The organism is Streptomyces sp. NPDC091972 (assembly GCF_044756385.1).
Lineage (GTDB): Bacteria > Actinomycetota > Actinomycetes > Streptomycetales > Streptomycetaceae > Streptomyces.
The window spans coordinates 201,341-312,026 of sequence record NZ_JBIVSV010000009.1 but is presented as its reverse complement, the minus strand read 5'-3'; the positions used below and the strand labels follow the sequence as shown (position 1 = coordinate 312,026).

Annotated in this window: 106 protein-coding genes, 1 tRNA gene and 1 pseudogene (2 of these 108 cut by a window edge); 53 read left to right on the top strand and 55 right to left on the bottom strand. The window is 70.9% G+C overall.

Translation table 11 applies throughout. The features are described from left to right. A protein-coding gene (locus tag ACIQJT_RS26855) for an acyl-CoA dehydrogenase family protein (protein ID WP_402647636.1) crosses the window boundary here: on the bottom strand, positions 1-470 show its start. Its footprint begins 1,249 nt before the window's first position; 470 of the gene's 1,719 nt are visible here — the first part of the coding sequence; it begins with the start codon at positions 468-470; its stop codon lies beyond the left edge, outside the window. Positions 471-545: 75 nt separating this feature from the next. After that, a complete protein-coding gene (locus tag ACIQJT_RS26850) occupies positions 546-1,112 on the bottom strand; it encodes a PadR family transcriptional regulator (RefSeq protein ID WP_365464295.1) in 567 nt (188 codons plus the stop codon). 356 nt (positions 1,113-1,468) lie between these two features. Between ACIQJT_RS26850 and ACIQJT_RS26845 the strand changes: the two genes are divergently transcribed. Further along, complete coding sequence (locus ACIQJT_RS26845; protein ID WP_402647634.1) at positions 1,469-2,260, top strand: hypothetical protein; 792 nt, start codon at positions 1,469-1,471, stop codon at positions 2,258-2,260. Here the strand turns inward: ACIQJT_RS26845 and ACIQJT_RS26840 are convergent. Both ACIQJT_RS26840 and ACIQJT_RS26835 read right to left on the bottom strand, forming a co-directional pair. Further along, positions 2,187-3,143, bottom strand: a complete 957-nt coding sequence (locus ACIQJT_RS26840) for a helix-turn-helix domain-containing protein (protein WP_402647631.1) — start codon at positions 3,141-3,143, stop codon at positions 2,187-2,189. The two genes, ACIQJT_RS26845 and ACIQJT_RS26840, sit on opposite strands and share 74 nt — an antisense overlap. Continuing rightward, positions 3,140-4,093 (bottom strand): peptidoglycan-binding protein, encoded by a 954-nt coding sequence (locus ACIQJT_RS26835; protein WP_402647628.1) that lies wholly within the window; start codon positions 4,091-4,093, stop codon positions 3,140-3,142. The genes ACIQJT_RS26840 and ACIQJT_RS26835 overlap by 4 nt, the downstream gene beginning before the upstream one ends. Before the next feature lie 276 nt (positions 4,094-4,369). On the opposite strand from ACIQJT_RS26835, the gene ACIQJT_RS26830 reads away from it, so the two are divergent. After that, on the top strand, positions 4,370-4,816 hold the full coding sequence (locus tag ACIQJT_RS26830; protein ID WP_402647625.1) for a peptidoglycan-binding protein: 447 nt from the start codon (positions 4,370-4,372) through the stop codon (positions 4,814-4,816). A gap of 281 nt (positions 4,817-5,097) precedes the next feature. Continuing rightward, complete coding sequence (locus ACIQJT_RS26825; RefSeq protein WP_402647622.1) at positions 5,098-6,744, top strand: peptidoglycan-binding protein; 1,647 nt, start codon at positions 5,098-5,100, stop codon at positions 6,742-6,744. Positions 6,745-6,879: 135 nt separating this feature from the next. Here ACIQJT_RS26825 and ACIQJT_RS26820 read toward each other — a convergent pair whose 3' ends face one another. From ACIQJT_RS26820 to ACIQJT_RS26810, 3 genes are all read right to left on the bottom strand, one after another. Continuing rightward, on the bottom strand, positions 6,880-7,533 hold the full coding sequence (locus ACIQJT_RS26820; RefSeq protein ID WP_402647620.1) for a class I SAM-dependent methyltransferase: 654 nt from the start codon (positions 7,531-7,533) through the stop codon (positions 6,880-6,882). A 171-nt stretch (positions 7,534-7,704) separates the two neighbouring features. Then, positions 7,705-8,883 (bottom strand): cytochrome P450, encoded by a 1,179-nt coding sequence (locus ACIQJT_RS26815; RefSeq protein WP_402647617.1) that lies wholly within the window; start codon positions 8,881-8,883, stop codon positions 7,705-7,707. A gap of 286 nt (positions 8,884-9,169) precedes the next feature. Continuing rightward, positions 9,170-9,826, bottom strand: coding sequence for a CAP domain-containing protein (locus ACIQJT_RS26810; RefSeq protein WP_402647615.1), 657 nt, complete (start codon positions 9,824-9,826; stop codon positions 9,170-9,172). Between the two features lie 160 nt (positions 9,827-9,986). Here ACIQJT_RS26810 and ACIQJT_RS26805 point away from each other — a divergent pair, with 160 nt between their 5' ends. After that, positions 9,987-10,154, top strand: coding sequence for a hypothetical protein (locus ACIQJT_RS26805; RefSeq protein ID WP_402647613.1), 168 nt, complete (start codon positions 9,987-9,989; stop codon positions 10,152-10,154). Between the two features lie 145 nt (positions 10,155-10,299). Here the strand turns inward: ACIQJT_RS26805 and ACIQJT_RS26800 are convergent, their stop codons facing one another. From ACIQJT_RS26800 to ACIQJT_RS26775, 6 genes are all read right to left on the bottom strand, one after another. Then, positions 10,300-10,437, bottom strand: a complete 138-nt coding sequence (locus ACIQJT_RS26800; protein ID WP_402647611.1) for a hypothetical protein — start codon at positions 10,435-10,437, stop codon at positions 10,300-10,302. Next, the gene (locus tag ACIQJT_RS26795; RefSeq protein ID WP_402647608.1) at positions 10,434-11,078 is read right to left on the bottom strand and encodes a dihydrofolate reductase family protein; all 645 of its coding nucleotides are present in this window, start codon (positions 11,076-11,078) and stop codon (positions 10,434-10,436) included. Before ACIQJT_RS26795 ends, ACIQJT_RS26800 begins: the two co-directional genes overlap by 4 nt. Before the next feature lie 543 nt (positions 11,079-11,621). Continuing rightward, positions 11,622-12,668, bottom strand: coding sequence for a hypothetical protein (locus tag ACIQJT_RS26790; RefSeq protein ID WP_402647605.1), 1,047 nt, complete (start codon positions 12,666-12,668; stop codon positions 11,622-11,624). 30 nt (positions 12,669-12,698) lie between these two features. Continuing rightward, a complete protein-coding gene (locus ACIQJT_RS26785; RefSeq protein ID WP_402647603.1) occupies positions 12,699-14,666 on the bottom strand; it encodes a DNA/RNA non-specific endonuclease in 1,968 nt (655 codons plus the stop codon). 352 nt (positions 14,667-15,018) lie between these two features. After that, entirely contained in the window at positions 15,019-15,204 is a 186-nt protein-coding gene (locus ACIQJT_RS26780) for a hypothetical protein (protein WP_365464255.1), read from the bottom strand. Further along, a complete protein-coding gene (locus tag ACIQJT_RS26775) occupies positions 15,201-15,632 on the bottom strand; it encodes a hypothetical protein (protein WP_402647599.1) in 432 nt (143 codons plus the stop codon). The genes ACIQJT_RS26780 and ACIQJT_RS26775 overlap by 4 nt, the downstream gene beginning before the upstream one ends. A 595-nt stretch (positions 15,633-16,227) precedes the next feature. On the opposite strand from ACIQJT_RS26775, the gene ACIQJT_RS26770 reads away from it, so the two are divergent. Next, positions 16,228-19,593: an ALF repeat-containing protein gene (locus tag ACIQJT_RS26770; RefSeq protein WP_402647596.1), complete on the top strand. Its 3,366-nt coding sequence runs from the start codon at positions 16,228-16,230 to the stop codon at positions 19,591-19,593. A 143-nt stretch (positions 19,594-19,736) separates the two neighbouring features. On the opposite strand, the gene ACIQJT_RS26765 is transcribed toward ACIQJT_RS26770, so the two are convergent. From ACIQJT_RS26765 to ACIQJT_RS26755, 3 genes are all read right to left on the bottom strand, one after another. Further along, positions 19,737-19,813 (bottom strand) — tRNA-Trp (locus ACIQJT_RS26765). 99 nt (positions 19,814-19,912) lie between these two features. Then, entirely contained in the window at positions 19,913-20,833 is a 921-nt protein-coding gene (locus tag ACIQJT_RS26760) for an NADP-dependent oxidoreductase (protein WP_365464247.1), read from the bottom strand. A gap of 53 nt (positions 20,834-20,886) precedes the next feature. Then, on the bottom strand, positions 20,887-21,525 hold the full coding sequence (locus tag ACIQJT_RS26755; protein WP_365464244.1) for an HD domain-containing protein: 639 nt from the start codon (positions 21,523-21,525) through the stop codon (positions 20,887-20,889). A gap of 135 nt (positions 21,526-21,660) precedes the next feature. Here ACIQJT_RS26755 and ACIQJT_RS26750 point away from each other — a divergent pair, with 135 nt between their 5' ends. The 6 genes from ACIQJT_RS26750 (at position 21,661) to ACIQJT_RS26725 (ending at position 27,535) form a co-directional block, all read left to right on the top strand. After that, positions 21,661-22,635: a GlxA family transcriptional regulator gene (locus ACIQJT_RS26750; protein ID WP_402647592.1), complete on the top strand. Its 975-nt coding sequence runs from the start codon at positions 21,661-21,663 to the stop codon at positions 22,633-22,635. A gap of 164 nt (positions 22,636-22,799) precedes the next feature. Continuing rightward, complete coding sequence (locus ACIQJT_RS26745; RefSeq protein ID WP_402647590.1) at positions 22,800-23,996, top strand: MFS transporter; 1,197 nt, start codon at positions 22,800-22,802, stop codon at positions 23,994-23,996. Positions 23,997-24,187: 191 nt separating this feature from the next. Next, on the top strand, positions 24,188-24,835 hold the full coding sequence (locus ACIQJT_RS26740) for an HAD family hydrolase (protein WP_402647586.1): 648 nt from the start codon (positions 24,188-24,190) through the stop codon (positions 24,833-24,835). Positions 24,836-24,945: 110 nt separating this feature from the next. Next, entirely contained in the window at positions 24,946-25,854 is a 909-nt protein-coding gene (locus tag ACIQJT_RS26735; RefSeq protein WP_402647583.1) for an NAD-dependent protein deacetylase, read from the top strand. A 207-nt stretch (positions 25,855-26,061) separates the two neighbouring features. Beyond that, positions 26,062-26,493: an NfeD family protein gene (locus tag ACIQJT_RS26730; protein WP_365464231.1), complete on the top strand. Its 432-nt coding sequence runs from the start codon at positions 26,062-26,064 to the stop codon at positions 26,491-26,493. Between the two features lie 4 nt (positions 26,494-26,497). Then, on the top strand, positions 26,498-27,535 hold the full coding sequence (locus tag ACIQJT_RS26725) for an SPFH domain-containing protein (protein WP_365464228.1): 1,038 nt from the start codon (positions 26,498-26,500) through the stop codon (positions 27,533-27,535). Positions 27,536-28,728: 1,193 nt separating this feature from the next. Here the strand turns inward: ACIQJT_RS26725 and ACIQJT_RS26720 are convergent. Together ACIQJT_RS26720 and ACIQJT_RS26715 are read right to left on the bottom strand one after the other, a co-directional pair. Next, complete coding sequence (locus tag ACIQJT_RS26720; protein WP_365464225.1) at positions 28,729-29,193, bottom strand: DUF5709 domain-containing protein; 465 nt, start codon at positions 29,191-29,193, stop codon at positions 28,729-28,731. A 286-nt stretch (positions 29,194-29,479) separates the two neighbouring features. Further along, complete coding sequence (locus tag ACIQJT_RS26715) at positions 29,480-30,331, bottom strand: LysR family transcriptional regulator (RefSeq protein ID WP_402647578.1); 852 nt, start codon at positions 30,329-30,331, stop codon at positions 29,480-29,482. Between the two features lie 81 nt (positions 30,332-30,412). On the opposite strand from ACIQJT_RS26715, the gene ACIQJT_RS26710 reads away from it, so the two are divergent. The 6 genes from ACIQJT_RS26710 to ACIQJT_RS26685 all read left to right on the top strand — a co-directional run bounded on the left by ACIQJT_RS26710 (position 30,413) and on the right by ACIQJT_RS26685 (position 34,780). Further along, complete coding sequence (locus ACIQJT_RS26710) at positions 30,413-30,895, top strand: cupin domain-containing protein (protein WP_402647575.1); 483 nt, start codon at positions 30,413-30,415, stop codon at positions 30,893-30,895. A 60-nt stretch (positions 30,896-30,955) separates the two neighbouring features. After that, entirely contained in the window at positions 30,956-31,321 is a 366-nt protein-coding gene (locus tag ACIQJT_RS26705) for a DoxX family protein (protein WP_402647572.1), read from the top strand. 65 nt (positions 31,322-31,386) lie between these two features. Further along, positions 31,387-32,283 (top strand): phosphorothioated DNA-binding restriction endonuclease, encoded by an 897-nt coding sequence (locus tag ACIQJT_RS26700; RefSeq protein WP_402647569.1) that lies wholly within the window; start codon positions 31,387-31,389, stop codon positions 32,281-32,283. Between the two features lie 122 nt (positions 32,284-32,405). Beyond that, positions 32,406-33,170 carry an MBL fold metallo-hydrolase gene (locus tag ACIQJT_RS26695; RefSeq protein WP_402647566.1) on the top strand — a complete coding sequence of 255 codons (765 nt, stop codon included), beginning with the start codon at positions 32,406-32,408 and terminating at the stop codon, positions 33,168-33,170. Positions 33,171-33,291: 121 nt separating this feature from the next. After that, positions 33,292-34,524: a GNAT family N-acetyltransferase gene (locus ACIQJT_RS26690; RefSeq protein ID WP_402647563.1), complete on the top strand. Its 1,233-nt coding sequence runs from the start codon at positions 33,292-33,294 to the stop codon at positions 34,522-34,524. A 112-nt stretch (positions 34,525-34,636) separates the two neighbouring features. Then, the gene (locus ACIQJT_RS26685) at positions 34,637-34,780 is read left to right on the top strand and encodes a hypothetical protein (RefSeq protein ID WP_402647560.1); all 144 of its coding nucleotides are present in this window, start codon (positions 34,637-34,639) and stop codon (positions 34,778-34,780) included. A 128-nt stretch (positions 34,781-34,908) separates the two neighbouring features. Here the strand turns inward: ACIQJT_RS26685 and ACIQJT_RS26680 are convergent, their stop codons facing one another. Beyond that, positions 34,909-35,445: a TetR/AcrR family transcriptional regulator gene (locus tag ACIQJT_RS26680; RefSeq protein WP_402647557.1), complete on the bottom strand. Its 537-nt coding sequence runs from the start codon at positions 35,443-35,445 to the stop codon at positions 34,909-34,911. A gap of 75 nt (positions 35,446-35,520) precedes the next feature. On the opposite strand from ACIQJT_RS26680, the gene ACIQJT_RS26675 reads away from it, so the two are divergent. From ACIQJT_RS26675 to ACIQJT_RS26665, 3 genes are read left to right on the top strand one after another with little or no spacing between them, the layout of a single operon-like run. Beyond that, a complete protein-coding gene (locus tag ACIQJT_RS26675) occupies positions 35,521-36,570 on the top strand; it encodes an aldo/keto reductase (RefSeq protein ID WP_402647555.1) in 1,050 nt (349 codons plus the stop codon). Further along, entirely contained in the window at positions 36,567-37,286 is a 720-nt protein-coding gene (locus tag ACIQJT_RS26670; protein WP_402647552.1) for a DUF998 domain-containing protein, read from the top strand. The genes ACIQJT_RS26675 and ACIQJT_RS26670 overlap by 4 nt, the downstream gene beginning before the upstream one ends. 10 nt (positions 37,287-37,296) lie before the next feature. Beyond that, positions 37,297-38,319 (top strand): SDR family oxidoreductase, encoded by a 1,023-nt coding sequence (locus ACIQJT_RS26665; protein ID WP_402647549.1) that lies wholly within the window; start codon positions 37,297-37,299, stop codon positions 38,317-38,319. Positions 38,320-38,409: 90 nt separating this feature from the next. Here ACIQJT_RS26665 and vanX read toward each other — a convergent pair whose 3' ends face one another. From vanX to vanH, 3 genes are read right to left on the bottom strand one after another with little or no spacing between them, the layout of a single operon-like run. Beyond that, positions 38,410-39,018 carry a D-Ala-D-Ala dipeptidase VanX gene (gene vanX / locus ACIQJT_RS26660; protein ID WP_402647546.1) on the bottom strand — a complete coding sequence of 203 codons (609 nt, stop codon included), beginning with the start codon at positions 39,016-39,018 and terminating at the stop codon, positions 38,410-38,412. Then, positions 39,015-40,055 carry a D-alanine--(R)-lactate ligase gene (gene vanA / locus ACIQJT_RS26655; RefSeq protein ID WP_402647543.1) on the bottom strand — a complete coding sequence of 347 codons (1,041 nt, stop codon included), beginning with the start codon at positions 40,053-40,055 and terminating at the stop codon, positions 39,015-39,017. Before vanA ends, vanX begins: the two co-directional genes overlap by 4 nt. Then, positions 40,048-41,019 carry a D-lactate dehydrogenase VanH gene (gene vanH / locus ACIQJT_RS26650; protein WP_402647723.1) on the bottom strand — a complete coding sequence of 324 codons (972 nt, stop codon included), beginning with the start codon at positions 41,017-41,019 and terminating at the stop codon, positions 40,048-40,050. The genes vanA and vanH overlap by 8 nt, the downstream gene beginning before the upstream one ends. Before the next feature lie 228 nt (positions 41,020-41,247). On the opposite strand from vanH, the gene murF reads away from it, so the two are divergent. Further along, complete coding sequence (murF, locus tag ACIQJT_RS26645) at positions 41,248-42,591, top strand: UDP-N-acetylmuramoyl-tripeptide--D-alanyl-D-alanine ligase (protein WP_365464184.1); 1,344 nt, start codon at positions 41,248-41,250, stop codon at positions 42,589-42,591. Between the two features lie 96 nt (positions 42,592-42,687). Here murF and ACIQJT_RS26640 read toward each other — a convergent pair whose 3' ends face one another. From ACIQJT_RS26640 to ACIQJT_RS26625, 4 genes are all read right to left on the bottom strand, one after another. Next, the gene (locus tag ACIQJT_RS26640) at positions 42,688-43,794 is read right to left on the bottom strand and encodes a lipid II:glycine glycyltransferase FemX (protein WP_402647721.1); all 1,107 of its coding nucleotides are present in this window, start codon (positions 43,792-43,794) and stop codon (positions 42,688-42,690) included. A 336-nt stretch (positions 43,795-44,130) separates the two neighbouring features. Further along, positions 44,131-45,060 (bottom strand): anti-sigma factor RsbA family regulatory protein, encoded by a 930-nt coding sequence (locus ACIQJT_RS26635; RefSeq protein WP_402647540.1) that lies wholly within the window; start codon positions 45,058-45,060, stop codon positions 44,131-44,133. After that, on the bottom strand, positions 45,057-45,353 hold the full coding sequence (locus tag ACIQJT_RS26630) for an STAS domain-containing protein (protein WP_365464175.1): 297 nt from the start codon (positions 45,351-45,353) through the stop codon (positions 45,057-45,059). Before ACIQJT_RS26630 ends, ACIQJT_RS26635 begins: the two co-directional genes overlap by 4 nt. Before the next feature lie 136 nt (positions 45,354-45,489). Next, a complete protein-coding gene (locus ACIQJT_RS26625; protein ID WP_365464172.1) occupies positions 45,490-45,951 on the bottom strand; it encodes an Lrp/AsnC family transcriptional regulator in 462 nt (153 codons plus the stop codon). 77 nt (positions 45,952-46,028) lie between these two features. Between ACIQJT_RS26625 and ACIQJT_RS26620 the strand changes: the two genes are divergently transcribed. The 3 genes from ACIQJT_RS26620 (at position 46,029) to ACIQJT_RS26610 (ending at position 48,111) form a co-directional block, all read left to right on the top strand. Further along, positions 46,029-47,246 carry a Glu/Leu/Phe/Val dehydrogenase dimerization domain-containing protein gene (locus tag ACIQJT_RS26620; protein ID WP_402647536.1) on the top strand — a complete coding sequence of 406 codons (1,218 nt, stop codon included), beginning with the start codon at positions 46,029-46,031 and terminating at the stop codon, positions 47,244-47,246. A gap of 4 nt (positions 47,247-47,250) precedes the next feature. Beyond that, positions 47,251-47,604, top strand: a complete 354-nt coding sequence (locus ACIQJT_RS26615) for a VOC family protein (RefSeq protein ID WP_402647533.1) — start codon at positions 47,251-47,253, stop codon at positions 47,602-47,604. A 303-nt stretch (positions 47,605-47,907) separates the two neighbouring features. Then, entirely contained in the window at positions 47,908-48,111 is a 204-nt protein-coding gene (locus tag ACIQJT_RS26610) for a cold-shock protein (protein ID WP_053846898.1), read from the top strand. Between the two features lie 157 nt (positions 48,112-48,268). Here the strand turns inward: ACIQJT_RS26610 and ACIQJT_RS26605 are convergent, their stop codons facing one another. Beyond that, on the bottom strand, positions 48,269-49,228 hold the full coding sequence (locus tag ACIQJT_RS26605; protein ID WP_365464162.1) for a LysR family transcriptional regulator: 960 nt from the start codon (positions 49,226-49,228) through the stop codon (positions 48,269-48,271). Between the two features lie 532 nt (positions 49,229-49,760). On the opposite strand from ACIQJT_RS26605, the gene ACIQJT_RS26600 reads away from it, so the two are divergent. The 3 genes and pseudogenes from ACIQJT_RS26600 to ACIQJT_RS26590 form a co-directional block, all read left to right on the top strand. After that, complete coding sequence (locus ACIQJT_RS26600; RefSeq protein WP_402647529.1) at positions 49,761-50,693, top strand: DUF5937 family protein; 933 nt, start codon at positions 49,761-49,763, stop codon at positions 50,691-50,693. Between the two features lie 219 nt (positions 50,694-50,912). Beyond that, positions 50,913-51,098, top strand: a complete 186-nt coding sequence (locus tag ACIQJT_RS26595; RefSeq protein WP_402647527.1) for a hypothetical protein — start codon at positions 50,913-50,915, stop codon at positions 51,096-51,098. Between the two features lie 122 nt (positions 51,099-51,220). After that, positions 51,221-51,658, top strand: a pseudogene (locus ACIQJT_RS26590) (2'-5' RNA ligase family protein); the annotation flags it as partial. On the opposite strand, the gene ACIQJT_RS26585 reads toward ACIQJT_RS26590, so the two are convergent. Then, positions 51,609-51,764 (bottom strand): DUF6131 family protein, encoded by a 156-nt coding sequence (locus ACIQJT_RS26585; protein WP_086724005.1) that lies wholly within the window; start codon positions 51,762-51,764, stop codon positions 51,609-51,611. The pseudogene ACIQJT_RS26590 and the gene ACIQJT_RS26585 overlap by 50 nt on opposite strands. A gap of 313 nt (positions 51,765-52,077) precedes the next feature. Between ACIQJT_RS26585 and ACIQJT_RS26580 the strand changes: the two genes are divergently transcribed. Beyond that, positions 52,078-52,896: an SAM-dependent methyltransferase gene (locus ACIQJT_RS26580; RefSeq protein WP_402647524.1), complete on the top strand. Its 819-nt coding sequence runs from the start codon at positions 52,078-52,080 to the stop codon at positions 52,894-52,896. A gap of 132 nt (positions 52,897-53,028) precedes the next feature. Here ACIQJT_RS26580 and ACIQJT_RS26575 read toward each other — a convergent pair whose 3' ends face one another. From ACIQJT_RS26575 to ACIQJT_RS26565, 3 genes are all read right to left on the bottom strand, one after another. Beyond that, positions 53,029-53,940, bottom strand: a complete 912-nt coding sequence (locus tag ACIQJT_RS26575; protein WP_365464148.1) for a hypothetical protein — start codon at positions 53,938-53,940, stop codon at positions 53,029-53,031. 197 nt (positions 53,941-54,137) lie between these two features. Next, positions 54,138-54,527: a hypothetical protein gene (locus ACIQJT_RS26570; protein WP_365464145.1), complete on the bottom strand. Its 390-nt coding sequence runs from the start codon at positions 54,525-54,527 to the stop codon at positions 54,138-54,140. Between the two features lie 238 nt (positions 54,528-54,765). Then, positions 54,766-55,218: a peptidoglycan-binding protein gene (locus ACIQJT_RS26565; protein WP_402647520.1), complete on the bottom strand. Its 453-nt coding sequence runs from the start codon at positions 55,216-55,218 to the stop codon at positions 54,766-54,768. 393 nt (positions 55,219-55,611) lie between these two features. Here ACIQJT_RS26565 and ACIQJT_RS26560 point away from each other — a divergent pair, with 393 nt between their 5' ends. Then, entirely contained in the window at positions 55,612-56,601 is a 990-nt protein-coding gene (locus tag ACIQJT_RS26560; RefSeq protein WP_402647517.1) for an ornithine cyclodeaminase family protein, read from the top strand. Positions 56,602-56,652: 51 nt separating this feature from the next. On the opposite strand, the gene ACIQJT_RS26555 is transcribed toward ACIQJT_RS26560, so the two are convergent. The 4 genes from ACIQJT_RS26555 to ACIQJT_RS26540 form a co-directional block, all read right to left on the bottom strand. Continuing rightward, positions 56,653-57,495 carry an alpha/beta fold hydrolase gene (locus ACIQJT_RS26555; RefSeq protein ID WP_402647514.1) on the bottom strand — a complete coding sequence of 281 codons (843 nt, stop codon included), beginning with the start codon at positions 57,493-57,495 and terminating at the stop codon, positions 56,653-56,655. A gap of 4 nt (positions 57,496-57,499) precedes the next feature. Beyond that, the gene (locus ACIQJT_RS26550) at positions 57,500-58,117 is read right to left on the bottom strand and encodes a dihydrofolate reductase family protein (protein ID WP_402647512.1); all 618 of its coding nucleotides are present in this window, start codon (positions 58,115-58,117) and stop codon (positions 57,500-57,502) included. Between the two features lie 106 nt (positions 58,118-58,223). Continuing rightward, positions 58,224-58,775, bottom strand: a complete 552-nt coding sequence (locus ACIQJT_RS26545) for a hypothetical protein (protein ID WP_365464132.1) — start codon at positions 58,773-58,775, stop codon at positions 58,224-58,226. A 160-nt stretch (positions 58,776-58,935) separates the two neighbouring features. Beyond that, positions 58,936-60,648, bottom strand: a complete 1,713-nt coding sequence (locus ACIQJT_RS26540) for a glycosyltransferase (protein WP_402647510.1) — start codon at positions 60,646-60,648, stop codon at positions 58,936-58,938. Positions 60,649-61,493: 845 nt separating this feature from the next. Here ACIQJT_RS26540 and ACIQJT_RS26535 point away from each other — a divergent pair. Next, a complete protein-coding gene (locus ACIQJT_RS26535) occupies positions 61,494-62,423 on the top strand; it encodes an ADP-ribosylglycohydrolase family protein (protein ID WP_402647507.1) in 930 nt (309 codons plus the stop codon). Between the two features lie 238 nt (positions 62,424-62,661). Here ACIQJT_RS26535 and ACIQJT_RS26530 read toward each other — a convergent pair whose 3' ends face one another. Further along, a complete protein-coding gene (locus tag ACIQJT_RS26530) occupies positions 62,662-63,558 on the bottom strand; it encodes an aminoglycoside phosphotransferase family protein (protein ID WP_402647504.1) in 897 nt (298 codons plus the stop codon). A 239-nt stretch (positions 63,559-63,797) separates the two neighbouring features. After that, positions 63,798-64,097, bottom strand: a complete 300-nt coding sequence (locus tag ACIQJT_RS26525) for a hypothetical protein (protein ID WP_402647500.1) — start codon at positions 64,095-64,097, stop codon at positions 63,798-63,800. Between the two features lie 51 nt (positions 64,098-64,148). Here ACIQJT_RS26525 and ACIQJT_RS26520 point away from each other — a divergent pair, with 51 nt between their 5' ends. Further along, positions 64,149-64,574 carry a hypothetical protein gene (locus tag ACIQJT_RS26520; protein ID WP_402647497.1) on the top strand — a complete coding sequence of 142 codons (426 nt, stop codon included), beginning with the start codon at positions 64,149-64,151 and terminating at the stop codon, positions 64,572-64,574. A 79-nt stretch (positions 64,575-64,653) separates the two neighbouring features. Here the strand turns inward: ACIQJT_RS26520 and ACIQJT_RS26515 are convergent, their stop codons facing one another. Next, complete coding sequence (locus tag ACIQJT_RS26515) at positions 64,654-65,574, bottom strand: alpha/beta hydrolase (protein ID WP_402647495.1); 921 nt, start codon at positions 65,572-65,574, stop codon at positions 64,654-64,656. 176 nt (positions 65,575-65,750) lie between these two features. On the opposite strand from ACIQJT_RS26515, the gene ACIQJT_RS26510 reads away from it, so the two are divergent. From ACIQJT_RS26510 to ACIQJT_RS26495, 4 genes are all read left to right on the top strand, one after another. Beyond that, entirely contained in the window at positions 65,751-66,620 is an 870-nt protein-coding gene (locus tag ACIQJT_RS26510) for a helix-turn-helix domain-containing protein (protein WP_402647492.1), read from the top strand. Continuing rightward, the gene (locus tag ACIQJT_RS26505; RefSeq protein WP_402647489.1) at positions 66,617-66,988 is read left to right on the top strand and encodes a DUF2255 family protein; all 372 of its coding nucleotides are present in this window, start codon (positions 66,617-66,619) and stop codon (positions 66,986-66,988) included. The genes ACIQJT_RS26510 and ACIQJT_RS26505 overlap by 4 nt, the downstream gene beginning before the upstream one ends. Before the next feature lie 198 nt (positions 66,989-67,186). Then, a complete protein-coding gene (locus tag ACIQJT_RS26500) occupies positions 67,187-67,660 on the top strand; it encodes an SsgA family sporulation/cell division regulator (RefSeq protein WP_365460932.1) in 474 nt (157 codons plus the stop codon). Positions 67,661-67,867: 207 nt separating this feature from the next. Beyond that, the gene (locus ACIQJT_RS26495) at positions 67,868-68,722 is read left to right on the top strand and encodes a Bax inhibitor-1/YccA family protein (protein ID WP_402647486.1); all 855 of its coding nucleotides are present in this window, start codon (positions 67,868-67,870) and stop codon (positions 68,720-68,722) included. Between the two features lie 483 nt (positions 68,723-69,205). On the opposite strand, the gene ACIQJT_RS26490 is transcribed toward ACIQJT_RS26495, so the two are convergent. The 4 genes from ACIQJT_RS26490 to ACIQJT_RS26475 form a co-directional block, all read right to left on the bottom strand. Beyond that, a complete protein-coding gene (locus tag ACIQJT_RS26490; protein ID WP_402647483.1) occupies positions 69,206-69,796 on the bottom strand; it encodes a DUF308 domain-containing protein in 591 nt (196 codons plus the stop codon). 44 nt (positions 69,797-69,840) lie between these two features. After that, a complete protein-coding gene (locus ACIQJT_RS26485) occupies positions 69,841-71,460 on the bottom strand; it encodes a tannase/feruloyl esterase family alpha/beta hydrolase (protein WP_402647480.1) in 1,620 nt (539 codons plus the stop codon). Between the two features lie 251 nt (positions 71,461-71,711). Next, positions 71,712-72,413, bottom strand: coding sequence for a cytochrome b/b6 domain-containing protein (locus ACIQJT_RS26480; protein WP_402647477.1), 702 nt, complete (start codon positions 72,411-72,413; stop codon positions 71,712-71,714). Further along, positions 72,361-73,083: a molybdopterin-dependent oxidoreductase gene (locus ACIQJT_RS26475; RefSeq protein WP_402647474.1), complete on the bottom strand. Its 723-nt coding sequence runs from the start codon at positions 73,081-73,083 to the stop codon at positions 72,361-72,363. The genes ACIQJT_RS26480 and ACIQJT_RS26475 overlap by 53 nt, the downstream gene beginning before the upstream one ends. Positions 73,084-73,465: 382 nt before the next feature. Between ACIQJT_RS26475 and abc-f the strand changes: the two genes are divergently transcribed. The 5 genes from abc-f (at position 73,466) to ACIQJT_RS26450 (ending at position 83,302) form a co-directional block, all read left to right on the top strand. Beyond that, positions 73,466-75,100 (top strand): ribosomal protection-like ABC-F family protein, encoded by a 1,635-nt coding sequence (gene abc-f, locus ACIQJT_RS26470; protein WP_402647472.1) that lies wholly within the window; start codon positions 73,466-73,468, stop codon positions 75,098-75,100. A gap of 79 nt (positions 75,101-75,179) precedes the next feature. Further along, complete coding sequence (locus ACIQJT_RS26465) at positions 75,180-76,871, top strand: ABC-F family ATP-binding cassette domain-containing protein (protein WP_402647469.1); 1,692 nt, start codon at positions 75,180-75,182, stop codon at positions 76,869-76,871. A gap of 114 nt (positions 76,872-76,985) precedes the next feature. Continuing rightward, complete coding sequence (locus ACIQJT_RS26460; protein WP_402647467.1) at positions 76,986-77,549, top strand: CGNR zinc finger domain-containing protein; 564 nt, start codon at positions 76,986-76,988, stop codon at positions 77,547-77,549. 689 nt (positions 77,550-78,238) lie between these two features. After that, positions 78,239-82,330 (top strand): discoidin domain-containing protein, encoded by a 4,092-nt coding sequence (locus ACIQJT_RS26455; RefSeq protein WP_402647464.1) that lies wholly within the window; start codon positions 78,239-78,241, stop codon positions 82,328-82,330. A 417-nt stretch (positions 82,331-82,747) separates the two neighbouring features. After that, positions 82,748-83,302, top strand: coding sequence for a hypothetical protein (locus ACIQJT_RS26450; RefSeq protein WP_365460914.1), 555 nt, complete (start codon positions 82,748-82,750; stop codon positions 83,300-83,302). Between the two features lie 67 nt (positions 83,303-83,369). On the opposite strand, the gene ACIQJT_RS26445 is transcribed toward ACIQJT_RS26450, so the two are convergent. From ACIQJT_RS26445 to ACIQJT_RS26425, 5 genes are all read right to left on the bottom strand, one after another. Then, complete coding sequence (locus tag ACIQJT_RS26445; RefSeq protein WP_402647460.1) at positions 83,370-83,969, bottom strand: GPP34 family phosphoprotein; 600 nt, start codon at positions 83,967-83,969, stop codon at positions 83,370-83,372. After that, positions 83,966-85,405: a dihydrolipoyl dehydrogenase family protein gene (locus tag ACIQJT_RS26440; protein ID WP_402647457.1), complete on the bottom strand. Its 1,440-nt coding sequence runs from the start codon at positions 85,403-85,405 to the stop codon at positions 83,966-83,968. Before ACIQJT_RS26440 ends, ACIQJT_RS26445 begins: the two co-directional genes overlap by 4 nt. Positions 85,406-85,449: 44 nt before the next feature. Next, complete coding sequence (locus ACIQJT_RS26435) at positions 85,450-85,896, bottom strand: VOC family protein (protein ID WP_402647455.1); 447 nt, start codon at positions 85,894-85,896, stop codon at positions 85,450-85,452. Positions 85,897-85,954: 58 nt separating this feature from the next. Beyond that, a complete protein-coding gene (locus ACIQJT_RS26430) occupies positions 85,955-86,152 on the bottom strand; it encodes a hypothetical protein (protein WP_365460906.1) in 198 nt (65 codons plus the stop codon). Between the two features lie 78 nt (positions 86,153-86,230). Then, positions 86,231-86,656 (bottom strand): organic hydroperoxide resistance protein, encoded by a 426-nt coding sequence (locus ACIQJT_RS26425; RefSeq protein WP_402647451.1) that lies wholly within the window; start codon positions 86,654-86,656, stop codon positions 86,231-86,233. Positions 86,657-86,866: 210 nt separating this feature from the next. Between ACIQJT_RS26425 and ACIQJT_RS26420 the strand changes: the two genes are divergently transcribed. Next, a complete protein-coding gene (locus ACIQJT_RS26420; protein WP_402647449.1) occupies positions 86,867-87,997 on the top strand; it encodes a glycosyltransferase in 1,131 nt (376 codons plus the stop codon). Positions 87,998-88,168: 171 nt separating this feature from the next. On the opposite strand, the gene ACIQJT_RS26415 is transcribed toward ACIQJT_RS26420, so the two are convergent. Further along, positions 88,169-88,813, bottom strand: coding sequence for a TetR/AcrR family transcriptional regulator (locus ACIQJT_RS26415; RefSeq protein WP_402647446.1), 645 nt, complete (start codon positions 88,811-88,813; stop codon positions 88,169-88,171). Between the two features lie 223 nt (positions 88,814-89,036). Between ACIQJT_RS26415 and ACIQJT_RS26410 the strand changes: the two genes are divergently transcribed. Genes ACIQJT_RS26410 through ACIQJT_RS26400 form a run of 3 tightly spaced genes read left to right on the top strand, consistent with a single transcriptional unit; the run spans position 89,037 to position 91,691 of the window. Continuing rightward, entirely contained in the window at positions 89,037-89,588 is a 552-nt protein-coding gene (locus ACIQJT_RS26410) for a SigE family RNA polymerase sigma factor (protein WP_402647443.1), read from the top strand. 10 nt (positions 89,589-89,598) lie between these two features. Further along, a complete protein-coding gene (locus ACIQJT_RS26405) occupies positions 89,599-89,961 on the top strand; it encodes a hypothetical protein (RefSeq protein WP_402647440.1) in 363 nt (120 codons plus the stop codon). After that, entirely contained in the window at positions 89,961-91,691 is a 1,731-nt protein-coding gene (locus ACIQJT_RS26400) for a dolichyl-phosphate-mannose--protein mannosyltransferase (RefSeq protein ID WP_402647437.1), read from the top strand. Before ACIQJT_RS26405 ends, ACIQJT_RS26400 begins: the two co-directional genes overlap by 1 nt. A 69-nt stretch (positions 91,692-91,760) precedes the next feature. Here the strand turns inward: ACIQJT_RS26400 and ACIQJT_RS26395 are convergent, their stop codons facing one another. Both ACIQJT_RS26395 and ACIQJT_RS26390 read right to left on the bottom strand, forming a co-directional pair. Then, on the bottom strand, positions 91,761-91,958 hold the full coding sequence (locus tag ACIQJT_RS26395; RefSeq protein WP_365460894.1) for a hypothetical protein: 198 nt from the start codon (positions 91,956-91,958) through the stop codon (positions 91,761-91,763). A 210-nt stretch (positions 91,959-92,168) separates the two neighbouring features. Then, positions 92,169-93,611, bottom strand: a complete 1,443-nt coding sequence (locus tag ACIQJT_RS26390) for an aldehyde dehydrogenase (RefSeq protein ID WP_402647434.1) — start codon at positions 93,609-93,611, stop codon at positions 92,169-92,171. 189 nt (positions 93,612-93,800) lie between these two features. Between ACIQJT_RS26390 and ACIQJT_RS26385 the strand changes: the two genes are divergently transcribed. From ACIQJT_RS26385 to ACIQJT_RS26365, 5 genes are all read left to right on the top strand, one after another. After that, positions 93,801-94,346 (top strand): TetR/AcrR family transcriptional regulator, encoded by a 546-nt coding sequence (locus ACIQJT_RS26385; protein ID WP_402647719.1) that lies wholly within the window; start codon positions 93,801-93,803, stop codon positions 94,344-94,346. Between the two features lie 415 nt (positions 94,347-94,761). Then, positions 94,762-95,829, top strand: a complete 1,068-nt coding sequence (locus tag ACIQJT_RS26380) for an alpha/beta fold hydrolase (protein WP_402647431.1) — start codon at positions 94,762-94,764, stop codon at positions 95,827-95,829. Between the two features lie 160 nt (positions 95,830-95,989). Next, a complete protein-coding gene (locus ACIQJT_RS26375) occupies positions 95,990-96,847 on the top strand; it encodes an alpha/beta hydrolase (protein WP_365460886.1) in 858 nt (285 codons plus the stop codon). Between the two features lie 107 nt (positions 96,848-96,954). Further along, entirely contained in the window at positions 96,955-97,833 is an 879-nt protein-coding gene (locus ACIQJT_RS26370; protein ID WP_402647427.1) for a helix-turn-helix domain-containing protein, read from the top strand. A gap of 97 nt (positions 97,834-97,930) precedes the next feature. Next, the gene (locus tag ACIQJT_RS26365; protein ID WP_365460882.1) at positions 97,931-98,791 is read left to right on the top strand and encodes an alpha/beta fold hydrolase; all 861 of its coding nucleotides are present in this window, start codon (positions 97,931-97,933) and stop codon (positions 98,789-98,791) included. A 5-nt stretch (positions 98,792-98,796) separates the two neighbouring features. Here ACIQJT_RS26365 and ACIQJT_RS26360 read toward each other — a convergent pair whose 3' ends face one another. Together ACIQJT_RS26360 and ACIQJT_RS26355 are read right to left on the bottom strand one after the other, a co-directional pair. Continuing rightward, the gene (locus tag ACIQJT_RS26360) at positions 98,797-99,132 is read right to left on the bottom strand and encodes a hypothetical protein (protein WP_365460880.1); all 336 of its coding nucleotides are present in this window, start codon (positions 99,130-99,132) and stop codon (positions 98,797-98,799) included. Positions 99,133-99,274: 142 nt separating this feature from the next. After that, the gene (locus ACIQJT_RS26355) at positions 99,275-100,075 is read right to left on the bottom strand and encodes a GNAT family N-acetyltransferase (RefSeq protein ID WP_402647423.1); all 801 of its coding nucleotides are present in this window, start codon (positions 100,073-100,075) and stop codon (positions 99,275-99,277) included. A gap of 300 nt (positions 100,076-100,375) precedes the next feature. On the opposite strand from ACIQJT_RS26355, the gene ACIQJT_RS26350 reads away from it, so the two are divergent. Together ACIQJT_RS26350 and ACIQJT_RS26345 are read left to right on the top strand one after the other, a co-directional pair. Then, on the top strand, positions 100,376-103,162 hold the full coding sequence (locus ACIQJT_RS26350; protein WP_365460876.1) for an AAA family ATPase: 2,787 nt from the start codon (positions 100,376-100,378) through the stop codon (positions 103,160-103,162). 166 nt (positions 103,163-103,328) lie between these two features. Then, complete coding sequence (locus ACIQJT_RS26345) at positions 103,329-103,817, top strand: SRPBCC family protein (protein WP_365460874.1); 489 nt, start codon at positions 103,329-103,331, stop codon at positions 103,815-103,817. 105 nt (positions 103,818-103,922) lie between these two features. On the opposite strand, the gene ACIQJT_RS26340 is transcribed toward ACIQJT_RS26345, so the two are convergent. Beyond that, positions 103,923-105,461, bottom strand: coding sequence for an MDR family MFS transporter (locus ACIQJT_RS26340; protein ID WP_365460872.1), 1,539 nt, complete (start codon positions 105,459-105,461; stop codon positions 103,923-103,925). A gap of 197 nt (positions 105,462-105,658) precedes the next feature. Between ACIQJT_RS26340 and ACIQJT_RS26335 the strand changes: the two genes are divergently transcribed. After that, positions 105,659-106,147, top strand: coding sequence for a TetR/AcrR family transcriptional regulator (locus ACIQJT_RS26335; protein ID WP_365460959.1), 489 nt, complete (start codon positions 105,659-105,661; stop codon positions 106,145-106,147). Positions 106,148-106,200: 53 nt separating this feature from the next. On the opposite strand, the gene ACIQJT_RS26330 is transcribed toward ACIQJT_RS26335, so the two are convergent. After that, the gene (locus ACIQJT_RS26330; RefSeq protein WP_402647418.1) at positions 106,201-107,118 is read right to left on the bottom strand and encodes a TIGR03619 family F420-dependent LLM class oxidoreductase; all 918 of its coding nucleotides are present in this window, start codon (positions 107,116-107,118) and stop codon (positions 106,201-106,203) included. A 10-nt stretch (positions 107,119-107,128) separates the two neighbouring features. Then, positions 107,129-107,779: an HAD-IA family hydrolase gene (locus tag ACIQJT_RS26325; RefSeq protein ID WP_365460868.1), complete on the bottom strand. Its 651-nt coding sequence runs from the start codon at positions 107,777-107,779 to the stop codon at positions 107,129-107,131. A 453-nt stretch (positions 107,780-108,232) separates the two neighbouring features. Between ACIQJT_RS26325 and ACIQJT_RS26320 the strand changes: the two genes are divergently transcribed. Next, positions 108,233-110,686, top strand: partial view of an AAA family ATPase gene (locus tag ACIQJT_RS26320; RefSeq protein ID WP_402647716.1) — the 5' portion only. Its footprint extends 291 nt past the window's final position; only the first 2,454 of its 2,745 coding nucleotides appear in the window; it begins with the start codon at positions 108,233-108,235; the stop codon falls past the right edge of the window.

Here is a 110,686-nt window from a genome sequence, read left to right as displayed (position 1 = left end):
GGAGTCAGCAGCATGTCGGTGGAGTAGATGTCCGCGCCGTGGGCCTTCTCGGAGAGGCCGAAGGCGAACACCTCGCCCTGGGACAGGAGTTGTGCCGCACGGGCGCGGGCGGCGGCGTTGTCGCTCTGCCACACCGGCCCGAGACCGAGGATGGTCACCTGCCACGCGTACCAGTAGTCGAGACCGTAGAAGCCGAGGATCTCGTTGAGGGCCGCGATCCGGGCGGTGTCCCAGCGCTGGTCGTCGAGTTCCCCGGCGGACGAGGGGGTGAGGAAGGTGGCGAACAGCCTTTCCTTGGCCGCGAACGCGAGGAAGTCGCCCAGCCAGGCGCGGGAACGGTAGTCCTCGATGAGCCTGCGCTTGCCGCGGTCCTCGAACCAGTCCACGGTGGCCCGCAGCAGCCTGCGGGTCTCGGGATCGAAGTGCGCGGGGTCGTAGGTGCGCGGGTTGAACAGGAGGGAGTCGGCCATGAGGGTCCGCCTTCCGAGGGTTGAGGGTGAGGGGCCGGTGCTGAGGTCACCGATTGCGGGCGTCGGCCCGGCGGTTCAGGCGTGCGGCTGTGACGTACTGAGCCGCCGGAGGGTGGCGAGGACGTCGTCGAGCCAGGCGATCGTCATCCGCTCGTACGCGATGCCGCCGCGCAGCACGACGTGCTGCAGTTCCTGACCGGCGTCGAGCGGCGCGGGGGCCGCGGGTCCGGTGAAGTCGCGCTCCTCCCCCGCCAGATAGTGCGCGAGCCGGTCGCTGTGCACCTGACGGTGCCGTTCGACCTCACGCACCAGCACGGACGGGTCGTCGAAGGCCGCACCCCGGATCTTCACGGCGAGGTCGTGCCGCATGCTCTCGGGTTCGATCGCTTCGTGCAGCCACTCGGAGAGGGCGGCGCGGCCGGGGCCCACGACGGAGTACTCCTTCTTGTCCGGCCGGTTCTGCTGCGGCATCTCACGGACGGCGAGCAGGCCATCGCTCTCCATGCGCCTCAGAACGCGGTAGATCTGCTGGTGCGTGGCGGTCCAGAAGTACCCGATGGACCGCTCGAACCGCCGGGCCAGCTCATAGCCGGACCCCGGCTTCTCCAGCAGGGAGACAAGAATCGCGTGCTCGAGCGCCATGCCGCGATCTTTCTATGCAACGAGTTGCATAGCCAAGAGCTACCGACCAGGTGAGACGGGAGTCACTCGGGGTTGCGGGGGCCCAGCGAGAGAGTCGTCGACGCCTTCGGGAGGGCTCCGGAGGATGCGATCATCAGCAGGTCATGTTCGTTCGCCCGTGAGGTGATCTCTTGAACAAGGTGACACTGCGTCCTCACGCACTGTTGCCTCGGCAGTACGACCACCAGAAGGTTCTGGCGACCACCGTGGACGCGTGGGGTCGAGCACTCTGGCTGATCTCCCGCGACGCGGAACTTCGCCCGAGCCCGTACGGCAGGCCCCGCCCCCAACCCCGTCGCTGTCCGTACGACGCACTCTTGGTCATCGACAGCGGCGGCACGGTCCGCGAGCAGATCCTGCGGTCTCTGTGTTTGCGGGTGAACCGTCTCGACGCGCTGCCCAACGGCCGGTTCGTCGTGCAGGGCCACAGCGCCGAAGGGGGGCGGAACGCGCAGATCTACGGAACGGACGGGCGACCTCGCCGCAGTTTCGCGATGGGGAGTGCCGTCGAGTACCTGATGGCAGACCGACGGCACCATGTCTGGAGCGCCTACTTCGACGAAGGCGTCTACAGCGACCCGATCAGCGCCGCCGGCCTGGTCCGCTGGGACAGCGGCGGCAACCACCAATGGGGGTACACGTCTCCCGAGGGCGTGCAACACATCGATACGGTCTACGCCTTGAACGTCGGCGACGGTGTCGCGTGGGCCAGCTACTACCCCACGTTCCATCTGCTGGAGGTCCGGGCCAACGGTGAGACTCGCCTGCGGAGAACCCCCGTAGTCGCTCCCCGGGGCATGGCCGTGCACGGACAACAGATCACGATGTTGGGCGGCGGCCGAGAACCGGACCGCTTGCACCACTGCCGCCTGACAGAGGACGTGGCCCTGGTGGTCGAGGAAGCCCGCCTCACCCTCCCGAACGGGACACCGCTCAAGCGGTACGCGCGCCCCGTCGGGCGAGGCCGGCATCTGTACCTGCGTGGCGCGTCGCCGAGACAGTGGTACGTACTGAGCGTCGACGACGCCGCAGGTGCTACGACCCGTCCCCGCCCGACGGCGAGGACTCAGCCTCGAAGCACTCCCTCTCACCACCTGCTCCAGAGCTGAAGCAGGCTTGCACGGGTGTGTCGGGGCCGATCACGCTCATGAGGGTGTGGACGTAGGTGTCCGCCTCTTCGGGAGTGGTGACCTCGGCGCTCCGGAGTGAACCGTGCCGGCCTCCCACCCGCATCTCGACGCGGTCCTTCACGACGGCACCCCACATCCGAGCCCAGCTCGTCCCGCATTCCTGGCTGTAGCGGAGCTGGATCCAGGCACCGGTGGCGGTCTCGTGCTCGGCGAGGGTCAGGGGTTCGGCAGCGCAGCGCGTCTCGATCGGGTCCCTGTTCTCACAGGCCGTGTGCCGGCAGAGCGCCCCGGTGGCCGCGGAGGGCGTGGGGGTCGGAGCCGGCTCATCGCGGTGCGTGGGAGGAAGGTGGATGAGCACGAGCACACCGAGGGCGACGGCACAGACCGACAGGAGACCGGTGACAACGTTCGCGCGCCGGTGGCCCGTTGGGCGGACGAGCGCGTGGTCCGTACCGCCCGGGGCCGTCGCACTCGGACCTGAAACCAGGTCGTCGACCGTGTCTCGCGGGGCCCCCTCGCCGTCGGCGTGCTCCGACGGGGCAGGGGCCGGGGTGTCCGCCCCGCCTGCCGTGCCCTGTCGCACCGCTTCCCCAAGTCCCGGCCCGCTGTCCTCCGTCCGGTCCGTGCGGGCGATGTCCAGGAGTGCCAGCGCGTGGTGCGCGGGTTCGTCGGCGAGACGGCACAGCTCTTTGACCGCGCTGCGCGACGGCAGGCTCTTGCCGTTGAGGTAGCGCTCCCAGGACGACTTGCTGTAGGTGGTCGCGTGCGCGAGCTGCGCGAGACTCAGTCCGGTGCGCTGCCGCAACTCCTGGAGTACGGCGGCCAGTCGGGCCCCCGGCGGTGAGGGTGCCCCGGGTGTCATCCGCGCAGGGCCTTCCACGAGCGCGGCCCCAGCATGCCGTCGACGGTGAGACCGGCACGTTCCTGGAACGTCTTCACCGCCCGCAGGGTCAGCGGGCCGAACATGCCGTCGATGCCGCCCGGTGAGATGCCTGCCCGCCGCAGCAGACACTGCGCCTCGGCGACGTCGGCGCCGGTAGCGCCGTAGACGATCTCGGTGTTGCGGCCGTTGTTGATGCCCGCCGACCAGCGGCCCTCGACCCGTGCGATGCGGCACGTGTAGGAGGGCGGCGGGGAGGCCGCGCCGGTGCGGGGCGAAGCGGTGACCGCGGCCCGCCCGGCGTCGTCGTCAAGGCGCAGCATCAGCAGGAGCACCGCGGACAGGGCTACGGCCAAGGCGGCGACGCCTGCGGTGAGCGCGATGTGCGGGAGCCGACCGGGGGCAGCTTGCGGGGCCCGGGGCGGCACTCCTACGGCTGGTGCGGCTGCGGCTTCTGGCCCGGGACGCGGGGTCGTCGACCCGGCGGCCTGCGACTCGTGCTCCCGATCGCGCTGCCCGCCCTGCCCTTGCTCTCCACGCCCCGCCTCGTCCTGCCCCGTCCCGTCACGCCCAGTCGCCTCGCCCTGCCCCGTCTCGCCGCCCTCCGCCTCCACTCTCCGCTGCTCGTCCTGGCCCTGCGCGGCGGGCCTTCCCCGCGTCCGGCGATCGCCCCGGGCGTCGACCGCGATCTCGTGCAGCGCGAGCAGCGGGACGACGTCGGTGCCGGTGATCCGGGCCAACGCCTCCACCGCCTCCCGCGGCGGCAGCGAGGTACCGCCCAGATACCGCTCCCAAGACTTCGCGCTGTACCCGGTCTTGGCCGCGAGCTGTCGCATCGTCAGTTCGCTGTGGTCCTTCAGCCGGCGTAAGCGGGCCACCAACTGCCGTGCGCTGGGGTCGAGTTCCGCGGGCAGCGGCTTGGAGCGCGGCATGTTTCCCCCACTGCGGTCGTCAGCATGGTCGTGTGCGTGAACAGCGGTTCCCCTCCGCTGCTGCGCATTCTGCATGAGCCCGCCACATCTGTCACAGGTGTCCCGCATCACCGTCCCGCGGGACGTTGTCGTCGCAGGTCAGCACCGTGGTCGTCCCGTAAGACCGCCACTTGGGCCGCAGCCGTGGCCGCCGTGGCCGCGCGCCCTGCACCGTGGTCTCGCCACCTGCCTCGCTCGGCGTGACAGGTGCCGACCCCACGAATGAAAGAGGAACGCATGCGACCGAACGCTATGGGCAGGACCATCGCCGGTGTCATCGCCGTCGTCGGCCTCGCCGCCGGCAGTGTGGCGACCGCGGGCACCGGCTTCGCGGCGACCGCGGGCACCGCGGGGACGACGGCGGTGGCCCAGCCCGCCGCCGTGGCCGCGACGCAGAACTTCGGTCTGACCACGGCCGAGGCCAAGAACGTCCAGGAATTCCTCGCGGATTACTGGGGCTACACGGGGGCCATCGACGGTCAGCTCGGCACCAACAGCTGGAAGGCCTTCCAGCGCTGCCTCGCGACGTACTGGGGCTACACGGGCGCCATCGACGGGGACCCGGGCCCCAACACCATCAAGGCCCTCCAGCGTCTGCTGAAGGACGACTACGGCTACACGGGCGAGATCGACGGCATCGCCGGCCCGGGCACCCGGGCGGCGTTCAAGCGCTTCGCCGCCTGACCGGTTGGACCGGCCACCCACCATGATCCGCCGCCTCGGCACAAACCAGGTCCGACTGACCGTGGAACGACCGGGCTGATCGTGAAGTGACCGTCCGCGGCCCGTCCTTGCCCGGCAAGGACGGGCCGCGGATCTGTGTGCCCGCTCCCCCGCCCGGACCCGATCCGCACACCCGAAGCACCACAGCGGAGTGCCGCGAGACCCCGCTTCATCCACACGCCTCCCGCCACGCGCCCGTCCGCCCGTTCGTCCGTCCGTTCCCAGAAGGAGAACCCCGCGCCATGGGAAGACCCGCATTCGTCGTCCGTACCGAAGACAAGAACCACTCCCGACGGCCCGCGCACCACGCCGGGCCGGGTTGGCGCATTCGTGTGGGAACCTTCGCCGCCACCGCCGCGATGGTCTCCGCGGGCATCGTCCTCGGCGCCGGCCCCGCGTCCGCCGCACCGGCCCCGATCAAACTGACGTCCGCCTCCTGCCCCAGCGAGATCCTCCAGGGCCAGACCAGCGGCTGCGTCACTGAGTTGCAGAACCTGCTGAACGCGCACGGCGCCGGCCTGGTGGTGGACGGTCAGTTCGGATCGGCCACCCTGTATGCGGTCCGTGAGTACCAGGCCGCCACCGCCATCGCCGTGGACGGGCGAGTGGGTCCCGCGACGAAGACCAAGCTGTACGCGACCGGTGGTTCGGCGCCCGCCCCCGTCAATCTCAACTCCTCCTCCTGCCCCGCGAACATCGTCCAGGGCGCCAAGGGCGGCTGTGTCACGGAGCTGCAGCGGCTGCTCAACCACCACGGGTACGCCGTCGACGTGGACGGCGATTTCGGCGCCGGTACCGCGAGTGCCGTCCGCAGCTTCCAGTCCGCCCACGGCCTCACGGCCGACGGACAGGTCGGCACCAACACCAAGCGGGCGCTGTACGACACCGACGAGTCACCGTCGACGGGCCTGGACTTGCGGTCGGCGTCGTGCCCGGAGAACATCGTCGAGGGGCAGAGCGGCGGTTGCGTCGCCACACTGCAGTCCCTGCTGAACGGCAAGGGGCAGAGCCTCGCCGTCGACGGCAGCTTCGGCCCGCAGACGCTGGCGGCCGTGAAGGCGTTCCAGTCCGCGAGCGGCCTCACCGCCGACGGCCAGGTCGGCCCGAACACCAAGGCCGCCCTGTACTCCAACATCGGCGGCGGCGGCGGCAACGGCGCCCCCGCGCCCATCAACCTGAACTCCGCCTCCTGCCCGAACGAAATCGTGCAGGGCCAGCGCAGTGGTTGTGTCACCGAGTTGCAGAGCCTGCTCAACCACCACGGTGCCGATCTCGCCGTGGACGGTGACTTCGGTCCTCTCACCGACAGCGCCGTCAGGGACTTCCAGGCCGAGAAGGGCCTCTCGGTCGACGGCCACGTGGGGCCGAACACCAAGGCCGCCCTGTACGGCGCGGTCACACCGCCCTCGTCGCCCCCGCCCGGCGGTGGTTACGCCAAGATCCTCGACGTGGCGGCGGCCGAGGTCGGCACGGTCGAGGGCAGCGCCCGCGCGAACAGCTACGGCTCGTCCGTGGGCCTTTCGCTGTCCACCAGCAACTACGCCTGGTGCGCGACCTTCGTGAGCTGGGTGGCCAAGCAGACCGGAGCCAGCTCCTACCGCAACTCCTACGTCTCGGGCTGGGTCAAGCAGGCGCGGGCCGGCAACTACCACCTCTCCGTGACGACCAGCCCGCAGCCCGGTGACATCGTCGCCTTCGACTGGGACGGCGGCAGTGACTTCACCGGCGGCAACGAGCACATAGGCATCGTCCGGACGGTGTCCGGCGGCTCGTCCTTCACCACCGTCGAGGGCAACACCAGCAACCCCAACGGCGGCAGCGACGGCGTCTACGTCAAGTCCCGCTCCACGAACAGCGGTTACGACGTGGTCTTCATCCGCGTCCGCTGATCCGGTCGGCCGGGGTCCTCACCGGACCGGGCTCACCTACGGTGGCCTGCCCAGGACTCCGGCACCGGCGCACACCGCGCGCTCGACCGTTGACCGCGCCATGAGGCCGCAACTGCCCTTGGTTCAGCCAAGTGTTCAGCGCTCCGTCCGGCGGGCCAGCAGGACCGAGTCCTCGGCCTCGACCGGCCCGGTGTCCCGGTTGAGCGTTCGCGTGCGCTGCTCCACGACGACGGGCTCGAAGCCGTCCGGCAGTCCGGGCAGGAGCTCCGCTGCCAGGAACATCGCCTTGCGGTGGCTCTCGGAGAGGTGCGTGAACTCGTGGGACGGCGCGTGTCCGACCACCAGGAGCAGCCCTCCGGGGGCGACGGCACCGGCGAGGCGGCGGGTCACATCGACCATGCCGCCGTCCGGGGCGTGCAGATAGTGGCTGGTGACCAGGTCGAACGAGCGGTCGTCGGCAGCGAAGGTCCTCGCGTCCACCTGCCACCAGTCGACGCGGTCGGCCACACCTGCCTGCTCGGCGTGACGTGCGGCGCGGGCCAGACCCTCGGCCGAGAAGTCGGCACCGGTCACGCGCCAGCCCTGCTCGGCCAGCCAGACCACGTCACCCCCCTCGCCGCAGCCGACGTCCAGCGCCGTGCCCGGGATCAGCTCCCCGGCGGCGGCGACGAGCTGCGGATTGGGCTCTCCGCTCCAGAACCGCTCCTGACCGGCGTACCGCTCGTCCCAGGCCGCCGGCTCGAACATCTCCGTGGCCGCCTGTTCGCCGTGCTGGTGGTGTCCTGACACCGGATGCCTCCCGTTGCTCGTGGTGCTGTGCCGCGCCGTCCCCATGGGGCGCGTTGTCGATGGTGCGCGGAACGGCACCGATCCGCACGAAAAGTTGCCGGACCGGCAAACAGACCGGCGAACGGACCTCGGCCGACGGCGGGGACAGCGGGCATCCCACGGGATTTCGCGCTAGACGATGACGGGAAGTGCCGAGAGCCCGCGCATGAGACGAGTGCGCCGCCAGGCCAGTCGATCAGACGGTACGGCGAGCCGGATGCCGGGGAACCGGGTCAGTACCGCTCGCAGGACGATCTCCGCCTCGGCCCTGGCCAGGGATGCGCCGACACAGCGGTGGATGCCGTGGCCGAAGCCGAGATGTCCGGTGGCGTCTCGGTCCAGGTCGAGAAGGTCCGGTGACGGGAAGCGCACGGGGTCACGGTTGGCCGCGCCCAGCGCGACCAGGAGCGGCGTCCCGGCCGGGATGTCGACACCGCCGAGCGTGACCGCCTCGGTCGTGAACCGGAAGGTGGCCGTACTGACCGGGGAGTCGAACCGGAGCAACTCGTCCAGCGCGGCCGGGATGTCATCAGGATTCTCGCGGAGGCGATCCAGCTCGGCGGGGTGCCGCAACAGCGCGAGGGCGGCGTTGCCGAGGAAGTTGGTGGTGGTCTCGTGCCCGGCGACGAGCAACAGGACCGCCAGGGAGACCAGTTCCTCCTCGCTGAGGGACTCTGCTCCGTCCCGGGCCGCGATGAGGTGGTCGAGGAGACTGTCACCGGGGTCAAGGCGCTTGGCGGCGACGAGACCCGCCATGCGGTCGGCCAGAGCATGCGAGGCAGCGTCGATGACATCGGGTCTTCCCGCCGCGAACAGTTCGCCGGACCAGCGCTGTACGTCGGGCCGGTCCTGCCGCGGTACGCCGAGCAGTTCGCAGATCACGATGACCGGCAGTGGCACGGCCAGGGCGGCCACGAAGTCGAACCGCTCGCCGACGGGCCAGCGGTCCAGCATCTCTTCGGTGATGTGCGCGATGAACGGACGCAGCCGGGCAACGGCCCCGGTCGTGAAGGCCTTGGTCACCAGCTTGCGCAGCCTGGTGTGCCGGGGCGGATCGCTGGCCAGCATGGTGTGCGCGACCGCGGGGTGCAGGCGACGCCGGGACTCCTTGCCCGCGAAGAAGGCGGCCGTGTCCTTGGAGAGCCGCGGGTCGCCGAGGGCTTGCCTGGCCTCCGCGTAGCCGGTGACGAGGTAGCCGGGGCGCCCGTCCGACTCCGCGGGCATCGGCTGCACAGGACACCGGGACCGCATGGCCGCCAAGGCGGGATAGGGGTCCTGGAGGAAGCGCGGGTCCTGAGTCGGATCGGTCATGCATTCAGACTCCAACGGTCCCTGCCGCGTCGTCCACGACACACCCGACACGGCCGGCGTGAGCGTCAGTTGTGTTGGCTGTGCCACGGCAAGCGGGGCAACGACGAGTGGGGATGCGCGTGCCCCGCTCCTCAGCGTGGGGCGCTGGCAGGACGAGCGGGAGGACCTTCGCTGGCCTTCGCCCAGGGGCCCTCCGGCACGCGGCCAGGGCCGGTCGAGGACGCGCCCTGCATCGCCTGGAGGTGAGAGGCCCTCGTCTGACGCAGCCGCGGGCTCGTCGTCGGTCTCAGCCGCCGGAGGCGAGGTCCGCCGTCCACCAAGGCCCGCGGGCGCCCGTGGCGACACCTACGCCTGCGTGGGTGTACCGGCAGGCCAGCAGGATCTCGCGGTGGGGCCCGCTGTCCCTCCACAGTGCGACGACCGCGCTCGGCGACGCGGCTCCGGACGCGATGGTCTCGCCGCTGGCAGTGGCGCGGTAGCCGGCGGCGCGGAGGCGGTCGGCCGGGCTGGAACCGTCGGATCCGGTGTGGCTCAGGCGAGCGTGGCGGGCCATGTCGTCGCTGTGCCGCTGAGCGGCCCGGCTGAGCGCGGTCCGCAGACGCAGCGGCGCGCAACCCACGGCGGAACGAGTCCGGTTGATCCGGTTGACCACTTCCTGGGCCGCCGACGAGGGAGCGGCCCCGGAAGCGGCGGAGCCCGACGCGGGCTCGGCGCCGTCCTCGGACAGGGCGGAGGTCTGCCAGTACGCGGAGTCGGGTCCCGGCCACTGCGGAGGGCCCGGTGCCTGCCACTGCGCGGGGCCGGGTGGTGACCAGGCAGGGGGCGGGTAGGAGGACGGGCCGGGAAAGGGCGACGGATCGGCCCACGCGGGTGCGGCATCGGTCGGCAGAAATGGCAGGAAAACCAGGGTCGCGAATATTGTCCAAACTCTCGCTTTGATCATCCTTCTTTTCTTTCCCTCATATTTTCGGGTGTTGAACTCGTGCGCTCCGTGCCACTTCGAGGGATATCGGCACTTCCCATCTGTTGGCCCAGGTCGCGGCAGATGAGGTGAAACACCGAACCCTCTCCTCCACGCAGATCCATATTCTCGGGGAGTTTCCATGTCCTTGCAGGTCCGCCGTTTCGCGGTCGCCGCCGTCGCCGTGCAGGCCGTACCGGCCGGTGGGTCGGCCACCGTGGCCTCCGCTCCCACGCAGTCGGCGCAGGCCACGGCCTCCCCCGGGCTCGGCGGCCCGACCCGGCGCGGACGGTTTCCACGGCGGCCGTGAGCGGCTACTGCACTTTGGGCCGTTCGAGTTCCCGCGCCACGGCAGCGTCTCCGGCGCCTTCGCCTGGGGCCTGCGGGACTGGCAGCGCCGGAACCACCTGAGGGGAGCCGTCTCGGACGGCTCCCTCACGCTGTTGACGGCCCGCTCACCGCTTCAGCGTCGCCGCGCTGGTGGCGAGCACGGCGATCACGCAGCCCAGGATCAGCAGTGCGTCCCGCACGAACAGCCAGGTGACGCCGGTATGGGCGGCAGCGTCTCCGGCGGCCTGAACGGCGTACGTCACTTTCGCCAGAACAGGTGGTGCGTCACGCCGCTCGGGCTGGGCACGACCTCCAGGTGGAACCGGTCGCGCAGTTCGTCGGGGGATTCCCAGAGTCTCAGTCCGGACCCGAGCTTCACCGGTGAGACGGCCACATGCATGGTGTCGACGAGGTCGGCCGCAAGGAACTCCCGGATGGTGGTGACCCCGCCGCCGAGCCGGACGTCCTTGCCCTGGGCCGCTTCCCGCGCTCGTCCGAGGACCGAGGCCGGGTCGCCGTCGACGAAGTGGAACTCGGTGTCGGAGAGCGTGAACGACGGACGCTTGTGGTGGGTCATGACGAACACCGGCGTGTGGAAGGGAGGCTCCTGCCCCCACCAACCGCGCCAGTCATGGTCCTGCCAGGGCCCGCGCTGGGGACCGAACTTGTTGCGGCCCATGATCTCGGCACCGATGTTGCGCGCGAAGTCCCGCGTGAAGTAGTCGTCGAGACCCCGGCTACCCCCGGGGTCGGTGCGCATGGGCCAGCTCGCCGTGGCTCCGGCCCAGCTGAACAGCTTCTCCGGGTGGTCGTAGCCGAATGGCCGCTCAAGGCTCTGGTGCTCACCGGCACCGATTCCGTCACTCGAGACGTTGAAGTTCATGACTCTCAGAAGTTGCTTCACATCATGACGTCGAACGGGACGTGACCGGATCGACAGCGGCCCTCGACTTTTTTCCAAGGCGTGTCAGGGAGCGGCCCCGGCGGCGGTGTGACCTTGCCGGACGTGCACGGCATCGAGGTGACCGGGTGACCGACGCCGCCTCCCACATGCGTCGCAACCGGCAGCGCCGTCCCGCCGGACTGCCCGCCCTCTGACGGATGCCGAAACGCCGCTCGGCAACGGCCTCGGAGCCCGTGCCATCGCTGATGTCGGGACGCCTCGGCCACGCACAACGAGGCGGTTCCGGGCAGACCGAGGGCTGCCGCGAGCATCCAGCGACGAGTGAGCCCGGGGCTGTCACGACGCGTTCGATCAGGGCCTGGAGCAGTCCGCCGAGGATCACGACGACGGCCCCGATCGCGAGCGGGCCCCGTCCGAGAGGTGGGCCGGCAATCGACAAGTACCCGCGTCCCTGCGGACACGCCCGACGGCCCACCGGAAGGAGACTGAGGCCGCGCGCCGTCTCGTCGCCCAGGGGCGCAGTCCCCGCGCGGAGTCCGACGCCTACTGGATCAGTTCGAGGTGCGGATGGTCCGCGGACACCGGGCACACGTAGAGTTGCAGGTCGTAGCCCCGGGCCAGGTCGAGCATGGTGAAGTTCGCCGGAGGGGTTCCGGGCAGGAGCGGTGTGGGGTCGGTCTGCTCCTCCTCGGGCGCCCAGCTCTCGGTGCCGTCGTTCCATTCGGTCGAGGCGATCGTCAGGAGCGGGTCCATATCGGTGCCGCATGCGGGGCAGAGCCGGGGCATGGGGTCCGTGAGGCCCCAGCGGCTCCAGCCTCCGGTCTTCCAGCCCGGGGAGACGGACAGCATGTCCATGTAGAGCTCCTCCGGGGCGACCTCGTAGGAGCTGTCGAGCGCGGGTCCGGCCGCCTGCCACCGGCTCCAGTCACCCAGCTGCTCCTGCAACTCCTTGTCCAGCTCCAGGTAGCTGGGGTACTCCGTGATCTGCTCCGGCGTGAACAGACACGGCTCCGGCAGGTAACCGGGGAACTGGACCACGGGCGGCTCGGGCGGTGTGCCCAGTACGTCGGTGACCTCGGCGGCGGATCGCCAGAACAGCGCGGTCCTGGGGTGTGCCGGGTGGTCGAAGGGGCACCACAGGACCTGGAGCAGGTCTGCTCGGGACTGGCCGGGCGGGCTCAGCAGGGGAATGTCGCGGGCGTAGAGCTGTGCGACGGGCAGCATGGGGATCGGAACCTCGGGCCAAGGGCGGCCGGCCATGAGCCGCTCCTCCGCCGCCAGTTCCTCGGGTGTGGCCCAGGGCCCCTCGGGGTCGCGGCGCCGCCGGCTCTCCGCCGCGGCCCGGTTGCGGCGCCACAGCCGTACGTCCTCCGGGGAGAGGGGTGCGTTCACCCGGTCCCACGTGTGCGGGCCCTCGCAGTGCGGCCACGGCTCGTCGGCGGGCCACAGCAGCGGCCCGCCGACGGAACTGTCGTGCGCTGACGGAGACCCGGGAAGGGGGTGCAGCCGGGTCGCCGGACGTGCCAGGGGAGCCAGTCGAGGGAAGAGCGCGGCGACGTCGAACGGCCGCGGCGGGGTGGTGCGACTCATACTGGCTCCCGTAGCGCGAACTGACCGAGATCAGTTTCCGAGGTTCAGCAGCCCGGTGTCTGCCTGGGTGTTGGGCACGTAGACGTTGGGGAACAGCTCTTCCGTCGTCCCGTTCTCCCGTTGGATGTTAGCGCTCATCGTGACCCCCACCGGAATGGTGCTGGTTGCATCCCGGAAGACCGGATTGACCTGGTAGAAGATCGCGTCGTTCGGTCCGAAGGAGTCCAACGCCACCGTCTTCTGCGCCTCGTACTCGTACGTCCGCATGCTGGGCGTACCGGTGTTCATCCCCACCTGCCAGCAGGGGACGAGGTTGTTCTGGCCGCCGTCGCGGATCCTGCCGGGTCCCCCGAGGATGTTGGCGATCAGGTGGCAGCGGGCCTGCGCGAGCACGGGCGGATTCGCCTGGGCGAACAACTGCGCGTCCTGCCAGCCGGTGATGTCTCCCGTGGCGTCCTTCCCCTTGCCGAGGGTCTTGCCGAGGCAGGCCTGTGCCAGGGCCGGCCGGGTTCCGGGCGGGCCGAGCGGGGTGGTGGTCTTGTTGACGTGGGCGACCGCTTCGGTGGTGTTCCTGATCCAACCGGCACCGGAGGGAAGCGCGCCGGTCGGCCAGTTCGACAGGCAGGGCGCCTGCGGGACGGCGTCCGGCGTGGTGAGCTCCAGCTTGAACTGATCGGCGTCGATCACCCGCTGGTCCTCGAAGCCCCGGGTGAGCTCGCCGTCGGCGAACTGCTTGTCGGCCGCGGGCACATGGGCGCGCACACAGGGCGAGCCGAAGTCCGTGTCACGGCTGTCACCGAGCACATAGGTGTCCCATCCGCCGCTGCTGGCGTTGGGGATGACCTCGACGCACTGCGCGCCGTCGATCCCTCCCTCCCTGACCTCCGCGAAGGGGAACCCGGCGCAGGTGTCGGTTTCGACGAGGTCCGTGTTGGCCTGGAAGCTGCCGCAGGTGCGGGCCGTACGGTCGGCCGCACCGCTCCTGTCTCTGGTCAGCAGCTTGTTCTGGCCCCAGCCGTCGGCGAGTTTCTGCTGCGCCCACTGGTAGGCGGCCACCGCGCCACCCGGGTCCGAACCCTGTGCGCTCATCCGCACGACGGGCGTGACCGTGGGGACGACGCAGCCCGGCGACGCGGTGGTCGAGGTCGTGACGTCCCGGACGGCGTCGTCGCAGCGGATCTTGCGGGGGTTGTCCCAGGAGGCGTTGGGGTCGACGGCCGTGGCGCCCGGGGAAGTGACGTACAGCTTGTACGAGGTGGTGAACTGCACGTTCGTGTTCGGGGCGGGGGCCGAGGAGTAGGCGACGGTGCCGGTGAGGGACTGACCGAGCGTCAGGTCGCCGCCGTACCAGGGCGCGCTCTTCGTCGTCGTGCAGCCGCTTCCGCAGGAGGCCCTGAACTTGGCGTTGAGAGCGGTGACATCGCCGCTCGCGCCGGTCATGGTGACCGTGACCTGCTCGTCCCACTTGGTGCCCTTGGCGGGCAGGGTCGCGCTGGTCGACACAGTCAGGGTGCCGCGTCCGATCTCCTTGCCGTTGCTGTCCCGCAGGACGTAGAGGACGTTCACGCCGCTGACGCAGTAGGCGAAGCGCTTGTAGGAGTAGCTGCCGGGGGTGGTGATGTCACAACTGGCGGAGTCGGCGGCCGCGAGCGAGGTGAGGCTCTGCTGCTGTGCCGCCGTGTGCTTGGCCGGGACAGGGCTCGTGCTCACGCATGCCTCGGCAGCCCCCGCCCGGCGTTCCTTCGAGCCCGCCCGGGTCGGCTCGCAGCGCTCTCCGGTCTTCGCCGGGAGGGCGCTGGTCGTGGCGGGGGGCGTGGTCGCCGGTGTCTGCGACGCCTTGTGGCTGCCCGTCTGCCGCGAGGTTTCCTGGGCCCCTTGCTGCGCATGGCTCACGCCGGTCGACACGCCCAGGGTCACCGCGGTCAGCAGGGCCAGGAGGGCCGATCGGGCTCGTCTTCGTCCGGGCCGTTCGGCTCGTATCGCATGCATGGTCGTCATACCTCTTTTCTTGGCTGGGGGACGGCGCAGCGGGGCTCCGGGCGGCGGCCGACTGCCCTGATCCGGGGGGACGTTGGGGACACCGGGGGTGGCTTGAGTGTTCGCACGTGACGAGGTCACCGGCGGCCCGGCCGCGCGCGTTCACGCACGAACCGTCGACAGCAAGGCCGCTGTCGGCACGACCGGCGGGGCACTGGTTCCGACGCCCCGCCGGGCCACTTCGGCGCCGACGCCTGCTGCGCCCAGCGGGAACCAGCCGTCGCCGGCCCCGGAGGAGGCACGGGTCACCTGGCCGCGTGACCGAGTTCCGTCCCGGCGGCGGGCAGGCAGCCGGTTCCCGGCTGGTATCTGGTCACGGCGGCGACGGCGCCGCGCCCGCGGTCACGTCGGACAGCGGCAGGGCGTACCGGGTGCCGTACTTGGACGGCCCGTCCGGCAGACCGACGTACAGGCGGGTGCCGGTGCAGTGGAGGCTGCTGCCCGCGACCAGGGCCGCGGCCGGCTCGGAACGGCGAAGGCGGCTGCCCGGTCTGCTCACTTGGTGCTCCTGATCTCCAGGAGCGTGAATTCACGACCCTGTTCGTCCGTGCTCTCACCCACCGGCGTCCAGGCGTTCTTGGCGATGTCGTACGTCGTCTCCTCGGCGCCGACCGTCATGTCGACCTCGGTCACGTAGTCGTTGCCGCGGATGAGGTAGACCGACGGCAGCTCCAGGGTCAGCCAACCCGAAGTGCCCTTGACGTCGAAGCAGACCTTGCTCCTGTCGCGCGCCTGGACCTCCAACTGGCCGGTTCCGCTGGCGCATTCGGCAAGCGTGATGTGGCCGTCGCCCCGCTTGAGCAGGATGTTCTTCTCGGCCAGGATCTTGTCCGCCTGCGGGTAGTCGAAGGTCTCGACCGCGTAACCCGGGGCGCTGTCCGCGACGGTCGCGGCGGCGCCGGCCTCGGCGTGGGTTCCTCCGGGCACACCGACCGCGAGGGCCGTCCACGCCAGGGCGCCGACGGCTGCCGCGCCCAGAGCGCGGGTCGGAATTCTTCCACGCCGTGCCCACCCCGAAAAGGGGCGCGAATTCACCGTGAATGTGATGCGCGACTTCATCACTTTCCTCAAATCGTCGCTTCCTGAAAGAAGTCCGTAACCTGGTGCAAGGCAGGCGTGAAGGAACCGTCTTTCCCCCGTTCAAAAAGCGCCCCGAGGCCCGGGGGTCGCTTTGCCACCCACATGCCATCTCGCTCACCCCTGGCTTGTCCACTCCGCCAACAGCCATAAAACGGACGACAGTTGACGGTCTTTTGTGACCCTCGCCACACTCAAGGGAGGGTTGTACGGACTCCCATAAAGAAACGGTAACGAAGTCGCGCGCGTTTCTTCTGTGCGGATTGAATTCACGGCGCCAAAATTGATTGCTCACTGCATCCGCGTTGGTATGGTCACGTCTGTGCGCAGGCAACGCATACGTCTCACCGGTGCCACACATGACTGCCCGGCCATGCGGGGGAAGCCTGCCGTGTCAGTGATCGCCGATCTGCCGCGACGGCAGAAACCACGAGGAAAACTTCCTATGCAGACGATTTTCTGGAGTCGCAGACGGCTCCTCGGTTCGCTCGCCGCCGTCACGGCTGCCGCCACAGCACCTTTGGCGTGGACGCCCGTGGCCCGAGCCGCCGACGCCACGACACCCGATCCGCTCACCCTCCCCGACACCGACCGGGCCAAGGTGGTCAAGGCCTGGATGACCGGCGGCCGGGCCACCAAGGCGGCAGCGGCCGACGCCCTGTTCGGAACCGACGCGGACGTCCAGGCCTTCCTCACCCAGACCCTGCCGACGGTGACCACCGAGGACAACCGCGTCGCGATCGCCAGCTTCCTCTCCCGCTCCGGAAAGGGCCTGCGCCGCGAGGCCGTCGCCGCTCTCGACAGCGGCGACAGTGCCATCTCGGCCTTCCTCCAGGGCGGTTACGAGTCGGCGCTCATTGAAGACCTCCAGGTGGCGACCGCCATCATCTCGGCCACCGGCGGAAAGGCGGTCCAGCGCAAGGCGTCCGCCGCCCTGGACACGGGCACGCGTGCGGCGCTGGAGACCTTCCTGACGGAGGGTCAGTACAGCGCCCGCCTGGAGGACTCGCAGCTCCAGGTCGCCGCCATGCTGGTCAACGCCGGGCCGGAGGTGCAGAAGTACGCCAACCGGGCCCTGAACGGCTCCGCGACGGACATCCAGTGGTTCCTCGACACCGGCCAGCACATCGCCCGCGCGCGCGACCAGGAGTCGGCGACCATCGAGGAACTCGTCGCGGTCGTCGACCGGGAGGGCAAGCGCGCCCAGGCGGAGACCGACCTGGCCATCGAGGCGTCCGAGCGGGCCCAGGCCGCCGCGGCCGAGGCGAAGAAGGCCGCCGAGAAGGCCGCCGCCGAGGCCGAGGCCGCCAAGGAGGACGTGCAGAAGTCCGCGGCCGCCGCCCGCAAGGCCGCCAGTGCCGCCTCGGGTGCCGCGAACGCCGCCCGGATCGCCATCAACGCCTCCAACGCCGCGGTGAACGCCTCCCGTCGCGCCTCCTGGGCGGCCACCGCCGCCTCCCAGGCCGCGTCCGCCGCCGGCGGCGCCGCGTCCCGGGCCTACAACGCCGCCATCGCGGCCTCCAAGGACGCCGGCAAGACCGAGGCGGCCAAGAACGCCGCGGTCGCCGCCCGCAACTCCGCCGCGAAGGCCCGCTCTGCGGCCAAGGCCGCCGACTACGCACGCGCCGCCTGCGCGCAGTCCGTGAGCGCCAGCGCCTCGGCCGCCTCCGCGGCCCGCAACTCCGCCGCCGCGGCCGCCGCCTCCGCCCAGGCCGCGGCCGCGTCCGGCGTCGCCCAGTCGCAGGCCGCCGAGGCCAAGCGCCAGGCCGCCATCGCCTCCGCCGCCGCCAACCGCGCCACGAACGCCGCCTCCACCGCCCAGGCCCTCGCCAACACGGCGGCCAAGGCGGCGAGCGACGCACGGGATGCCGCCAACTCTGCAGCCGCACACGCCGAGAAGGCGGCCGACGCCGTCGACGAAGCCGTGGCGAACGCGGGCAAGGCCATCGACTTCGCGAACAAGTCCACCGCCCACGCCGCCGAGGCCGTCAAGGCCGCCGACACCGCCACCAAGGCCGTCACAGACGCCATCGCCGTCGCCAAGGCGGCACGGGAGGCGGAACTCGCGCGTCTGGAACAGGAACGCCTCCAGGGCCTGGACGAGGCCCGGCTGCTGGCCGAGATCGAGGCGCGGGAGCTGGCCGAGTACGCGAACAAGCGGGCCCAGGAGGCCCAGACCGACCAAGCGATCAAGGACCTGATCAGCGCGGCCGAGAAGGCCCTGTTCACCGACGGCGACCTGTCCCTCGCCGCCACCCTGGGCCGTAAGGCCGCCACCGCGCTGCTGGAGGCCAAGGGCGCCTGGACCCGCGAGGCCGCCCAGTTCGCGCTGTCCGGCAGCGACGACGACGTCTTCTCCTGGATCGACCTCGACCGGGCCGTCGCCCAGGGTCAGGACGACCGGGAGACCGTCCTCTACATCGCCCAGGTCTCCAACCCGACCATCGCCAAGGCCGCGGTGGCCGCGTTGGAGAGCAACAGCGCCACGGCCATCGGGGACTTCCTGACCTCCGGGGTGATCCGGGCCTCGCAGGACGACAACCGGGTGCAGATCGGCCGGATCCTCGACCAGAAGCCCGGCAGGGCCGTCACCCAGGCGGCCAACGAGGCGCTCGACAAGAACACCCCGGAGGCGTTGCAGGACTTCTTCGACCGCACCTACCCCGCGGCCGTACGGGAGGACGACGCCGTCGAGACCGCCACCTCGGTGGCCAACGGCGGCGAGTACACCAAGGCCTACGGGGACGTCGCCCTGGAGGGGCCGACGTGGATGCGCCGGAACTTCGTGCAGGTCGTGCAGTACGCCGCGGCGCAGCTCGACCACGACGCCGCCACCCATGTCGCCGCGATCCAGGGGGCGATCGCCGCCGCGGCCAAGACCGCCTACACCGCGCAGCAGACCGCGGCCCTGGCGTCACAGGTGGCGGCGACCGCCCGCAACGCCGCCGCCGAGGCCCAGGACTGGGCGGACAAGGCCATCGCCGCGGGCACGAAGGCCGGCCAGTACTCCGACCAGGCCCGGCAGAACGCCGACGCGGCGGACAAGTCGGCCGCCGCCGCACAGGCCTCGGCGAACAGGGCCTCGGCCGCCGCCTCGACGGCGCGCACCGCCTCCCGCTCGGCCAACTACTCCGCGAACAAGGCGATCGACGCGGCCCGTTCGGCCCTGGCCTCCGCCTACAGCGCCCAGCAGTCCGCGGCCAGCGCACGCCAGTCGGAGCTCGCGGCGGGCCGGGACGCGGCCACAGCGGCCGCGGCGGCGAACCAGGCACGCGCCATCGTCATCCAGAAGCGCCAGGCGGAGGCCCGCGAAGCCGCCCGTCAGGCTGCCGAGAAGGCGGAGCAGGACCGGAACAACGGCCACAACCCGGCCGACAACGGCACCAATGACGAGGTCAACCAGAACGGCAGCGGCGGCGACAACGACGCGTGGTACTCGGACGCCGGCTGGTGGGCCGACGCGTTCAGCTACGTCAGCGTCGGCGCGGGTCTCATCTCCGCCGGCCTGGGGGTGGCCAGCCTCGTCTTCCCCCCGTTCGCCGTGGTCGGTGTCCCGGCCGCAGCGATCTTCGGCGGCATCGCGATGGGGGCCGGCGCGCTGAGCACGCTGTTCACCGGCATCGAACACGGCTTCACCAGCAGCGAGTTCATGTGGGCGGCGGCCGGTACCGCGTTGAGCCTGGTCACCTACGGGCAGTCCAAGTGGATCACCCCGGTCGCCAAGCGGGTGGCTCCGGTGGTGAAGGAGGTCGCCGAGGAAGGAAAGGAACTGGTCTCCTCGATCACCAGCGGCCTCTCCTCGATGTTCTGACCTCCGCACCGCTCACGGCGGCAGAGGGGCGGCACCGCTGAGCGGTGCCACCCCGGTCACCCGAAACAGACGCGAGCCTCGGTCGACGGCCGGCCGACCGGGCACGGAGCAACAGCCCGATCGGCACGGCTCACATGGAGGGGTGGCAGGGGTGGCAGGAGTCGAACCTGCGGCATCCGGTTTTGGAGACCGGCGCTCTGGCCGTCTGAGCTACACCCCTTTGTCTGCGGACAGCTTGGCATGCCCGCGAGACCCGTCACCAAGGGTTTTTGACGGCCGGGGTGGACGCGGGCCGCTCGCCCTGCCCACCCCGTCGTCCTCAGTCCTCGGCGACGCGAATGATCGTGCGGCCGGGTACGCGCTCTCGTGAGGTGAAGGCGTCGGCCGCTTCCGCAAGCGGCCGCACCGCGCCGACGCGTACCCGCAGCCGGCCCTCCCGCACCCGCCGGGCGAGGTCGGCGAGGCGTGCCCGGTCGGGTTCGACCACGAAGAAGACGGCTCGGCCGTCGGCAGGGCGCACGGTGGGCGGCTGAGCGATGCTGACGAGCGTGCCGCCGGGCCGTACGAGGGCGGCCGAGCGGTTGAGGACGTCGCCGCCGATGACGTCGAACACGACGTCGACCTGCCCCGTCTCCTCCCATCGGTCGGCTTCCAGGTCGAGGAACGTGTGCGCGCCCAGCCCGAGGACGGTGTCCCGGTCGGCGGAGCGGCCCGTGCCGACCACGCGGGCGCCCGCTTCGTGGGCGAGCTGCACGGCGATCGAGCCGACGCCGCCGGCGGCCCCGTGGATCAGGACGGTCTGGCCGGTGGTGAGGCGGGCGTGGTCGAACAGGCCCTGCCAGGCGGTCAGGCCGGAGATCGGCAGGGCGGCGGCCAGGGTGTGGTCGATGTCGGCGGGCAGCGGGGCGAGGTTGCGGGCTTCCACGGAGACGTACTCGGCGAGCGATCCGTTGCGGGTCCAGTCGGCCAGTCCGAAGACGCGCTGGCCGACGGTGAGGCCGGTCGTTCCGAATCCGAGTTCCGTCACCACTCCCGAGACCTCGTGGCCGGGCACGCTCGGGGTGCGGTCACGGCCGGCGCGGTCGGTCCAGGTGGCGGGCCAGTCGAGCTCGCCCCGGGTGAAGCCCGCGGCGTGCACCCGCAGGATGACGTCGTTCTCGGCGGCGTGGGGGTGGGGAAGCTCCTCCAGGGTCAGTCCCTTGAGTCCGGCTTCGCGATCCCGAACGGTGATGGCTCGCATGATGTGCCTTTCGTGGTGTGGTCTGAGGTGAGGGAAGGGTGGGAACGGCCAGGTCACCGTGGCCACGGAGCGTCCAGGACCCGCTCCACCATGGACGTACGCCGAAATCCGGGCACGAAGTGTTCCAGGACGTCCGCGTTGACGGTCCCGTAGGTGGTGTCCGGGCGGTCCTTGAGACCGTCGACGAATGCCTGAAGGAATTCCTTCTTGAAATCGCCGCGCGGATGAGCGGCGACGATCTCCTCCGTCTGGTCGTGCCGAAGTTCATCGAGCCCCCAGCCGATCGCGTCGGTCAGCACGCCGTAGTTCGTGGCGGCGACCTCGGGTTCCATCCGGCCCGGAATCCCCGGTGTGGTGTGCAGGGCGATCGCCCTCCAGACCACGTCGGCGGCACTTTCGGAGAATCCGCGTTCCAGGAGGAATTTCTGCGCGTGATCGGCGCCGTCCAGCTCGAATCGCTGCTGCTCGTCGCGGAACGGGATCAGAAGGCCGACGTCGTGGAACATCGCCGAGACGTAGAGCAACTCGGGATCGGGCCGCAGGCCCCTTGCACGCGCGTGGAGGGAACCGAAGAGGAATACCCGCCGGGAGTGGTGGAGGATCAAAGGGTTCGTCCGCTCCCGAAGGAACTCAGTGGCCTCCGCGACAGCCGAGGTTCCGGGTATTTCCACCCCTGCGATGATGTCGGTCATGATGTCCGCGCTTTCCGATGCGATGTACGACGGGTGGACCGTGGGCCCGCTCTCCACATTGCCGACCTCGCTGCCCTCGGCGCCGCCTCCGTCCGGCCATGACTCCCTCGAATCCGGTCATCCCAGGGTGGGCCAGTGAGCTCCGCCCCGCACCGCGTGGCGATCCTCGTCTACGACGGCGTCAAACTGCTGGACGTCGCCGGTCCGGCAGAGGTGTTCGGGGAGGCGAACCTGCTCGGCGCCGACTACCGGATCACCCTGCTGTCGACGACGGGCGCCGACGTCACCTCCTCGATCGGCATGCGCATCGCGGTCGACGGCAGCGCCGCCACCCGGACGGACCACGACACGCTCCTGGTTCCGGGCGGGGACGTCTATCCCAGGACGCCGGTCACCCGCGATCTGGCCGAGGCGACCGGGCACCTGGCGGCTCATGCGGGCCGTGTCGCCTCCGTGTGTTCCGGGGCCTTCGTCCTCGGAGCGACGGGGCTCCTGGACGGCAGGCGGGCGACCACCCACTGGAAGATCGCCGGCGAACTCGCCAGCAGGCACCCCAAGGCCCGTGTCGAGCCGGACGCCATCTACGTGCGCGACGGCACGATGTACACGTCGGCGGGCGTCACCGCGGGCATCGACCTGGCCCTGGCGCTCGTCGAGGAGGACCACGGCGCCGACGTCAGCCGTGAGGTGGCCCGCTCCCTGGTGGTCTACCTGCAACGGGCGGGCGGCCAGTCACAGTTCTCCGCGCCCTTGCAGGGCTCGCCGCCCCGGTCTCCGGCACTGCGCAGGGTCGTCGACCTGGTCACCGCGGACCCCGCCGGCGACTACTCGCTCGCCGCGCTCGCCGGACGGCTCAACGTCAGTACGCGCCACCTCACCAGGCTGTTCCGGGAGGAGCTGGGCACCACGCCCGCCCGCTACGTCGAGTCGATCCGCTTCGACATCGCGAAGTCCTTCCTCGACCAGGGGCACACCGCCACCCAGGCGGCGTCCATGGCCGGCTTCCCGAGCTACGAGAGCCTGCGCCGCGTCTTCGCCCGGGAGTTGTCCATCAGCCCGGCCGCCTACCAGCGCCGGTTCGCCACCGCCCGCCGCGAGCAGCCCGGATAGCGTCCCGGGGCAGGGCAACACGAGCGAGGGGATGCGCCCCCGCGCTCGCCACCTGTGCGCTGCCCGGCGGGACCCGCCCCATACCTATGTACATTTGTACATACCCGATGGACGCGGGGCCCGCCGACGGCCCGCTCCCACAGCCGAGCCCCGCGGAGCCTCCCTTGACAGACCCCGCCGTGCGCCGGCGCCGCCAAGCCCTGTACCTGTTCTTCTTCCTCCCAGGAATCGCCATGTCCTCCTGGGTCACGCGCACCCCCGACGTCCGGGACCGACTGGGCGCTTCCATCGCGGAGATGGGGCTGATCCTCTTCGGCCTGTCCATCGGATCGATGATCGGCATCCTGTGCTCCGGCCGCTTCGTGGAACGCCTCGGCACCCGGCCCGTGATCGTGCTCGGCACCGTCCTGATCGTCGCGGCAACTATCGTCATCGGCGCAGGCAGCGCCGCTTCCTCGCCGGTCCTGGTCACCGCCGGGCTCTTCCTGTTCGGTGCGGGCATGGGGTCGGGCGAGGTGGCGGTCAACGTGGACGGTGCCGACGTCGAACGCCTCACCGGCACACCGGTCCTGCCCACCCTGCACGGCTGCTTCAGTCTGGGCACGGTCGTCGGCGCCCTGGCCGGGATGACCGCCACGGCTGCGGAGGTCCCCGTCCACTGGCACCTCGCCGCGATCACCGTGGCCGCCACGGGCATTCTGATCCACGCCTCACGTGCGCTGCCGACGGGCGTCGGTCTCAGCACCCGCCCCCGGACCACCGACCCCGCCGGGCGCCCCGGGCCGCGGGTCTGGAAGGACCGCAAGCTGCTCCTCATCGGCGCCATCGTGCTGGCCATGGCGCTGGCCGAGGGGGCGGCCAACGACTGGCTGCCACTGCTCATGGTGGACGGCCACGGCCTGGACGCCACGGCCGGTTCGCTCGTCTACGTCGGGTTCGCCGCCGCGATGACACTGGGCCGCTTCTGCGGCACGTACTTCCTCGTCCGCTTCGGGCGTTCCACCGTCCTGCGAGCGAGCGCCCTCTCCGGTGCCCTCGGCCTCGTCCTCGTGATCTTCTCCGACAGCGCGGCCGTCGCGGCGGCCTCCGTTCTCTTCTGGGGACTCGGCGCCTCTCTCGGCTTCCCGGTGGCCCTGTCGGCGGCCGGCGACTCGGGCCCGGACCAGACCGCGCGCGTCTCCCTGGTCGCCGTGATCGGCTACGTCGCCTTCCTCGTCGGGCCACCCGCCCTCGGTTTCCTGGGTGACCACTACGGGCTGCGTACGGCCATGCTCGCGGTGCTGGTGTTCGTCGTCTCCGCGATCCTGATCGCGCCCGCCGCCGACACCCGCGAGCGGGCCGGCGCGACGCTGGACGCCTGACGCGGGGCCCGGCGGGCCCGGATGCGCACCTGGCGGAGTACCGCGGCGCCGACTCCGGCCTGCGCCCGCGCGTCGGTCAGAACCGGGGGATCGACTCAGCCCTGGACGAGCCGTGACCGACGGACTCCGCAGCGGCCGAAGCAGGACAGGACCGTACCGGTCGCGCTCCGCGCCAAGTAGGGTCCATCATCGTGAAACTCGCGATCTTCGATCTGGACGGCACCCTGGTCGACCGCACCGGCGCCTTCGCCGATGCCATCACCGCCCTGAGCCACGACCACGCCTACGGCCCGGAGATCGAGCAGTGGCTGCTGACCGAGCTGGCCGACCACGCCGAGCGCGCTGACTTCGACCGGCTGCGCGCCACCTTCCCCGTCCGTGAGAGCGCCGACCATCTGTGGCGCGTCTACATCGACCGCATGGCGGCCTCCATGCACTGCCGCCCTGCCGTCCTCGACAGCCTGGAGCGTCTCAAGCGGGCGGGCTGGAGCATCGGTGTCGCCACGAACGGCGCCAGCGACATCCAGCGGGCCAAGATCCACGCCACCGGTCTGTCCGACCTGATCGACGGGATCGCCGCGTCCGGTGACATCGACATACGCAAACCCGACCCACGGCTCTTCGAGCTCGCCGCCGCGCGGTGCGGTACGCAGCTCACTCCGGGTGACTGGATGACCGGCGACAATCCGGAGACCGACATCGCCGGCGGCCATGACGCGGGCCTGCGGACCATCTGGGTCACCGGCCGTCCCTGGCCCGACGGGCTGGTGACCCCGCACCACACGGTCGGCGACGTCGTGGAGGCCATCGACTACCTCCTCGACCAGGACTCGGCATAGCCGGGGAACCGTCTCCCGGAACCGCGCTCACCGGTGCCGGGCGCGGGCGAGGCGGTCCCCGCGGATCGACTCGACGGACGACGCGGGCCCGGTTCCGTACCCTGGCACGCATGCGGACCCGTCCCACCCTGCACTGGACCCCTCCCCCGGACCTGCCGCCGGCCACCACCGACCTCCGGCCGGTGGTCGACGCGCTCGGCGCCGGTGGCGTGCTGGTGCTCACCGGGGCGGGCATCTCCACGGAGTCGGGCATCCCCGCGTACCGGGGCGAGGGCGGCAGCCTGAGTCGGCACACGCCGATGACGTACCAGGACTTCACCGCGGGCCCGCAGGCACGGCGACGCTATTGGGCCCGCAGCCATCTCGGGTGGCGTACCTTCGGCCGTGCCCGGCCCAACGCCGGGCACCAGGCGGTCGCCGCGTTCGCCCGGCACGGGCTGCTCTCGGGGGTGATCACCCAGAACGTCGACGGTCTGCACCAGGCCGCCGGCGCCGAGGGGGTGGTGGAGCTGCACGGCAGCCTGGCGAGAGTCCGGTGCCTGGCTTGCGGTGCCGTCACCTCGCGCCGTGACCTCGCGGTGCGGCTGGAGGAGGCCAACGCGGGGTTCCGTCCGGTGGCCGCGGGCATCAACCCCGACGGTGACGCCGACCTCTCGGACGAACAGGTGGCCGACTTCCGCGTCGTGCCCTGTGCGGACTGCGGCGGCATCCTCAAGCCCGACGTGGTGTTCTTCGGCGAGCCGGTGCCGGCGCAGCGGATCGAGAACTGCCGCGAGATGGTCCGAGCGGCGCGATCCCTGCTGGTTCTGGGCTCCTCCCTGACGGTGATGTCGGGACTCAGATTCGTCCGCCAGGCAGCCCAGTCGGACAAGAGGGTCCTCATCGTCAACCGTGATCCCACCCGCGGTGACCAGCTCGCCCACACCCGTGTCAGCCTTCCGCTGGGAACCGCCCTGACGTCTGTCGCGGGCGCCCTGGGCCTTCCCGTCCACGGCGGGACGCCTCCCTGGCAGCCCTGAGCCGGCTCAGGGGGCGCTTACGCCTCCGTCCCTGCCCGGTGTGCCGTGCGGGGCGGATGCCGAACGTCTGAGCGTGCGAGGCCAGGCTGCACCAGAGGTCCGGAACGCGCGGGTTTCCCTTCCAGGGGTATCGCAGCCATCCGGTATCGGGGTGCAATGGTGTACGTCAGGCCCTTCCGCACCCGCACCGGTCAGAAGAGGCACGCCATGGATCCATCGCTGATCTGGTTGATCATCGCAGCCGTGCTGGCTGTGGCGGAGATCGCCACCCTCACCGCCGCGCTCGGAATGCTGAGTGTGTCCGCACTGGTCACGGCGGGGTCCGCCGCGCTCGGACTGCCGCTGCCCTTCCAGTTTCTGGTGTTCACCCTCGTCGCCACGGGCACCCTGGTGTTCGTGCGCCCCATCGCGCTGCGCCACCTGCTCCGGCCCCAAGTGGAACGATTCGGCATCGACGCTCTGGTCGGCAAGCCCGCCTATGTCCTCTCGGAGGTGACGGGCCTCGGCGGCAGGGTCCGCATCGACGGCGAGGAATGGACGGCCCGCGCCTACGACGAGACGCTGGTGATTCCGCCTGGAAAGACGGTCGATGTCATGGAGATCTGCGGCGCCACCGCCCTCGTCTACCCCCGGGACTGAAAACATGGAAACCTCGGCGTTCCTCATTGCCGGCCTTCTTGTCGCACTGCTCGCGGTTTTCACCGTGGTGAGGGCGGTCCGCATCGTGCCGCAGGCGCGCGCTCGCAATGTCGAGCGGCTCGGCCGTTACCACCGGACACTGACTCCGGGGCTCAGTCTCGTCATTCCGTTCATCGACCGGGTCCACCCGGTGATCGATCTCCGGGAACAGGTCGTCTCCTTCAAGCCGCAACCCGTGATCACCGAGGACAATCTGGTCGTCGAGATCGACACCGTTCTGTACTTCCAGGTCACCGACCCCCGAGCGGCGTTCTACGAGATCGCCAATTTCCTCCAGGCGGTCGAACAGCTCACCGTGACCACTTTGCGCAACGTCGTCGGATCCATGGACCTGGAAAAGACCCTCACCTCACGGGACACCATCAACAGCCAGCTCCGCGGCGTCCTGGACGAGGCCACCGGCAAGTGGGGGCTGAGGGTCAACCGAGTGGAGATCAAGGCCATCGACCCGCCGCAGTCCATCAAGGACGCGATGCAGAAGCAGATGCGAGCCGAACGGGACAAGCGTGCCGCGATTCTCGGCGCCGAGGGCCAGCGCCAGTCGCAGATCCTCACCGCCGAGGGCGACAAGCAGGCCGCCGTCCTGCGCGCCGAGGGCAACCGCACCGCTGCGATCCTCCAGGCCGAGGGCCAGTCCCGGGCCATCGACGAGGTGTTCCAGGCCGTGCACCGCAATGACCCCGACCCCAAACTGCTGGCCTACCAGTACCTCCAGACGCTGCCCCAGCTGGCGCAGGGCTCGGGGAACAACTTCTGGGTGATCCCCAGTGAGATCACGTCCGCGCTCCAGGGCGTGTCGCGTGCGTTCACCGAGGTGCTGCCCCAGTCCCCGGCCACCCGTGAGAAGCCCTCGGACGACAGCGCCGAGCGGGCGGCCGACGACACCGCACAGGCCGCGCAGGCCGCCGCAGCGGCCCTCGCGGACGCGGCCAAGGCCGACCGCGCCACCCCCGACGTCCTCCCGTCCGTGCCGCCCCGCTGAACCACGGCCCGTCCTCGGACGCGGCCCCTGTGACCGACGTCCGGCGTCCTGGCCCTGCCGAGCCGCCGCCGGGCAGATCGCACTGACCGACACCTTCACGCGCCACACACACGTGCTCCATAGTGTCCTCCGATCCGCCTTCCCGAGGATGAGACGACGAGACCACGAAGAGGTGCAGTTGAACGGCCTTGGCACCGCGTCACCCGGCACGGCGACTGAAATAGTCCTGCTCGATCCCCAGGAGCACGTCATAGGACGGCTCCGTTTCCGGGCCTGCCGGACCTGTCGCACGGGGCGGATCCTGGACGTCTGGGTCTGCGACGCCCGGCAGCGTCAGGGGCTGGGACGCGATCTCGTCCACTCCGTTCTCGCCCGTTGCCCCGGCTTCCGGTGGAGCACGACGGCCCAGACCCGCGACGGACGGGGCTTCTTCGAGACGATGGCCCGGGAGAGCGCGGTACCCCTACCCCACGGCGGCCCCCTGTGCTGCCACCTCATGGGAGGGTTCCGGCGCACCTGGCACGGCCTGCTGGATCGCCGGCCGCACCCTGGGTCTCGCCACGGGTGAAGGGCGAGGGATGCCCGCCCTCCGGTCACACGTCGTCGTCCGGCCGGACCAGCGGCCTGGCCCCGATCGCCGCCGTGTGCAGGGTGCGACGGTGAGAGGAGTCGGCCGGGTCGGCGCCGGTGCGCCTGTGCGTGCGGGGGGGCGCCGCCCGTAGTACCGACTGCCTGGTGTGCAGCCGCTCGGCCGGATCGAGGGCGTCGAGGGCCCCCTCGTAGGCCCGCGCCCGGGCGAGCGGGCCCGAAGCCGCCTCCCGCGCCTCGGCCGGCTGGTCCGAGGCCGTCCGAGGCCGACCTGCTGAAGCCGGCCGGACCGCGCGGCACACTCACCGCCGAACAGGCGCTCCGTTGGGCCGAGTTGACGGCCGTCTACGTCCATGTCCAGGCCCTGGGCGGACCGGCCGCCGCCCCTTCACCCGCCCGTGCCCGCCCTCGGTGCGCCCGCCGACCGGATCGCCGCCGTCGAGGCGGCGATCAACCGCGCCACGGGCCCACGCCGTCCGATCACCGATGCCACCGCCCGGCACGCAGCCGGCCCCGTCCCCGGTGTGGCCGCGAAGGCAGCACCGGTCGCGGCACTTCAGGGGCCGCCGCGGCTCGCCGTCGGGGCAGGTCGGCGTGACCAGTCGTCAGTAGGTCTCGGAGTCGGGGATCAGGTGGACCGCGGCCTCCTCGGCCGAGGCCCCGGCGCCGTCCAGCCCCAGGTCGGAAGCGATCAGGTCGGAGTCGGTGTTCTCATGGCTGCCCTCGTCGGGCGCGACCAGCCGTCCGGCGCGTTCGTCCCCGACCTCGTCGTCGATGAGCTCACCGTCGGTGTCCCAGGTGTCCCCCAGCCCGTCACCGTACGGGACACCGACGTCCGGCACCTCCTCGGAAAGACGCTCGTCCAAGCTCTCGCCCCGCCGCTGCTCCGACGCCGTGACGCCGGTGTGCTCCGCGCCCCACGGCTTCTCCGGGGGCGACCAGCCCTCGTCCAGGGTCTCGTCGCCGCTCCGGAAGTCCAGGGTGTCCAGGGCGTCGAGCACCCCGGCGTCGTCCTGCACCTCGGAACCGTCCGGCTGGTAGACGTCGTCACCCATCGCTTCGTCGGCCATCTGCGCTCCCTCGTTGTTCGGGCCGGAGGGCCGGCGGCAGACCACCCCTCGCGGCGGGACGGCGTGAACGGAACCAGGTCCGTCCAGATCTCGACGACGGTCACCCCGGCCCCCGGTGCCGCTGGACGTCACTCTAGAGCCGCTGCCCCCACAGAATCCCCATGAGCGCACAACCACTGTCCCCACAGCGCACGAACGACGTCACTCACCAGCCTTCCCCTCAGCAACCGCGGCACGGACGGCAGCGGAAACGTGCATCAGCTGCGGCGGCACCGGTTGCCGAACGTCATTGGCGATACGCCGCCGTCGCGATCTCCACGAAGGACCGGATCAACGGGTTGGTGTCGCCTTCGTTCCACGCCGCCACCACGCGGCTCGGGGCCATGTCGATCAGCGGCACCACGGCCAGTTCGGTGGGCAGGTCGTGGCCGAGCGGGGCCATGCCGACCGTGCCGTTCCACAGCACGGCCTGGAGGCACTCCTGGACGGCCCGCACCACCGGACCCTCGCGCGGTGTCCCGCCGTTCCAGTACGACTGCCAGACGGGGTCCGTGCCCCGCGGGAACTGGAACCAGCGGCGATCGTCGAGTTCGGCCAGCCGCAGCCGGTCGCGGCGGGCCAGAGGATCGTCGGCGCGCAGGACGACGCCGACCGGATCGGCGCGCAGCACACGCACCGTCAGGGCGGTCTCGTCGAACGGCGACCGTGTCAGGGCGACGTCGACGAGTCCGGCGCGCAACCCGCACGTCGGGTCGGTCAGATCGGTGTCGCGGATGCGGATGTCGATGCCCGGGTGGCTCCGACGGTAGGCGGCGGCCAGCCTGGCCACTCCCGGATCGGTGCCGTCGCCCAGAATCCCGACGGTCAGGGTCGTCATGCCGGCCGCCGCGCTCACGCGGACACGTACGCGGTCGGCGTGTTCGAGCAGGGCCCGCGCCTCGTCGAGCAGCACCGTGCCCACCGGCGTGAGGGCGACGCCCGCGGGCGAGCGGGCGAACAGCAGGGCCCCGACCTCGGCCTCCAACTGCTTGATCGCCCGGCTCAGCGGTGGCTGGCTCATGTGCAGTCGGGTCGCGGCCCGGCCGAAGTGGAGTTCCTCGGCGACCGCCACGAAGTAGCGCAAGGTCCGTAGCTCCACGCTGCAACCATACCCACCGGGTATCGGTGCCGCAGGACAGGTCTTGGACACCGGCAGGGGGCTGGAGGTGGACTCGGGAACATGACCGACGCAGCAGGAACCAGTGAACCGCAGGCCGGCCCCGCCGTATCGGTGGTGGGTCCGGGCGAGGGCGAGACGATCACTCTCGGCACCACGCGCATGCGCGTCCTGGAGGACGGCAGCCGCACCGGGCACCGCCTCGCCATGGCCGAGTCCGTCCTCGCCCCGCACACCGAGGGTCCGCCCCAGCACCGCCACGCCCGGCACGACGAGGGCTTCTACATCCTCTCCGGCAGCGTGCGGTTCACCGTCGGGGACCATGACCACGACGCCACCGCGGGCACGCTCGTGATGGTGCCGCCCGGTACCCCGCACACCTTCGCCAACGTGAGCGACGAACCCGCCGTCATGCTCAGCACCTTCACCCCCGGCCTGTATATGCAGTACTTCCGAGACCTCCAGGCCCTGCTCGCCGACGGTCGGCCGCTGACACCGCAGGCCAACATCGACGCGATGAGCCGCTACGGCACTGAGCCTGCCTGAAGTCGCCCCGACGGACACGATCGACGGGCCCCGGAAACCGGCGGCCCATGAACGGGAACCATGAACATCGCCTATTGGATCGTCGCGGGACTCCTCGCGCTCTTCTACCTCTACGCGGGCGCCCTGAAGGTGACCCGCAGCCGCGAGCAGCTCCGGCCGATGATGGCCTGGGTCGACCGCATGCCGATGCCCGCCGTCAGGGCGCTCGGAACGGTCGAACTGCTCGGCGCGGCAGGACTGATCCTGCCGCAGCTGACCGGCATCGCGCCCGCGCTGGCGCCGGCCGCGGCCATCGGCTTCCTGCTCCTGCAGGCCGGCGCGATCGCCGTCCACCTGACCGGTGAGGACCGCCGGATCACCCTCAACCTCGGGCTCGTCGCCGCCACCGCCGTGACCGTCTGGCTGGCCGTGGCGACGTACGGCTGAGGCCGGGCACCGCTCGCCCGATGACGCCGACCGCGGCAGCGGAGCCGTCACTACGATCACCTCCCATGGATTGGCTCGAACGCCTCGCGAAGCTTCGGCAGTGGACCAGGAACGGCACACGGGCCCCGCACAAGCCGCTGCTCCTGCTGTACGCCCTCGGCCGGTACCAGGAGGACACCGGCAGCGCGCTGCGGTACACGGCGGTGGAGGAGGATCTGGGGCGGCTGCTGACCGAGTACGGGCCGCCCAACAGGACATCTCCCGCGTACCCGTTCCACCATCTGGTGAGCGACGGGGTGTGGGAGGTGCGGACAGACGGAGGACACGGCAGCCCCGGCAGCGGAGTGGGGGACCTGCGCCGGACCGGTGCCACCGGGAGGCTCGCCCCGGAGCTCAGAACGGCTCTGGACGGCGATCCGGAACTGCTGGGCCGGATAGCCCAGTTGTTGCTCGACCTGCACTTCCCGCCCTCACTGCACGAGGAGTTGCGGGAAGCGGTCGGCCTGGATCCGGAGGCGGTGCCGACCGGGCACCTCCCGTCCCTGCGGCGGCGGCAGCGGGACCGGCGCATGCGCGAGATCGTGCTGACCGCCTACGAGTTCCGGTGTGCCTTCTGCGGCTACGACGGCAGGATCGGCACCGTCCCGGTCGGCCTGGAAGCCGCGCACGTCCGCTGGTGGGCGTTCGGCGGCCCGGACGACGTGGACAACGGTCTGTGCCTGTGCTCGTTGCACCACAAGCTCTTCGACAAGGGCGTCCTCGGGGTCGACGAAGACCATCGCATCCTGGTCTCGCAGCGCTTCGTCGGCCACAGCCCCGCCGCTCGCGAGCAGGTCGTCGCGTTGGCGGGGCGTCCGTTGGTCGGGCCGCAGCCCGGCGTCCGCCCGGTCGCGGCGGACCATCTCGCCTGGCACACCGGCCAGGTGTTCCACGGCGCACCGCGCCCTGCCGTCGGCGCCTGAGACCTGTCGGTCCGGGCAGGTGCCGGAGCCTTCTGGAAAGCCTGCTGCTCAGCCCCGCCCTCAGCGATGAGTTCGGCTGAGCGAAGCAGTCTCACCAGTGTGAGCGACCGACGGGAGTGGCGATGGGCAAGCTGAAGCAGGTGGCCGACGGTGTCTGGGTCCGGCAGAGCGAGTGGGTGTGGAGCAACTCCGTCGTGGTGCGCGGTGACGACGGGCTGGTCCTGATCGATCCCGGCATCCACGGCTCCGAGCTGGACCAGCTCGCCGATGCCGTGGACCAGCTCGGTGTCCCGGTGGTCGCGGGGTTCTGCACCCACCCGCACTGGGACCACCTGCTCTGGCATCCCCGGTTCGGCGACGTGCCGCGCTACGCCACTCCCGCCGCCGCCCAGGTGGCCACCGAGGCCAGGGAGAGGGCACAGGCGATGGCGACGCGGAGCGCGTCCGACGTTCCTCTCGAACTGGTCGCTCTCCTCACCCCGCTGCCCGCGACCGGCGGACCCGTTCCGGGCGAGATCATCGAGCATCGGGCGCACGCCGTCGGTCACGCCGCGATGCTCCTCGCGGACCGGGGCGTCCTGGTCGTGGGCGACATGCTCTCGGACGTACTCATCCCGCTCTTCGACGTTCGCCAGGACGATCAGGTGGCCGCCTACGAGAGGGCACTCGACCGGCTGGACGAGGCGGCCGGGCACGCCGACGTGGTGATCCCCGGCCATGGCGCGGTCGCCGAGGGCTCCCAGGTGGCGGCCCGCCTCGCCGCCGACCGTGCCTACGTCGACGCGCTGCGGCGAGGGGAGGAACCGGTCGACGCACGTCTGGGACCGCACGCGGACTGGCTCTACGGCCCCCACCGGTCCAACCAGGAGCAGGTTCGCGGTCGGTAGGCATCCCGTAATTCGGTTGACCGGGCCACGGGCCACCGCTGCACTGTGGCCAGGCCTCATCAGTGGTGAGGCCGGGCCTCACCAGTCGTGGGGCCGGGATCCCGAGGAGGCAGCGGCCGCGATGGAGATACGTTCCACGACCGACGAGGATTTCGACGTCTTCGTCGACACCGTCCACGCGGCGTTCGGGCACTTCCCGGAGACTCCGACCGAGGGCGGCGGACTGTGGTGGTCGGCGCTCGAAACGGACCGCTGCCTGCTCGCCCGGACGGCCGACGGCCGGCCGATGGGTACCGCCGCCACGCACTCCTTCGAGCTCACCCTGCCCGGCGCGACCGTCGTCCCGGCACCCGGGGTGACCGCGGTCGGCGTTCTGCCCTCGCACCGACGCCGGGGCGTGCTCAGCGCGATGATGCGGCACCAACTCACCGACCTGCGGGCCCACGGCGACGTCCTCTCCGTGCTGCTCGCCTCTGAGGCCCTGATCTACGGCCGGTTCGGCTACGGACCGGCGACCTACACACAGCGTCTGACCGTACAGCGCCATCGGGCCGCCTTCGCCCGCCCGCGAGCCCGCGCCACTCCCGGCGCACCGGCGGCCGGCCAGGACGACGGCACGATCGAGGTGCTGCGCCGCGCCGAGTGCGGCAAGATCCTGGAAGAGGTCTACGACCGGTACCGCCGCGCCCAGCCCGGCGCGCTGTCCCGGCCGCACCGCTGGTGGGACCTGCGCGCGGGGCAGCCCCCGATCTCGCCCGCGCCACGCTACGTCGCCGTCCACCGGGATGCCGACGGTGTACCGGACGGGTACGCCAGCTACTCGATCGACGACTCCCGGACCCTGAAGGTCGACGAGACCATCACCGGCGACGACACCGTGTTCACCGCACTCGCCCGCTTCGTGCTCGGCCATGACCTGGTCTCCGAGGTCGTGTTCCGCCACGTCCCGCCCCACCATCCGCTGCGCTGGCAGCTCGCGGACTTCCGTGCCGCCGAGGTGAGCGGCGACACGGACTGGCTGTGGGTAAGGCTGCTGGACGTCCCCCGTGCGCTGACCGCGCGTGGCTGGTTCGCGGACGGCGAGCTCGTCTTCGACGTCGACGACCCCTTCCTCGACGAGCACAACCGCTACCTGCTGACCGTCCGGGACGGCAAGGCCGACTGCGTCCCGACCGACCGGGAGCCCGACCTGTCCCTGAGGGTGAACGACCTGGGTTCGGTCTACCTGGGCGGCACCGCCCCGAGCACACTCGTACGCGCCGGGCACATCCGCGCCCACCACCCGGACGCGGTCCCCCTGGCCGACGCCCTCTTCAGCTCCGACCGCGCACCGCACTGCCTGCACTGGTTCTGAGGACCGCCAGTTCATCGGTCACCCCGTGGCCTGCTCGCCTGAGCCCCGGAGCCCGCCGTCGTCCGACTGACAGCTTCGGGCCGACGGCGGAAAGGGACCGGCGTCCGGCGACATGCCCTTCACCTGGTGGAGCACCGAGACGACGGACCAGGCCCACCTGGCACGAGGTCCGACCGGAACCCACAACGTCGCGACCCGCGAGATGAACCCGCTGATCGTGGGCAAGTCGATCACCGGTCAGAGCGCCTTCGTGTGAGGAGCGGCGGTCGGTGACGGGGCCGCGCCGAGCACGGCAGCCGTCCGGCGGATCGCGTGCACCGATGCCCCGGGACCCTGTGCCCCGGGACCCTGCGCCCCGGGGCTCTTCGCGTCCGGGTGCGGTGTCTAGCGGTGCGCACGGAGTCCGTCGAGGATGAGCGCGAGCATGCGGGGAGCGCGGTCCTCCGGGCCTGGCGCAGCGCGCCACAGTGCGCCGGTGAGCTGGAGGAAGTCGCCGGGGTCGGCGTCCTCTCGGATGCTTCCGTCCTTCTTGCCGGCGTCGAGGAGCCGGGTGATGGCGGCCACGACGGGGCCGTAGCTCTGCTCGCTGATCGCCTGGTGCGCACCCGGGCTGAGGGCGTCCCCGAGGCCGTGCTTCCTGCGCATGGCCTCGACGAGGTCCGTCGTCCAGTGCCGGAGCGCTTCCAGCGGCGGCATCTTCTCCAGCAGTCCCGGCACGGTGCCGATGATGCGGGTGACCTCGTCCTGGTAGACGGCCAGGACCAGCGCCTCGCGCGTCGGGAAGTTGCGGTACAGGGTGCCGGCGCCGACTCCGGCGCGCTGGGCGATCTGGTTCATCGACGTGCTGCCGTCCGCGGTGAGCGCTTCGCGCGCGGCGGCGAGGATGCGCGCCCTGTTCTCACGGGCGTCAGAGCGGACCACAAGACCTCCCCTTGCTAAGTGGAGAGTTCTCCACTACGTTATCTGGAGAGCTCTCCACATACTTTAAGGAGCGTCATGCAATACATCAAGCTCGGCACCACCGGCCTCGACGTGTCCCCGATCGCGATCGGCGCGATGACCTACGGCGAGCCCGACCGCGGCCACCCCGTCTGGTCGAAGGGGGAGCAGGAGGCACGCCCGCTCATCAGGCACGCCCTCGACGCGGGCATCAACTTCTTCGACACCGCCAACATGTACTCGAACGGCTCCAGCGAGGAGATCCTCGGCCGCGCGCTGAAGGACTTCGGCGACCGCGACGCCGTGGTGATCGCCACGAAACTGCGCCACCCGATGCGGCTCGGGCCGAACGGACGGGGGCTGTCCCGCAAGGCCGTCATGACCGAGGTGGACCACTCGCTGCGCCGCCTCGGCACCGACTACATCGACCTCTACCAGATCCACCGCAACGACCACTCCACCCCCTGGGAGGAGACGCTCGAAGCGCTCAACGACCTCGTGAAGGCCGGCAAGGTCCGTTATCTCGGCGCCTCGTCCATGCACGCCTGGGAGTTCGCGAAGGCCCTCAACCTTCAGAAGCAGCACGGCTGGGCACGGTTCGTGTCCATGCAGAACCACTACAACCTGCTCGCCCGCGAGGAGGAGCGGGAGATGATCCCCCTGTGCCTGGACCAGGGCGTCGGCACGATCATCTGGTCGCCGCTGGCCCGCGGCCGCCTCGCCCGGAGCTGGGACGACGCCCGCTCGACGGCACGCTCCGAGACCGACGGAGCCTACGCGGACCTGCTCTACTCGCCCGCGCAGGAGGAGTCCAACCACGCGATCGTCGACGCGGTCGGCCAGGTCGCCGACGCCCACGGTGTCAGCCGCGCACAGATCGCCCTCGCCTGGCTGCGCAGCCGGCCCGTCGTCACCGCTCCCCTGGTCGGGGCCGGCTCGATCCGGCAGATCGACGAAGCCGTGGCCTCCCTCGACATCGAGCTCACCGACGACGAGGTGCGCGCCCTGGAGACGCCGTACACCCCCCGCTACGACTGGCAGGGTGTGTCCGACGAGGCCGAGATGGAGGCCATCCGTCGGCGCGTCCCCGGCATGGCTCTGGCATGAGCCCCGTCGTCCGCTCCGGCGCGGCCGCCCGCGCCGGAGCCCTCCTCATCCTCCTCGGTCCGCTCGTGTCCTGGACCGCCGAGTTCGTCACCGCCGCCGCATGGCAGGACCCGCCGTACTCGCCCCTGCACAACTGGGTCAGCCACCTCGGACTGACCGGCCCGCCGCAGACCGCGTTCGGCCAGGTCGCCAACTCCCCCCTGGGCGCCGTCATGGACACCGGCTGGGTGGTGTACGGCGTCCTCCTGATCGTCGGCGCGTTCCTCGTGTTCGACCCGCGCAAGGGCGTCCGCCCGGCCCTCGTCCTGGTGCTCGCCGTTCTCGCCGGCACCGGCGTCTCGCTCGTCGGCGTCTTCCAGGGCTCCAACGCGAACGTCGGCAACGGCCTGATCCTGTTCCACACCCTCGGCGCGCAGGGCGTCATGCTCAGCGGGAATGTCATGGCGATCGTCGTCGGATCCGCCGGGGACCGCATCGGCCTCAGCAGGGGCCGGTCCCTCGCAAGCGTCGCACTCGGCACCGCCGGACTGCTCGCCTTCCCCTTCTTCATGGCCGATGTGCTGACCGGCTGGATGTGGAACGTGGGCATGTTCGAGCGCGCCGTGATCTACCCCATCATGATCGGCCACGCGCTCCTCGGAAGCAGCCTGGCCGCCGCCCAACGGCGTCGGGCGGCCCGCCCGCTGACGCCCCACGACACCCGACTCGCGAGTTGAGGAGACACACATGACACGAGTACTGGTCACCGGAGGGACGGGCTTCGTCGGGAGCTGGTGCGTGCTCGCCCTCCTCGACGCCGGGCACACCGTCCGCACCACCGTCCGCGACCCGCAGCGTGAACCCGCACTGCGCTCCTGGCTCCACGCGGCCACGTCGTTCGACGACGAGCGCCTCACCGTCGTACGCGCCGACCTCGAACATCCCGACGGCTGGGACGACGCCGTCGCCGACTGCGACTACGTCCTGCACGTCGCCTCACCGACTCTGCGCCACGCCCCGGCCGACGGCGACGAGTTGGTGGTCCCGGCGCGGGAGGGCGTCCTGCGGGTGCTGCGTGCCGCACGCGACGCCGGCGTGCGCCGGGTCGTCCTGACGAGCGCCTTCGGCGCCGTGGGGATAGGACATCCGCCGCGCTCGACCCCGTTCACCGAGGAGGACTGGACCGACGTCGTCAGCGCCATCCCGCCCTACCAGCGGTCCAAGACGCTGGCCGAGCGCGCCGCCTGGCGGTTCGTCAAGGAGGAGGGCGGCACTCTGGAGCTGGCGGCGGTCCATCCCGTCGGTGTCCTCGGGCCCCTCCTCGGTCCCGACGACCCGCCGTCCCTGCGTCTCGTGCGCAGGATGCTCGAAGGACGGGTACCGGCGTGTCCTCCCTTCGGGATGGGCTTCGTCGACGTCCGGGACGTGGCCGATCTGCACCTGCGCGCGATGACCGATCCGGCGGCCGCCGGCGAACGCTTCCTCGCGATCGCCGGGCACAGCCTGCGTGTCCTCGACATCGCGCGCATCCTGCGCGAGCGCCTGGGCGAGCGCGCCGCGAAGGCCCCGAGCCGTGAACTGCCCGTACCGCTCGCCCGCGCCCTGAGCATCGTGAACCCGGAACTGCGGCTGCTGCGACACCAGTTGGGCCGGGATCTCGATGCCACCAGCGTCAAGGCCGAACGGCTCCTCGGCTGGCGGGCCCGTCCCATCGAGGACACCGTCCAGGACACCGCCGAGAGCCTGCTCGCCCACGGCATCGGAAGCTGACGGATGTGTCGGTTCCCGTCCCGGTCCTGGCCGTCGTCACCGGGTCCCCCGCGGCCCGGGGACTGGGACGGGTGGGAGAAGACGTGACCCCTACCGGACGGGAAAGTCGAAGTAGGTGTCGGGATACGGCTCACCTCTCAGCGTGTAGTGCCACCACTCGTACGCGTACGAGCTGAAGCCGCAGTCCTCCATGAGGGAACGCAGCAGTTCACGGTTGCGTGCCTCTTCCTGCCCGATGCCGGTCGCTCCGTGATGGGATCGGACATCCATCAGGTCGTGTCCCCCGCCCATGGGGGCGAGTTCACCCGTGTCCAGGCGATACAGCGTCACGTCGACGGTGCTGCCCCGGCTGTGCCCCGAACGGGTGGCCACGTATCCCTTCGCGAACATGTCGGACCGGTCGATGTTCGGATAGTGCCGTGCCTTCGTCCGGCCGTCCTCCGGCTGTCGTGACCAGCGTACGAAGCAGTCCACGGCGCGTTGCGGCCGGTAGCCGTCCCAGAGCAGCAGGCCGAAGCCGAGGGCACCGGCCTTGTCCCGGGCCCTTTCCAGGGCCGCGCACAGGACCCTCGTGCCGGCGATGCGGTTGACGAGGTAACCGTCCACCGGTCTGCCGGTGAAGTTGTCCCAGGTGGCGTACTTGGCGTCCCAGCGTATGCCGGGCACGAGTTCGTCCACGAAGGCGAAGTCCTCGTTCATCGGACGTCCGTCGGCAGTGCCAGCGCCACCAGCCGGTCGATGACCTCGCTGAACGGAAGACCTGCGGCCGCCATCATCCTGGGATAACGGCTGTACGAGGTCATACCGGGAAACGTGTTGACCTCGTTGAGGACCACCTGGCCGTCCTCCGTGAGGAACATGTCCACCCGTGCCAACCCCCGGCATCCCAGGGCCAGGTAGACGGCCTTCGCCCTCTCCGCGACGAGGGCGCGCGCCTCTTCCGGGATGTCGGCGGGAACGATCGCCACGGAGTTGTCGGAACCGGTCTCGGGCCGGTCCTCCTGGTGGATCCTGAAGAAGCCGTGGGAGAGCGCGATGTGGTCCACCTCCCCCGCGATCAGCTCCTGACCGTGCCCGAGGACGGCGCACCCGATCTCGCTGCCGTCGACGGCCTCTTCGACCAGCACCTTCGAGTCGTACTTCCGGGCGGTCTCCAGCGCACCGGGGAGTTCCTCCTTCCCGGACACCTTGGTGACTCCGAAGGACGACCCCGAACGCGCCGGCTTCACGAACACGGGGAAGGTGAGCAGACCGGGGTCGATGCTCTCCTCCCCCGTGACGGTCCAGTGCTTCGGCGTGGGGATCCCCACGCTCGCCGCGACGAGGTAGGCGAGGGACTTGTCCAGGCACAGGGCCGAACTCTGGATGTCGCAGCCGGCGTAGGGGATGCCGGAGAGTTCGAGGAGCCCCTGGATCGCGCCGTCCTCACCGAACTTGCCGTGCAGCACGGGCAGTACGACATCCAGGGTGATCGTCTCGTACCGCCCCTGGTCCAGGACGAGCAGTCCGCGGACGCTCCGGTCCGGTGACAGCACGGCCGGGCGGGGGTCGCCCTTCTCCCAGTCCGCGTCGGGCCCCGTACAGAGCCTCCAGTCACCGCTCCGGGTGATCCCGACGAAGAACGGCTCGTATTTCTCCATGTCGAGATTCCGTGCGATCTCCCGCGCCGACTTGAGCGAGATCGGATGCTCCTCGGAGATCCCACCGAAAATGATGCCGACCTTCAGCCTAGCCACGCCGACTCCTTCTCTCGTATTGCAGACAGTTGGCGATCGAGTTTTCGACCATGTCGATCAGGGCGTGCTCCGTGTAATACGCGGTGTGCGGAGTGACGAGCACGTTCGGCATCTCCTGAAGCCGCAGGATGGTTTTGTTCTCGATGGGTCTGTCGCGGCAGTCTGAGTAGAAGATTCCTTCTTCCCCTTCGACGACATCCAGCGCCGCACCCCCCAGACGACCGCATTCCAGAGCCCGGACGAGGGCGTCGGTGTCGACAAGGGAGCCGCGCCCGGTGTTGACGACGAAGGCACCGCGCTTCATCCGTTCGATGCGTTGCCGGTCGAGGAGATGATGTGTGTCCGGGGTGAGCGGCGCGTGGAGCGTCACGATGTCGCTCAGCCGCAGCAGGTAGTCGAGCGAGACGTGGTCGGAGGACTGTGCGGGGCGACGGTCGTGGGAGAGAACGCGACAGCCGAAGCCGCGCAGTCTTTCCACAACAGCCGTGCCGATGCGCCCCGTTCCTACTACCCCGACGGTCAGGTCGCGCAGTTCCTTTCCGCGCACGTCGTTCAGCCGGTAGTCGTGGCGGTCCGAGCGGCGGACCGTGGTCTTCGCGCCGCGTACCGCCATCAACATCAGCATGAGGGTGTAGTCGGCCACGCTGTCGGGCGAGTAGGTGACGTTCTCGACCGAGATGCCGATGCCCGCCGCGTAGGCGACATCGATGTGGTCGCAGCCGATGCTCCGCGTGGATATGTAGGTCACGCCTGCTCGTTCGAGGGCGCGCAGTACGGAACGGCTGATACGGCTCTTGTGACCTACGCTGATGCAACGATTCCCCGACGCCAGGTGGACATTGGCTTCGGATACGGCCGCTTCCGTGATGGTGGGTGTGACACCGTAGCGGAATGCCGTTTCCCGGAAGAGTGCTGCCTCGTCCGGCCCGCATCCGTACACGGTGATACCCGACGCTGGTTCCATCGAGGAGGGCGACATAACCGGTGACCGGGGCCGGCCGACCGTATTTCGGCCTGATTCGCTGTGGGTCATGCAGCCAGTCAAGTTGACGATCTGTTGCCGAGGCGTATGAGGTTTTCGATACGCCGGCGATATGCAACAGGCGGCTAGCGTCGAGCACATGACCATTCTGACCGCCCTTTTGATTCCGCTTTTCCGGCGCCCGCTCCTCCGGACCCGTGAGGCCCGGGCATGATCCCGCTCAGCGTCGGTGAGATCGCCTCGATCGTCGGCGGGACGGTCTCGGGGGACGGTTCGGTGAGGGTGACGGCCCCCGCGGTCCTCGACAGCCGGCAGGCCGAACAGGGCGGCCTCTTCGTCGCGTTCGCGGGTGAGCACGTCGACGGCCACGACTACGCCGGGCAGGCGGGCCGGGCAGGCGCCGTGGCCGTCCTCGGATCCCGGCCCACGCCGCTGCCCACCGTCGTCGTCGGGGACACCCGGGCCGCGTTGCAGGCCCTCGCCGCCCGTGTCGTGGGCCGGCTGCGCGACGGGCTGACCGTTCTCGGGCTGACCGGCTCGCAGGGGAAGACCAGTACCAAGGACCTGCTGGCGGCCGTGCTGTCGAGCACCGGGCCGACGATCGCCACGTACGGCTCGCTCAACAACGAGCTGGGGGTACCGCTCACCATGCTGCGCGCCGAACCGTCCACCCGGTTCCTCGTGCTGGAGATGGGGGCCCGCCACGTCGGCGACATCGCCCGACTGACGGACCTGGTCGCCCCCGACATCGCCGTCGTCCTCAACGTCGGCCAGGCCCACCTCGGCGAGTTCGGGTCCCGCGCGGCCATCGCCAGGGCCAAGGGGGAACTCGTGCAGGGGCTGGCGCCCGGTGGTGCCGCGGTCCTCAACGCCGACGATCCCCGGGTGGTCGCGATGCGCTCGCTCACCGACGGGCCGGTGCTGACCTTCGGCCGGGCGGAACACGCCGACGTACGGGCCCTCGGGCTGACTCCGGACCGGCTCGGTCGTCCGTCCTTCACTCTGCGCACCGCCGATGCCTCGGCGCCCGTCTCCCTCCCGCACGTGGGCGTCCACCAGGCGCTCAACGCGTCGGCTGCCGTGGCGGCTTGCCTGGTGGCCGGCATACCTCTCGCCACCGCCGCCGCGGCCCTCGCCACCTCCTCGCTGTCGAGGTGGCGCATGGAACTGCGCGAACTCTCCGGCGGGGCGACGCTGCTCAACGACTCCTACAACGCCAATCCCGAGTCGACCCGCGCAGCCCTGGACGCCCTGGCCGTGATCGAGGGCGGACGCCGTATCGCCGTCCTGGGCGAGATGCTCGAACTCGGCGAGGACAGTGCGGGCATGCACCGTGCCGTCGGTGCGTACGCCGCCACCCGGGCCGACATCGTGGTCACGGTCGGCGAGGGGGCCCGGCCGATCGCCGAGGGGGCCGGCCGGCGGGCGGTGGCACTGCCCGACAACGGCGCGGCCGTCGGCTGGCTGCGCGCCCGGCTTGCCGCCGACGACGTGGTGCTCGTCAAGGCGTCCCGCGGGGCCCGTCTCGACGAGGTGGCCGCCGCGCTCGCGTAGTACGGCGAGGCAAGCCGGCCGAGCGCGCCACCGACGTCCTTCACACGTCCATGGGCGGGGCCGGCCACTGGGCCGGGTGCACCAGGGGAACCGGCCTCAGCGGCTCCGCCGCTTGATGTACAGGTCGAAGGCCCGGTAGACCAACGGCCGCAGTGGCAGGTCCCATTCGCCGACGTACCTCACCGCCCGGCCACCGGTGCCGACCTTGAACTGGATCAGCCCGACGTGCGGGTCGTCGGGGTCCAGGGTGGGCGTGATGCCGCGCAGGTCGTACACGTCGCAGCCCGCCGCCAGCGAGTCCCGGATCATCGCCCACTGGCAGGCGTTGGAACCGCGCACCTCCCTCTTCCGGGTCGAGGAGGCGCCATAGGAGTACCACGCGTGGGCACCCACCCGGACCAGGACGGTGGCGGCGACCACGTCACCCCGGTGCCGGGCCAGGTAGAGCTTGATCCGCTCGGGGTCCTCCGCCTTCAGCGCCGTGAACATGGTCGCGAAGTAGCTCAGCGGCCGGGGTGTGAAGCGGTCGCGCTCGGCGGTGTGCACGTACAGGTCGTGGAACACCTTCAGGTCGTCATCGACCGTGACCTCGACCCCCTCCCTGGCCGCCTTCTTGATGTTGCGGCGCCAGAGCTGGTTCATGCCCCGGAGCACGTCGTCCTCGGTCCTGCCGGCCAGGGGGACCTCGTACTTGAACTGCGGATGCCCGACACCGAAGCCGTTCTCGGGGCTCTGCGGCAGCCAGCCTGCGTCCCTCAGCCGACCTGTCACGCGGGTCCCGACCGGGTCGGCCCACTGCCCCGGCATGTCGGTGAGCCGCCTGATGCCCGGATCGGCGATGCCCGCCTTGACCTGGGCGGCGCTCCACGTGTCGGTGCGCACCGGCGGGCCGATCCGGATCGCGAACGCGCCCTGAGCCTTGAGCCGGGCCGCCAGCGGGTCGAGCCACGCGTCGATGTCGTCGGTCCAGTCGATGACCGGGCCCTCGGGCAGATAGGCCAGCGTGAAGCGGTCGAGCCTCGGCACCGGGCGGTGCAGGACGAGCCCGGCGCCGACCAGCCGTCGGCCGTCGTACCACCCGAGGGACTCGCCGCGCCACTCGGTTTTCACGCGGGCCCACGCCGGGGTCTGCAGGAAGCTCACCGACCGCTGCGTCCGTACGAACGCCAAGTGCTCGGTGGCGCTGATCGGCACGACGGTCAGCCTGCCGCCCGTCGCCCCGGCCCCTCGGTGAGGCGTGGTGCGACTCACCGGCCCGCCACCCTCGACTCGGTGTGCCCGGACGGCACGTCGACGCACCACTGGGCAGGGACTGCCGTACACGACGATTCACTGTGGAACATGCCGCCATTGAAGGCGGCGCGGTGTTGCCGACCCGTATGCGGTTTTCGATACACCGCCGATATGCGTCACTGCACAGCGACGCTGTGCGCCAGTGCGCAGCAGCGGGACAGCTCACCGAGCCGTCCGGGAGAGGCTGGACATGGGCCCCCGTCCGAGACCCTCACCGACGAGCCCGCCACCCCGCCCTACGACGCATCAGTGGCGCCCGATGTAACAGCGGATCGCCGTCCCCTCGGGACCGGTGTGTATGCGTACCAGGTCGGCGACGGTGTGCACCAGCAGCAGGCCCCGGCCGCCGAGCGTGTCCCGCTCGGGTGGACGGCGACCGGCGAGCGGATCGTCCAGGCGCCCGTGGTCGCGCACCTCGCACACCACGTGGTCGTCCTCGGCCCACATCCGCAGCGTGCCCGAACCCCCGCCGTGCACCACGCTGTTGGTGGTCAGCTCGGCGACGATCAGGGCCACGTCCTCCAGGCGGATCCCGGAGAGACCGTGCCCCGTGGCCTGTTCGACCGCGAACCGCCGGGCTGTCGGCAGTTGGCCGGCCTGGAAGACGAGTTCCTCTGCCGCCTCCGGCTGCTCCAGGGGCTGGTTGTAGCGTGCGACCACGTCCTCGGGGGCGTAGGCCGCGCTGGGCCGTTCCTCGCCGCCGGAGATGACCACGGGATGGGTCTCGTACGCGTCGGTGAGCGCCTGCTCGTCGAGGCGGTCGGCGTCGTAGGGGCACAGGATGGTGACGTCCCGCCCCTGGAACGCCGGGTTGATCAGGGCCTCGTGCTGGACGCACGCCGGGTACTCCACGGTGCTGCGGCCGGCCCAGATCGGCTCGCCGATGATCCGCACCCGCTTCTGGCGGTGGGTGTCCGCGAAGGCGCGCAGCACCCTGGGGATGATGCGTCCGGGGTTGCGCCCCGCCTCGGTCATGTCGAGGAACCGCACGTGGGCGACGTCGTCGCCCAGGGCCGCCTGGAGGAGGGCGAGGTTCGGCCCGGGCACGGCCACCGCCACCGGTTCCCCGGCCTCCAGGCCGTCGCGGATGAAGGGCACCGTGCCGTGCAGGTACTCCTTCTCGCCGCGGTAGAACAGGGCGGGGTGAACGAACGGGTCGCTGCCGGGCTTCATCATCGCCCCATCACCTCGACAGTGAGCAGGTCCGGCCAGAACAGGTCCAGAACGCGCCGCAGGGTGGCAGGCGGCTCCTCAAGCACGATGCGTCGCCCCTGCGCCAGGCCCTGGGCGGTCATCGCCAGGGCGGAGACGCCGGCGACGTCGACGAAGGTGACCGCGGACAGTTCCAAGTGGCACGTCTCTTCGTCGCTCCGGGCAAGGCGGCACAGCGTCTGTTCCCAGGCCGGGCGGGTGAGCAGGCTGACCTCACCGGCCGCCTGCCAGCCCGGCCGGTCCGTCAGCGGCAGCACACGCAGGCCCCTGGGCGCACCCGGTGGTACCGGCGGCGCGTCCGCCTCTCCTGCACTGTCCACCCCGTCACCCCTGGTCCCCACGTCCTGCTGCCCAGTATCGCCTACCCGGGGCAGTGTAGGCGGTGCCGGATTCTCAGTCGGACGAGAGAGGTGCGAGCACCTGGTTGTGGGTGTGCTGGTAGATCACCGAGGTACGGAACCCGACGACCTCGCGGCGCGCGGTGAACTTGTCCATGAGGAAACCGTGCAGGTAGTCGACGCTGGGCGCGGAGACGTGCACGATCATGTCGTCGCCGCCGGTGACGACGTAGACCGTGGTGACCTCGGGCAGACCGGCCGCGTAGCTCTTGAACGCCTCGATGACCGCCCGGCTGAGAGGACGGATCTGGAAGTGGATGAGCGCCTGGACGTGGCGGTTGAGCGCGGCCGGGTCGACGGCGGCGTGATAGCCGGTGATGACTCCGCGGGCGCGGAGGGCGCGGATGCGTTCCAGGCATGTCGACGGGGCGATGCCGAGGGTGCGGGCGAGGTCCCGGTTGGTCTGCCGCGCATCGCGTTGCAGATGCTCGATGATCGCCGAATCAAGTTCGTCCATGCCGCGATTATGACCTTCGCACCGAATTTCGTTCGGCCGACGGCCGTAACCGTTGCCAGAACGGCTAGCTTCACCGCATGACAGCCGCACTTATGGAAGCCCTGGACCTTGACGTCCCTGAGCCGACACACGAGCTCGTGCAGGTGGTGCGCGGCCACCGCAGTGGCCTCGCGATCACCGTCGCCGTCCACTCGACCGCGCTCGGCCCCGCCGCCGGCGGGTGCCGGATCGCCCACTACCCGGTCCCGGCGTCCGCGATCACGGACGCCATGCGGCTGGCGGCGGCGATGACCGAGAAGAACGCGCTGGCCGGACTGGACCACGGCGGCGCCAAGGCGGTCGTCGCCCTGCCCACCGCCACCCGGCCGACCGGAGCGGAGCGGACGGCTTTGCTGCACGACGTCGGTGACGCGATCGAACTGCTCGGCGGCCGCTACATCGCGGGACCGGACGTGGGAAGCGCCCCGGTCGACATGTCCGTGATCGGCGAACGCACCGCGCATGTCTGCTGCCGGCCCGTCGAGGACGGCGGCAGCGGTGATTCGTCCGTCCACACCGCACGCGGGACCCTCGCGGCGCTGGGCGCGGTCGCCGACGAGGTCTTCGGCTCACCGGAGCTGGCCGGCCGGACCGTCGGGGTCGTCGGCCTGGGCGCGGTCGGCGGGCACGTGGCCCGGCTGCTGAGCCGTGCCGGAGCGCGGCTCGTCGTGACGGACGTCGACCCCGCCACCCGCCGCCTGGCCGAGGAGGTGGGGGCGACCTGGGTGGAGCCGGGCGACGCGCTGACGGCGGAGGTCGACATCCTCGTCCCGGCCGCGCTCGGCGGCCTCCTGACCGCACGTACCGTTCCGCTGCTGCGGTGCGCCGCCGTCGCGGGCCCGGCCAACAACCAGCTCGACGAACCGGCCACCGCCCGTCTCCTCGCCGCACGCGGCGTCCTCTGGGCCCCGGACGTGGTCGTGAGTGCGGGAGGGGTCATCCACGCCACCGGTGTCGAGCTGCGCGGGGAGTCCGAGGACCGGATCGCGGAACGCCTCTCCGGCATCGGGGCGACGCTCCGCGAGGTCTTCGACCTGGCCCGGGCCGATCGGACCACCCCGGCCGAGGCGGCCACGGAACTCGCGCGGCAACGCGTTCACCGGGGAGCCTCGTACCCCGCTCACGGCGCGGTGGTGCCCCGGTCCTCCCCGACTGCCCCACGACGACAGCCCGAGCCGTCGGCACAGCGCACCACGAGCGCTACGAACGCTCCGAGCCCTACGAGCCCTACGAGCCCTACGGCACAGGAGAACTGACGACATGTCGAACCACTGGATCGGGGTCACCATCGACTGCGTGGACGTGGAACGGACCGCGGCCTTCTGGAGCGCGCTTCTGGATCGCCCGACCATGCCGTCCCGCCCCGGCTGGGTCTATCTCGGCCGCCCCGGCGACCCCCAGCCCCGCCTCAACTTCCAGCCGGTCACCGGGCCGAAGCGTGACAAGGTGCGCCTGCACCTCGACGTCGGGGTCGACGACATCGACCAGGGCATCGCCCAGGTCGTCGCGCTCGGTGGCCGCTCCACCGGTGAACGGCACGACTACGACGAGGGCGTGGTCGTCGTGATGGCCGACCCCGAGGACCACGAGTTCTGTCTGGTCCAGTACTACTGACCGGCACCACGCCTCGGCATGGGTCCAGGCCCTCGTCGGCACGGTCAGCGCTGTCGTGACACCGTGCCCTAACACCGAACCCGCGCCTCGGCAACGCGGCCGGTCGAGTGGTGAGCCGGGCGTGGCCTCAGTAGCGGCGGCCACTCGGCGGGTGTAGCGTCGTGATCCAGCAGTCGTGGTTCCGAAGTCCCGTTCGCCCGTGATCGCCTCACGGGCGTTCTTGCGTGTAGCGCCTCTCCGGACCAGGGCGATCACCTCCGGGCGCGCAAGGTGCGGACCCGGTTTCCCTCTAAGGAGACGGCCATGGCCAAGGGCACTGTCAAGTGGTTCAACAGCGAGAAGGGCTTCGGCTTCATCGAGCAGGAGGGTGGCGGCCCCGACGTCTTCGCCCACTACTCCAACATCGCCGCCCAGGGTTTCCGCGAGCTGCATGAGGGCCAGACGGTCGAGTTCGACGTCACCCAGGGCCAGAAGGGCCCGCAGGCGGAGAACATCCGCCCCGTCTGATCGCACCACCGCGGCGAGGCCCGGCATCCCGCACTCCGGGCTGCCGGGCCTCGCCGTACCCTGACCCATTGCCGTTCCCGCCGCCGCAGGACGGCCCAAACGGTCGTGAGGCAGCCCTTGTTGACCTCGATGGCCCCGGGTCAGGTCCTCTGCCGCGTCACGCGTCGGACGCGGAGTCGGGAGCCGGGCCGGCGGGCCGCTGGACTGTCCGGCGGGCCGCCTCGCGCAGGGCGGAGACGGCCGGGTCGTCGCGGTTGTCGGGCAGCCAGGCCAGTTCGGCCGTCGAGAGGCCCAACTCCGGGCAGTCGACGTAGGTGAGGCCGGCGCGCGGGTACAGGCGGCGGGCCGCGGCGGGCAGGAAGGTGATCGCACGCCCCTGGGTGACGGCGAGGACCATGGCCTCGGTGTCTCTGACGACAGGGCCGAAGCGGACCCTGGTGCCGTCGGGGCGGGGATTGACCGTCAGGTGGTTCCACCATGAACGGGGCACCTCCGGTGGCATGTCGACGACCGTGCGGTCGGCGAGGTGGTCGAGCGTCAGGGTCTCCCGGTCGGCGAGCGGATCGTCCGCGGCCAGACAGACCACCCGCGCCTCGGACGCCAGGTGCAGGGACTGGATACCGCCGGGCAGCGGGCCACGGAGGAAGGCGGCGTCGACCTCCCCGCTGAGCAGGGTGCTGAACATGTCGACGAAGGTCAGGTTGCGGACCTCTGTCTCCAGGTCGGGATGGCGAGCGCGGAGGTCGGCGAGGATGGCCTGTGCGTACGGCATGGCGGCCTCGGCCCCGAGGCTGCCGATCCGCAGGAGCCCGCGTGCCGCGCCGGCGTGACGGTCGGCCGCCTGGCGCAGCCGGTTCATGGCGTCGACCGCGGCGCGGGCCTCCTCGGCCACAGACCGGCCGACCGGGGTGAGCCGCACGTTCCGGCCCCGGCGTTCGACGAGTACGACACCGAGGCGCTGTTCCAGGGACCTGATCTGCTGGCTGAACGCGGGCTGGGTGACGTAGACCCGGGCTGCCGCGCGCCCGAAATGCAGTTCCTCGGCCAGGACGAGAAACAGCCGAAGTTGGTGGAGACTCGGCTCTCGCTTGCCACTGGATCCGCCACCGGTACTCATAACCGAAAGGTTATCGACAAGACCGTCATCCTCTTCTTCCTCTCGGCTTTCCATGACAGGCCCACTCCATCAGGATCTATGGGGCCGTCTTGGCCGACGGATCAGGATGAGCCGGACGATTCCCGGCGGGCTCCGCCTGCCTGCGGATCTCGGACCGCTGGAGGAAAGCGGATGCGGCGGTGCACGCGGGCGAGGACGGTCGCGATCCCGACCGTGTCGTCGTCGAACGCGGTCGCAGCAGGCCCCTACGACGCCGACGTCCTCCGGTGCGGTGGTCCCCGCCATCAGTAGGTCCCGGACCTCGGTGCCGAACGTGCCGCGCGCGGTGCGCCGTTCGGCCCGCCGTACTCACCCTGGTCGTCACAGCACCGGGCGGTTCAGGTGTGACCGGCCCGGCGCCACGGTCGCTCTTTCTCCGTGTCGACCCTCCACACCGCCCTTCCCGAGGAGTCACTTGCTTCGTATCCACTTCGGCTGGAGCGATCTCGAGAACGTCCGGATCGCTCAACAACCAGATCCCTTATGGGAGTTGATGTGCGCTGTCTGTCGCCTCCAGGCCCGTCAGGGGATCGTCGAGTTCGGTCACTGGCGTCGCGAGACGGTTCAGCGGCTGTCGCGGGACCGTAGGGCCGCACACGCCCTGGGGACCCTGCGCACCGTCATCCCGGCCTCCGGCTACATCCCCGACTTCCTGACGCCGCCCGTCACGGGCGAGTGCCTGGAGGCGGGGCTCGAACAGTTGCGGGCCACACCCCGTGACCGACTGACCGCGGAACTGACCCGGCTCGCCGACACCCGGCCGGTGCCGGGCTGGATGCGCGGCCCTCACGAACGGGCGAGCCCTTCGCTGAAACTGGTGTCCGACGCACTCCGGGCCTCGTTCCAGGCGTTCCTGGACCCCTACTGGCGGCATGTCCGTTCGGCCGTGGGCGACGACGTGTCGATCCGCACGCGGGCCGTGCTGGACGGCGGCACCGCCGCTCTCCTGGAGGGCCTGCAACCCTACGCCCGCTGGAACCCGCCGTATCTGGACGTCGACTATCCCGTCGACCGCGAACTGCGTTTGGAGGGGCGGGGGTTGACGCTCGTGCCGTCGTACTTCTGCTGGCGCAGACCTACCGCCCTGGCCGACCCCTCTCTCGATCCGGTGCTCGTCTACCCGATCAGGAAACAGCCGCTCGACATCGCCCGGGCGGGTGAGGAACGGCTGGACCGACTGCTCGGCCGGACCAGGAGCGCGGTCCTCGTCGACGTGGCAGGGCATCCCGCCCGTACCACCACCGAGGTGGCGCAGGCCCTCGAACTCGCACCGGCCAGTGCGAGTTATCAGATAGGCGTCCTGCGCGGGGCAGGACTCATCGTCAGCAGACGGGACGGCAAACACGTCGAGCACACGGCGACGTCACTGGCCCTCAACCTGCTGGCCGGCACGGGCACGACGTTTCGAAGAGGCTCGAAAACATAGCGGCCCGCGCGAGTGCGGGGCATCGTCTTCACAGACGTCGAACGACCAGGGGGAATCACATGGGGCGTGCCCTCAAGGCCGCGCTGATCGCACTGTTGGTACTCGGCTGCTGCTCCGTCCTGGCTGCCGGCCACGCATCGGTTCAGCACGTGACGATCAGGGCCCGCTAGCACGACCCACGTCCCGAAGGACACCGACCGACAACCAATGGGGGAACCAATGAACTTGCGCCGACGCGCGATCACCGTCGTGTTCCTGGCCGCGACCGCCCTGGGCGCCCTCGGCGCGCCCGCCATGGCGGCGCCGATGCCGTGGGAAACGAGCAGGGTCCCGGCCGTACCGGCCGCGCCAGACGCACACGACGGCACGGTCACCGTCCAGTGCGCGCCTCCCTGCTACCAGTAGGCGAGAAGTCGGTGACGCTCGCAGGTGACGCCCGCTGAGTGTCACCGACACCGATTCGACAGGGCGGTTCGGCCCCACCTGCGTGCCGGGTGGGGCCCCGCTGATGGACAGAGGCCCGGCTCGACCACTGCGGCCAGTTCTCCGGGGTGCTGTACCTCGCCGTTGAACCGGACAGGCACTTCAGGTATCTCACCGAGGCGATCGTCGAGCGGTGGCCGGAACACCCGCTGTACGGGGGCCAGTTCGCCGACGTCGTCCCGCATCTGACCGTCGCCGCGTGCGCGAGGGGTCGTCCGCCGAGGGGCCCACCAGGCGGTGCCGAAACAGAAGGTGCTCTTTCTCGGGAAGCCCGTCCGGGAGGCCCGTCACTCACCCTTGATGCCCGGACCACCGGCCCGGGCATCAGAAGGTTCCTCCCTCGGCAGGCCCAGCCGCCGAGACCTACGGCTGAGACGGGCCTGTCCTCAGGGGACAGGCCTCGAGTCAGACGCCGTTCGAGGTCAGACCCGGTCACCAGTAGTGGCGACGGCCGGCGACCGCGTGCCCCATGGACCCCATGACCCAGAAGACGGCTCCCAGAACGGCCAGGATGATGCCGAGGGTCCACAAGATCGATATGCCGGTGAGGAAACCGACGACAAGCAGAATGATGCCGAGCGCGATCATGTCGTGCCTCCTGGTGTGAGCTGACGTGTTACCTCCCGAATGCCCCGAAGCGGCAACATCACCCCACCCGACGGCGGACATCGAGCGGGAGCTTCTCGGGGCGCCGCTCCGGGCTGCCGGACGGATGAGCGTTCACGGTGATCAGGTGGTCGCGTCAACAGCCCCCTGAACCTCACCGGCACCATGATCACCAGCAACACCTCGTGCCCCAGCGCACACACCCCGCTGCCGGCACCGGTCCGTCCGCACCGGAGAGGGGTCGGGCATCTCAAAACCGTGGTCAGCAGCGCATGTTGCGGGGAAAATGTCGGCCATGACGTACGAAGGCTCCACCATCGACCCGTCCAAGCCGAGCATCGCCCGCGTGTACGACTACCTGCTGGGCGGCAAGGACAACTACGCCGTCGACCGAGAGATCGGCGACGTGTTCAAGCGCGACCTGCCCGGATCGGTGGCCATCGCCTTCGCCAACCGCGCGGCCCTGACACGCGCGGTCGGGGAGATCGTGAAGACGACCGGCATCCGGCAGTTCATCGACCTGGGCAGCGGCCTGCCGACCGCCGACAACGTCCATCAGGTCGCGCAGCGGCACGCCCCCGAGGCCCGGGTCGTCTACGTCGACATCGACCCCCAGGTCCTGGTCCACGGGCGTGCGCTGCTGGAGAGGGACGAGCGGACCCGGGTGGTCGCGGTCGACGTCCGCGACCCCGAGGCCATTCGCACCCACGCCGACACCCTGGACCTGATCGACTTCGGTCGTCCCGTCGCCGTGATGTTCAGCGCCATCCTCCACCACGTCAACGACGACGAGGACCCGGCCGGTATCGTCCGCTACTGGCGCGAGAACGTCCCCTCCGGCAGCTACTTCTTCGTCAGCCACTTCCGCTCCGGCAACAACCCGGAGACGCAGGAGGCCGAGAGGGTCCTCCAGCAGACGTTCGGTCGCGGCCGGTGGCGCACCGACGAGGAGATCGCCGCCCTCCTCGACGGCCTGGAGCTCCTGGAGCCGGGCATCGTCCCCGCTCCCCTGTGGCGTCCGGACCAGGTCGACACCCCCTGGGACGACGGCGGGCAGCGGGAACTCACGGTCTGGGAACACCTCATCGCCGCCGCCCTCGCCCGCAAGCCCTGAGCCGCGGCGGGGATCGGTCGAACGACGACGCGCCTCCCACCACGATGCCCCGGCCCGGACTCCGCTCCTCGGAAGGAGCCGGAGTCCGGGCCGGGTGGTGTTGCTGTGCCTCTGCGCGTCAGGACAAGGGGATCAGACCCGGGTGAGGCGGACCGCCACCGTCTCGCCGACCGTCAGCGGCTTGTCGTAGTCCGGGTCCGTCGCCGTGGCGCGGCCCTCGACCTCGACGTCCCCCTTCTGGAAGGGGACCGAGCCGGTGGGTACCGCCGTACCGGTCCAGGCGACCGGGGCACCCGGCGTGCAGGACACCGACGTGGAGAACGAACCCCGGATGAGGTCGCGCCTCTTCACCTGGGTGACGTCGCCCGCCACGGTCACCTGCACCGGCTTGTTGCAGCTCACCGTGCCGTGGAAGGTGGCCTTGCCGTTGAGGGAGCTCGCGGTGCCGGCCAGCGCGATGTCGAGGCCGAGGTCGAGTTCGGCCGGAGGTGCCGGGTTCTCGATGTGGACCTCTCCGCGCGCGGCCGGGGTGCCTCCCTCGCAGTGCTGCACGAAGTCGGCGTCCAGCTTCTTCACGTAGCCCTGGGGGCCGAACTCCACCGCGGAGACGGTGAAGGTGCCGGTGAGCTGGTTGCAGCCACGGCCGTTGCCGCTGAGCGACAGGCCCGGCTCGGGTGCGTCGTTGAACGGGTAGCGGGTGGCTCCGGTGTACGTCCCTGGTGTCAGGGCCTTGCCGGACGGCGCCGCGAGGTCCAGGGTCCACCAGTCGCCGTTCGCTCCGTCGACGGAGACGGTGACCACACCGTTGTCCGAGCTGCCGGAGACGTTCATGCGGTCCTGGGACGCCGTCGCGTAGGCGTAGGACCGGCCGCCGCTGATGTAGTCGTCCTCGTCACCGCTGAAGGTGAAGGAGCCCTCGGTGACCGGCAGGGCGTGGGCTTCGGTGCCGGAGAGCAGTCCGGTGGTTCCGGTGGCCATGGCCAGCGCCAGTGCGAGGGTGGCGGTGGCCCGGGCCAGGACGCGTCCGGGCATGCTGAGATGCATGGTGTTCCCCCTGTGAGATGAGTGGATCCCGTCCGCCGACGTGGTGCGCGCACGCGTGTGGTCGCACGCTTGCAGGCGTGTTCTCCCGTCGGCGAGGTGAGTCTGCCAATCAGAGGGATGTGCGACAACCGTGTTTCAGGTGTGGTGAGTTGATGTTCCAGCCAACCCGTGGGAGCCGCCGAATCGGCGGGAACGCGTCAGGCGTCAGGGTCGACTGCGGGGTGCGTGAACCGCACGGGCCTGCCCAGCGACCGGGCGTAGGCGATCTCGGCTCGGGTGCTGTCTCCGATGTAGTCGCCGACCACGAGCACCTCGTCGGCGAGCCGGATCTTCGCCCGGTGCAGGTCGGCGAGCCGAACCCTCAGCGCCTCGACCTCGACAGGATCGCACCTGAGTGCGTCCGGTGACTTCATGTCGAAGCCCGGTTTGACGACGATCCTTCCGGCTTTGGTCTCCCGCAGGTCGGCCTCGGTCATCTCGGTCATGAATCGGGTGGAACCGCAGATCACGACGATACGCGGGAGGCTCAGCAGCTTCTTCGCGTCGGCGAGCTGCTGCTCGGCGCCGGGCAGTCGCGGGTCTGACACCGGGTCCTCCTGGCGGTGTGGTCCAAGGGATGCCTGCGGACGCGAGAACGAGGTGAACCCGATCGTCGTGACGAACGTGGACTCCCCCGTGACCGCACCCTATGCGAGGACCGCGGACATGGTGAAAGGGCGCCCGGACCGGCGCCGTGGCGGGCTGGCCCCGCCGGAAATGGAAGCCGGGCCGGCCGAGTGGTCCCCTTACCCACTCGACCGGCCCGACGTGCTTTGCGGGATGGGCTCAGCAGCCAGTGGCGTTGTAATTCCAGAACGCGGCCCTGGTCTGGGGTCCGGCGATCCCGTCGGGGGTTCCGGCGTTTTCACCGACGGCGTTCAGGAACTTCTGCAGCGCCCTGATCGTGTTCGGCCCGACGACTCCGTCCTCGGTGCCGGCGTTGTAGCCCCAGGCGTTGAGCATCCGCTGGGCCGCCTTCCAGCTGTTGGTGCCGAGCTGCCCGTCCTCGGTTCCGGCGTTGAAGCCCCAGGCGTTCAGGCAGCTCTGCCAGTTCTTGGCCCGGGCCGTGTTCAGCCCGAGGTTGTTCACTGCGAGGACCGACGCAGGCCGACTGCTGACCGCAAGCTTGGTGGCCTGCTGCGGAGCCGCCACGCTCACACTCGCACTCGCGAGACCTCCAGCGGCAATGCCGACGACCGCGCTCGCGGCGACGAGTGTCCTGGTCAGAGAAGTGCGCATTACTTCCTCTTTCCGATCGACTACGAGACTTCGGCGCGACCTCCTTTATCGGCTGTCCGCGCCGCCGCAAGCGTGTCAGGATCGTGCGCGCAAATCTCCCGAAAGCACGAGCCGCTTTTTCGTATGACCGAGTTCAGGCCATAGCGCAAGATCCGCCCACGACGGAATACTTTCCGTCAGAGGATCACCGCGAATTCTGGCCGAAATTCGCGTCCTCCAGTTCGCCGTGACTCGAATTCGCCGCCGGGAGGAGCGGGTGATCTTTACCGCGGACGTGCGGATGAACCTGTGCGCGGGCGACGGCGTGTCGAAGCCCGGACCGTGTGGGGCCGCGGTTGAGGCTTCGGCTGTGCGGTCGTCGGCCGTACGACCGGCATCTGGAGGCTGAGACGCATGCTTGTACTGGGTCGCTCACAGGTCGAGGCTCTCCTCGACCTGGACGCGCTGATCGACGCCCTGGCCCTCGCGATGGCCGATCTCAGCGCGGGCCGTGCTTCGGTACCCGATCGCGTCGCTGCCCTGGTGCCTGAACGCGACGGGTTCCTGGCGGCCATGCCGGGCTTCCTGCCGTCGGCCGGGGCGCTCATGACCAAGCTGGTGTCGCTCTTCCCGCACAACGACGGCGTCCGGTTGCCCACGCATCAGGCGCTGATCGTGGCGTTCGACCCGGACACCGGTGAGCCCGCTGCCCTGCTGGACGGTACCGCCATCACCGCGGCGCGCACCGGCGCCTGCTCCGCGCTGTCGGCGCGACTGCTCGCCCGCGAGGACGCCACGGTGCTGGCGGTGCTGGGCACCGGTGTGCAAGCCCGCTCCCATGCCCGCGCGATCTGCCGGGTCCGGCCGATCCGGCAGATCCGCGTCGCGGGCCGCGATCCGGCGAAGGCGGCTGCCCTGGCGGCGGAGCTGTCGGCCGAACTGGAGGGCGAGGTGCGGGCCGTGTCCGGTTACGCCGAGGCGCTCGACGGCGCGGACATCGCCGCGGCGACGACACACTCCGTCGAACCCGTGGTCCGCCGCTCCTGGCTGACCCCCGGGGTGCACATCACGTCGGTGGGGTACAACCCCGCCGGTCGCGAGGTCGACGACGCCACGGTGGCCGAGGCACTGGTGTGCGTCGAGTCGCGTCGGGCGGTGCTCGCCCCGCTTCCCGCGGGCAGCAACGACCTGCTCCTGCCGATCCGCGACGGCGTCATCACCGCCGATCACGTGCACGCCGAACTGGGCGAACTCGTCACCGGCAGCAGACCTGGACGCACCGCACCCGACCAGATCACCCTCTACAAGTCGGTCGGCGTGGCAGCTCAGGACGCCGCAGCGACGGCTATGGTCCTAGCCTCCGCCCGCGAGCGGTCCATCGGCGAGGAGACGACGTTGGGGTGACCTGTCGACCGGAGGGCCACGCACGCGTGGCACCGCCCTGCTCTCTTCGACCTATCCCAGGCCGAGCATCGCTTCGGCGACCTCGCCGACCGCCGTTCGGGGGATCGCGGTGGCGGCCTCCTCGAGGACGAGCAGCCGTGCCCCGGGAATCTCGCGCGCGATCGCCTCGCCATTGCCGACGGGGAAGAAGCGGTTGTGGCGGCCGTGGACGACGAGCGTGGGGACCTCGATCCCGGGCAGGCGCTCGCGCCAGCGGGGTGCGCAGTCGAGCCTGGCGAACACCATGCCCGTCTGGTTGGCCATCTGGACCGGGGGTGTGGTGCCGGGCGTGCGGTCCCACACACGGGCGGCGGTCGCGCGGGTGGCGACGGGGTCGTCGCCGAGGATCTCCGCTCCGGCGGCGGCGAACTCCGCGACCGCCTCGCGGTCGGCCCAATCGGGCATCGGACGGGCGAACAGTCGGCTCATCGTCGCCTGATCGTGGTCCGGGAGGTCATCGTCGGCCGGGCCAGGGGCGACCGCGCGGGTGCCGACCAGGGTCAGCGCCGAGAAGGCGCCGGGATGGTCGAGCACGGCGACCTGGGCCACCATCCCGCCGACGCCGATGCCCGCGAGGTGCGCGGGCCCGCCGCCGAGCACGTCGGCAAGGGCAGCCGCGTCGGCGGCCAGGTCGCGCAGGGTGTAGCCGGGAGCGGCCGGGTCCGCCGTAGTCGACTCTCCGCTGTCGCGCAGGTCGTAGCGCACCACACGACGTCCGCCGGCCGCGAGGCGCCGGCACAGTGCGTCGGGCCAGGAGAGCATGGTCGTCCCGCCCACGAGCAGGACGAGGGGTCCGTCGTCGTCCCCGAACGACTCGATCCCCAGGGTGACGTCATTGGCGTGGACCGTGGTCATCGGATCACCGGGAGACGTCGTAGGTGAGGTGGGTGGCGGTGGAGGTCGGAACGACGCTGCGCTGTACCAGCGTGCGGGGTGCTCCGCCGGTGAACAGTGGTGTTCCCGCGCCCAGCACGACGGGAGCGAGGTGCAGCGTCAGCACGTCGACCAGCCCGGCGTCGAGTGCCGAGCGGATCGTGGCGCCGCCGCCCATGAGGATGACGTCGAGGTCCTGGCCCCTCTCCGAGGACGCCGCCTCGGCCCGCTCGCGCGCGGTGGCGACGGCGTCGGTCAGTCCGGTGGTGACGAACGTCCAGTCGAGGTCGGTCGTTCGCACCGTCTCCGGCGGCGAGCCCGTCACCACGACGAACGCGGGTCTGCCGACCTCACCGGCACCATAGCCCGACGTGTCGTCCCAGCCCTTCGGCCCGTCGATGATGTCGAAGAGGCGACGGCCGAGGACGACGGCACCCGAGCGCGCCGTCCCCTCCCGCAGCAAGCGGCGGTCGTCGGGGTCGTCGGAGAACGCCCACGTGTGCAGGGCCTCGCCACCGGCGCCCAGCCCGTCGTCAGGACTGGGGTCGGGCCCGGTGACGAAGCCGTCGAGGGAGACCGAGATGTCAGCGATGATACGAGTCATGCAAGGGCAGACCCGATCCGTCACCTGAACTCATCGTTCGGTCCGAGTACCAGGTCCCCGGCGCCCAGCCCGGCCGGCCCGGGATCGGCCGCGTGTCCGCTGCCTCCTACAGGGCGTCCCAGACCTTGAACCAGCCGATGTTGTCGTTCGCTCGGGCGCCCACGTTCGGTGTGCCGGACCCGTAGTAATAGACGGCGTTCTGGCCGTCGTTGAGGACGGCCTGCTGACCGTCGCAATTGTTGTAGGTGGTGAACGAGGAGATCGAGTAGCGCCACAGGCCGGTGCTCAGGACGTAGCCGTCCGCGTCGCAGGGGCCGTAGTCCCCGTACACGTCGGTGCTGCCGCCGCCGTACCCGGCGTGCTCGTACCAGGTCATGAGCAGGGTCTGGCCGCTTCGCTCGACCGTCGCCGTCCTGGTGTCGGAACAGGTCCGGCTCTTCACCCGTGAGGCCTCCTCGCCCGGCCTCACCGGCTCCACGACGACGGTGCAGTACTTGCCTTCCGTCCGGGTGCCCGCCGCCTGCGCGGGGCCTGCTTCGGCGGACGCGGCGACCGACGGGGTGGCCATGGCCGTCGTGAGCAGGGACGCGGCGACCAGTCCGAGGGCGAACGAGGTTCGCCGGGGGCTCAGCGGATTCTTCTGCTTCAGCGGATGCATGTCTCTCCCGTGGGTGTGCGGCCGGAACCATTGCCCCGGCGGCACACCCATGGTCGGCGGCGCCTCTCAGGCCACGCCACGCGTTTCGGGCGTGGTCGAATACCGCTGGTCATCTCGCCCACCAACGGACCACGCCGTTGACGACGGGTCCTCAGCTTTCTCAGCCGCCGCTCCAGGGGTCCGCCCTGCGAGCCAGTTTCTTCGCGCGGCCGCGGACGTCCGGCGGCAGGCGGTGCAGGACCGTGCGGGCCGCCCGGCGGAGGGGTGGGGCCGAGGTGGTGCGCAGGTAGAGGCGGTGCGGGAGCGTGGCCTGACCCGGTGGGCGCACGGAGAGGCGGAGTTGGCCGGCCGAGCCGCCCCAGGCCGGGATCACCAGGTGGGGTGGGGTGCCGACTTTGACCGCGCCGAAGCCGAGGCCGAGGCCCGCACCGAGACCGAGATCAGGCGCGGCGGTGCCCGTTGTGTCGTCGTTGCGTGTCACGCGTGCTCTGCGGCCCACGCCCAGGAGTTGGGCGCTGGCCCACACGATGTGAGTCCCGGTTTCCAGGGGCCGGCCGCCGGCCAGGGTGAGCGGGTCGATGGGTGTCTCGCCGGTGAGGACCACGCGGTGGCGGCCACCGCCGAGCGGCTGGGTGCACGGGGTCAGGTCGGCGTCCGGGTACCACCACAGGTCGCGGGCCGTGTCATGAACCAGGAGCTCACCGTGGGCATGCCCCAGGGGATGCGCCGCCTCCCAGTTCTCGGCTCCCTTGATGCCGGCCAGCAGGTCCGGGTCCAGGAGCATGCGACCGTAGCGCTCGACCAAAGCGAGGGGTTCACCGTCGCCGCGGCGCATGGCGAACGTGGTACTCACGTGCAGCTTTCCGTCGCGCCAGCGGATGTCGTCGACCCTCAGCTCCGGCCTGATGGCCCGGGTGCGGCGGGCCAGCTCGACCAGGGAGTCCAAATAGCCCTCCTCCAGCAGGTGGGCGCGCAGCCGGGTCAGGGCGGGCAGGCCGTCACGGACACCGGGAGGGTAGGCCTCCAGCGCCATCCGGCGCACCACCTCGAAGTAGCGTTCGAGGTCTTTGCCGGTGCGTTGCAGGGCGCGGGGCTCGCCCACCGGGCGCAGCAGTTCCACGCGGTAGGAGCGGCGCAGCAGATGGTCCTGGAGCGGGCCGGGCTGGGTGTCCTGCTTGATGGCTTCCACCACGGTGCGCAGGTGGCCGTAGTAGTCCTCGGGTGTGCTGGCGCGGCTGCTGGTGTTGCCGCCGTCCTCGCGGCGGTTCCAGATGTAGCAGGGCTGGTCGGCGACGATCGAGACCGTCTTGGCCCGCACATAGGCGCGGGCCATGAACAGCTGGTCCTCCAGCCGCACCGGCCCCTCGGGAAACCTCAGGTCGTGGGCGAGCAGGAAAGCACGGCGGAACATCTTGTGCGGCGTCAGGCTCTCCATCAGCGGCGCGTCCTCGACCGTGCAGCGCTCCACCGTGCGCTTGAAGACATTGCTGGGACCCGCCATGGTGCCGACGACCTTGCCCAGCACAATGTCCGAGCGGTTGCGGTCGGCCATCCGGTGCAAAACCTCAAGGGCCTGAGGAGTCAGCTCGTCGTCCTGGTCCACGAACTGCACGTACTCCCCGCGCGCCTCCCGGACCCCGACATTGCGCGGCTTGCCCGGCCAGCCGGAATTCTCCTGATGGATCACCCGCACCTGCCGGTACGCGCCCGCCAACTCCTCCAGCCGCCGCGCCGAGTCGTCGGTCGAACCGTCATCGACATAAATGATCTCGTACGCGTCCTCCCCCAGCGTCTGGCCTAACAGCGACGGCGCACACATGTCGATATAGCGGCCCGCGTTGTACACGGGCACCACAATGCTCACCTTGAGCATGAACGCTCCCCCTAAACGGAGACAACGCGTCTCCTGTTGTTCTTTGGACGTTCAGACCCTGGCAAAGGTTGTCTAACCCGAAGCAATCAAACGATTGCCTTCAGAAAACGCCGCCACGGGAGCCGAGGATCGCGTCACCGACGCGGTCCGGCGCTTCAGTTGCCGGCCTCCGCGCGGCTTCCTCGCCTTGCTGGAAGCGGAGATGAGTCGCGGCTGCCGGTGATGGCGCCTACGGGGCGATCCCGGCGTACTCGCTGCGGGGAGAGTGGGAGAAGTGCGGCCGCCGCCCTGGGTCGGCGATGGGTGACGGCCGCTGAGCGCGAGCGCTTGCGTACTCCCCTGGCGCAAGACCTCGCGCGGGTCGCCCTTGCGGCCCGGGACGCGCGGGAGTTCGCCCCGGCTCGAGTTGCCGCGAGGACGAGGGTCGGAGCCTGCGGATCGTTCACCGCGAAAGGCGGGCTCCGGCCCGGCGTGCGATGACTGCTCCTTCGGACGCCCAGGGCGCCGTGAACAGCCGGCCCGCCGCTCTGCCGGACGGGCCGGTTTCAGTGCCGCATCTTAAAGTGTGCAAGCGCCCCTGCAATAGGGCACGTTTCCGCCTGGGCGAAATGGAATATGCGGGCTCGTGACCGTTGTGACCTTCGTTTGGCCGACTGGCGTCCGATGTGCTCGACACGGCCGTGCTCGGCGGAGTCGTGGGGCACCTTTACGGGTGCCTCAGACCCCGTACACCCAGGAACCCGGCGGCACCAGCACTGGTACGCGGCACGTTCGCCGCCGTTGACTCGGGAGCCGAAGGACCATGAGGGCCACGGCCGTGGGCGCGACACGGATAGCCTGCGTCGATGGAGCGGTTTCAGCGGGCGGCCGGCGTGATCGTCGGCTCAGCGGTGGGTGACGCCCTGGGCGGTCCCTTCGAGTTCGGTCCCCAGGGAGCGTTCACCGCGCGTTTTCCCGTGCCTGGTGCCGGTGGCGAGATGTGCGGAGGCGGGGGCTGGGACCCCGGCGAGGCGACGGACGACACACAGATGGCCATCCTGGTCGCGGAGTCGCTGCTGGAGTGCGGCGGACTGGACTTGCCGGACGTCTTTGCCCGCTTCCAACGGTGGGCGGCGGCGGAGCCGAAGGACATCGGCTTGCAGACCGAAGACGTCCTGACCAACGGGATGCCTTGGGACCTAGCCGCCGCGATGCACTTCCAGGTCAATCAACGAGCAGCGGGGAACGGCTCCTTGATGCGGGCGTCGACCTCCGCTGTGCACTTCGCTGCCGCCGGCCAGGAAGCCACCATGGACGCGGCCCGCAGGATCGCTGCCCTCACCCACGGTGACCGTGCGGCTTGGGAAGGCACCGCGATCTTCCACGAACTCATCCGCGTCACGTTCGAGGACACCGACCCCCTAGCGGCGCTCCCGGACATCTTGGACCGTGTGCACCCCGACCACCGCGGCCGTTACGCCACCGTTCTCGAGCCCGACTGGCACCCCGACCGGGCGACCGAGTTCAACGGTGCCGTCTGGCCCTGCCTGGGCTCCGCCGTCTGGGCCCTGCGCACCACCAACGGCTTCGAAGAAGCGATACGCGCGGCGATCGACCTCGGTGGTGACACGGACACGGTCGCCGCGGTCACCGGGGGCCTCGCGGGGGCGTATTACGGGATGGACGCGATTCCCGCCCGCTGGACCGAGCCTCTCCATGTCCCCCTCCCAGGATTCGACGGACGGGTGCTGCACGTGGCGGATCTGCTCCACCTTGCACGGCGCCTCGGCGGCTGAAGCGGGTGCTGCTCCGCGGTGCCGCTCTCCGAACGCATCGGCACCTGCTGGCAACAGCCCCTGGTCAAGGGGCAGACGGCTCTCACCGACATCAACTGAACCCGCCCAGCCATCCCTTGGCAGGCGTGACAGCGTGCCGCCCATTCAGATGGTCGTCCCGAAGATGTCTCGAAGATCTCCCGGAGATCGGCGTCGAGAGCCAGCAAGGGGGGCCGCACCCGTGGTGTCCGGGGCGGCATCACTCCGTCGACTCCAGAATGCGGTCGAGTGTCCGGCGTCCCATGCTGCTCATCGTCGGATTGCTCTCGACGTAGTACCAGACCAGGCCCATCGCCTGTTCGAACGCCCACGCCTTGCCGCGCTCCCACTCCAGGTCGTCACAGCCCAGTGCCTGCCGGAGCACTCGCCGTGGGCCCGGTTGCAGCAGGTGCCAGGCGCTGACCAGGTCCAGCGCGGGGTCGGCGGGACCGAAGCCACCGGTGTCGAGGACGCCGCTGAGCCGGTCTCCCGCGACCAGTACGTTGCCGGGGATCAAGTCACCATGGCTCATCACATCGGCATCCTTGCGCGGCAACTCCCTTAGGCGGCGCCACACTTCGCGCAGTCGGGGCACGGCGAGCAGTCCCTCGCTCTCCTCGAAGCACCTCGCCATCCAGTCGTCGTGGGCTGTGAGGACACCGCCACGATTGTCACCACTGAACCGCCGCCCCTGTGTGTCGGCGCCTCGCAGGGCCGCGATGAAGGACGCGAGGTCCTCGGCGAAGGCGTGCGACGCACTGGGGTCGGCGTCGGAGGCGACCGTTCCCGGCAGCCATGTCTGGACCGACCAGGGCATGGGGTAGTCCGCTCCCGGCTTCCCCAGGGCGACGGGTTCCGGGACGGGGAACCGGGACACCCGTGCCAACTCCGCGCTGGCCCGGGCTTCCTGTTCCAGAACCGCCAGGGCCTCGGCCGGATCCGCCGGACGAAGAGGGAAGCGCGCCGAAAGGTCGTCCCCTATGCGGAAGATGGCGTTGACCGTCCCGGTCGACGACTGGGGGCGGATCGCCTTGTCGCTCCACTGGGGGAACTGTTCCCGGATCAGGGCCGCGACGATGTCGGTGGTCACGTCCACCTGGTCATCGTGCATGGTCATTCTCGCCGCCCTCATCCTGGTCCGTTCGAGACGCCGGGAGCAGACCCGATCGACTGATCAACTGTGACGACAGCCAGTATTCATACGTCCGGGACCGGTTCAACCGAGATTTACGGCCGCCCGGAGCGGCAACGTGCAAAGCCCTTGTACGTTCCGCATGTTGTGGACGACGGGGCCGAGTCCCCCCTCCTTCACGGCGGGATGGCTGTGCCGGCCCGACACGGATTCTCGCGCGGGCGTCAGCGAAGGGCGAGCAGTCTGGTCACAGCAACGTGCAGGATGCGTCCAAGCCGGGCGACGAAGTCGACCTTCGTGGCGGCGAGTTCCAGGGCCCGCTGGGCTTCGCTGACGGCCGGCGAGGTGTGGGCGAACGGCCAGAGACCGGCCGTGTACGCGACGGTCGGGGAGACCAGCTCGCGGGCCGTCTCGGGGGGAGCCCTGTGATGCGGCCGCGCAGCAGTTCGGCCAGGCCGGCCAGGAGCCGCTGGAACTGCGTCGACCAACAAAAGTAACCATCTTGACAGGTGACGCGACACCATGGGAATCTCGCGTCACCATTCAGAACGGTTACTTCTCGGTGAGGACATCCCATGGCAGTCGTACGCTTCCACCTCGTCTCCCAGCTCGGCCCCAAGGACGTGCTGGGAGTGCTCACCGACTTCGGTCCCTCCCGCGTCCAGGTCTGGCCCACGATCGACGCCGAGCACTTCGAGGTCCACGACCTGGGTGACACCTGGGCCGAGGTCACCGAGGGGACCGAGGCCGCCTGGGAGCGGGCGCGCTACGACTGGGAGCCCGCCGGCGACACGGTCACCGTCACCACCCTTGACTCCAAGCTCTTCGGAGCCGGCGGCGGCTGGGTGTTCAGGATGACCCCCGAGGGCGACGGCACCCGGGTCGACGTCCAGCTGACGCGGGAGCCGAGCACGGTCAAGGGCAGAATGCTCGCCTCGCTCCTTCCCCTGGCCTCCGGGTCGCTGCGCAAGTCCTTGGCGGGGCCGCTCCAGGCGAAGTGATCCGTGCACACCTGCGGGAGGGGCCGACAGCACAGGCTGTCGGCCCCTCCCGCAGGTGTCCCCGTCCTGGCTCGGCCGGTCACTTGTCGAGGTGTGCGGCGAAGTAGTCGGTGAGCTTCTCGACGGCCTGGTCGATGTACTCGCGCTTGTCGTAGAGGTCGACGTGGCTGGCGCCGGGGATGCGGTGGAGCTCCTTGGGCCCGGTGCCCGCCTGGTGGGCCTCGATCGCCATCCATGCGGTCACCGCGCGCTCGCCGATGATCTGCAGCATGGGGCGGGGGCCGATGAGGGGGACGGCACGGAAGACGTCGCTGGAGGCCATCTTGTCGACACTGTCCCAGGTGAGGAACTTCGCGGAGCGCTCGTGGTGGCCACGGGGGCCGCAGTAGTACTCCCAGCCCTCGATACCGTGCTCGCCGCCCAGGGCGCCCGCCTCCTCGGCGGTGTCGGGGAACATCGTCAGGACGCCCGGGTCCTCGCCGCGGGCCGCGCGGGTGCGGGCCTGGGCGGCGGCGTCCAGCAGGGCCTGGAAGACGGCCGGGTCCTGGGAGCCGTCGGCGCCGAAGCGGAACTGGCGGGCGGGCTCGGCGGTGCAGACCGTGGCGACCGCCTTGACGCGGTGGTCGCCGCCGGTGGCGGCCAGCGAGTAGCCGCCGGAGGCGCAGATGCCGAGCAGGCCGATGCGCTCGGCGTCCACCTCCTCCCGGGTGGTGAGGTAGGAGACGGCGGCCTTGAAGTCCTCGATGCGCTGGGCGGAGTCCTCGAGGCCGCGGGGCAGGCCGCCGGACTCGCCCTGGTAGGCGGCGTCGAAGGCGAGGGTGACGAATCCGCGCTCGGCCATCAGCGCCGCATAGGTGCCGGAGGTCTGTTCCTTGACCCCGGTCCCGGGGTGGCCGACCACCAGGGCGGGACGGGGGCCGGTGGCCGGGGTGTCGGGGGTGTGGAGGTGGGCGGCGATCTCGATGCCGGCGCTGTCGAAGCTGACGCGGGTGAAGGACATGGAAAACACTCCTGAAAGACGTGAGGGACGAAGTCGGAAGCACCCGGTCTCCGCCGGGCACACATCCACCATCCGCCGTCCGTTCCGTCCTCGGGAGAGGCAGGTTTCTGCCTGGGAAGGATCCTGCCCCCTCACACCTGTGTCGCACCTGGTCCGGCCGCATGACACTGGAGAGCATGAAACCCACACCCGACTCCCACCTCGGTGGCTTTCTGCGGGCCCGCCGGGCACAACTGCGTCCCGAGCAGTGCGGCCTGCCCGCCACGGACTCCGCCCGCCGGGTCACGGGACTGCGCCGCGAAGAAGTCGCCGCACTCGCCGCCATCAGCGTCGACTACTACACCCGCCTCGAACAGGGCCGCGTCCGCGCCTCCACCCCCGTCCTCGCCACCCTCGCCCGCGCCCTGCACCTGAATGAGGACGAGGAGCGCTACCTGTACGAACTCGCCGGCCGCACCGACGACCGCCCACGACGCCGCGGCCGCCAACCCCAACACCTGCGGCCCGCCATGCGCCGCCTCCTCGACCAGCTCACCCACACCCCCGCCCTCGTCCTCGGCAGACGCCTCGACATCCTCGCCTGGAACCCCACCGCCACCGCCCTCTACACCGACTTCTCGGCACTGGCGCCGGCCCGCCGCAACTATGTGAACCTGCTGTTCACCGACCCGGCGGTGCGGGAGCTGCACAAGGAGTGGGACCCCGACGCCCGGGACGCGGTGGCCGCCCTGCGCCTGGAGGCCGCGGCCGACCCCGGCGACCCGGAGCTCGCCCGCCTGGTCGGCGAACTGTCAGTACGGGACGCCGACTTCCGTACCTGGTGGGCCGAACACCGGGTCAGCAGCGCGTCCTACGGCACGAAGCACTACCGTCACCCCGTGGTCGGCGACCTCACCCTGGACTGCGACACCTGGGCCAGTCCCGACGGCTCCGGGCAACGCCTGATGGTCCTCACCGCCGAACCCGGCACCTCGTCCCACGACGGCCTGCGCATCCTCGCCTCCTGGACCGCCCGGACGCCCAGCAACGAGGACCTGAACCGATGACCGCCTGGGCACCCGAGGACCGAACCCTCTTCTCCGAGACCTACTCCCTCGTGCTGACAGCCGGGAACACGGGTCACCCCGGGGTGGAGATCGGCATGGTGGTCGTCGACGGCGCACTGTACGTCCGCGCCTACCGGGGAGTGGGTTCCCGCTGGTACCGGGCGGCCCGGGAGCACGGCCACGGAACGATCCGCGTGGGTGCCGTCCGCCGTGACGTCCTGCTCACGACCGGTGGCCTCGAACCGTCCGCCGGGCTGGATGCCGCCTTCCGTGCCAAGTACGGCCCGGTCGCCGAGGCCCTCGTCGCGAGCCCGGAGGCCCGGGCCGCGACGATCCGCATCGACCCGGCGTCCGCTCCTTCCCCTTGAGCGGCTGAATCCCGGCACCTCAGCCGCCGGGACGATGACTTACGTCACCGCAGTCCCCTCCCCCGTCTGGTGGTCGCGCGCGGCCCTGCCGCGTCCTCACCGGCGCAGGAGGCCGACCGTCAACTGACCGATGTGCGGGTTCCGTTCCCGGCGAAGAGTGGGACACACAGACTTCGTCCCACGGAGGGAACTCCCGTCATGCACCGCGATCAGTCATCCCTGGAGGCGTCTTCGGCGTCCCAGCAGTCCGTGCCTCCGCTGTTCCTGGACCTCGATCAGATGCTGGACGAGTTCACTCCGCTGCCGATACGTGCGGAGTTCCACTTCGACGCGGACATGCCCGCGGTGATCACGGTCGAGTTCCTGGCGGAACGCGGGCCGGGCATCGTCTGGCACATCGGCCGCGAGCTCCTGCACCGCGGCCTGACGGCGATGAGCGGCTGCGGCGACGTACGGATGTGGCCCGCCCTGCCCAGGGAGCGGCCCTCGTCCTGGCTGCTCCTCGAGTCGCAGGATGTGGAGGCCCTGTTCGAGGTCCCTGCGGCGCCGCTGGCGCAGTGGCTGGACGCGACGTACCGGATCACCCCGGCCGAGTCGGAGATGGACGGCCTGAACTGGGACGGCTTTCTCCGGCGGCTCCTCGCCGGACCGGTGGCACCCACCACCGAATGACCGCAGCCGGCTCTGGGTGACAGTCGCGTCCGGACGGGCCAAGAACGACTTGCCTCACCTTGCGTCACCTGTCAGAGTGGTGACGCAAGTGGGGTTGCCGTCGTCGGCCCGGTCGTCGTCGCCCACCGCCACACGTATGCGTCCCGGGCACCCGATGACAACCCTTTGCCGCAGGCCGCGAGCGTGCGGCGGACGAGGAGGAACGACATGAACACCAGCAACCCGATCTTTTCCCGCTGGGGCGCCGCCCGTGACGCGGGCCCGGCCGCGGCCTACGCGCGGCGACCGGTGGGAGCGGCGGTCGGAGGCGCGCCGACGGACGACCACGCGGCCAACCCCTACGCCCCCCGAGCGGACACCGCGCCGCGGACCTCCGGAACCACGGTGACGATGGACGACGTCGTCGTCCACACCGCGACGACGCTCGGCGCGGTGACCCTGACGGCCGTCCTGTCCTGGCTCCTGCTCCCCGTCGACGAGGCGCACCTCAGCCGTTCGTACGGCATCGCGGTGGGCGCGGCTCTCGTCGCCTTCGTACTGTCGCTGGTCCAGTCCTTCAAGCGGGCCCCGTCCCCGGCGCTGATCCTCGGCTACGCGGCGCTCGAGGGTGTTTTCCTCGGTGTACTCTCCAGCACGATCTCTACGTACATCGCGCCCGGTGTGGTGGTCCAGGCGGTGCTCGGCACCTTCGCGGTGTCCGCGGGTGTGCTCCTGGCGTACCGGATGCGGTGGATCAGGGTGACGCGGCGGTTCACCGGGTTCGTCGCCGCCGCCGCGACCGGCTTCGTCCTGCTGCTCGTCGCCGACCTGCTCTTCTCCGCCTTCGGCGCGGGCAACGGCCTCGGCTTCCACAGCGGCGGCCTCGGCATCCTCTTCGGTGTCGTCGGCATCCTGCTCGGCGCGGCCTTCCTCGCCATGGACTTCAAGCAGGTCGAGGACGCCGTCGCGTACGGGGCCCCGCGCGGGGAGGCCTGGCTGGCCGCGTTCGGTCTCACCCTGACGCTGGTGTGGATCTACCTGGAGGTGCTGCGGGTGCTGACCCTTCTCAACAGCGACAACTGAGTTCATCCACAACTGAGTTCCTCTGCAACCGAGTTCATCTGCAACTGGAAGGGCCCGCGCGGTGCGCGGGCCCCTTTCGTCGTGCCGCCGTCACCCCATGGCCCGTCCGCAGTGCCCCGCCTGATGCCACAACGCGCCCTGCTGCGACGACCCTTCCCCGAGGCGGTGAACATCTGCACGGGTCGGCGACTCGCGCTGCACCGGCTTACTCTCGCCCCCAGATTCCCTGACATGCCGACAGCCCTCCCCCACCACCAGGCGACCGCGCTCCAGGCGCACACAGGCCTGGCACCCCGCGTCCATGTGTCTGCCGCAGCGGTAAGGCCCCGGCGGCCGGTGACGGCGCGGACAGCCGCTCACGGTCCGCCGGTACAGCGCCACTCGCGCCCCCTGGGACAGGCGGCCGACGCACGCCACCGGCCCCGCACGCACGTCGCCCCGCGGCCGGGACGGCCGCGGGGCGACGTGGGGGGTGGGAGCAGGTCACGTGGTCCGGATGCGAAGCCGGCGGGACCTCCAGCCCAGGAGCAGTGCCTGGAGGATGAACCACACGCCGCCGCCCGTGGCGTACACCGACAGCACGTCGAGCGAGGGGTCGGCGCCCGCGGCCTGGATGTTGTAGGTGATGCCGACGAGGAAGGACAGTCCGCCCGAGATCAGGGTCGGCCACTGCTTGCCCAGTTCGGGACCGCGCCGCCGCAGTCCGACGACCACCTGGGCCGCTCCGGAGACGAACGCCCAGGCGCCGAACACGTGGAGCACGGGCGCCGCGCCCCCGGCACCGGCGATACCGAGCGCTGGGGCGGCGAGCGCGCTGAGCACCCCGTTGAACGCCAGCACCCGGCGCTCGGAACCGTTCGGGGTGGCCCGGTAGTCGAGCAGCGAGGACACGGCGTCGATCAGCGGGTAGGCGACCAGGAGTGTGATCGCCACGGCGTCGACGTCCTCGTGTGCTCCGGCGAACGCCAGCGCCCAGGCCAGGGCCAGGACACCTCGGCTCAGGTACAGCCTCAGCAGCGAGGAGCGTTCGTCCGTGGCCGCCGCGGGCGCGGGGGCCGATGTCTGGGGGCTCATGATGGTCAGGCCTTTCTCAGGTCAGTCGGTCGTCGTTCGCCCGGTCAGTGCCGGGAGGGGGAAACGCACTTGAAGCTGGACGCGACGGCCGGGTCGCCGTGGCCCTTGTAGCGGGACACCTGCGGGTAGCCGCACAGGTCGCGGGAGACGTTCCGGCCCTGGGCGTCGACCAGGGTGGCCGGAAGGGTCTTGGGGGCCTTGCCGTGCTCGACCCAGGCGGTCAGCGCGGCGAGGCCGTCGGCGGAACCGTCGGTGCCGTTGAGACCGCAGTGGTCGGTGCCGGGGGCGAGGAAGAGACGGTAGAAGTCGTCGACCTTCTTGGTGCCGCCCAGCTCCCGCTCGACCTTCTGGCGGTACTGCACGGTGCCCTGGGTCGGGATGTACTGGTCGGCTTCGCCGTGCCAGGTGAGCAGCTTGCCGCCGGACTTGCGGAAGTCCGACAGATCCGGGTCGTCGGTGCCGATGACCTTGTCGTACTCGGCCTGGGACTGCTGGAACAACTGCGTGAACCGGCTGTAGGTGATCGTGGAGAGGTCGAGGGAGGGGTCCTTCGCCACCCAGAGCTTGAGCCAGGCGGCGGGCACCGGGAAGGGCGAACCGGCGACGTTGCCGTCGGCGTCGGGGTCGGTGTGCGCGGCCAGGGCCCAGATGTCGGCGCCGGCGGGGACGCCGTACCAGAGCTTCCTGCCGGAGGCGGTGCGCGGTCCGTCCCAGATCCTGCGTACGACGGTGGCGTCGGCCGCCGTGATGGTCAGCTCCTCGCCCTCGCACAGAACCTTGGTGCCGATGAGCCGGCGCGGGTCGAAGTCGCACCGGGAGGCGTCGTCGACCAGGCCGTCCTTGACGCCGTCGAGGGAGTCGCAGGCCTTGACGGCGGCGTCGGTGAAGGCGGTGAACTCACACCGGGACGGGTAGGTCCTCTCGTTGTTCATGACGACCTGGGGCCACAGGGTGGCGACCTCGAACTCGTCCCAGTTGACGGCGGGCGCGTCGGCGAGGATGCCGTCGTAGTCGTCGGGGTGGCGCTGGGCCTCCATGTAGCCCTGGCGGCCACCGGTGGAGCAGCCGGTGAAGTAGGAGTACGACGGACGCCTGCCGTAGAGCGCGTCGACGACCTCCTTGCCGACGACCGCCGCCTCGTGCTGGGAGCGGGAGGCGAAGTTCTTCAACAGGGCGGTGTTGACCCGGCCTTCGCTGTTCAGTGCCCAGCTCGTGTCGAGGGCGTCACCGACGCCGGCATCGGTGCTGACGGCGGCGTAGCCGCCCTTGACCGCGGTGCCCAGGCCGACGTTGTTGTCACCGGCGAGGTAGGCGGCGCCGCCGAGGCCCTGGAAGCGGCCGTTCCAGCCGGTGGCGGGGAGCCAGGTCCGCACCGTGGCGTGGTCGTCGTCCCCGGGGTGGGTGAGGGTGACCGTGACCTCGCAGTAGGCGGGAACGCCGGAGACCGAACCGCCGAGGACCCCGGTACCGGCGATGGTGCCGCCCTCCCGGCTGACCGCCGTCACGGACTCCACCTCGGTGCCGGCCGGAGCCTTCACGGCCGGCGCCGAGCAGGTGAAGGCGGTGGTGGCGGAGGCGGCCTCGGTCTCCGCCGAGGCGGTGGGCAGATACACCGCCGCAGCCAGTGGAACACCGGCCGCAAGGACAGTCAGAAGTCGTCTCATGGGTTTCCCATCGGAGAAGTAGGGGGTGTCCGGCCACGGGCGACACATGTGCGGGGCACACGGGTGGGCCAAGACCGACCGGACTGTATCACCTGTTAAAGCGGTGACGTGAGGTGTGTGTCGAGATTCGGTGGTCGGGTGAACCTGGCGGCTATCGACCTGGTCCCAGGCTCGCAGGTGCCCCTTGCGTCGGCGACAGTCAGTTGACGGTCGGTGTCCACGACTGCCGACCGCGCCCTGTCGCGGACCCGTTAGGTCATCCGACGGTCAGCCGTGTCGGCCATGCCGTCATCCACCTGTTCTTCGCGCAGCCACCGCGAGTGATGCCGCCCGGCCCATGACCGGCTGACGTATCCGGTGCGCATCCCCAGCCGCGCCTCGGGGTCCTCGAACGCCTTGCGCATGTGGCCGAGGAGGACGAAGGTGATCGCCCAGGCCAGGACGTCGTGGACGAAGATCGCGCTGGTGCGGGAGATGAAGGGCAGCAGCCCCAGGAACCACATCAGCAGGCCGGTGAACATCATCACCGGCACGGCGCCGGCGATCCAGCCCGCGTAGAGCTTCTGCCCCGCGTTGAACTTGCCGGCCGGGCGCGCCTCGGGCGAGGTACGGCGCCTGCGGACGGCGCGCAGCCACTGACGGTCGTACACCGCGAAGCGGTTGAGGCGACGCAGGTCCGCACGGAAGGCCGGTGAGAGGAGGCCGAGCAGGAAGGGCACGGGCAGTGTGATGCCGGACCACTCGTGGACGGTGACCATCAGGTGCCGCCGCCCGACGAGTTGGGCCAGCGGTCCGAGGTAGAGGCAGGCGGCGGTGACCAGGCAGAGGAGCATCAGGTAACCGGTGGCCCGGTGGACCATCCGCTCGGCGGTGCTGAACCGCCGTATGCGGCCCTGGTGTTCAGGCCGCGCCGCTGTGCCGGTCCGCTCCGTCGAGCCAGCCGTCGACCGCATAACCGCGCTCCTCCCAGTAGCCGGGAACGACCTTGTCGGTGACCGAGATGCCGGACAGCCACTTGGCCGACTTGTAGAAGTACATGGGTGCCACGTAGAGGCGGACCGGGCCGCCGTGCGCGTGGGTGATGGGCTTGTCCTGCATGTTCAGTGCCACCAGGACGTCCGGGCGGCGCGCCTGTTCCAGGGTGAGGCTCTCGCTGTAGGCGCCGTCGAAGCAGGTGAACCGGATCGCGGCACCCGAGGAACGCACCCCGGCGTCGTCGAGGATGTCCGCGAGCCTCACCCCCTCGAAGGGCGTGTCGTCCACCCGCCATCCGTCGGTGCACAGCACGTCGTGGACGACCCGGGTCTGCGGCATCGCGCGCAACTGGTCGAGGGTGTACGTCCTCGGGCGGTCCACCAGCCCGCCGACGGTGAGCGCGTAGTTCGTCTCGTCCTTGTGCGGGACCGAGCCGACGACGCTGTAGTAGCGGAAGCCGCCCGGATTGGGCAGCAGTCCGGTCAGGCCCGTCGCGTCGACTTCCGAGGCCCCGGCCAGGAACCCCTCCCAACCCCGCTGGAGGTAGGGCGCGGCGGCGAGCCCGGCCGCACCCGCGCCGAGCATGCCCAGCATCGCCCGCCGCCCCACCGGTGCGCCCCCAGCCCTCGGTTTCGGCTCGTCCGCCATGGTGTGCGCTCCTTCCGGCACATGTGACCCCTGTCGAGCGAATTCGACATCGTCACCGGTTCAAGTGGTGACGATGCTGGCATGCACCGACAGAGCTGTCAAACAGCAGGGGCAGTCGCGCACACGTATGAGGCGACCCAGGAGCAAACCCCGTCGACCGGTCGGAGGGCCGGCTGTTAGGCTTGGGGAGACATTGACCGTCGATCGAGGAGTCACAGACGTGGTGGGTGAAGACGACATCTCCGGGTGAGATCCGGATCTGACGGCCACCGGCCGGCGCTCAGGAGCGCTGCCGAGGTGGTCCGTTTCGTCGTCCCCTTTTCCCACGTCTGCCCAGGGCAGCGGCACCAGCTCTGCCCTCCGTCCTTTCGAGGTCACCTCCATGTCCGACGCCGCGATCGTCTGCTCGAACCTCTCCTTCGCCTGGCCCGACGACACCCCCGTCTTCCAGGACCTGTCCTTCACCGTGCCCGGTGGCCGCACCGGCCTGGTCGCCCCCAACGGCTCCGGCAAGAGCACCCTGCTCAAACTGCTCGCCGGTGAACTCAAGCCCGCCACCGGCTCCTTCAGCGCGGGCGGCATCCTCGGCTACCTCCCGCAGAGCCTGCCCCTGACCGGCCATCTCACCGTCGCCGAGGTGCTGGGGATCGCCGGCGTGATCCGCGCCCTGGACGCCGTGGAGTCCGGGGACGTCGACGAGAAGCACTTCGCCACCATCGGCGACGACTGGGACATCGAGGAGCGCACCCGCGCCCAGCTCGACCGCCTGGGTCTGGCCGACCTCAGTCTGGACCGCAGTCTGCGCACGCTCAGCGGCGGCCAGGTCGTCTCCCTCGGCCTCGCCGCCCAGCTGCTCAGGCGCCCCGACGTCCTGCTGCTCGACGAACCCACCAACAACCTCGACACCGAGGCCCGCCACAGGCTCTACGACGTGCTCTCGGACTTCACCGGCTGCCTGCTGCTGGTCAGCCACGACCGTGCCCTGCTCGACCGCATGGACCGCATCGCCGAGCTGGGCAGCGACGAACTCCGCTTCTACGGCGGCAACTTCACCGACTACGAGGAAGCCGTGCGGGCCGAGCAGGAGGTCGCCGAGAAGAACGTCCGCAACGCCGAGCAGGAGCTGAAGCGGGAGAAGCGGGAGATGCAGCAGGCCCGGGAACGCGCCGAGCGCCGCATGAGCAACGCCTCCAAGAACCTCAAGAACGCCGGCCTTCCCAAGATCTTCGCCGGCAACATGAAACGCGGCGCGCAGGAGGCCGCGGGCAAGTCCGGCACGATGCACGCCTCCCGCGTCAGCGAGGCCAAGGCACGCCTGGACGAGGCCGGACGCGCGCTGCGTGACGAGCAGCGCCTCACCCTGGAACTGCCCGACACCCAGGTACCCGCCGGACGCAACCTCTTCATCGGCGAGGGCCTGCAGGCCCGCCTCGGGGAGAAGCAGGTGTTCGCCCCGGGCGGGATCGATCTGACCGTCCGCGGCCCCGAGCGCATCGCCCTGACCGGCCCCAACGGCGCCGGAAAGACCACCCTGATGCGACTGGTCACCGGTGACCTCACGCCGGAAAGCGGTCAGATCAAGCGCAACGACGGCCGGATCGCCTACCTCTCGCAGCGCCTGGACCTGCTGGACCTGGACCGCACGGTCGCGGAGAACTTCGCCGCGTTCGCCCCCGAGCGGCCCGAGGCGGAACGCATGAACCTCCTCGCCCGCTTCCTCTTCCGGGGCGCCCGCGCCCACCTGCCGGTCGGCGTGCTGTCCGGCGGCGAACGCCTGCGCGCCACCCTCGCCTGTGTGCTGTGCGCCGAACCGGCCCCGCACCTGCTGCTGCTCGACGAGCCGACCAACAACCTCGACCTGGTCAGCGCCGCCCAGTTGGAGGGCGCCCTCAACTCCTATCAGGGCGCCTTCATGGTGGTCAGCCACGACGAGCGGTTCCTCGCCGAGATCGGTGTGAACCGCTGGCTGCGGCTGGCCGACGGCACCCTCACGGAGACGGGAGCCCCCGAGGTGTGAACCGCCGACGTGTGACATGGCCCGCGTCCGAGGCGAGACGCCCCGCGGGCCGAACACCGAACACGTCGGACGGTTCCCCATGCCCCAGCACGCCCCGCAGCCCGCGCTGCTCGCCCACGACCTCGTCCGGACCCTGGGCGACCGCCGCGTCCTCGACGGCATCTCCCTGACCGCCGCCCCCGGCCGGCGCATCGGCCTGATCGGCGAGAACGGCGTCGGCAAGTCCAGCCTGTTGCGCGTCCTCGCCGGCGTGGACATCCCCGACGCGGGCAGCGTCACCCGCCCCGCCGACCTGGGCTTCCTCCACCAGGAGATGCCCTACGACGCCGACGCCACCATCGCCGCAGTGCTGGACGAGGCACTGCGCGAGGCCCGCGAGGACCTTGCCGAGCTGGACCGGCTCGGCGCGGAACTCGCCCGCGTCCCCGAGGATGATCCGGCCCATCAGGAGCTCCTCGACGCCTACGGCAGGCGCCTGGAACAGGCCCAGGACCGTGAGTCCTGGGACGCCGACCGACGCGCCGCCCTGGTGCTGGACGGGCTGGGCCTCGGTGCGCTCGCTCACGACCGCACGCTCCACTCCCTCTCCGGCGGGCAGCGCGGCCGCCTCGCCCTGGCCGCCCTGCTCGTACGGCGGCCCTCGGCGCTGCTGCTGGACGAGCCGACCAACCACCTCGACGACGGAGCCGCCGTCTTCCTGGAGGAGCAGCTCCGCGAACTGCCCGGCACCCTGATCGCCGCCAGCCACGACCGGGCCTTCCTCGATGCCGTCTGCACCGACCTGATCGACCTCGACCCGGCGGTGGACGGCCCGGTCCGCTACGGCGGCGGTTACAGCGCCTACCTGGCGCAGAAGCGCGCCGATCGAGATCGCTGGGAGCGCCGGTACGCCGAGGAGCAGGAGGAGCTGACGCGGCTGCGGCAGACGGCGGGTGTGACCGCGCACCGGGTCGCGCCGGACCGGGGGCCCACCGACAACGAGAAGATGGGCTACGGCCACCGGGCGGGCCGGGTGCAGAGCCAGATCTCCCGCCGGGTCCGCAACGCCGCCCGGCGCCTGGAGGAGCTGGAGCGCACCCGAGTCGGCGAGCCGCCGCGCCCGCTGCGGTTCGCCGCCGGGGAACTGGCCGCGCGCAGCGAGGAGGACTCCGGTCCCCTGGTCTCGCTGCGCGACGTCCGGGTCCCCGGGCGTCTCTCCGTGAGCGGCCTGGAGATCTCACCGGTCGACCGGCTGCTGGTCACGGGCGGCAACGGGGCGGGCAAGTCGACGCTCCTCGCCGTACTCGCCGGACGTCTCCCGGCCGAGGGTGAGGTCCACCGGAGGCGTGGGCTGACGGTGGGACTGCTCACGCAGGACACCGCGTTCGAGCGGCCCCACCGCACGGTCCGCGACACCTACGAGCAGGCGCTGGGCATCCGGCGGGCCGAGGAAGTGCCGCTGAGCTCGCTCGGCCTGATGCACGAGGCGGATCTGGACAAGCCGGTCGGCCACCTGTCCGTGGGCCAGCGCCGGCGGCTCGCGCTGGCCCTCCTGGTGGCCTGCCCGCCGCGGCTCCTCCTCCTCGACGAGCCCACCAACCACCTCTCCCCCGCCCTGTGCGACGAACTGGAGGCCGCTCTGGGTCCGGGCCCCGGCGCGATCGTCGTCGCGAGCCACGACCGCTGGCTGCGCCGCCGCTGGCAGGGCCGCGAGTTTCGCCTGACCCCGGGAGCCGGTCATCAGGGAGAAGGGGGACCCACCCTCGTCGAACACCGCCCTGAACCGCTCTGACCAGGCCCCTCGGGGCCGATGCCGGTACGATCACGGACACGCCGCCGTCCCGGGAACCGGTTGGAGGGGTGACGCTTCTTGCGTTCCGGATAAGTCACCTGTCAAAATGGTGATGTGAATCTTGACCATGTCTTCGTATGCGGGCACCCGGCTCTCGACTTCGCGGCCACGCTCCGGGCCCGACGCTCGACCCGGTTCGAGATGTTCGTGACGCCGGAGCGCCTGAACGCCTGGTACCTGGAGTCCGGGCTGGTGGACGCGATCACTCCTGGGAAGGAGGAGGACGTCCAGGAGGCCACGACCGTACGCGAGGCCGTCTACCGGCTCGTCACCGACCGCCGGCTCGGCCAGGAGTTCGACCGGGAGGCGCTCGCCGTGCTCAACGCCGCCGCGCGCAAGGCACCCGCGACCCCGCAGCTCACCCTGTCGGGCCGGCACACCGACGCGACGCCCGAGCAGGCTCTCGCCACCGTCGCCCGACAGGCCGTCGAGCTGCTCAGCGGCCCCGACGTGCCCCTGATGAAGGAGTGCGGGAACCCCGAGTGCACCCGGGTCTACATCGACCGCTCCCGCGGCATGCGACGCCAGTGGTGCGGCATGGAGTCCTGCGGCAACAAGATCAAGGCTGCCGCCTACCGCGCCCGCAAGAAGTCCGCGCCGGCCACGGCCGCCCGCTGACTCCGGCAACGGAGCCTTGGGCCCAGCGCACCGGTGGTGCGCTGGGCCCATGCGTTTCGGTGGGCCGAGGGGGAGGCAGTGCCCGGCACGCGAGCCACTGCCGCCACCCTTCCAACCGGTTACTCCTGGGCTCCCCGCCCCCGACACACCTCACGCCCCCGTCTGCGGATACGTGCCTGCAACGTGAACGGATTCCGCGACCGCATGCTCCTTGGGCGGAGATCCGACGGGAAAGGGCCGGGCCGACCGCGAAGGGGACGCGACCGTGCGCCGTTCAGCCCTCGCCACCGCACGCCAAAACCGCGCCGACAGCGCCGTCACCGACCCCCCCCCCGGAACGGACCACGAGCACACCGGCCGCAACCTCGGCACGCCAGACGCCGTCCCGGCATCCGGCCCCGGAACCGGCCTGCGCCTTCCGTAGTCCACACCCGGGGCCACCCATATGACAAGCCCGCCAGAGAAACACATTGCGGCAGACCCGTCGTCCGACCGAGCCCGCGGACACACACCCGCACATGTCTCGCACTCGGGCGCGACCGAGGCGAATGCCCCACATGTCGTCACAGGTCTTGACAGGGACGTGTCCGCCGCCACAGCCTATGGCAACGTTGTCAGAGCGAGGGGAGACCCCCGCCGCCGACGACCCGCACCCTCCTCTCTCACCCGTTGTGATTGGACGACTACACATGGTCGAACAGGCGTGTCCGCGACACCCCTCCCGACGCACTCTCGTCGCGACCGGCTCGACGCTGCTGGCCGGGTTCGGCCTCGGCACGGTCCTCGCACCGGCTGCCGAAGCCGCCCCCCGAACCGCCGGCGTCACCGGTTCCACCGCCTCCGCCGCGCCGGGTGAGCTCGCCGCCTACCGCCCGGTCCGGGTCTCCTCGCAGGCCTACGCACCCACTCCCGCCGAGTTCGCGGTGGACGCGCTCCCCGGCCCCGGAGTGCGCGGCACCGGCTGGCGGGCCGAGGCGGGCGACCCGCAGTGGATCGAGGTCGATCTGCAGGCGGACTGCCGCGTCGACCGCGTACGGCTGACCTTCGAAGCCGACGCGAGCGACCCGGTGTTCACCCCGCCGACCGAGGGCAACCCCCGGTCGGGCACCACCGGCAAGGAGATCCTCTCCAGCTATGCCAGGGAGTTCGTCGTCGAGACCTCCCGCGACCACGAATCCTGGAGCAGCGTCTACCGCACCACGGCCGGCACCGGCGGCGTGGTGGACATCCCGCTGTCGGTCCCGGTCACGGCGCGCTGGGTACGGATGACGGCCCGCCGGCGCTCCAGCGACAACCCGCTCGGCCTCAACGGCTTCGCGGTGTACGGCACCGCCCCGGGTCACCGCCCGAAGGCCACCGGCTGGACCGACTGGGGCACCCACCGCCACGACGCGCCCCGGCTCACGGTGGCCGCCGACGGCACGGTGCCGCTGGAGTCGGGATGGACACTCACGATGGACGACTGGGCGGGCGGCGACGGCCCGGCCCTGTCGCGGACCGGCACGGACACCAGCCGCTGGCTGCCCGCGACCGTGCCCGGCACCGTCCTTGGCACCCTGGTCGACCAGGGTCACCTGCCCGACCCGGTCGCGGGGTTGAACAACCTGCGCGTCCCCGAGGCGCTGTCCCGGCACTCCTGGTGGTACCGGCGGGACTTCGACCTGCCCCGCGGCCTGCGCACCGGCAGCGGACGGCACGTCTGGCTGGAGTTCGACGGCGTCAACCACAAGGCCGAGATCTGGCTCAACGGACACGGAGTGGGCGAGGTGACGTTCCCCTTCGCCCGCTCCGCCCACGACATCACCGGCCTGCTGGCCGCGGAGGGCGGCAACGCGCTCGCCGTGCGCGTCTCCCCCATGCCGGTGCCCGGCAGCCCCGGTGACAAGGGCCCGGCGGGCGAGGCCTGGGTGGACGCCGGAGCCAACACGATGAACCTCAACTCACCGACGTACCTCGCTTCTTCGGGATGGGACTGGATGCCCGCGGTGCGTGACCGGGCGGCGGGCATCTGGAACCACGTACGGCTGAGATCGACCGGGCACATCGTCATCGGCGACCCGCGTGTGGACACCGTGCTGCCCAAGCTGCCGGACCTGTCGGTCGCCGAGCTCACCCTCACGGTGCCGGTGCGCAACGCCGACACCACCGACCACGAGGCCACCGTCTCCGCCGCTTTCGGCGACGTCCGCGTCTCGCGCACGGTCACCGTCCCGGCAGGGAAAGACATCGATGTCATCTTCACTCCCGACGCGTTCGGCGCGCTGCGGGTGCAGAACCCCGACCTGTGGTGGCCCAACGGTCTGGGCGAGCCCACCCTGCACGAGCTCACCCTCGTCGCCCGCAGCGGCGGCGCCGAGAGCGACCGGCGCACCACCCGTTTCGGCATACGGCAGTTCGGCTACGAGTACGACACCCCGCTGAAGTTCACCCCGTCCTCCGACGCGTACACCCAGACCGTCCAGCTCGGCGACCAGCGCGCCCGGCACGTCCGCGTGCGCTGCCTGACCCGGGCCACCAACTGGGGCAGTTCGCTGTGGACCCTGTCGGTGTTCGACAGTGCCCGCCCCGGCACCGACCTCGCCCTGCACGCCCCGGCCGAGGCCTCCACCACCGACGAGGACAGTCACACCGCCGCCAACGCCACCGACGGCGACCCGGGCACCCGCTGGTCCTCCGCCTTCGCCGACGACCAGTGGATCCGCGTCGACCTCGGCTCGGTGCAGTCGTTCGACCGGGTCGACCTGGTCTGGGAGCAGGCCTACGCGCGGACCTTCGTCGTGCAGGTCTCCACGGACGGCGACCAGTGGACGGACGCCGCGTCCGTGGACAACAGGGCCGTGCCGCTGCCCTTCAACAGCGGTGACGCCAGCCTGCGGGTGACCGACTTCGAGGCCCGTACGGCCCGTTACGTCCGGCTGTCCTGCGGCGTGCGCAACACCAGCTGGGGCAACTCCCTGTGGTCCCTCACCGTCATCGACAGCGCGGAGCCGGGCACCGACCTGGCCCTGCACCGGGACGCGAGGGCCTCCAGCGAGGCGGACGGCCACCTCGCGGCCCACGCCACCGACGGTGATCCCGGCACCCGCTGGTCCTCCGCCTACGAGGACAACCAGTGGCTCCAGGTCGACCTGGGCGCCAGCCGGCGTTTCGACCGGGTGGCGGTCGTCTGGGAGCAGGCGTACCCGAAGACGTACACCATTCAGGTCTCCGACGACGGCGACACCTGGACCGATGTCACGACCGTCACCAACACCCCCGACCCGCTGAAGATCAGCGTCAACGGTGTCCGGGTGCTGGTGCGCGGCGGTAACTGGGGCTGGGACGAGCTGCTGCGCCGGATGCCCGCCGAGCGGATGGACGCGGCGGTGCGCATGCACCGGGCCATGAACTTCACGATGATCCGCAACTGGGTCGGCAGCAGCAACCGCGAGGAGTTCTACGCCGCCTGCGACGCCCACGGCATCCTGGTGTGGAACGACTTCCCCAACGCCTGGGGCATGGACCCGCCGGACCACGAGGCCTTCGCGTCCGTGGCCCGCGACACCGTGCTGCGCTACCGCATCCACCCGAGCGTGGCGGTGTGGTGCGGCGCCAACGAGGGCAACCCGCCGGCCGCGGTGGACGAGGGCATGCGCAAGGCGGTCGAGAGCCAGGTGCCCGGCGTGCTCTACCAGAACAACTCCGCCGGCGGCTTCGTCACCGGCGGCGGCCCCTACGGCTGGGTCGAGCCGGAGCGCTACTTCGACCCGTCGACTTACGGCAGCAAGGACTTCGGCTTCCACACCGAGATCGGCATGCCCGTCGTCTCCACCGCCGCCAGCACCCGCGCGATGGTCGGCGAGGACGGACCCGAGTGGCCCATCGGGGGTGCCTGGTACCTCCACGACTGGAGCGAGCACGGCAACCAGGCACCGCAGAACTACAAGGCGGCCATCGAGACCCGCCTCGGCACCGCCCGCGACCTGGACGACTTCACGCGCAAGGCGCAGTTCGTCAACTACGAGAACTTCCGCGCCATGTTCGAGGCGTGGAACGCCAACCTGTGGGACAACGCCAGCGGGTTGATGCTGTGGATGTCCCACCCGGCCTGGCACAGCACGGTCTGGCAGACGTACGACTACGACTTCGACGTCAACGGCGCCTACTTCGGCTGCCGGAGCGCCTGCGAGCCCCTGCACGTCCAGGCCGACCCGGTGAAGTGGCAGGTCATCGCGGTCAACCACACCCGGCAGTCGCTCAAGGGGGCGACCGTCAGGGCGGAGACCTACGACCTGTCCGGCCGCCGGATCGCCGGCACGCGGACCGCACGGGTGGACGTGGAGCCCGCCACCTCGGTCCCGGCGTTCGCCGCGGCGCCCGCGGAGGACCTGCCGGATCTGCACCTGCTGCGGCTGACCCTCACGGACGCGGCCGGGAAGGTCCGGTCGCGCAACACGTACTGGCGATGCCGCACGCCTGAGGCCCTGCGCGCCCTCAACCAGGTCCGGAAGGCCAAGCTGTCCGCCTCCCTCACCAAGGTGTCGCGTGACGGGGAGAGGCGCACGGCGACCGCCACGGTCCGCAACCGCGGGTCCGAGGTCGCGGCGATGGTCCGGCTCTCCCTGCTGGACGAGGACGGCGCCCGGGTGCTGCCGACGCTCTACGACGACAACTACCTGTGGCTGCTGCCCGGTGAGAGCCGGACGGTCACACTGTCGTGGCCCGCGTCCGCCCTGCCGTCGAACCGGCCGAGGCTGCGGGCGGAGGGATACAACACTCCTCCGGTGACGGTACGCGGCTGAGCCGTCGGGAGGGTCCTGCCCTCCCCCCCATCCGTGCGGGCGCCCTCTTCCCCGGGGCGCCCGCACTCGTTTTCCGTCGTCCCGGGTGCCCGCCCGCGACATGTCCCGGTCACATGTGAACCAAGGCCGTCACCGAGACACATATGTTCGACTGCTCGGCGCTCACGAACGAGGACGTCCTCAGACGGGACGGACCGATCTCCCCCGAACTGACGGTTCGAGGGATCGCCATGGCGGCGGTTCTGCGACACACTTACCGGGCAGTACGAACGAAGGGCACCGCGTGCGGGTGCGTCAGCGCCTATCGTGAGAAACGGGCATGCCGGACGAACCTTCCGGCGATGACACTTGTCCGCACGGGCTTTTGGAGCGTGGGTACCATGCGCCACGTCATTCATATCGAGGGAGTGAACGGTTGTGACCAGCCAGTCAGCCGCCACGCTCCGATCGCGGTACGTAGCTCAAGCCGCGTCGGACCTGGAGGAGAACCGTCGGCGACAGAAGGAGCTGGAGGAGAGGATCACCGTCCTGAAGCAGGAGGAGGCGCTGCTCTCGGACATCCTCAACCTCGCCGAGCGGTACGAGGGTTTCGCGGACGCGTCCCGTCTGCCCGAGCAGGTGCAGGACGAGCCGGCCGTCGCAAAGGCGAATCAGAAACGCGCTGGAGCCTCCGCTCGACGTGCCGCGCCGGCCAAGTCCGCCACGGCCACCACCACGGCGAAGGCCGGTGCGAAGGGGAAGTCGCACCAGCCGCTGCTCGGCGACCTGTTGACGGAACTGCTCGGCCAGTACGAGGAACCGCGTCTGGCGAAGGAGTTGCGGGACGAACTCCTGGAGAAGCACCCGGACCGCAACCCCACCCCGCAGGTGGTGCGCAACACCCTGGAGTCCCTGGTCGCCAAGGGCCGCATCCGGCGCCACAAGCAGCAGCGGTCCGTGATGTACACCCTGGTCGAGAGGGACTCCGACTGACACCGACCTCGGTCGATCGTGTGCCGGGCGCGACAGGAGGCCGTGAAACCCGCTGAGTACGCCCCGCCTACGCCCGCCACATGTTGTCGAACGCCGCGTTCTCCACGTCCCGCCGCAGCCGTACGGCCTCCACCTGCGTCACCGCGTCACCGACCGCGGCCAGCACGGCGGTGACCGCGTCACCGGCGAGGGTTTCGGCGGTCCCATCCGGGTCCTCCGCAATGCCCGCGGCCGCCAACAGCGCGCCGAGCACCGGCTCGCCCGCCGCCCTGCGTTCCTCCGCCGCGCGGCGGGCCGGTGAGTCGACCAGGACGGTGCGGGCGGACCGGAACCGGAGGTGGCCCCGCGGGTGGACGACGAGCCCGTCCCTCTCCAGGTCGGCTGCGTAGGACGCGGCGAGTTCCGCGCCGCGCCGCCACAGCCACTCGGCGACCGTGTCGTACGGCTCCCGCCGGGAGAGCGAGGCCGACGCCTCGTCCAGCAGACGGTCACCGGTCGGTGCCACCGTGCCCGGCAGCATGCGGTCGCCGTCCAGGGTCAGCGCCCCGCTCCCCAGGAGGTCGATGGCCTCGGCCCCGGCAAGCGCGAGGGACAGGTCGCCCTGAGCCACGGGCCGTTCGGCGGGCAGGCCGAGTGCGACCAGGGTGAGGTCGCGTGCGGTGGTCATGAGTCCCTCCTCGTCTCCAGCAGGCGCAGCCACACCTCGCTGATGGTGGGGAAGGCGGGTACGGCGTGCCACAACCGCTCGACCGGCACCTCCCCGGTGATGGCGACGGTGGCCGAGTACAGGAGCTCGGCGACACCCGGTCCCACGAAGGTGGCGCCGACGACGACCTGCCGGTCCCGGTCGATGAGGATGCGTGCCCGGCCCCGGTAGTCGGGGCGGTACTGGGCGGCGCCCGCGAGGTGGCCGATGTCGTAGTCGACGACCTCGACGTCCCGCCCGGTGTGTTCGGCCTCGCGGACGGTCAGGCCCACCGACGCGATCTCGGGGTCGGTGAAGACGACGCCGGGGACGGCCTCGGCGTCGGCGGTGCTGCTGTGCGGCGCCCAGCGGCCGGTGTCCAGCCGCTCGCCCCTGGCGCGGGCGGCGATCACGGCTCCGGCGACGCGGGCCTGGTACTTGCCCTGGTGCGTGAACAGGGCCCGCTGGTTGACGTCGCCCACGGCGTACAGCCAGTTCCCGGGGACGGCGGTGACGGTGAGGCTGTCGTCGGTGGTGAGCCAGTCCCCCGGTTCCAGCCCGACGGCGTCGAGGCCGATGTCCTTCGAGCGGGGGGCGCGGCCGGTGGCGAAGAGGATCTCGTCGGCGGTGAGCACCTCGCCGTCCGACAGCGTGACCCTGACGTCACCGGGTGCTGTTCGCTCCGCGCCGGTGACGGAGACACCGAACCGGACGTCCGCGCCGGCTTCCCGCAGTCGTTCGGTGACCAGTTCGCCCGCGAAGGGTTCCAGCTTCGGCAGGAGTGTGTCCTCCCGGGCGAGCAGGGTCACCCGGCTGCCCAGGGCCTGCCAGGCGGTGGCCATCTCGACGCCCACCACTCCGGCGCCCACGATGACGAGGCGCTGCGGCGGCCGCCGGGCGCTGGTGGCCTCCCGGCTCGTCCAGGGCCGCAGTTCCTCGATGCCGGGGAGCGGGGGCAGGGCCGCGCTGCTGCCGGTGCACACGGCGACCGCATGCCGGGCCGCGAGTCGTACGGTGTCGCCCTCGGGGGTCGACACGGACACCTCCCGCTCCCCCGCCAGCCGGCCGTGGCCGCGTACGAAGTCGATGCCCGCCGACTTGATCCACTCGACCTGGCCGTCGTCCTTCCAGTCGGCGGACATACGGTCGCGGTGCGCAAGGACGGCGTCGACGTCCAGGGGTTTCTCGACGGCGGCCGCCAGACCCGGCATGTGCGCGGCGTCGGCACGCAGCAGGACGGGGCGCAGCAGGGCTTTGCTGGGTTCGCAGGCCCAGTAGGAGCACTCGCCGCCGGCCAGTTCGCTCTCCACGAGGACGGTGCTCAGTCCTGCGGCGGTGGTGCGGTCCGCGACGTTCTCGCCGACCGGGCCCGCGCCGATCACTATGACGTCGTACGTGTGGGTGTTCTCGGTCGGCATGTGTCCTCCGGTTGCCGGTTGCCGGTGGGTTGCGGGTGACGGGCTCAGCGGCCGGGGGCGCGCTCGGTGACCTCCTGGAGGAACCATTCGTTGCCGTCGAGGTCCTTGAAGGCGGCGAAGGTGCCGTAGCTGGCCCGCTCGGGGTGCGTGCCGGGCACGCGGTGGGTGTCGCCGGCATGGTGGAAGGCGCCGGTCTCGTCACGGAACGGGCCGGAGACCTCCACGCCGCGGGAGGTCAGCTCCTTCTGCGCTTCGAGGATGTCGGTGACGGTCAGCTGGAGGCCGTGCAGTGTGCCCGCCTCCTGCTGGGTGAGGCCCTCGCCGAAGATGACGGAGCATTCCGAGCCGGGCGGGGTCACCTGCACGATCCGGTACCCGTCGTTGATCGGGAAGTCGGCGTCGAGGCGCCAGCCGAGCTGTTCCACGTAGAAACCCTTGGCCCGGTCAACGTCGGAGACGGGCAGGATGACGACTTCGAGCTTCATGTCCATGGCTGTGATCTCACTTTCGGTGGTCGTGGTTCGAGTGGTTCGTGGGACTGGCGCCGGATCACAGGAAGTCGAGGGCGGACGGGCCGTAGCCGGAGAGGGTCGCGCTCTCCGCCCAGTTCCACACCCGTGCGTCGGTCGGCCGGTCCTGGTCCCCAGGTGTCGTCGTGCCTCGGGGCTGCCTTTCGCCGATGGCACTCGTGCGAGCCGGGCGAGGTCGGGCGGCGATGCGTACGTGGGTGTGCGTCGTGGCGGCCATGTCCTGCCCTCGCTCTTCGATCGGTGGTGGGGGTGCGGGCCCCGCGCAGGGGACACGGGACCCGCGGTCGGGGGCCGCTCAGGCGGCGGAGGCGTTGATGGTGACGGGGATGTTGTCGCGCGTGGCCTTGGAGTAGGGGCAGATCCGGTGCGCGGCCTCGGCGAGTTCCTGTGCGGTGGCCTGGTCGACACCGCCGAGGACGGGGTTGAGGACCGCGGAGAGGGAGAACTCGCCGTCGTCGCCGTGGGTGAGCGTTATCTCGGCGGTGATGGTCGTGCTGGTGAGCCGGATCCCGCGGGTGGTGGCCGCACGGCGCAGGGCGCCGAGGAAGCAGGCGGCCCAGCCGGCGGCCAGGAGCTGCTCGGGGTTGGTCGCGGTGCCGGCGCCGCCGAGTTCCTTGGGGAGGGCGAGTCCGGTCTGCAGCAGACCGTCGGAGGAGCGGACGTGGCCGCCGTTGCGGCCTTCTCCGTCGACGTCGACAACGGCGGTGTAGCTGACTGCCATGGCTGATGCTCCCCATCTGAATCGAAAGCTCGTGAACGTCTCCGACCTGCACACTTTTCGTGTCACCGGTTGAAGCGGTGACGCAATCATGGCAGTCACCCCATCACCCGTCAAGCCAGTGACGAATGACGAACGGGACAGCGGGACACATGTCGACCACCGGCATATTCGATAGAGGCACACTTCATCGAATGTCCTAGACTCCCTCGCATGCGTATCCTCTTCTCGAGCACTCCGCAGCACGGCCACCTGCTGCCGGAGCTGCCCCTCGCCCGCGCCTTCCGTGACCGTGGCGACGACGTCGCCGTGATCACCTCGGCGTCCTTCGGGCCCCTGTTCGCCGCCGAAGGCATCACCCTGCTCCCGGTCGGCCCCGAGATCCCCGAACTCCTCGCGGAAGCGGCCCGTCTGGCCGGTGTCGACGACCCGACCGTGCCCGACCCCGCCGTGGCCGCCGAGTTGTTCGCCGGAGCCCGGATCGACCTCACCGCGGACGCGGCCATCGCCGCCGCGCGCGAGTTCGGCCCGGACCTGATCGTCGCCGAGGCCACCGACTACGTGGGCCCGCTCGTCGCGGCCGCTCTCCAAGTCCCCTACGCCAAGCTCGCGTTCGGCCCGCTGATCCCCACGCAGTTCACCGACGTCTTCGACGCCGTGGCCGAGCGCCGCTACAAGGAGCGGGGCCTGACCGCCCCCGCGCCCACCTGGTACCTGGACCCGTGCCCCGAAGCGCTCCGCGGCCCAGACTGGCAGGCACCCGAGGGCCGTCTGCCGCTCCGGCCGGAGGCCCACCGCGGCCCCGACACCCCGGACACGGCGGCGACTGCGTCCGCCGGCGGCGGCACCCGGCCCAGGGTGCTGCTCTCCTTCGGCACGCACTTCGCCGCACCCGAGGTGCTGCGCCCGATCGTGGACGCCCTGTCCGTCAGGGCGGACCTGGTGGTGACCCTCGGTCTGACCGCCTCGGCCGCGGACTACGGCGACGGGTTCGACCAGGTCGAGTTCGTCGGCTTCACCCCGCTGGCCGAGCTGCTGGGCGGCATCGACCTGGTGGTCACCCACGGCGGAGCGGGCACCACCCTGGGCACCCTCTCGCGCGGCCTGCCGATGGTCGTCGTACCGCAGGGCGCCGACCAGTTCCTCCAGGCGGGTGCCGTCGCGGGTTCGCGCACCGGCGTCGCCGTCATGCCGCCCGCCGGGGCGGAGGCCGTCGCGGCAGTGGTGGACGAGGTGCTCGGCAACGGGGAGTACCGGGACAACGCGCGTCGCGCGGCCGAGCAGATCGCGGCGATGCCCTCACCCGCCGAGGTCGCCGGGCAACTGGTCAGCCTGCTCGGCTGACCTCCGTCTCGATCGTCAGTCCGACACGGCGGGGAAGGCACCCGCCGTGTCGCGGTCCGGGGCGGGCCCGTGCCGCGAGCGGTTCTGCCACTGGGCACCGGTTCACACGTCCCGGCACTACCCCCGTTCGCGGCCTCCACCTCCCGCTCGGACCGCTCCGGGCGGTCCCCGTCAGTGTCCGTCCGGCCCCGCGAGGAGCGCGGCGGCGGCCTGCTCCGCGAGCCAGCGCTCGGTCTCGTCCCAGGACCAGTTGCGCTCCGCCACGAACAGGCGCCAGGACGGCAGCCCGAACAGGAACCACAGCATGTCGGTGGCCCGCTCCTGGCTCAGCCCGGGGCGCAGCGCCCCCAGCTCCGCCAGACGTTCCGGCAGGACTCCCAGCGCCCGGCGGTAGACGGCGGCGACCCGGTGCAGTTCCTCCTCGACACCTCGCTCCACGGCGGCCGCGGTGATCATGACCTGGACGATGTCCAGATGACGTTCGTTGTCCTGGCGCACTCCACGGGCCATGGTCTCGATCGCCGCCCTGGCGTCGGCTGCGGATCGGACCTCGTCCAGCGTCTTCTCGACGACCGGGTCGTTCACCCCCCGGTTCAGCAGGACGGTCAGGATGGCGGCCTTGCCACCGGTACTGGCGTACACCGTGGGCACGGCGGTTCCGGCTCTTCTCGCGATGTCGCCGATCGTGACCTTCGCGTACCCGTGCTCGACGAACAGGCTCAGAGCGGCATCGAGGATCGCTGCCCGTGTGCCCGCGGCGGCCTCCGCCCGTCTGTCGTTGCGGTACGGCCGCCGGCCGCTGGTCCGTGCGCTCATGCTGTCCTCTCCGGGCACCGACGGACATGTTCTGTCCGTCCGCCCCGTCCATGATGCCCTGGCGGCCCGGCGACGGATCCACGGGCGGAAGCACCCTCCCTGCCCTCCGTCGCGGGCCGTGTGATCCACGCCACGCGTTCGGAGCGCATAGCGGCAGGGGGTCCAGTGCCTTTGATGTAGGTGGAAGAGCGCATGAGCGGCAAGGGACAGGGGGGCGGCTGCGATGGGGCGGTTGCGGACCGATGAGTTCGACCGGTTCGTGGCGGCCCGGTGGTCGGCGCTGCACCATCTGGCACGGCTGCTCACCGGCGGCGACCGGCACCGGGCGGAGGATCTGCTGCAGGAGGCGCTGGTCAAGCTGTGGTTCGCCTGGCCGAGGGTGGCGGAGGAGGCGCCCGAGGCGTATGTGCGGCGGGTGCTGGTCCGCGCCGCGGCACGTTCCGCGCGGCGGCGCTGGTGGGGTGAGCAGCCGGTGGAGGAGATGCCCGACCCGCCGTGGGTGGGTGACGAGGCCGCCGTGGTGGACGAACGGACCCGGCTGGAGGCCGTGTTGGCGCTGTTGCCGGCCCGGCAGCGGGCCGCGGTGGTGCTGCGGTACTACCAGGACCTGCCCGAGCAGCAGGTGGCGCGGGTGCTGGGGTGCCCGGTGGGGACGGCCCGTTCGCTCACGTCCCGGGGTGTCGCACGGCTGCGGCGGCTGATGGCCGAGTCGGTCGAGCCGGCCGACTCCGTCGAGTCCGTCGAGACGGTCGTGCCGATCGAGTCCGTCGAGTGAAGAAGGAGCCATGGACCACTTCGAGCAGGAACTGGCCCGCATGATGCGTGACAGTCACACGGAGGCCCCCTACGAGGAGCGGCACCGGGCCCGGCTGCGGGCCGGAGTCCGTGCCCGGCAGCGGATACGGAAGGCCTGGATGGCCACCGCGTCGGTGCTGACCCTCGCCGGTGCCAGTGTCGGACTCCTGTTCCTGACGGGGGCGTTCGCCCAGGGCGTGTCCAACAGCCCGCAGCCCCGTCCGGTCACATCCGCCGAGTCGGTGCCGACCTCGCCCTCGGTCCGTTCCGGCGTCACTGCCTCGGGGGTCCCGGTGCCGACACGTATCTCCGACACGCCCTATGCGGCCACCTTGTCGGGCTCGACGCGCTGATGCCCGTGACCTGTGAGAACACCTCCCCGTCGGCCGACGGGCCCGGGATGCCGGAGAGCCGCGAGCCGGGTTCCTGGGCACGACGGCTGCGGCGCTTCGGTCACGTCGAAGGTGCCCGCGCGTCCGTGCGCGACCGTCTGGTGGTGCCGTTCCCCGAACCCGCACTGTGGCCGTGGCGGCTCCTCGGTCTGTCCCCGGGGACGGCGGCTCGTCTGGCCCGCTGGTCGGGGTGGGGCGGACCGATGCTGGTGGCGCTCTTCGCCGGGGTGCTGCGCTTCTGGCGGCTGGGCGAGCCACGGGCCGTGGTGTTCGACGAGACGTACTACGCCAAGGACGCCTGGGCCATGCTGCGGCTCGGCTACGAGGGCACCTGGCCGGACCGGAAGATCGCCGACCCGCAGATCCTGGCCCATCCTCAGGTGATCCCGCTGTCCGACGGCGGGGTCTTCGTCGCGCACCCGCCGACGGGCAAGTGGGTGATCGCCCTGGGTGAGTGGATGTTCGGCCTCACCCCGTTCGGCTGGCGTTTCATGACGGCGGTTCTCGGCACTGCGTCGGTGCTGATGCTGTGCCGCACGGGACGCCGGCTGTTCCGTTCGACGCTGCTGGGCTGTCTGGCGGGGCTGCTGCTGGCGATGGACGGGCTGCACTTGGTGATGAGCCGCGTCGCACTGCTCGATCTCGTCGTGTCGTTCTTCGTGCTGGCGGCGTTCGGATGCCTGCTCATCGACCGGGACACGGCGCGGGCCAGGCTCGCGGCGGTCCTTCCGGTGGGCGAAGACGGCCGGGTGCGCCCGCACGGCCCCACCGGTGACCACGCGGGAACGGGAGTGCGCCCCTGGCGGCTCGCGGCCGGCGTCTTCCTCGGGCTCGCGGCGTCCACCAAGTGGAACGGCCTGTACTTCCTCGCCTTCTTCGTCGTGCTGACGCTGCTGTGGGACGTCGGTGCCCGGCGCGTGGCGGGGGCGTACCGGCCCTTTCGGGCGGTGCTGCGCCGGGACGCCGGCTGGGCGCTGGTGTCCCTCGTCCCGGTCGCCGTCGTGACGTATGTGGTGACCTGGACGGGCTGGTTCCTGTCCGACGACGGTTACGGGCGGCACTGGGCCGAGGGCCGCGGCGGTCCATGGGCGTGGGTTCCGGCTCCGCTGCGGAGCCTGTGGCACTACGAGCACGCGGTGTACACGTTCAACGTGGGGCTGCACTCACCCCACAAGTACGAGTCCAGTCCTTGGAGTTGGCTGGTTCTGGGCCGTCCCGTGCTGTTCCACTACGAGTCACCGAAGCCAGGGGTGGACGGGTGCGGTACGGCCGTGGACTGTTCGCAGACGATCCTCGCGCTCGGAACGCCGGCACTGTGGTGGTCGGCATGCGCTGCGCTCGTCTGGCTGATGTACCGGTGGGCCCTGCGGCGCGACTGGCGTGCCGGTGCCGTCCTGTGCGGAGTGGGCGCCGGGTACCTGCCCTGGTTCCTCTATCAGGACCGCACGATCTTCTCCTTCTACGCCGTCGTGTTCGTGCCGTACCTGTGCCTGGCCGTGACGATGATGCTGGGCGCCCTGTGGGGTCCGCCGGGCGCGACGGCCCGACGGCGCGCCCAGGGTGCCGTGGCCGTGGGCGTGGTGGTGCTGCTGATCGCCTGGAACTTCATCTACTTCTTCCCGGTCTACACGGGGCAGACGATCCCGTACGCCGACTGGCACGACAGGATGTGGCTCGACACCTGGATATGAGTCGCCGGCCGGTCCGGTCTCGCCACGAGCCGGACGCATGTCGGACACATGTCCGTTCCCGCCGGATATCTACAGCCCCAGATCGAGGGCGAGGCAGGAGTAGTACTTCCACGAGCCTTCGGGATCGTACGATCCGTTCGCCCCGCCCGCCGGAGCGGCCTCGACCGCTTCGGTCATGTCGTCGAAACGTATGCGCTCGGGAAGCTTGCCGAACCGTGCGTGCCGTACCGCAGCCTCGGCGTCTTCCTTGCTGAGTCCCTTGTTCATGACGTGCTCCACTTCATCAAGCGTGGACGGTGTCCTGTCGTGTCGCCCGGACGGCTCTCAGCATGCCCTCTCTTGCGTCACCGGTCAAGATGGTGACGCGATCGTGATGGTCGAGCCGGGCGCCTTCCGGACGGACTGGGAGGGCCCGGGCGAGGCACGCGCTGCGGAGGCAGGCGAGTGGACCGAGGCCGGCGCGCGACCCTCCCCCGTTCAGACGGTGATGGTCTTGTACTCGGTGTAGGTGCCGAGGCCGACCGCGCCGTACTCGCGGCCGATGCCGCTGGCCTTGAACCCGCCGAAGGGGCCGTCGAAGGCCACAGAGGCCCCGTTGACCGTGACGGTGCCGGTACGGACGCGACGGGCCACCTCCAGGGCGTGGGCCTCGTCGGCGGACCAGACGCCGCCGGACAGGCCGTACTCGGAGTCGTTGGCGATACGGACGGCGTCGTCCTCGTCGTCGTAGGCGATGACCACCAGGACCGGGCCGAAGATCTCCTCCTGGGCGATCCGCATGGAGTTGTCGACGTCGGCGAAGACGGTCGGGGTGACGTAGTTGCCCTTCTCCAGGCCGTCCGGGACGTGGGGGCCGCCGGTGACGAGGCGGGCGCCTTCCTCGATGCCGAGCCGGATGTAGCTGCGCACCCGCTCCTGCTGGTCGGGGCGGATCATCGGGCCGATGAAGGTGTCGGGGTCGTTGGGGTCACCGACCTTCAGGGACTCGACCAGTTCCTTCAGCCCGGCCACAACCTCCTCGTACCGGCTGCGCGGGGCGAGGATGCGGGTCTGGGCGATGCAGGACTCGCCGTTGTTGAGCAGGGAGCCGAACCTCACGCCCGCGACGGCCTCTTCGATGTCGGCGTCGGGCAGGATGATCGCGGCGGACTTGCCACCCAGCTCCAGGCTGACCCGCTTCAGCTGCTCGCCGGCGATCGCGGCGATGCGACGGCCGGCCCGGGTGGAGCCGGTGAAGGCGATCTTGTCGACGTCCCGGTGGGAGACCAGGTACTCACTGGTCTCGCGGTCGGCGGGCAGCACGCTGATCACGCCCTCGGGAAGGCCCGCCCGTTCGATGAGCTCGGCCAGGAAGCCCATGCTGAGCGAGTTCTCCGGGGACACCTTCAAGACCACCGAGTTGCCCGCGAGAAGCGAAGGGATGATCTTCGAAGTGGCCGAGGAGAAGGGCGAGTTCCAGGGGATGACGGCGGCCACGACGCCGATCGCCTCGCGGCGCACCACGCTGCGCACCGGGGACGCCGGGTCGGAGGGCACGAGCGTCTCCTCCCAGGGGAACTCCTCCGCCGCCTTGAGGTAGGCGTTCGCCTGCCGGGTCAGGCCCGGCTGGCCTGCGCGGGTGAACCAGCCCGCCGAGCCGTTCTCCAGCGAGATCAGGTGGGCGATCTTCTCGGCGCTCTCCTCGCGCAGGGCGTTGAACCGCCGCAGGACCGCGATGCGTTCGGCGGGCGGGGTGAGGCGCCACGCGCCCTCGTCGAAGGAGGCCCGTGCCGCGGCGACAGCCCGGTCGATGTCCGCAGGCTGCGCCTGGGCGGCGCGGCCGATCACCGAACGGTCGTGCGGGGAGGAGATGTCCAGCAGCTCCGGGTTGCTCGGCTCGACCCAGGTGCCTCCGATGAAAAGTCGGGCGTACGTGATCATGTGCGTTCTCTCTTCCGGTGCAGTCGTCAGACCGTGTCCTTCTAATTGCCACTTCAATGTAGCACTTCTATTGGTTAAGTTCTCATAAGCGGGCACTAGAGAGGTATACTTCCACATGAACGGTACCGTTATGGGATGAGAGCTGATGCAGCGCGCAATCTCGAAGCCGTCCTGACCATCGGCGCACGCATGCTCGCCGCCGACCCCGGCACGAGCATCGCGAGCATCGCCACCGAAGCAGGCGTCGACCGACGCACCGTCTACCGGCGCTTCGCCTCCCGCGACGACCTCCTCGCCGCCATCTACGACGCCCGCCTCACCGCCATCGAACACGCCATCCAGGACGCCCGCCTGCGCGAAGCACCCGTCGCCGTCGCCCTGCACCGCTACGTCGAGAACATCATCACCGTCAACCGCACCTGGCCCGTCGACCTCACCCGCATGCTCACCGACGAGGCGATCAGGCGGCGCCGGAACACCTGCATCGCCGAGGTCGAGGCCTTCCTGCGGCGGGCGGCCGAGGGGGATCTTCTGCGCCGGGACCGGTCACGGGACTGGGCGGGGTCGCTGCTGCCCGCGCTGGTGCACCTGGCGGCCCATCACCTCGCCCACCTGAGCCCGGGGCAGGCCGCCGACGTGGCGGTCGACACGTACCTTTGCGGGCTCGGCGGCACAGCTGGCCCTCCGGGTGAGCGCGCCGCACACCCGGCGGGCGCCAGAAGCCAGCGGCCTTGACGGACGTGATCGCCGGAGTCCGGGCGGGCCGGGCCCTGTGGTTCGCAACGGGGCTGCACCCATGGGCGCCTGCCGGACTCGGCCTGGCGACGGCTGCGGGACCAGCACCCCCGGAGCCGGACCCATCTGCGCCGCCAACTGACGCTGGGCCATACCCAGGGGACCCGCAGGCCCGAAACGCTGGTCGTTCACCTGAGTCGAATGACTGACCGGGAGGCGCTCCGCACGCCTGCGCCTACGCCGCGAATCCGACCGTCACATGACTGATGTGTCCGGTTTCGTTACGGGAGAGAGTATGGACACCATCCCCGATCGTCACCTGTTTGACAGGTGACGAACCCTGTGCGAGGGTCGTCGCGCCATGGGCCCGGCGAGCACGGGCCGGTCATCTCGAACGCACCCCGGAGGACTTCACATGATCAACAGGCGTACCTTCAGCAAGGCCGTCGGCCTGGGCACCGGCGCGGCCGCCGTCTCCCTGGCCGGCCTCCAGGCCCAGGCGTCCGCAGCGACCGCCTCGCAGCAGTCGAGCGGCGCCGCCGCCCCCACGGTGCCGACCGTCACGCCCGGCACCCACACCGGGTTCAGCACGCTGAAGCAGGTCAAGGCGGGTGTCCTGGAGATCGGTTACGCCGAGACCGGCCCCGCGCACGGCCCGGTCGTCGTCCTCCTGCACGGGTGGCCGTACGACATCCACAGCTTCGTCGACGTCGCCCCGCTCCTGGCCGACCTGGGCTACCGGGTCCTCGTCCCGTACCTGCGCGGCCACGGCAGCACCCGCTTCCTGTCCCGGCACACCCCCCGCACCGCCGAGCAGTCCGCGATCGCGCTGGACGTCATCGCCTTCATGGACGCCCTGAAGATCGACAAGGCCGTCCTCGCCGGCTTCGACTGGGGCTCGCGGACCGCCGACATCATCGCCGCCCTGTGGCCCGAGCGCGTCAAGTCCCTCGTGTCGACGAGCGGTTACCTCATCACCGACCGCAAGGCACAGTTGGAGCCCGCGATCCCGGCCGTGGAGCACAACTGGTGGTACCAGTGGTACTTCGCCACCGACCGGGGCGTGAAGGCCATGGAGGACGTGGACCAGCGCATCGCGCTGTGCCGTTACGTGTGGACCCTCGTCTCCCCGAACTGGAAGTTCTCCGACGCCACCTTCGCGCGCACCGCCGAGGCCTTCAAGAACCCCGACTACGCCGCGATCGTCCTCTACAACTACCGGTGGCGCATCAGCCTGATCGAGGGCGACCGGCGCTACGACCGCTACGAGCGCCTCCTTGCCGCCCAGCCCTCCATCGGTGTCCCCACGGTCACCCTCGACGCGGCCCTGGACCCGTTCACGGCACCGGGCGACGGCACCTCGTACCGCAACCACTTCACCGGCCCGTACCTGCACCGGACGATCACGGACATCGGCCACGACCTGCCACAGGAAGCACCCACCGCCTTCGCCCAGGCCGTGGTGGATGCCGACCACCTCTGAGTCGCAGCCATCGGCAGCACGACCTCAGCCATCAGTCACCCCCTTGACAGGTGACGATCTTCATGCGAAATTCGTCACCAGTCGAGACGGTGACACAGTCCGGCCGAGCCGGAACATCTCAAGCACCAAACCGAGAAGCATTCCTGAGAGGGGTTTTGTCGTGGTGAGCATCAAGGGTGGACGCAAGCGACTGCTGACGGGCGCGGTCGCGACGGCCACGGCGGGGCTCGCGCTGGGCGCGTTCGCCCTCACCGGCACCGCCAACGGCGCGACCGGGACCGAGCCGGCCGGCGCCGGCAGGCACGCGAAGCCCACCGTCATCCTGGAGCACGGCGCCTTCGCCGACGGCTCCAGCTGGAACGGCGTCATCGCCAAGCTCCGCGCGGACGGCTATCCGGTCGTCGCCGCCGCCAACCCGCTGCGCGGCCCGGCGTCCGACGCCGCCGCCCTGCGGACCGTCCTCGACCACGTCGAGGGCCCGAAGGTCGTCGTCGGCCACTCCTACGGCGGCAACGTCATCAGCGAGGCAGCCACCGACGATCCCGAGGTCAAGGCCCTGGTCTACGTGGCCGCCTTCCTGCCCGCTCCCGGCGAAAGCGCCCTGGAGCTCACGAACAAGTACCCGGGCTCCACCCTCCCCGGCACCCTGGACCCGGTCACCTACCAGCAGGCCGACGGTTCCACCGCCACCGACCTGTACATCCGGCAGGACAAGTTCCACCACCAGTTCGCCGCCGACGTACCCGCCGAGCAGGCCGCCCTGATGGCCGCCGAGCAGCGTCCCATCGCCCAGGCCGCCCTGGAGGAGAAGGCCACCACCGCGGCCTGGAAGACCATCCCGAGCTGGGACATCATCACCACCGAGGACCTCAACATCCCTCCGGCCGTGCAGCGCTTCATGGCCGAGCGCGCCCACGCGCACACCACCGAGGTCGCCGCCTCCCACTCCGTCGCCGTCTCCCACCCCCGTCTGGTGGCCGACGTGATCGAGCGCGCGGCCCGCGCCACCGTCCGCTGACACCCCGGAGGGCGGTGGGACCGATCGCAGGTCCCGCCGCCCTCGGCCGTTCCCCGCCCTCACCCGGCACATCGCCCTTACGGGTGATCCGCAGGAGAATCGACGACATGAGCTCACATCCCGACCCGCATGCCCTCGGTGGCTTTCTGCGGGCCCGCCGGGCACAACTGCGTCCCGAGCAGTGCGGCCTGCCCGCCACGGACTCCGCCCGCCGGGTCACGGGACTGCGCCGCGAAGAAGTCGCCGCACTCGCCGCCATCAGCGTCGACTACTACACCCGCCTCGAACAGGGCCGCGTCCGCGCCTCCACCCCCGCCCTCGCCACCCTCGCCCGCGCCCTGCACCTGAACGAGGACGAGGAGCGCTACCTGTACGAACTCGCCGGCCGCACCGACGACCGCCCCCGCCGGCGCCGCCCCACGCAGCGCATACGCCCCGCCATGCGCCGCCTCCTCGACCAGCTCACCCACACCCCCGCCCTCGTCCTCGGCAGACGCCTCGACATCCTCGCCTGGAACCCCACCGCCACCGCCCTCTACACCGACTTCGCCGCCATACCGGCCCACCAGCGCAACTACCTACGGCTCATGTTCACCGACCCCACGATCCGAGGGCTGCACAAGGAGTGGGCCCACGACGCCCGGGACGCGGTGGCCGCCCTGCGGATGGAGGCCGCGGCAGACCCCGGCGACCCGGAACTCGCCCGCCTGGTCGGCGACCTCACCGTCCAGGACGCCGACTTCCGTACCTGGTGGGCCGAACACCGAATCAGCAGCGCGTCCTACGGCACGAAGCACTACCGTCACCCCGTGGTCGGCGACCTCACCCTGGACTGCGACACCTGGGCCAGTCCCGACGGCTCCGGGCAACGCCTGATGGTCCTCACCGCCGAACCCGGCACCTCGTCCCACGACGGCCTGCGCATCCTCGCCTCCTGGACCGCGCGACAGACGGAACCGGAAGCGGCACGGCACACATCCCGATAGGCTCCGGCCGGCTGAACCCGCGGCCCCTCCCTCGTGCTCCGGGGGAGGCTCGTGGTCCCGGGGAGGCTCGTGCTCCTGGGAAGTGGAAGAGGTGGGCATGCTCGCGTACGACGTCCGGGGCAGCGGACCCGGTCTGGTCCTGTTGGCCGGGATCGGGGGCACCGCGGCGGACACCTGGGAGCTGTTACTGGCCGACCTGTCGGTCGAGCACACGGTCGTGTCGATCGACCTCCCCGGGTCGGGACGCAGCCCCTTGCCCGTCGGCCCGCTGCGGGTCGGTGCCGTGGCCGACGAGGTGGCCGCCACCGCGCGCGAGGCCGGGCTGAGTGAGTTCGTGATCGCCGGGACCTCGCTGGGCGCTGCCGTCGCCGTCGCGGTCGCGGCCCGCCATCCCCGCCCGGTGCGCGGTCTGTTCACCCTCTGCGGGTTCGCCCGGCCCCGCACGACGCTGTGGCTCGGCCTGGAGATGTGGGCGTCCGTGCTGGCCCGCGGCGACGCCGAGTTGCACGCCTTCCTCGCCTCACTGTCCTTCTCCCGGGCCTACCTCGCCGCGCACACCTCGCAGGCCGCCCGGCGGCTGACCGCCCGGCTGGCGGGATCCGCACCCGGCGTCTCCCAGCAGATCGCCCTGGCCCTGGGCATCGACCTGCGTGGTGATCTCGCCGCCGTCAGCGCACCGACCCTGGTCGTCGCGGCCACGGGCGACCAGTTGGTGGCCCCGGAGCACTCGGTGGAACTCGCCGAGGGGATACCCGGGGCACGGCTGGCCGCGGTCAAGGGCGGGCACGCGGCCACCTTCGAGGAACCGGAACGGACGCTGGAGCTCCTCACCGACTTCCTCCGCGACCTCCACCGACGGCCCCACCCAGCGTCCTCCCCCACCGACACCGGCGGCCGGCCACCGGGTGCGGGGTCCCCGCGGACCGTTCCGGCTTCCCCCCGCCCCCGTGAACGCTGACCACGTCACCGGCCGCGGGCGGACTCCGGTTCCTGCGCCACCCGCTCCAACAGCCGCGCGACATCTGCCAGTTCGACGTCGGCGCCAGGCCCCGGCCGTGCGGTCACCTCGTGCAGTGCGGCAAGGAGACGGGCCAGACGACCGCCGCCTGTGTGCGACAGAGCGACGTTGCCCTCCCAGAGGATCTCGCGCAGCCGAACCGGGGTGAACTGGCCGTCACCGGCGCAGGCCACCAGAAGGCGGGCCGCGAGGGTGCGCTCCAGCGGCCCCGGGGCCCAGACGCCCTGGTCGAGGTCCGCCGTGAGGGCGGCCAACAGTGCGGGGAGGCGCTCATGCGGCACGGGAGTCGGCGGCCTTCTGTCGGTTGCGGACGAGATGCGGGTGCCTCCACCCGCTCGGACGGCGTGCGGGTGAGGTTTCCATCAGAATACGTGTCTCATGTGTGCCTATCGCGGCGACGACGACATGTGTTGCATGCACGGCTCAGCCCTTCAGTGCGTAGAAGCGCATCGGCGAGTTCGGCTCGAAACCGATGCGCGGATACACCGGCGCCCCGGCGACCGTCGCGTGCAGGGTCGCCCGGGTCAGGCCGGTGGCGCGGGCACCCTCGTACAACGCCTTGCGGGTGACCGCCTCGCCGTAACCGCGGCGCTGCTGTCCAGGGTCGGTGGCGACGAGCACGACGAAGAGCCTGCCCTGGGCCTCGACGGTGGCGGCGCAGGCGACGGGTACGCCGTCCCGCAGGGCCAGGTAGGCGTACACCTCCTGCTTCCACAGGCGGGAGCCCGCCAGTCCGTCGCGTCCGTCGTCGAGGGGGAAGCCGTAGGCGCGCGAGTTGAGGTCCGCGTACGCCAGCAGGTGCTCGTCGGTGGTGACCCGTTCGAACGTCAGCTCCGGGTGGTGGGGGTCAGGTACGGGCAGCAGGTCGCCGGCCATGCCGGTGCCGGGGAAGGCGTAGGCGAGGCCGGCGCTCTCCGCTGCCTCTTCCAGCGCCTCGCGCGCGTCGTCGGCGAGCAGGTCCTCGAAGAGCCACAAGAAGCCCGGGTGCCGCTTGGAGGCCATGATGTCCGCGGCCTGGCGCAGCCGTTTTTCCAGGAGCATCGCGTCGGCCCCCGTCTCGGTCAGGGTGATCGCGTTCCAGAAGGCGAAGCGGCAGTCGGCCCAGCGGACGGCCACCCCCGGCAGATCACGTACGTCCGCCTCCTCGTTCCGGTCCAGCACCATCGCACGCCAGACCGTGCGGAGCTGTGCCACGGATTCGGTAGCGGCGGTCAGGTCGGTCATGGCAGTCCCTCACTTCGTCGCGGGCTGTGGAATGTTCTGCGCCGGGTACGACGATCTTCACCGACCGGGGTGCGGCGACACCGCCGTTCACGTCAGGGAGCGTCCGGTTCCGGACAGTCCTCGGCGTGGGTCCGGAGCGGCTGCCGGGCCTCTTCCGCACCCCGACCGCGCTGACGTGGGCACGATGTGGACGTCCTTTACACTCCAGTGATTGCATGGGCCGCACGGAGCCAGGTGCAGGCGCGGCCAGGCCGGCGGACCTCACCAGACCTCCAGACGTCCCCCGTTGGAGGCAGCTCGATGAACGACCTGGACCCGCCCGTCCGCCCGGCCTCGACACGGCTGGTCGGACGCGACGGGGACCTCGACTTCATCCACTCCTTCCTCAACAACTCCGAGGTCCACGGGGCGGCACTGCTGCTCTCAGGGGAGGCGGGCGTGGGCAAGACCGCCGTGCTCGACGCCGTGGCGACGGGCGCCGCGCGCAACGGCGTCCGGGTGCTGCGCGCGGCCGGAGTGCAGTTCGAGGCGGACATCGGCTACGCCGGGCTCAACCAGCTCCTGGTGCCGCTCTTCGACGAGTTCGACGTCCTGGACCCCGTGCACCGCGACGCGCTGCGGGTCGCGATCGGTATCGGCGGCGGCCCGGCGCCCGACCGGCTCCTGACCTCCACCGCGGTCCTCCTGCTGCTGCGGCTGACATCGGCCCGCACGCCGCTGCTGCTCGTCGTCGACGACCTGCCGTGGCTGGACCGGGCGACCAACGCCGTGCTCGGCTTCGTGGCCCGGCGGCTCGTCGGCAGCCGGATCGGCTTCCTCGCCGCCTCCCGCACGGACTCCGAGAGCTTCTTCGAGTCCAGCGGCCTGACCGAACGGCGGCTGGAGCCGCTGGACGACGCCTCCGCGGCCGAACTGCTCGCCCGCACGCACCCCGATGTCTCCCCCGCCGTACGGCGCCGCATCACGGCCGAGGCGCGCGGCAACCCGCTGGCGCTGGTGGAGCTGCCGATGGCGCTCTCCGCCGAGCAGCGCACCACCCTGGCCGCGATACCGAGCGTCCTCCCCCTCAGCGAACGGCTCCAGGCGATGTTCGCCTCGCGGGTGGCCGGGCTGTCCTCGCCCACCCGGCTGATGCTGCTGCTCGCGGCCCTCGACGGAACCGGTGACCTGGCCGCCGTCGAGGCCGCCGCTGCCGGCCGCGCCGGTGTCGACGACCTCTCCCCCGCCGAGCAGAAGCGGCTGGTGACCATCTCCACCGACAACCGTCGGCTGTCCTTCCGGCATCCGCTGATCGGTTCCGCCGTGGTGGACCTTGCCCCCGCCGCCGAACGCAGACGGGCCCACCGTGCGCTCGCCGACGTGCTCGGCGACCAGTTGGAGCGTCGGGCCTGGCACCTGGGCGAGGCGGCCGTGGGGCCGGACGAGACGGTCGCGGCGCTGCTGGAGGAGGCCGCGCGCCGTCGACTGCGGCGCGGAGACGCGCTCGGCGCGGTGGCGGCGCTCACCCGCGCCGCGCGGCTCAGTCCCGCCGCGTCCGACGAGAGCCGCCGGCTGGCCGAGGCGGCCTACGTCGGCGTGGACTCCAGCGGCGACCTGGACGACGCCTCGCGGCTGCTGGCCGGAGCCCAGGCCCATCCCACCGGACAGCAGTCCCTGCACGCGGCGGCCGCGGCGGCGTTCCTGCTGATCAACCGGGACGGCGACATGGACACCGCCTACCAGCTCCTGGTCGGGGCGATCGAGTCCGGGGGGCACGGTTACGACGCCTCGGACGAGGGCCTCGTCGAAGCCCTGCACGTCCTGGTGCTGCTGTGCTGGTACGGCGGTGACCCGAAGCTGTGGCAGCCGCTCCTGAAGTACGTGGAGCGGCTGACTCCCGAGCCGCCCGAACTGCTCTGGGTGATCACCCGGACCTTCGGCGACCCGGCGCGCACCGGGGCCGCGGCGCTGCCCCTGCTGTCACGACTGATCGCCACCGTGGGCGACGACCCCACGCGGGTGATCCGTGTCGGCACCGCCTCGGTGTTCGCGGACCGGCTCGGGGACTTCCGGTGGGCCACGCGCCGGCTGGTGGAGCAGGGCCGCGCCGGTGCCGCGCCCGTCCGACGCCATCTGGGCGCGCTGATGCACCTGGGTCTGGACTACTTCCACCTGGGCCGGTGGGACGACGCGGCCGAGCTGGCCGCCGAGGGGCTCGCGCTGTGCGAGAACCACGACTACCGGTTCTTCGCGTGGTACTTCCAGTACATCCAGGCGGTCGTGGCCGCGGCACGGGGCGACGCGGCCACCAGTGCCGGGCTGACCGAGGAGATCGTCCGCTGGGCGACCCCTCGCGGCACCCACGGCGCCCGGTACTTCGCCTGCCACGCCAGGGCGCTCGCCGCCTTGGGCAGCAACGACTTCGAGACCGCGTACCAGCACGCCTGCGCCCTGAGCCCGGCCGGGACCATGGCTCCTTACGTGCCGATCGCCATGTGGGGTGCGATGGACCTGGTGGAGGCCGCCGTCCGGACCGGACGGGACAAGGAGGCCGCGGCACACGCGGCGGCGATGCGCGCCAGCTCGATGGCGGCGCTTTCGCCCCGGCTGGAGCTGTCGGTACTGGCCTGCGAGGCGCTGACCACATCGGGCAAGGCGTCGCTCGCGCTGTTCGAGCAGGCACTGTCCCTGCCCGATCCGGAGCACCGGCCGTTCGACGTCGCCCGCGTGCGGCTCTTCCACGGCGAGCGGCTGCGGCGGCTGCGGGTCGCCGCGGAGGCCCGGGAGCAGCTTTCCCGGGCGCTCGAGGACTTCCAGCGCCTGGGCGCCGAGCCCTGGGCGGCGCGAACCGTGGCAGAGCTGCGGGCCGGCGGCCACTCCGCGTCGGTGGCCGCAAGGCCCGGACCGGGGGCCCTGACCGCACAGGAACTCCAGATCGCCAGGCTCGCGGCGACCGGGCTGACCAACAAGCAGATCGCCGAACGGCTGTTGCTGTCCCATCGGACCATCGGCACGCACCTGTACCAGATCTACCCCAAGCTGGGCATCACTTCGAGGGCCGCACTGCGGGACGCCCTTTCCGAGCTGGAGACGAACAGCGGCGGCTGACCCCGGCGGGCACTGTGCGGCGGCCCTGTCCTCACCTCAGTCATTCGACGTATGCGTGGCCCGCGGCCGCCGAGCAGAGTGGACTCGGGGGCATCCCTGCCGGTGCCCTGTCACCGGTTGGCCGCATCCGAGGCGCCGCCTCGCACCGCGTACGAGAGGGGACGGAATGTCCGGTGCCCCGGACCGCCATCCGGACATCCACTGGCCGTCGGGGTTCTCGCCCGACCAGGCACACAGCTTCTGCCAGACACAGGCGGTCGTACACGCCCCGCCTGCGCTGGCGTTCGCCCTGCTCACGGATGTGCCGCGGTGGCCGGAGTGGGTGCCGGGCCTCACCGGGGTGCGGGCCGGGCCGCTCGCGCGAAGCTTCGAGGTGTGCTTCCACGGCCACCGGTTCGAGATGTTCACGGGAGAGCACGTGCCGCACACGCGGCTCGGCTGGTCGGGGGTCGGCGCCGGGGTGCAGCTCTACCAGGCGTGGCTGCTGACGCCGGTGGCGGACGGCACCCACGTGGTCACCGAGAACGTGGTCCGCGGTCCGGCCGCCAGATCCCTGACAGCGTCGTCCCCGCTGTGGGCGCAGCGCCTGAACGCACTGTGGAGCGACCAGCTCAAGCGGCTCTCGGAGGCGGCTCCGCAGGACGGCGGGGTGTAGCGGAGGCCGGTGGCGCCGTCGCGGGACGGCGATGCGTGAGCGGATGTCCGGAGCGCGCCGCCGGCCGGCACCCGGAGGGCGTCGGCCGGTCGAGGGCGTGGTGGGTCAGGCGGCCCGGACGGGGTCCTCGGCGGGTGCGGGGGCGGAGAGGTCGGCGGTGGTCTCGCCGCTCCCGCGTGCCGGCTTGACGAACAGGGCGAGGACGATCCCGACGGCGAGGGCGGGCGCGATCCAGAGGTAGCCGCCGGCCGTGGCGTGGGCGAATGCGTCCAGTGCGGTGTCGCGCAGGGCGCCGGGAAGCCGGCCGATGGTGTCGGGGCGGGTGGCGTCGAAGCCGCCGGTGGTCGGCAGCCCGCTCGTACGGTCGGCGAAGCCGGTGTTCAGGAGGGTGCCGAAGACGGCGACTCCGAAGGCGGCTCCGATGGAGCGGGCGAAGGTGACCACGGCGCTGGCGGCACCGAGGTCCGCGGTCGGCACGCTGTTCTGGACGGTGGTCAGGACGACCATGGGCACCATGCCGATGCCGACACCGGTGATCAGGAAGTAGACGCTCAGCAGAAGGGTGTCGGTGGCCGCTCCGATGGTGCCGAGCAGGAGCAGTCCGGCGAGGTTGGCGGACAGGCCCGCGAGCAGGATCGTCCGCAGGCGTCCGACGTGTGCGGCCCAGCGTCCGGCCAGGGACTGGCTGACGACGAGTCCGGCGACCAGGGGCAGCATGTGGACGCCGGAGAGGGTGGCCGAGACTCCGTGGACGATCTGGAGGTAGGTCGGCAGGTAGACCAGCACGGCGAACATCGCGGCATTGGCGAAGAAGCCGATCAGCGAGGAGAACACCACGGTCCGCGAGGCCAGCATGGCCGGGGGCAGGACCGGGGCGGCGGCGCGGCGCTCGACCGGCACCAGCACCACGGCCAGTGCGACGGTGGCGGCGATCAGGCCGACGATGGCCGGCGAGCCCCAGCCCCAGCGCTCCCCGAAGGACGTGACCAGGACCAGGCCGGTGGCGATGGCGGCCAGCAGGGTGGCGCCGGGGTAGTCGATGCGGGCCCGGGTGCCCCGGGTGGCGGCGGGGAGCGCCCGCGCCGCGATGGTCAGGGCGACGATGCCGACCGGCAGGTTCACCAGGAACGCCCACCGCCAGGACAGCTGGTCCGTGAAGACGCCGCCCAGCAGGGGGCCGACGATGCTGGCGACGCCGTAGACCGAGCCGAACATGCCCTGGTAGCGGCCGCGTTCGCTCGGGGCGACGATGTCGCCGACGAGGGCGAAGGTCAGCACGATCATGCCGCCGCCGCCCACGCCCTGCAGTACTCGGGCACCGACCAGCTCGGGCAGGCTCCGTGCCAGGCCGCAGGCCACGGAGGCGATCAGGAAGACCGAGGTCGAGGCCAGGTACAGCCTCTTGCGGCCGAACATGTCGCCGAGCTTGCCCCACAGAGGTGTGACCGCGGTCGAGGCGAGCAGGTAGGCGGCACTGACCCATGCGATGTCGTCGAAGCCGTTCAGGTCCTCGGCTATCCGGGGCAACGCGGTCGAGACGATCGTCTGGTCCAGGGCGGCGAGGAGGACGGCCAGGACCAGCGCACTCATCGCGGCGGCGACACCGCCCGCCTTGGGTGAGGAGGAGTTGTCTGCCTTCGGCATCGGAGGTGCCTTTCTAGAGGACTCACCGATCTGGCACTACCAGATCTATCTGTCACTAGAATGTAGCACTTATAGGTCAGGCTTCTACTCCCGAGAGGCGCTAGATGTCTCAGGCATCACATTCCGCCACTAGAATCGGTGCGGTGAGAGCTGATGCAGCGCGCAATCTCGAAGCCGTCCTGACCACCGGCGCACGCATGCTCGCCGCCGACCCCGGCACGAGCATCGCGAGCATCGCCACCGAAGCAGGCGTCGACCGACGCACCGTCTACCGGCGCTTCGCCTCCCGCGACGACCTCCTCGCCGCCATCTACGACGCCCGCCTCACCGCCATCGAACACGCCATCCAAGACGCCCGCCTGCGCGAAGCACCCGTCGCCGTCGCCCTGCACCGCTACGTCGAGAACATCATCACCGTCAACCGCACCTGGCCCGTCGACCTCACCCGCATGCTCACCGACGAGAGCGTCCACGCTCGGCGCGACGCGGCCGTCGAGGAGGTCGACGCGTTCCTGCGGCGGGCCACCGACGAAGGCCTGCTGCGGCCGGGGCTGCCACAGGGCTGGGCGAGCGCGCTGCTGCCCCAGCTCATGCACCTGGTCTCCCGGCAGCTGCCCGAACTGAGCGCGGGCCAGGCGGCGGACGTCGTCGTCGACACCCTCCTCAACGGTCTCGGGACGTCCTGACACACTGCCGGCGCCGGTCGGTCCCGCTGGGTGTTCCGTCACCGTGAAGGGGATCAGCCGCGGCGGACTCCCTCGATGAAGCGGCCGGTGAGGTCGACGCGTTCGGCGAGGGAGGCGGGTGTCTGCCCGAAGTCCACGAACACCTCGTGCACACCCGCTTCGGCTGCGGCCCGCGCGTAGTCGACGTACTGGGCGAGGGTGCCCGCAGCGGGCATCCGCTCCGCACCGGTACTGGAGTCGGTCAGCCGCGGGTTGACGCGCAGCGCCATGCGCAGGGCGGAGGGGTCGCGGTCCGCCTCTACCGCCGCCTTCTGGATGACCTGCCACATCCCCATCAGATGCGGGAGCGGCATCGCCACGGGCAGCCAGCCGTCGAGCCGCCGTCCGATGCGCCGCAGTCCGCCGGGGGTGAACGCCGCGAGCAGCACGGGCGGTGCGGGCCGCTGACGCGGTTTGAGGCCCACGACGGTCTCCGGAATGGTGAACAGCGGTCCCTGGTGCGAGAAGACGTCGTTGGCCCAGTACTCCCGGAGGACGTCCAGCGTTTCGTCGAGGCGGGCGCCGCGGCCCTTCCAGGGCACGGAGACCGCGGTGTACTCGTCGGGCATCCAGCCCAGGCCGAGGCCGACGACCAGCCGTCCCCGGCTGAGCACGTCGAGGGTGGTCAGGCTCCGGGCCAGCATCACCGGCGGCAGCCACAGGCCGTTCAGGGTGCTCGTGCCCAGGTGGACCCGAGTGGTGTGGGACGCGGCGAAGGTCAGGGCGACCAGCGGGTCCATGTGGTTCTCGTAGGCGCGCGGCATCTCACCGTCGGCGCTCGGGTACGGGGCGCCCGGCACATGCGGGGCGAGGACGCGGTCGCCGGTCCACAGCGAGTCGTATCCCATGTCCTCCGCGGTACGGCAGACCCGCACAATGCCGTCGGGGCAGGCGTCGGGGCCGAAGGTGGGCAGGGCCAGGCCCAGTTTCACAGGTGTCTCCTCAGGGTGTGACCCGCTCCGGGTTCCGGCCCGTCAACGGGATGCCGAGCAGGGCTTCCGCCGCCGCCACCGTCCGCGTCGGCTCCACGGCGTGGACGGTGGCGAATCCCAGCGCGGCCGCGGGCGCCAGGTACTGCTCGGTGTCGTCCACGAACACGCACTCCTCTGCGGTCAGGCCGAGTTCGTCCAGCACGATCCGGAAGATCTCCGGCTCGGGCTTGCGCGTGCCGTGGTCCTCCGACAGCACCAGGGCGTCGTAACGCTCCTCCAACTCGTAACGCGCGTAAAGGTTCCAGGGCTCCGGGCCGACGGAATTGGAGAGGATGCCGACCTTGACGCCGGCCCGGCGGGCGGCGGCTGCCGCGGCGATCACGGAGGGCTCGGGACGCAGATCGGCGAAGACACGACCCATCAGGTTGTCCGGCCGGACACCGAGCAGTTCGGCGGCCGCCTCGTTCCACTCGCTCTGGGTGAGCTTGCCGCGCTCGAGTTCCTCGGTGAGCCGGATGCCCCGGGGATCGAGGTAGAGGCCGGTGAGCAGGGTCCCCTCGGCGAGTCCCTCGCGGCGCTCGAAGGCGAGCGCGGCGGGCAGCAGCGGGGTGGTCAGCACACCACCGAAGTCGAGAACGAGGCCCTTGCGGTGCTGGGTCATGCGCACACTGTAGACACGTTTCCCGGCGGCCGATCACATGTGTCGAGACGTCCGGGGTCCCGGGGGAGAGGTCCGCGGTCTCGCCCGACAGGCGTGGGCGAGTGCACCGCGCGCCCGTTCAGGCGGTCCCGGACGCAGCGCACGCCAGTGCGGGACGAGCGCCGGATGCGTACGTCGGCGCATACGTATGAGACTGCCTCACAGAAGCCTTTTCCAGCCATAACGGGTGACGTGAACCCGCCGGTGCCTCTAGTCTTCTGCGACAGGTGTGAGTGACCGGCTGGCGACCGGGCCTGCCGTCATGCACGCAGCCGCCCGGCATGTGGCTGCCCGGGACAACAACGTACCCTCGCCTGGCGCCCGGCGTGATCCGCACGCACGGACGCGAGACCGTTCGGGCCGGGCCGGTTCAGCGGTGAAGGGAGTGGGGGCGTGGAATCGATCGCCGCAACCATGGTCGGTCGTGAAAGCGAACAGGAGGCGCTGTCGGCGTTCGTGGCGGCCGCCGGGGGCCGCGCGCTCGTGCTGCGCGGTGACGCGGGGGTGGGCAAGAGCGCTCTGCTGGACCACGTCGTCGATCTCGCGGCGGCCGGGAACCACCGGGTGATCAGGGCGGCCGGTGTCGAGGCCGAGTCGGAGCTGCCGTTCGCCGGACTGCACCAGTTCCTTTATCCGCTGCTCGGCCACCTCGACAGGCTGGACGACGCGCACCGCAGGGTGTTCGACGTCGTCTTCGGCAGGGCCCAGGACACTCCCCCCTCGGTCATGACGCTCGGGATCGCCGTCCTCGACCTGCTCTCCCTCGCGGCCTCGCAGCAGCCCCTCCTGCTGGTGCTCGACGACGGCCAGTGGCTCGACGCATCCAGCACCGAGGTGTGCGGTTTCGTGGGACGCCGGCTGACCGGCAGCTCCGTCAAACTCGTCGTCGGCCTGCGCTCCGGTGTGCCCTCCGGTTTCGACACGGCGGCACTTCCGGAACTGCCGGTCACCACTCTGCCGACGGAGATCGCCGAACGGCTCCTGGACCTGCGCCACCCCGGGCTCGATCCGCAGATCCGCCGCCTGGTCCTGGACGAGGCGCGGGGCAATCCCCTGGCCCTGCTCGAACTGCCGCCCCATGTGCGCGGCGGCCGGGCAGGACGCGGCGCCGCGGAACCGTTCGGCTACACCGGCGTCCCGCTGCCCCTGCGGCTGCAACAGGTGTACGGCGCGCGCATCGAGTCGCTCGACGAGGCGGTACGCGCCGAACTGCTGCGCGGCGCCCTGGACGGCGTCGGATCGGGCACGGCGGCCGACCGCACTCGCGGGACCCGCTACCGCATGCGCGACGCCGACGAGGCCGCCGCCCTCGGGCTGCTGGACATCGATCCGCTCAGCGGCGACTTCGTCTTCCGGCACCCCCTGGTGCGGTCCACCGTGGTCCAGACCGCCACCCCCAACGAGCGGCGCGCCGCACATGCGGTCCTCGCCGAGCTGCACCGCGACGACATCGAGCGGCGGGCCACCCATCTGGCGGCCTCGACGGTCGACCCGGACGAGGCGGTGGCCGCGGCGCTGGAGGCGGCCGCGGACTCCGCGACCCGGCGGGGCGGCTCGGTGACCGCCGTCGCCTGGCTGACCCGAGCCGCGGAGCTCAGCGAAAGCCGCGAGGAACGGTCCAGGCGGCTGGGCAGCGCGGCGTACGTCGCCGGACACTCGGGGCGACTGGACCACGTCCGGCAACTCGTCCTCTCGGACACCGGGTCCGGCACCGGCGACTCCCCCTCGTCGGTGGTCGCGTCCGGCTATGTCGCGTTCTTCGAGGACGGGGACGTGCGGTCCTCTCAGCGCCAGGTCTTCGCGGCGATCGAGAGCATGCGGGACAGCGGGGTGGAGGAGCCGAACGAGGTGCTCACCCGCCTGATCGACCTGCTGCTGGCGGTCAACCAGTACGCGAGCGACGCGGACGCGTGGGAGCGGTCTCACGAACTGCTGGACTCGCTGGGCGACCTGGTCCCGCCGCACTCGCGGATCTACCAGGACGCGTGGGGCGACGTGGTGCGTCGCGGCGCCGGGGTGGCGGAGCGGGTGGAACGCGCCTTCGCCGCTCCGGGTGACCTGGAGCCGTGGGACCTCACCCGGCTGGCGGTCGCCGCCTACCACGTGGACACCCTCAGCCGGTACCGACCGCATCTGCAGCGCACCGTGGACCGTGAGGTGGAGACGGGGGCCCTGGCCGACGCCATGACCATGCTGCACCTGATCATGCTCGACCAGATCGCCGTCGGTGAATGGGACGAGGCCGAGCGCACCGGGCAGCGCTGTCTGCGACTGACGACGACACACCGGCACACTCTGTTCGTCCACCACACGCAGGCCTATCTGGGGTTGCTGGCCGCGCTGCGCGGTCAGGCAGAGCACGCCCGCCAACTCCAAGCGGCCGTCGACGCCTGGGCCCGCCCCCGAGGCATCGGCTTCCTCACCCAGATCACCGACACCATCGGCACCACCGCCTCCCTCGCCGAAGGCGACTACGAAGCCGCCTACCTCCACGCCATCGGCATCACACCCCCAGGCACCTTCACCCCCTGCGCCCACCAGGCCCCGCGCACCCTCCTCGACCTCACCGAAGCAGCCCTGCACACCGGCCGCACCGAGCAAGCCCGCCAACACGCCCGAGCCGCCCACGCCCAAGGGCTCCACCTCCTCTCCCCCCGCCTGCACCTCCTCACCCACGGCGCCCTCGCCCTCACCACCCCCGACCCCGCCCGGGCCGACGCCCACTACCACCAAGCCGAGACCCACCCCGACGCCTCCACCTTCCCCTTCGAACTCGCCCGCGTCCGCCTCGCCCACGGCACCCGCCAACGCCACACCCAGGGACGCAAGGCGGCCCGCCATGCACTGACACTGGCGGCCGAGGTGTTC

Coding starts and splice junctions, on each gene's coding strand:
- ACIQJT_RS26720 (WP_365464225.1), bottom strand. CDS start 29,193: ATGGCCGACGAAGCGATGGGTGACGACGTCTACCAGCCGGACGGTTCC.
- ACIQJT_RS26505 (WP_402647489.1), top strand. CDS start 66,617: ATGACCGCCTGGGCACCCGAGGACCGAACCCTCTTCTCCGAGACCTAC.
- ACIQJT_RS26825 (WP_402647622.1), top strand. CDS start 5,098: ATGGGAAGACCCGCATTCGTCGTCCGTACCGAAGACAAGAACCACTCC.
- ACIQJT_RS26585 (WP_086724005.1), bottom strand. CDS start 51,764: ATGATCGCGCTCGGCATCATTCTGCTTGTCGTCGGTTTCCTCACCGGC.
- ACIQJT_RS26335 (WP_365460959.1), top strand. CDS start 105,659: ATGCTCGCCGCCGACCCCGGCACGAGCATCGCGAGCATCGCCACCGAA.
- ACIQJT_RS26600 (WP_402647529.1), top strand. CDS start 49,761: ATGTGCGCTGTCTGTCGCCTCCAGGCCCGTCAGGGGATCGTCGAGTTC.
- ACIQJT_RS26325 (WP_365460868.1), bottom strand. CDS start 107,779: ATGACCCAGCACCGCAAGGGCCTCGTTCTCGACTTCGGTGGTGTGCTG.
- ACIQJT_RS26400 (WP_402647437.1), top strand. CDS start 89,961: ATGCCCGTGACCTGTGAGAACACCTCCCCGTCGGCCGACGGGCCCGGG.
- vanX (WP_402647546.1), bottom strand. CDS start 39,018: ATGAACGAGGACTTCGCCTTCGTGGACGAACTCGTGCCCGGCATACGC.
- ACIQJT_RS26435 (WP_402647455.1), bottom strand. CDS start 85,896: ATGGACATGAAGCTCGAAGTCGTCATCCTGCCCGTCTCCGACGTTGAC.
- ACIQJT_RS26385 (WP_402647719.1), top strand. CDS start 93,801: ATGCTCGCCGCCGACCCCGGCACGAGCATCGCGAGCATCGCCACCGAA.
- ACIQJT_RS26455 (WP_402647464.1), top strand. CDS start 78,239: ATGGTCGAACAGGCGTGTCCGCGACACCCCTCCCGACGCACTCTCGTC.
- ACIQJT_RS26850 (WP_365464295.1), bottom strand. CDS start 1,112: ATGGCGCTCGAGCACGCGATTCTTGTCTCCCTGCTGGAGAAGCCGGGG.
- ACIQJT_RS26365 (WP_365460882.1), top strand. CDS start 97,931: ATGCTCGCGTACGACGTCCGGGGCAGCGGACCCGGTCTGGTCCTGTTG.
- ACIQJT_RS26665 (WP_402647549.1), top strand. CDS start 37,297: ATGACACGAGTACTGGTCACCGGAGGGACGGGCTTCGTCGGGAGCTGG.
- ACIQJT_RS26485 (WP_402647480.1), bottom strand. CDS start 71,460: ATGAGACGACTTCTGACTGTCCTTGCGGCCGGTGTTCCACTGGCTGCG.
- ACIQJT_RS26580 (WP_402647524.1), top strand. CDS start 52,078: ATGACGTACGAAGGCTCCACCATCGACCCGTCCAAGCCGAGCATCGCC.
- ACIQJT_RS26565 (WP_402647520.1), bottom strand. CDS start 55,218: ATGCGCACTTCTCTGACCAGGACACTCGTCGCCGCGAGCGCGGTCGTC.
- ACIQJT_RS26755 (WP_365464244.1), bottom strand. CDS start 21,525: ATGACCGACATCATCGCAGGGGTGGAAATACCCGGAACCTCGGCTGTC.
- ACIQJT_RS26425 (WP_402647451.1), bottom strand. CDS start 86,656: ATGGCAGTCAGCTACACCGCCGTTGTCGACGTCGACGGAGAAGGCCGC.
- ACIQJT_RS26350 (WP_365460876.1), top strand. CDS start 100,376: ATGAACGACCTGGACCCGCCCGTCCGCCCGGCCTCGACACGGCTGGTC.
- ACIQJT_RS26760 (WP_365464247.1), bottom strand. CDS start 20,833: ATGCGAGCCATCACCGTTCGGGATCGCGAAGCCGGACTCAAGGGACTG.
- ACIQJT_RS26560 (WP_402647517.1), top strand. CDS start 55,612: ATGCTTGTACTGGGTCGCTCACAGGTCGAGGCTCTCCTCGACCTGGAC.
- ACIQJT_RS26545 (WP_365464132.1), bottom strand. CDS start 58,775: ATGCATCCGCTGAAGCAGAAGAATCCGCTGAGCCCCCGGCGAACCTCG.
- ACIQJT_RS26540 (WP_402647510.1), bottom strand. CDS start 60,648: ATGCTCAAGGTGAGCATTGTGGTGCCCGTGTACAACGCGGGCCGCTAT.
- ACIQJT_RS26430 (WP_365460906.1), bottom strand. CDS start 86,152: ATGGCCGCCACGACGCACACCCACGTACGCATCGCCGCCCGACCTCGC.
- ACIQJT_RS26440 (WP_402647457.1), bottom strand. CDS start 85,405: ATGCCGACCGAGAACACCCACACGTACGACGTCATAGTGATCGGCGCG.
- vanH (WP_402647723.1), bottom strand. CDS start 41,019: ATGGAACCAGCGTCGGGTATCACCGTGTACGGATGCGGGCCGGACGAG.
- ACIQJT_RS26810 (WP_402647615.1), bottom strand. CDS start 9,826: ATGATCAAAGCGAGAGTTTGGACAATATTCGCGACCCTGGTTTTCCTG.
- ACIQJT_RS26685 (WP_402647560.1), top strand. CDS start 34,637: ATGCCCTTCACCTGGTGGAGCACCGAGACGACGGACCAGGCCCACCTG.
- ACIQJT_RS26410 (WP_402647443.1), top strand. CDS start 89,037: ATGGGGCGGTTGCGGACCGATGAGTTCGACCGGTTCGTGGCGGCCCGG.
- ACIQJT_RS26635 (WP_402647540.1), bottom strand. CDS start 45,060: ATGATGAAGCCCGGCAGCGACCCGTTCGTTCACCCCGCCCTGTTCTAC.
- ACIQJT_RS26835 (WP_402647628.1), bottom strand. CDS start 4,093: ATGCCGCGCTCCAAGCCGCTGCCCGCGGAACTCGACCCCAGCGCACGG.
- ACIQJT_RS26465 (WP_402647469.1), top strand. CDS start 75,180: ATGCCCCAGCACGCCCCGCAGCCCGCGCTGCTCGCCCACGACCTCGTC.
- ACIQJT_RS26670 (WP_402647552.1), top strand. CDS start 36,567: ATGAGCCCCGTCGTCCGCTCCGGCGCGGCCGCCCGCGCCGGAGCCCTC.
- ACIQJT_RS26520 (WP_402647497.1), top strand. CDS start 64,149: ATGGCAGTCGTACGCTTCCACCTCGTCTCCCAGCTCGGCCCCAAGGAC.
- ACIQJT_RS26735 (WP_402647583.1), top strand. CDS start 24,946: ATGCGGACCCGTCCCACCCTGCACTGGACCCCTCCCCCGGACCTGCCG.
- ACIQJT_RS26695 (WP_402647566.1), top strand. CDS start 32,406: ATGGGCAAGCTGAAGCAGGTGGCCGACGGTGTCTGGGTCCGGCAGAGC.
- ACIQJT_RS26620 (WP_402647536.1), top strand. CDS start 46,029: ATGACAGCCGCACTTATGGAAGCCCTGGACCTTGACGTCCCTGAGCCG.
- ACIQJT_RS26480 (WP_402647477.1), bottom strand. CDS start 72,413: ATGCGGTCGACGGCTGGCTCGACGGAGCGGACCGGCACAGCGGCGCGG.
- abc-f (WP_402647472.1), top strand. CDS start 73,466: ATGTCCGACGCCGCGATCGTCTGCTCGAACCTCTCCTTCGCCTGGCCC.
- ACIQJT_RS26535 (WP_402647507.1), top strand. CDS start 61,494: ATGGAGCGGTTTCAGCGGGCGGCCGGCGTGATCGTCGGCTCAGCGGTG.
- ACIQJT_RS26390 (WP_402647434.1), bottom strand. CDS start 93,611: ATGATCACGTACGCCCGACTTTTCATCGGAGGCACCTGGGTCGAGCCG.
- ACIQJT_RS26355 (WP_402647423.1), bottom strand. CDS start 100,075: ATGACCGACCTGACCGCCGCTACCGAATCCGTGGCACAGCTCCGCACG.
- ACIQJT_RS26415 (WP_402647446.1), bottom strand. CDS start 88,813: ATGAGCGCACGGACCAGCGGCCGGCGGCCGTACCGCAACGACAGACGG.
- ACIQJT_RS26700 (WP_402647569.1), top strand. CDS start 31,387: ATGGATTGGCTCGAACGCCTCGCGAAGCTTCGGCAGTGGACCAGGAAC.
- ACIQJT_RS26840 (WP_402647631.1), bottom strand. CDS start 3,143: ATGACACCCGGGGCACCCTCACCGCCGGGGGCCCGACTGGCCGCCGTA.
- ACIQJT_RS26785 (WP_402647603.1), bottom strand. CDS start 14,666: ATGACGACCATGCATGCGATACGAGCCGAACGGCCCGGACGAAGACGA.
- ACIQJT_RS26815 (WP_402647617.1), bottom strand. CDS start 8,883: ATGACCGATCCGACTCAGGACCCGCGCTTCCTCCAGGACCCCTATCCC.
- ACIQJT_RS26625 (WP_365464172.1), bottom strand. CDS start 45,951: ATGGACGAACTTGATTCGGCGATCATCGAGCATCTGCAACGCGATGCG.
- ACIQJT_RS26530 (WP_402647504.1), bottom strand. CDS start 63,558: ATGACCATGCACGATGACCAGGTGGACGTGACCACCGACATCGTCGCG.
- ACIQJT_RS26495 (WP_402647486.1), top strand. CDS start 67,868: ATGAACACCAGCAACCCGATCTTTTCCCGCTGGGGCGCCGCCCGTGAC.
- ACIQJT_RS26395 (WP_365460894.1), bottom strand. CDS start 91,958: ATGAACAAGGGACTCAGCAAGGAAGACGCCGAGGCTGCGGTACGGCAC.
- ACIQJT_RS26510 (WP_402647492.1), top strand. CDS start 65,751: ATGAAACCCACACCCGACTCCCACCTCGGTGGCTTTCTGCGGGCCCGC.
- ACIQJT_RS26790 (WP_402647605.1), bottom strand. CDS start 12,668: ATGAGTCGCACCACCCCGCCGCGGCCGTTCGACGTCGCCGCGCTCTTC.
- ACIQJT_RS26770 (WP_402647596.1), top strand. CDS start 16,228: ATGCAGACGATTTTCTGGAGTCGCAGACGGCTCCTCGGTTCGCTCGCC.
- ACIQJT_RS26710 (WP_402647575.1), top strand. CDS start 30,413: ATGACCGACGCAGCAGGAACCAGTGAACCGCAGGCCGGCCCCGCCGTA.
- ACIQJT_RS26550 (WP_402647512.1), bottom strand. CDS start 58,117: ATGACTCGTATCATCGCTGACATCTCGGTCTCCCTCGACGGCTTCGTC.
- ACIQJT_RS26615 (WP_402647533.1), top strand. CDS start 47,251: ATGTCGAACCACTGGATCGGGGTCACCATCGACTGCGTGGACGTGGAA.
- ACIQJT_RS26705 (WP_402647572.1), top strand. CDS start 30,956: ATGAACATCGCCTATTGGATCGTCGCGGGACTCCTCGCGCTCTTCTAC.
- ACIQJT_RS26445 (WP_402647460.1), bottom strand. CDS start 83,969: ATGACCACCGCACGCGACCTCACCCTGGTCGCACTCGGCCTGCCCGCC.
- ACIQJT_RS26605 (WP_365464162.1), bottom strand. CDS start 49,228: ATGAGTACCGGTGGCGGATCCAGTGGCAAGCGAGAGCCGAGTCTCCAC.
- ACIQJT_RS26555 (WP_402647514.1), bottom strand. CDS start 57,495: ATGACCACGGTCCACGCCAATGACGTCACCCTGGGGATCGAGTCGTTC.
- ACIQJT_RS26380 (WP_402647431.1), top strand. CDS start 94,762: ATGATCAACAGGCGTACCTTCAGCAAGGCCGTCGGCCTGGGCACCGGC.
- ACIQJT_RS26405 (WP_402647440.1), top strand. CDS start 89,599: ATGGACCACTTCGAGCAGGAACTGGCCCGCATGATGCGTGACAGTCAC.
- ACIQJT_RS26805 (WP_402647613.1), top strand. CDS start 9,987: ATGTCCTTGCAGGTCCGCCGTTTCGCGGTCGCCGCCGTCGCCGTGCAG.
- murF (WP_365464184.1), top strand. CDS start 41,248: ATGATCCCGCTCAGCGTCGGTGAGATCGCCTCGATCGTCGGCGGGACG.
- ACIQJT_RS26420 (WP_402647449.1), top strand. CDS start 86,867: ATGCGTATCCTCTTCTCGAGCACTCCGCAGCACGGCCACCTGCTGCCG.
- ACIQJT_RS26525 (WP_402647500.1), bottom strand. CDS start 64,097: ATGGTGTCGCGTCACCTGTCAAGATGGTTACTTTTGTTGGTCGACGCA.
- ACIQJT_RS26730 (WP_365464231.1), top strand. CDS start 26,062: ATGGATCCATCGCTGATCTGGTTGATCATCGCAGCCGTGCTGGCTGTG.
- ACIQJT_RS26725 (WP_365464228.1), top strand. CDS start 26,498: ATGGAAACCTCGGCGTTCCTCATTGCCGGCCTTCTTGTCGCACTGCTC.
- ACIQJT_RS26595 (WP_402647527.1), top strand. CDS start 50,913: ATGAACTTGCGCCGACGCGCGATCACCGTCGTGTTCCTGGCCGCGACC.
- ACIQJT_RS26475 (WP_402647474.1), bottom strand. CDS start 73,083: ATGGCGGACGAGCCGAAACCGAGGGCTGGGGGCGCACCGGTGGGGCGG.
- ACIQJT_RS26575 (WP_365464148.1), bottom strand. CDS start 53,940: ATGCATCTCAGCATGCCCGGACGCGTCCTGGCCCGGGCCACCGCCACC.
- ACIQJT_RS26830 (WP_402647625.1), top strand. CDS start 4,370: ATGCGACCGAACGCTATGGGCAGGACCATCGCCGGTGTCATCGCCGTC.
- ACIQJT_RS26515 (WP_402647495.1), bottom strand. CDS start 65,574: ATGTCCTTCACCCGCGTCAGCTTCGACAGCGCCGGCATCGAGATCGCC.
- ACIQJT_RS26490 (WP_402647483.1), bottom strand. CDS start 69,796: ATGAGCCCCCAGACATCGGCCCCCGCGCCCGCGGCGGCCACGGACGAA.
- ACIQJT_RS26610 (WP_053846898.1), top strand. CDS start 47,908: ATGGCCAAGGGCACTGTCAAGTGGTTCAACAGCGAGAAGGGCTTCGGC.
- ACIQJT_RS26340 (WP_365460872.1), bottom strand. CDS start 105,461: ATGCCGAAGGCAGACAACTCCTCCTCACCCAAGGCGGGCGGTGTCGCC.
- ACIQJT_RS26675 (WP_402647555.1), top strand. CDS start 35,521: ATGCAATACATCAAGCTCGGCACCACCGGCCTCGACGTGTCCCCGATC.
- ACIQJT_RS26690 (WP_402647563.1), top strand. CDS start 33,292: ATGGAGATACGTTCCACGACCGACGAGGATTTCGACGTCTTCGTCGAC.
- ACIQJT_RS26345 (WP_365460874.1), top strand. CDS start 103,329: ATGTCCGGTGCCCCGGACCGCCATCCGGACATCCACTGGCCGTCGGGG.
- ACIQJT_RS26370 (WP_402647427.1), top strand. CDS start 96,955: ATGAGCTCACATCCCGACCCGCATGCCCTCGGTGGCTTTCTGCGGGCC.
- ACIQJT_RS26500 (WP_365460932.1), top strand. CDS start 67,187: ATGCACCGCGATCAGTCATCCCTGGAGGCGTCTTCGGCGTCCCAGCAG.